This is a genomic window from Sabulibacter ruber, assembly GCF_017355955.1.
GTDB classification, from domain to species: Bacteria; Bacteroidota; Bacteroidia; order Cytophagales; family Hymenobacteraceae; genus Nibribacter; species Nibribacter ruber_A.
The window spans coordinates 1-115,343 of the sequence record NZ_JAFFID010000003.1 but is presented as its reverse complement, the minus strand read 5'-3'; the positions used below and the strand labels follow the sequence as shown (position 1 = coordinate 115,343).

The window sequence follows — 115,343 nt, the reverse complement described above, 5'->3', positions numbered from 1 at the left end:
TTATTGTTGGTCAGGTACGCCTTTACGCTTACCGTTTTTTGGGTATCCGGAATACAGACATTGAAATTGCTGCTGTCTGTAGGTGGCGTGAAACGCGGCTTACGATTTACCGTTACGTTCTGGGTACGAGTAGGAGAGATACATCCCGCCTGGCTCACTGCATACACAACAACAGGAAAATTTTCAGCTCCTACTCCAACCGTTTTATAGGTATGGTTTACCGAATTTCCAACAGTAGTGGTACCATCACCAAAATCCCAAACGTAAGAGGTGTTTGGTTGAGGACTGGTGATGGAGAAGTTGATAGGAGACCCAGAGCATTGCGGGGTGTTTGGGTTCAGGATGAAATCTGGTTGAGCAGGTAAAGGATTTACAGTTACTGTAACCGGAATAGAAGAAGCCGGGTCACAGGTTGGTCCATCTGCTTCAACAGTATAGCTTCCAGATTCAACTGCCTGAAAAGTCGCGCCGGTTGCATTCGGGATCAGAACTCCGTCTTTAAACCAACGAAGAGTAAGTCCGGCGGCGCTATTGGCAGTAAGGGTAACGGCGGTTCCCTGGCAGACAGGGCCGGGTCCATTAGGTGAGATGGTAGGGGTGGTACAGTTTTGCGCCTGCACCAGCGACATGCTACAGAGATAGAGCAGGAGTATCAGCAGATAGCTTTTGTAAGAATGCATTCAGTTTTCTGAAAAAAGTAAACAATACCAAAACAGGTAAACTCAGGGAAGATGAAAACTGCACAAACTAGTACGTCTGCCTATCCAGAAACAGGTGGTGTTGGGTAAGATGATCCAGATGTAGGGGAGTAGTATTAGTTATCTCAAATTTTCTTTCTTCTTAGTTATTGAACCTCTTGTTATTTATCGTAAAAAGCGTGGATTTATTATGTCATTGCGCGTAAAACATTAAGTGAAACGTGACCACTAGAAGTTGCAAAAGACGGGAGTGGGTGAGGGGTTCTTTCCCGGTCTTCCAACTTAAAAGTACACAATAATAGTAAATCTGCAATTCTCGGCACAAACAAGAGATTCTTGCGTTGACTAGACCTTCTTTTTGTATCGTTACGTTTGGTTTAGGACTTTTAACCACGCATCCATGAAGTACTTATTCTTATAGATTTTGTTCAAATGATTCAGGTGTAAATATCTCTTTTAGGTAAAGTGAATTGGAAGTAACTCTCTAGTTGTTTAATAATGTTATTAGATAAATACAATTCAATAACTTACCCCTTCTTCTCAGGCTTTTCTTCCTGAAAGTATATTCCTGTTTTACTTCTACAAGCAGCCCAACACCAATGCTGCTTTTCTGCGCAGACAATAAAAGCAGGCGAGTGCATGTTAGGGAGTATAGGAGAAGTTGAGGAGAAAACGTTTTTGGTCTGTTTTCAGGAAAACAGGCGGTAATTAGACGAGGGTACAGTAGAATCAACTAAGAAAACAAAGTGGAGGTAGTTCCTTTTTTTACCTAGATTGGCATATTAGAACCTCGGTTAATACGTAGAAAACCTTTTTCTGCATTCTTAGTAAGTGCCCAATAGCAAATGAACCTCAACTGCATGCACATAAATCGGTTTGCGGGTAGCGCCCAGGTGCTACTGCTTTGTGGAGCACTGGCCTTGTCCGGTTGCTATAAAAAAGAAAACAGAACGGGGGAAACCAGCCCCCAGAATCCACCCGCACAGGAAGAAACTACGGCACAGCCTCGCACAACCACCAAAACCCCTGAAGCCAACCCAGCCACCGCCAGCCAGAAGGTAGACATTGACCTGTACCTGGAGATTTCTAACGGAATGAAAGGCTTTATGCCACCACCGGCGGCTGACAAAGAACCTACGGTTTTTCAGAATCGGTTGAATAAACTCATCTCTGAGGTGCAGGATGGGATCTACGTGGATGCCAAACGGTATTACATGGCCCGGGAAGACCGGCAGGGCAGACCCGTATTGGACAGCGTGGCCTATGGTACCCTGAAAAACACCATTGTAAGCGGAATCAAAGCCGACGTAAGAGGAACCCCTTTGCCTGATATGTTGCGGGCCGCTCTGGAGAACACCGTAAACAGAGGTGCCGTGAGCGTGATTGTGTCAGATTTCATCCATGGGCCAGACCCTAACAATCCTGGGCAGTTCCTTTCTCTGGATACCGATATCAGAAGCAGTTTGAAATTGGCCGAGCACGAAAACCTGGTGGTTGCGGTGTTGGCCGAGGCTTCTCCCTTTTATGGCACCTACCACCCGGCGGTGAAAAAGCCTCAGGTAAGCCGCACGTTGAACGGCGAGGAAATCCCGTACTATATCTGGGTAATTGGCAAGCAACAGGAGGTGCAGACCGTCACCAACAAAGTACTCCGTAATTTGCCCGCGCAGCAAGCCTATTTTGGGTTCAATTACCAGGAGATTCCATTTTCGGCTATTCTCAAATCCAATACCTTCCGGCCGGCAGGGATTGTGTACTGTACCAGCCGCACCGCCGAGGTGTGTACCAGCGTAAATTTAATGCCAGAAAAAGAGGCACCGGTTGAATTTACCATTGGTCTGAACCTGAGTTCGTTGCCTTCTTCCATGCAGGATGTGAAGTATTTGAAGCAACACCTCAAGCTTGCCGTGGCTGGCGGAAAGGCGTCTGTTGGTACAGTAATTGCAGCCGATGAAGAAGTGAAGGCTACGCCTGATCTGGCAAAGTACACGCATTTTGTTCGGGTAATTGTACCGCAACTGACGGCTAACACGGGTTCCATCACCTTGCAGTTACCACAGGTGGTGCCCGCCTGGATAAGCCAGTGGTCTACTGCCAATGATAACAACCCGGTGGCCAGCCCAAAGAAAACGTACCAGTTCAACAAGATTATAGAAGGGGTACAGGCGTTATACAGAGACCAGAACGAAACCGTGTTTAGTGCAACCATGAAGTTTAACAAAGAAACCAAGTAAGGATGATCCAGAATTTCTTCTCCGGCCTTTATGAGCTTTTCCTGGGCAGACCCATGCCCGCCAACTTTACCAATGATTACCGCGAGGTAATCTTTCCCAACACTGGTTTGCTGCTGATCATCATCACGCTGGCCATGGTCGTGCTGTATTATTACATTTTCAACCGGGTCATGAGCACGGGGCTGTACAAGCCCAAGCATTGGACCATCATGCTGGTGCTCAATGCCATCATCGCGTTTATCATTCCTATTGTTCAGGTGAACAACAACAACGTGGAGTCGCACTCCTATGTGTACACGTTTGCGTTGGTGAACGCGGTACTCAGCCTCATCTTCTTTTTCGTTTTCTCTATCCTGCTTAAAAAAGGATCTGTCCAGGCCTGGACAACTCCTGTGAAATGGCCACACACAAGATAAACTATGGCAAAACTTTTTGTATTCGGAATTGGGGGCACCGGCTCCCGAGTCATCCGCTCGCTGGTCATGCTCATGGCCGCAGGTGTCAAAATCAAGAACTGTGATAAGATAGTGCCCATCATCATTGACCCCGACACCCAGAATGGGGACATGAACCGCACCGTGGAGCTCCTCAAAACCTACAAGCACCTGCACGACCAACTGGGCCGCCGCGAGGAAGGGTTCTTCCATACCAACATCAGCACGCTTTCCAGCATTGCCGGCGACGGATCGGCTAAAATCAGAGACAGTTTTGTGTACGATTTTGGTGGCATCAACAAGCCTTTCAAAGACCACGTGGGTTACAACCAACTGGACATTGACAGCCAGGCCCTGGTAGACCTGCTCTTTACCCCCGAGAACCTGAACAACAGCCTGGACGTGGGTTTCCGGGGCAGTCCTAATGTGGGCAGCGTGGTGCTGAACGAGATCATTGATTCTCCCGAGATGCGCTTCTTTGCCTCCAACTTCCAGGCCGGTGACCGTATTTTCTTCGTGAGCTCTATTTTTGGCGGTACCGGGGCGGCTGGTTTTCCTTTGCTGCTCAAGAACTTCAAAGACGTGCATACCACACTCCCCAACGGTTCCAGCCTGAACGATGCCCTGACCGGCGCCATGGTGGTGCTGCCGTATTTCTCACTGGAGCAACCAGCCCCAGGCGCGGAGGCCGACTTTATTGATTCCAATACCTTCACCACCAAAGCCAAAGACGCACTTTCCTATTACCAGAACCACCTCACGGGCGTGAACGCTACCTATTATATAGGAGACACGCCTGATAAACCCCTGGAGAACAACCCGGGCCGGGCCAGCCAGAAGAACGATGCGCACCTGATTGAATTGCTAAGTGCCTTGTCCATCATTGATTTCATGGACTACTCAGACAATGAGCTGTCCGGCAATTCCTTGTACCATGAGTTTGGCTTGCGCGAAGACGTGGACCATGTGCAGTTCTCGCACTTAGACCAGGAAACCCGCGACCGCGTGGCCAAGCAATTGATTCGGTTCCACTATTTCACGCGCTACTACAACGCGCATGTTCCTAATGATGCCCAAGCCGCCTATGCCAAAGGGGTAGACCTGAGCAGTGCCATCCGAAATGAGCCCGTTTTCAAGGAATTAAACAAATTCCTGAACAGTCAGGAGTTTGGCTATGAATCCTGGCTAAAGGAACTGAGCCGCATGGAACGCACCTTCTCGGCTTTCCACCTGAATGAATCTGACTTTAACCGCATGGTATCAGACAAGCAGGTAGAGACCGGTTTCCTGAACAAGGGCATCCACCAGGGCTCGTTTGTGAAAGAGCTCAATCGGGCCTCAGAAGCAGTCTCGGACCGGGAGCCTTTCAAAGCCACCATAAAAGCCTTTGAGATTGCCACCAACAACCTGGTGGAAGAAAAGCTGAAGTATTCTTAATCACGCCTTCCAAGTCCCCCTTCAAAGGGGGACGGAGAAGTAGTAAATCTTCTTACTAGAAGTAACAATTCTTCCTAAAGGAAGATGTAAACAAAAGGAAAGAGAAAGAGGTCATCCCCACATCGTTTTTGATCTCTTTTCTCTAAAACACCTTAAAAACAGACCGAACTATGCCGAAAGTACTCAGACTACATAAAACCGGCTCAAACGTAGAGGGTTGGGCAAAAACCAGCCAGATTACCAGCACCGAGATCAAAGACATGGTAGACGGGGCCGGCGGACGGGCGCAGAAAATCAACGCCTCCATTCCTACGCCTTTCGCCCGCATGCACCTTTTTGAGACCGCCTTTGATTTTGTAAAGCAAGGGGTGACTAACTCGCAGAACAGCATTTACCACAAAATGGTGACGCACTTCTGGGACCTGTGGGAACTGCTGTACAACCACCAGAGCTACGCCCAGGGCGGAAATAAGATAGTCATCCGGCGCTGGAACAAACAGCAGCAACTGTATGCCATGCAGTCTAATTCCAATACGCACCTGCTGGGCAAGACGCTGGAGTTGTTCATGAATGATCCCAGGTTCAGGGGCGTGGATGACCTGTTCTTGTTTTACCTGGAAACCACCAATGACCGCGGAGACCGCCATCTGCAGTTGCTGGGTGGTACCTCGCCGCTCACGTTCCTGTTTGTGTCGCCTAATGTGCAGCCACTTTCCATAAACCGGGCCCAAAACGTAGGCGTGTACTTTGATAACAACTTCATTTCTTTGAATGACCGGGAGCGCGATTTCAAAGAATACATACACAAGCTGTTCGTTTCCAATCCGGCCTTTATCCAGGCGTTTCCGGCGGTGTACAATGCCTTGGATGAGCGTCTGTTGAAAAGCATCAGCATGTCTGGAGTGGTGGGGCAGAACGCCATCGCTTCAGACTACCTGCCTTTGGTTGACATCCAGCAGAACCCGGTGCACGTGGGGCATCTCACGTTTCTGGTGAAGAAAGACCAGACCGCCGTGACCAGCAGTGATCTGTTCCTGCGCCCTACTAACCCCATGTTTGCGGGAGATCGGCCTATTGTGCTGAAACCCGATTTGCGTCTGGCTCCGCACGTGAAATACGTGAACAATCTGGCGTGGCCGGTGAATACTCAGGTAGGGTACTCAGACCCCAAAGACATTCCGGCCCGCTCGTTGCCCGGCGTTGGTTTTAACTACCCGTACCTCACCATCAATGACCTGTTGCAGGAGAGCATTGTGCAGGTGCCTTATGAAGTGAACACAGAAAGGTTCTACAGCGGAACAGTGCTATACCAACCGGGAGTCACCGACAAAGTGTTCAACTACCTGCTGCCGGTCACCAACCTGTACTTTGAGTATTTCACCCCCGATGACCTGGCCAACCATCTTACCTTCTACGTGGATGTGAACCATGTACGGGTAACCTTGCAGATTCCTACGGAGCAGGGCAACGTGGTGTATGAGCGGAGTTACTATGAGAACCCCATGAACTCCAAAGATGCCAACGGGCAGGTGATCCCGGAGAAAGGGTATATCCTGAAATCCCGCGTGGGCATTGGCGTTTTTCCGTTCTACAAGTTCACCGATGCGCCTACCTACAATGACTTCTACAAGGTAATGCTGGTAGACGAAGACATTGACCCGCTGTTGGTGAACCGCAACCACTCGCTGGCGTTTTATGCCGGCGGCAGACAACTGGAAGCCAGCGGAGGGATCATCTCAGCCACGGAGCAACGCCGGACCAAGAAAAGCAACAGCAGCGCCGGTAGTACTTACTACGAGATCAGGGGCACGCACTTTGACTTTGCGGAACTCACCCACCAGGGCATGGACGTGACCGGGAAAGCCTTGATTGTGCCGCGGTACCAACTGGTGCAGCAGGGCATCCAGAACTTTACTTTTGCTATTGATTTCGGGACCTCCAACACCCACATCGCCTATACTTCGGGAGCCAACCAGGCACCTAAGGAGTTTGCCATCACTGCCCATGACCAGCAATTGGTGATGCTGAACAAACCTTCAGACGACAGCTCCCTCACCGATTACCAGCGTTTCCATAAGCGGGGCTTCGGGCGTTTGTTTGCGGTGGAGACCTTGCTGAAACGCGAGTTCATTCCGTTGCTCATCGGCTCCGGCGGATCGTTGTATTCGTTTCCTACCAGAACGGCCACCTGCGAGTCCATCGACTTTGAAAACCAGATCCCGAACCTGTTTGGGAACATCAACATCGGGTTCTCCATCAACACCGAGGGTACTCACCAGAGCCAGTACAAGCAATCGTACCATACAGATCTGAAGTGGAGCGAGACCTTATCCAACACCGGCAAACGGCGGATTGAGGCGTTCTTCACCGAGATCATGCTGCTCATCAAAAACAAGGTGGTCCTGAACCACGGCAACGTGGCCAATACTAAGGTGGTGTGGTTTGCGCCCCTGAGCTTTGATGACTATTCGCGCAACATGTTCCAGAACGTGTGGGACGGTGTGTACCACAACGTGTTCAAAAACGGCCGCAACACGGCTTGCATCACAGAATCTGTAGCGCCGTTCTACTTCCTGTCCAGAACCGGGGTGGTGGTGCCCAGCCAGGACGAGAACCTGTTCAACGTGGACATAGGAGGTGGTACCACCGATGTGCTCTTGTTCACCAACCGCAAACCGTCGCACAGCGCTTCTTTCCGCTTTGCGGGGAACGATATCTGGGGCGATGGCTTTGCCTCGGTGAAAACCAGCAAAGACAACGGTCTGCTCCAGTATGGAGTGGCACACGTGCTGCAGATTCCGCTCACCGAGGAAGGCAAGGAGTATAAAAAATTCCTGGAGACCGCGCTGGACAACCCAGATTTCAGCTCGGCAGACATTACCAGCTTGCTTTTCAGCTATGACAAAGAACTGCATTACAGCTCTCAGCTGTTGCAGGCCCGGCAACTGCGCCTGATGTTCTACCTGCACTTCGGGGCGTTGATGTACCATTTGGCGCAGCTCACCCAACAACTGGGAGCGCAGGTGCCGCGTTACATCTGCTTCAGCGGGCAGGGTAGTTTGTACATCAAGCTGCTGAGCGCCGGTAATAACCTGTCTAACGTGGAGCGCTACGCCAAAACCGTGTTCCGGAAGGTAACAGGACAGGAGCCGCCTGCTAACTTCAAACTGGTGCTGGTAGACAATCCTAAGCAGGTAACCGCCAACGGCGGGGCCATGGCTCTGGAAGGCACCAACCTTTCTGACCTGACGGATATCCCGATAATGCGCCCCACTGGCGTTGCAACCGGTGAAGATGCCCTGAAAGCGGTGAACAAAAGCCAGATCACGTCGGCCATCCGGCAGGAAGTGTTGGCAAACGTCATGAACTGCCTGGAGATGCTGCTGGACGATGTGGACATCGCGCCGCTGATGCGTTCCATGGGCGTGGAAGTGGACCCGCACTGGGTGCTGGGATTTATGCGCTCCAACATCCAGGACAGCTACACCATGGTGCTGGAAGACACGCTCAGAGGTTTATCTGACCGTGAGCTGATCCCGGAAACCATGTTCTTCATGCCACTGAAACAGTCCCTTTACCTGCTGTCTAAAGAGTTGTACCAGCAACAGGTAGGCGCATTTGTTTAACCCAGTCAGGCCGAACGGAGCTTCTTAAAAGTGCTTCGTTCGGCTTTCCTCTACATTGATATTTTCTTATAAAGAACCATTGGTATGACATATGTACCTTTAATTTTAGGGATAATTGCCATTTTGGTAGCAGGGTTTACCTTTTATAAAGTGGCCTCAATCCTGGCGCGGGTGCAGTCCCTGGAGAAGCGTAACCGCAGGCTGGAAAGCGAGGTCCAGGACCTGAAGGAAGACCTGAAACGTCTTAAGCGGAATCAGCCGCAGCAGGATGGCCGGCAAGGCAGAGGTAACCAGCAGCCGCAGGCCACGCCGCCCCAGCAAAGAACTCCCCAACAGCAGGAGCCCAGGCAGAAACAACCCCAGGGGCAACAAGCCAGAGCGCAACAGGCACCGGAGCAACGCTCCAACCAGGGCGGCCAACCTCAGCAACAGAGAACTCCCCAGGAACCAAGGCAAAAGCAACCTCAGCAAAGACCGCCCCAGGAGCCTAAAGCCCCCCAAGAGCCCCGCCAACGGCAACAACCCCAGGCGCAGGGAGGCACTGCCAACCAGCAGCAGAGAGCGCCGCAGCAAAGAAGAAACGATAACCGTCGGCGTGAGGCTGCCAACCCGGGCGAGCAGGTAGACGCAGCATCGGCTCAACCAGTAGGTGGTGCCACTCTTGGCGTGGGCATGGTAGGCGATGACCTGTTGAATGAATTAACCCAACCCCAGCCTCAGCCGCAAACGCAAACGCAGCCACAACCAGAAGAGCCGGTGAGCCGCACGCGCTATGCGATCATCCCGGAGGATGGCATCATTAAAACCCACCAGATGCAGCAGCGACCGGACTCTGACAGTTACCTGGAGATTGACAACCCCACAGACGGAAGGTCTACCATCAATTACCGGTTTAACCTTTCCAGCAACCAGGCCTTTGTGATCTCGCAGGGCATGGACCGGCTGGAGAATGCTTTCTCTTTTGAGAAACCCTCTAACCGGATGGTCAGCCGCATAGTCCTGCAAGGCGACGGCGTGCTCACCAGAACCAGTAGCGGCTGGAAGATTCAGGAAAAAGCCCGGATTGATTTCCGGTAAGCCATAATAAGCGAGAAGTTGTAGTGCCAAGGAACCGTTTTGGGGCTGTTTTCCAGGAAAAAGCCCCAAAACGGTTCCTCTGTATTTTCCCTGTTTTCTGAAAAACAGCCCCAAAACAGCCTTGTGAAAGAACCGGATTACGTGGAAGACAAGGCAGTGTCTTGTCTCTATAGAGGACACTAAAAAAGCGATGCACTAGATTTCACGAGCCGGGTTTTCACCAATCAAGCATAAGTAGACAACGGCGTTTACTATCTTTAAGGAAGCCGCTGTCTTTACGCACCTAACACCTATGGAAGGAATATTTATTTTAGAAGCGCTCCTGATTATCCTCATTCTGGGATACCAGTGGCGCATGTACAAAGCCAATAAAAACAAAATTGAAGCGATTGAAAGCCTCTTTCCGGCAGAGGAAAGACTTTCAGTGGCTAGGCGGTCCTTGCGCCAGCAGGGTACCCCGGCGGTACCGGCAGAATCGTATGAACGGCAGTGGGAAAGGCTTTTGTATGGGGAGAATTTCAGGGAAGGATCGGCCACCAACCCGGTGGTGAAACGGATTATTGCGGTAGACGCCGAGGAGCTGCACATTGAAGCCCAGAACGATGCCGTTCCGTTTTATAAAACCGGAATTGACAAGTTCAGGCAGCAGCTCTACAGCGGCAACATTTACCTGGTAGAGGCAGGCGCTACTCCGGCAACTCCAACCCCACAAGATGATCAGGACACCACCATTGACCTGATTGAGGTGCAGGGCTCTTCGCCCACGTTTCAGAAGATCATTAACAGTACCAATGAATACCTGCGCCTGAACAAAGGAGCCGCCGCCGATTTCAACATCCTGAAAGACGTGGCCGAGCGCCATTCTGATGCCCTGGAAGCCGAGGTGCAGTCTACCATTGCCACGCCTTTGTACGTGGGGTTGTTGGGCACTTTCTCGGGCGTGATCATCGGGCTTTCCAGTCTTGTGTGGGCCGGGTTGGGCAATGAAGCAGACGATGCCTTTATCACAGACCAGAACATTCCGTCTTTCCTGTTCGGGGTATTGATTGCCATGGCCGGTAGCTTCTTCGGGCTGCTCCTGACCTTGATGGGAAACCACGCGCTCAAGAACGCCCGCAGTACCCGTGACCGGTTGAAGAACGAGTACTACACCTTCCTGCAAACGCACCTGCTGCCCAAGCTTAACTCAGACATGGCGGCCAGCCTGGGCAACCTGAAATCGGTGCTGGATTCGTTTAACAAAGACTTTCTGGATAAGATTCTGGGCTTTAGACCGATTGTGGAGACCCTTACCGATAACATCAGCACGCAGAAGGAATTCATTCAGAAGCTGGACGAGATCGGGTTCACCCAGATGGCCAACGCCAACCTGCAGGTCTTTGACAAGATCAAGGAAAGCGAGCGCCTGTTCATGAACTTCTTGCAGTACCAGGAGGCCTTGAATGAATCGGTGAAGCGGGGCGGGGAGCTCACGCACAACATCACGCAGGTGCTCAGCCGGTTGACTAAACTGCAGGAAGGCTTTGACCAGGTGCCCGGTTACCTGCAACAGCATGATGACAACATCCAGCGGCAGATTGACTTCTTCGCACGTCACCAGGAGGAAATGGACACCATCGCCAGCCGTACTGAGCAGTATTTTGATAAAGCAGCCCTAAAACTCACCGATCTCATGCAGGCCCGGTTGCAGCACCAGGAGCGCGATGCGCAGAACGCCTACGAGAAATGGCAGGAGCACTTTAGGCGCCTGAACGAAGACAACATTTACCAGCGCATCCTGGACTACATGCAGCCCTTCCAGAATTTGACGGGTCAGCAGGAAACCCTTAATCGGCAGCAGCAGGATTTGGCGCAGGAAATAAAACAAACCAATGAGCGGCTGCTGCGCAAGATTGACACCGATACTGAGATTCAGCAGCGATTGCTGCAGCAATTGGCCGTGCTGAACGCCAACGTAGAGAAAAGCATGGAGCCTGGCCCCATCAAAGCGGCTATGGGAAGAATCTTTGGAACCGGGCAGCCCAACAACCCCCGCAAGCGGTAATTGAGCATGAATAAACAAGACCAAGACTTTTTCTGGCCCAGCTACGTGGACCTCATGACAGCCCTGTTCCTGATCATGCTGGTGCTGTTTGTGCTCAGTTTCAAGATGTTTCGGGATAAAGACGCCGAAAACCGCCGCAACATTGAACTGTTGCAGGTAGAGGTGCAGGAGAAACGGAAACTGGACGAGATCAAAGCCGCCCTTTCAAGGCTAGACAGCCGGTACTTTTACTATAATGAGCGCTATAAACGCCATGAATTGCTGGTAGATGTTTTGTTTCCGCAGAGCAGCGCCACCATTCCGCAGCGTTCTTTGGTGCCTTTGCGCCGGGCGGGGCAGGAGCTGAGCCGCGTGATCAACTCCATCAAGGGATCTGATGTGAAGTACCTGATTGTGATTGACGGACGGGCCGCCAGTTTCCCGCAGGGCGATCCCCGCAACATCACCCAGCGTGATTACGCCCTGGAACTGAGTTATAAACGCGCCTTGTCTTTGCTGCAGTTCTGGCAAAACGCCGGCATCAAATTCCCGAAGGACCGGATTGAGCTCATCGCCTCGGGCAGCGGCTTTGAAGGAGCCGGGCGTACCGGTGACGTGAGGGACCGTCGGTTTGTGATCCAGATTCTGCCTAAGGTGGGCACGCTGGATACAAGAAGAATCAAGTAATCATCGGGTACCAGTACCAATAGTTCTGAGTTGGATGTGCGATAAGCGGGGTGATGAGAGGTTTTTGGCACGCACTTTGAATAGAACCAAGAAACCAGGCAGGAAAGGCCTGCTGCTTTGGTTGAGTAACACAGCATACCCCTTTATCAGAACTAAGATGAAAAAGATGATAGCCATGCTCTCTATGGGCATTTTGATAGCCGGAAGTTCCTTCGCCCAGACTACGCTACCACAAGAGGGCCGAAAGCCCCGCTTTGAGCAGCGGGGCGAAAGAAGCCAGGGGCAGAAAGAAAAGAAAACTCCCGAACAATTTGCCGCCGACCGTACCGCCCGTTTAGACAAACAACTGAATTTAACCGAAGCGCAGGAAAAAAGAATCAATAATTTATTCCTGCAACAAAGCAGAGAACGGGAGCAATTGCGGGCAAATCGCCAGCCAGGGGAGAAACGAGATGGTCAGAACAAAGGCTTTAAAAAAGAAGCTCACGCTAAGTGGGAAGCAGAACTGAAGCAAATTCTGACCAAAGAACAATACGCCAAACTGGAGGTAAACCGCCAGGAAAAACGGACTCGTTTTGAAAGAAAAGTGCAGAAACGAGGGGTAGAACAGAGAGGCAAAGAGCTTCGCCAGAATCAACAGAATGGCTAAGTTTGAATAGGAGATAGGTTGATGAACAGCAAAGGCAAGCATACGCTTGCCTTTGCTGTTTTATGGTAGTGTGAAGTGGTTCAGGAAATCAGGCCAGCCTATGGTTACAGGGAAGGGCAAACTTATACCGTGGGCTGCACCGACGTACGTTTCTCTAAAACAGCTTTGAAAACCCGTTGCATTTCTTCGGTCACCAGAGCCACATCCTGTGCCGTGGTGCGCCAGTTCACCAACGAGGCCCTGATTCCTTTCTTCCCGTTGTACACGGTAGGCGTCATGAATACCTTGCCGGTGGCATTGAGTTGGGTGAGAAATTCAGCAACATGCTCCTGGCTTTCCTCTCCCTGCAGGGTGAAGCATACGTTGTTGAGTCGGGTAGGGGCTAACAGATCAAACGCACTGCTTTGCTGGATGAATTTGTCAAGCAGGTTGGCCATCTCCACGGAATTCTCTACAATGGCTTGGTACCCGCTTCTGCCGTACGCGTTCAAGGTAAACCAGACCGGCAAGGCCCTTAAACGCCTTGAGTTTTCTGGCAGGAAGTTCAGATAATTGAAGTTGGCCAGCGGATCGCCCAGATAAGGGGCATTGGAGTTCTGGAACGTCTCGGTTTGCAGCAGCCGGTGTTTTTCTTTTACCAGGAAGAAGGCACTTTCATAGGGCACATTCATCCATTTGTGGTTGTCAATGGTAATGCTGTCGGCGGTTTCCCAGCCGTCCACCAAATGCCGGAACTTAGGGGAACAGGCGGCAAATCCACCAAAAGCGGCATCAATGTGCCACCAGAAGTTGTATTTGGCTTTCAGGGCGGCAATAGCCTTGAAATCATCAAAGTCAACGGTGTTCACGGTGCCGGCACTGGAGATGAGGATGAATGGCTGGCCTTTCAGGTCCTGGATCTTTAGCTCCAGATCCTGCACATCCAATGCTTCCCGGTTTCCGGGCAGCACCTCCACTTTGGTGAAGTTGTTGCTGCCCATGCCCAACATAGCCATCGATTTGATAGACGAGGAATGCGGCGTGGCCGTCAGCACGTTGATTTTCTGGGTAACCCCTTCCTTGGAGAAATCATGGCCCAGTTCTTTCCCAACCCATTGCCGGGCCACAGCCAGACAGGTGAAGTTAGACATGGTAGCTCCGGTCACAAAGCCTCCCAGGAAGTCTTGGGGTAAGTTGAACAGATCAAGCAGCAGGTGAACGGTGTCTACCTCTATGGCGGCAGAGACATCGCCCTGTCCCTTCACCGATTGGGTGTTCTGGTCATACACCGTAGCCAACCAATCTCCCATGATAGAAGCCGGGGTGGAGCCGCCCGTTACAAATCCCCAATACCTCGGTCCGCCAGAAGCTACCAGAAGGTCCTCATATTGGCTGTTGAATAACTCCAGTGCTGCAGAGCCCCCCAACCCATGATCCTGAAGGCTTTCTTTATCACGAGGTTTTTGGGTGACAGACGTAGGTCTTTCCGGTAGCTGGTCAAGGTAGGCAAGGCTTTGCTCTTTTACTTTTTCCAGCAAAGAGCCAAGGTTAGAAAGGTCAGTTTTTAGTTGATCGTTCATTTTTATGTAGCTGTTGGAGGTAGATGACTGGTGCACTTTCAATCTGGTGGCAGAATAGGTGAAGAAGAAATGCTTCTGCTCTCTACTCTTTCAAGATAGTGGTGCTAAGTTTAACTGATTATTCCAAAGACACAAAAATGAAACGCTTTTCAGCAGAATGCATTAATCTAGGTTAACAAAGCGCAGTAGAAGAGCTCTTTGTTTTTACTGTTTATGGCTTCCTTTACAGAAAACGAGTCGAAAACAGAAGGCTTATTTCGGGCTTTGCCAAGGGCACAACCTTTCTTTTACAAAAAGGAGAGCGTAAACAGATTGGACGTTCGGTGGAAATTCAGAATATAATCTTGTAGCTTACCTGAGGTACCGCCGTAGCATTTAAGGATCCATGTGGGGGAAGGGGTACCTGTTCAAAGCCAACCTCCAAGGCTCTGGCTTTTCTCTTGTTGTGACCGGCCGAAATAAAGGAGATGGTGCCCCCAATAAATGATCCTACTCCCGCTAAAATGAGAAGAGACGAAAAAGCACCATTGTTTTTATCCTCCCCTAGGGTAGCAATAGAATTACGTGTTTCACCTACAGCCATTGACCAGCCAAGGCCAGTGAGCACTAGACCGCCTGGTGTAAAGATCCAGCCTTTGGTTTTTTTGACTTTGCTTCTTTGTAAGTAATATTCTTTTGTTCCCTTCGCAGGCTCTGGAGTTGAAGGGGGTGTTATCGGTGCCTGGCTGTAGCAAACTGTAGCCAAAATCAGCAATGTTAGAGCAAGAACTATCTTTTTCATGATGATGAGTTTTCGGCTTCTCTGTATGTGACTTGCCTTGAGGGAGGAATTTTAGAAAGAGACCTTAAGCCCTACAGTTGGAACTGCCTTCGCTATCAAAGTTCCTGATAGGGGCAAGGGAACCTGTTCATAGCCTACCGCCATAGCCCTGGCTTTTCGCCTGTTTTTTCTGGCAGATATAAAGGAAACGGTGCCTCCAAGAACAGATCCTATCCCCACCGCTACCAGTAAACCCGGTGTAGAACTGTTTTTGCTGTCACGCCCTAGGGTAGTGATTCCGGTGGCTATCTCACTCCAAGCCATTGCAGTGCCCAATCCTATGAGTGCAACGCCTACAGGCGTAAGAATCCAGCCCCTTACCATATTTGATTCTCTTTTCTCCAGGTAATATTCTTTTGTTCCCTTGGGTGGCTCTGTAATAGGCGCAGGAGGTACAGGTGCCTGGCTGTAGCAAGCGGTAGCCAGTAACAGGAATGTTAGGGCTAGGACTATCTTTTTCATGATGATGAGTTTTTGTGCCTACTCAATTGGTAAACAGCTTTCGGCTACGGTGTCTTCTGAAAAGGTAATAGGAGAGCCAATAAAGAAGCCCGAAGAAAAGGTAACGCAGGGGGTGGGTTCGCTTTCTTTCTTCGGTTGACGGATCAGAGGGGGAGGGGAGAAGTAATAAATAAATATACCTATTTGTAATCTTATATGATATGGAATTCAATAAAATAGCTGCTTAATCCAATTGCTCCTTCAAGGGGATAGTTCAGAAGGAGATCCTGTAGCCTACTTGCGGTACCCACTTAGCCATCAAAATCCCCTGGCTTGGCAAGTAGATTTTTCCATGTTTCATTTTCATAGCCCTGGCTTTTTTCCTGTTGCGTCCGCTGGCGTTGAGCAAAACAGCACTTCCCACTACAGAGAGTATGCCCGCAGTCCCCAACGTATAGAAAGCGGTGTTGTCAGCATCATGATTGATCCCCAGTTCTATGGAGCTACCTGCGGTAATGCATAAACCAGTACCCACTACAAGGAGAAGGATTCCCCCTGTGCTTTGTGACTTCGCTAGTTTTAGAAGGTCAGAGGAAGCAGGAGTAGGAGTAGGAGTAGGAGTAGGAGTAGGAGTAGGAGTAGGAGTAGGAGCCTGGCCGAAGCTGTTGGTTGTAAATGAAAGAAGAAATAGGAAACTTATAAGGCTTTTCGTTTTCATTACCCTAAGTGCTTTTAGCTACAGTTTTTGGTTTCGCTGTCCTTTTCAATCCAAAAAACAAGACCGGATCAGTAACCGGCTTGTGGGGTCAGGTGCGATTTCCTGTCTCAGGAATGTATCAGAATTGATTATTGAATATAATCTTTTGCGATTGAAGAATAAATAGTTAAGCGATAGTCGTTTATGGATTGTTTGTGAGTAGGTGAAAGTCCTATAAGCCGTTTTTGAGGTTGTTTTATCAAAAGGCATTAAAAACAGCATTTCGTCTTGGCGGTGGAATCGTAGGTAGTGGGGAACAGGAATCGGTTCAGAGCATACCTAAGCAAATTATTAGGAGGGATGCGCCTAAATAGGTTTTGTTTTAGTCCTCAATTTCTAAAATCACCTCGAAAACAGAAAAGCCCGGAGAAACACCTCCGGGCTTTTCTGTTTTATAAAGAGAGAAAGATTACTTGCTGAGCAAATGATCCGCAGCCAAAATCAGGAACATGTAATCTGAGGAGCCGCCGCCAATCACGTATTCGGTTTGCTGCCAGAGGTAGGGCCAGTGCAGTAACTCCGGGAAATCGGGGCGGATGAGGGCGGTGCCGGAGCCTACGCCACCGGGGATGTAAGACCATTCATCTCGGTTGTTCCCGTAAGCGGTAGTCAAGGACTTGGCACCCACACCCGAGGCAAACGAGGAAACGTTAGAGCCCGGGTGCACACCCAAAACAAAGTTCATGGCATGCAGCATGTAGGTCCTGGGGAAAATTTCGGGGTAGGACGTATGCAGGAAAAACTGCTGCACCCCGAAGTTCTGGATGCCCCAACCGGCTCCCCAGATATCGGGTTCGTACGGCATGCCGTACGGCGTTTTCCGCTCCTGTTCCTCCACCACTTTCTTGTAGTTCTGCACCGCAGCCAGGACAGCAGCTTTGTACTTCTTGTCTTTGATGAGCGGGAGCGTGCGGCCAATAACCCAACCGGTGCGGCTGATGTTCTTGGTAATGTCCTGGGTGTTAGCTACAAGCCAGTTGGCGTATTTCTTATCCTTGGTAGACAGGAACAGTTCCGCCGCCGCATTCACGCGCTGGAGTTTGTCCTTCTCCTGGGTTCTGTCCCATAGTTCCTGGGCAATTCTCAGGCAGTGCGTAGACAAGGTATCATTGTACCCTTTCAAGGCCCGCGAAGCCACCGCCAGGCAGGAAGCCACCTGTAATTCCCGGCCGGGATTCTCCTCGGTGAACACCCAACGGTCATCAGGGGCACCTTCCTGCCCGATGGGCGGAGTCGGGTTGGGCGCTTTGGCCGCGTCAAATACCACTTCATCGGTTTGGGTGGAGGCGTCGCCCAACAAGGTGTACTGGCGCAAAGACGGTTCAATGATACCGCGGTACAACCGGCCCAGGTTCTGGTAACCAGCCACTATGGAAAGTGCGCCGTGTTCTACCTGTTGCAGCAGATCGTTCTTGCCATCGGGGCGGTGCAGCTCGGCTATTTTCAGTTTTTGGTCTATGCTGGTGTTATCATACTTCACCTTGAACTCCTCAAAGGCCAGGGACAAGATTCTGATTTCATCGGCCAAAGATTCCACACGCATATCATAGTCGCCGGCATCGTGCCAGCCGCCCACGGCCAGGTTGGGCACGTGTTCGCCGGGTTGGTACTTGGTCAAGGTGCTGGGGCCTTGCAGGTACCCGTCAAAGTGGTTGTGGTTGAGGGGGGCCATGCGGGCATCGTCCAGGTGGCAGACGTCGTGCCATACTTTGTAGCGATCATTGATGCGCATGTGGCACATCTGCACGGGCAGAAACGTCTCAATCACGGGTTGCCACACATGGCGCTTGAACACCTGCTCGCTGATCTGGAACGGACTGGTTTCATACGCGCCGTACTTCACCTTGTACATGCCGGGTTTCTGTACCTGCGTGAAATCAAACTGCAGGTAGTGGTAGCGCAGGAACTTGCCCCATTCTTTGGGTTGCGTCTCCATGACTTTCTCCAGCCCACCGGTTTCATTCACCCGGAACAAAGTAACCGGGTGGCGCTGGGTTTCGGTTTTGTCCAGTTCAATGACGGCCACCTTCTGCTGTTTAGGGTGATAGCCCACCTGCGAGACCTGCACCACGGGTTCAGATTTCCAGCCGGCAATGGCGTTGGGCGAAATCAGCCATTCAATAGCACCTTTAGAAGCGCCTTTCTTCACCAATGACCGCACTACAAACCAACCGTTGTTGTGCTGCGCCCGACCGTCTATCAACTGCAGTCCCTCACCGGAGACGTTCTGGATGGTGAGCGTCTGCCGGGGATCTTCGGGCACAATGGTCAATTTCTGGCCCGAGGCCAGGGGCGTAGTCTGGTATTCCTTAGAGGCATCGTAAAAACCGGGGCCGTTCAGCTGCCGCGGGAAAATCCCGAACTGCTGGTCCATGTAATAGGTCTTTCCGAACAGAATTCCCGGAAACAGCTCAAAATTGAAACCTACTTTGCCAATCCATTCCTCGGGCAGGGGTTTGTCCAGGTCCACAATGATCCGGAAGTTCTTGCCCTCTGGCCTCACCTTCACCTCGTAAGCGAAGTTCAGATCGGGGTAGATGATGGGGTTGAAGCCCTTGCGGTTCTTATCGGGATCTGGGTACTCCATGCGCACACTAATGGTCTGGGTGGCCCGGTCAACCACGCGCGGCCCTACCTTGGGCACGGGTTGCCACTGGCCGGGCGTGGGCTCCAGCCTCAGGTCGCCGTTGGTACCAATGCGCAGACCGTTCTGGATGATTCCTACACCGCCCTGGTGGCTCTCTGGGTAGAAGTCATGGGCCAGCATCACGTTGAGGCCCGGCATCTCCAGGTATTCCAGTTCATTCAGCCGTAAACCCGGTTGGGTTTGCGCTTGGGCAAAGTAGAGGGGTCCACCACAGGTAAGCACGGCAAAAGCCGGCACCCAGATGGCTTTTCTGAGTAATGTTCTAATCATGTAGATAGTGGTTTTGGCTGCTTTATTGCCGCCCGTGCGGTACCTGAAAGATATTCAATTTACCCTATTCATGAAATGGCTGAAGTGGTGCAGTTTTGCCTTTCTTTAGTATAAATCAGTCACTAACTCAGGAAAATGAGCTGGAGCCGGGCCTTCAGATGAATTTCAAGGGCCGATGGCTGTTTTAAGGCTGGTTTCTGCAAAAAAGAGGAAAAGCAAAAGGCTGGCTGAAACCGGATGGTACCTTGGTGAGGGGGAGAACCAGCTAGGCATCAGCGCTTTCTCGCAATAACAATCAGGTGCGTGGCAAGGCTTCCATCGGCTTTTGGGTAGTTCTTCCGGGATAGGGTTACCAGTTCAAAGCTGTTTTCAGACAGGAATTGCAGCAAATAATCTTCCTGATGGTAGTAAACAAAAAGAGTGTGCTCACCGTTGCTGCTGGTCTCTGGGCCGGAAAGTTGGTACTCGCCTTCTATGGTGCTGAAATAGAAAATGCCCCCGCTGGACAGTAAGTTGGCGCTATCCTGGATGAGTTTGGCGCAGGCTTCTTTAGACAGGTAGGGCATGCAGAACCCACACATGATGCCGTCAAAGCCGCCTTGGATGTGGGCAATATCCCGGCAGTCCATCACCCGGAACCCTGCGGTGGGGTTATTGGCTGCGGCCAGTCTGATCATGTTGGGCGAGGTGTCAATTGCCTCCACCTGAAAATCGGCCCGTTTGGTTAGCAGGTACTTGGTGATGTTGCCGGGGCCGCACCCTATTTCGAAAATTTTAGCCCCTGGCTGCGGAAGCAATTGGCAGAATAGATCATAGGTGTCATCATACAAATCCAGGTTCATGAATTTGTCTTGATAGGCTTGGGCTAACTGGTCCCAGGTGTCTGTGGTGCGTCTATTCTGGTCCATGGCCTGGTGGGTGTAAGAAACGGGCTTCCGGCGATTGTTCTGGTTTATCTGGCATACTCCATTCTGTACATATCATACCCCGGAGCCCAGTAATCTTTTACTACTTCCAGTAGTTGGAAGCCTTGTTTCTCATAAAACCGGTAGACCAGTTGGGAGGTTCTCACCGAGATAGTTCTGATCTGGGGAAGGTTCTTCAGGGTATCTATCCGGTGGTTCAGGAGCAGGCTTCCCAGGCCTTTCCCCTGATAGGTAGGGTGCAGAATGTCCCAACTTATTTTTCCGGTGGCCTGATCCTCTGAAAAGTTGATGCCGCCGCTGCCCACTACGTTGCCGTCGTACTCAAGTACAAAGTACCGTTCAATTTCATTGTTCAGGTAGTGGATTAAATCCTGTTCCTCCTCCGGTGAAAAATAGGCAGGCGTGTTCAGGCGCAGCAATTCCAGGATTACCGGTTGGTCTTCTTTTTGGTATTCTCTGATCAGGATTTGCGGGTTCATAGCTGGGTTACACAGAATTGGATTGAAGATGTGCTTAAATGACCAGGTTCAGCGCCAAAACCCCCAATAAACCAATCACCGAAACCAGGGTTTCCATGATGGACCAGGTAGCGATGGTGTCTGGAATGTTCAGGCTGAAGTATTCTTTGAACATCCAGAAGCCGGGGTCGTTCACGTGCGAGAACATAAGGCTTCCGGCACCGGTAGCCAATACCATTAACTCGGGACTTACCCCGGTGGCTTCAATCATGGGCAAGGCAATTCCGGCGGTGGTGATGGCCGCCACCGTAGCCGATCCCAGACAAACGCGCAGCAACGCCGCAACGCTCCAGGCCAGCACCAAAGGAGAAAGAGCCATATCCTTTACATGCGAGGCTATATACGTGCCAACGCCACTGTCTACCAGCACTTGTTTTAGTGCGCCGCCACCACCAATGATCAGCATGATCATGGCAATACTGGAAATAGACCCCGAAAGAAGCTGCATGATCTGCTCCATGTTCCGGCCCCGTTTTATCCCTAGCGTGTAAGTAGCCACAAACACCGATAGCAGCAGCGCAATGGCGGGGTCACCCACAAAATCTAAGGTCTGCCGAAGAACAGATTCCGCGGGTAAAAGAGCATTGGCCAGGGTAGCCAGCGCCATCAGCAAAACCGGGAAAATGGCGGTAAACAAACTCACCCCGTAACCGGGCATTTCCTCATCGGTAAAGATCCTGGGTGCCGCTAAACCCGCCGGAGGACTGGCTTTAAACTTTGACAGAAACCGGGTAAAAATGGGGCCTGCCACAATGATGGCTGGTACGGCCACAATGAGCCCGTACACCAACGTTAAGCCCATGTCGGCTTTGTAGATAACGGCAATGGAAGTAGGGCCGGGGTGCGGTGGTAGGTACCCGTGGGTCACGGAGAGGGAAGCCGCCATAGGAATGCCCACATACAAAAGCGGTAAACCCGTGGAAGCAGCCACGCTGAAGACCAGCGGAATCAGCAGCACAAAGCCGGCATTGTAGAACATAGGCAAACCCACCAGAAAACCCGTCAGAATCATGGCCCACTGGATGTGGCGTAATCCAAATTTCTGTATGAGGCTCAATGAAATGCGCTGAGCCGCCCCGCTATCAGAGATCAAACTCCCCAACATAGACCCGAAACCTAAAATCAAGGCGATGGAGCCTAGTGTGCTGCCAATCCCGTTCTGCACCGAGGTGATGGCTTCTTTCACCGGCATCCCCTCGGCAATGCCTAAACAGAGTGCTACTAAGATCAAAGCCAGAAAGGCGTTGAGTCTTAAAAAGATCATCAGGATTAATAAGGCGAGAACAGCGGCAGCAACAAGCAGTAGGGGCATAGGGGAGTTATTGGTTTATTTTAAAGGTGTTTTCATGAAAAGAGGTAAAAAAACGATAGTAAGCGGGTAGCCGTGAACCGGCAGTACCAGGTAAGAAGACTCCTTAAAGCTAGAAAAGATTTGGAAACAAACAGTGACCCCGGTCTATGCTCAATGCAAAATGCTACCACTAATCTTCTATGAATGGGACTAAAAACGTGTTTCAAGGCTGATTCTTTGAAAAGGAGGAGAAAACAGGGTACAGCCATTGAGCCCTGCTAACCAGAAACCCGGAGCTGCCTATTCTTGAAGCAATAGCCGAATAGAAGAGAAGGTGAAGGTACGGCCGTATGCTAAATCTGCCGTGCTAGCGCAGAAGAATAGCAAACATCGGGTGTTTTGCCCCGTAAGCAGGAATAACAATTCTAAAGGCCAACCTACATGGTGTTCGCTTCACTTTTCAGTTTGCCCATTCAGGACCCTGTACTGGTCTTTGCGGTCATTCTGCTTGTTATTCTGTTTTCGCCCCTGCTTTTCAACCGGTTGCGGGTTCCTGGTATCTTGGGGTTGATTCTTTCCGGGGTTTTGCTTGGGCCACACGGCTTGGGGGTACTGGAGCGTGATGAAAGCGTGGTTTTGTTCAGCACCATCGGGTTGCTGTACATCATGTTCCTGGCCGGTCTGGAGATGGACATGGACGATTTCCGGGAAAACAAAAACAAAAGCATCGTCTTTGGGGTGCTCACGTTCATCATTCCGCTGGTGCTGGGGTGGTTGGGTTCTTATTACGTGCTGGGGTACAGTCCGCTCTCGTCTTTTTTGCTGGCCAGTATGTTCTCCACGCATACGCTGGTGGCTTATCCCATCATCGGGCGCTTGGGAATCACCCAGAACAAAACGGTGACGCTCATTCTGGGAGGTACCATCATCACCGATGCCGCCGTCCTGATCATCCTGGCGGTGGTAACCAACCTGCAGAAACCCGATATCTCTTCCTTGTTCTGGGTGCAGTTTGTGGTTTCACTGGTTGTTTTTGTGTTCGTGGTGCTGTGGGGTGTTCCCCGTTTGAGCCGGTGGTTTTTCCGGCAACTGGAAGGCGAAGGAAATTCCCAGTACTTGTTTGTGCTGGCAGTGGTGTTCTTGTCTGGGTTCCTGGCCCACGTAGCCGGGGCAGAGCCTATCATTGGAGCCTTCCTGGCCGGATTGGCGTTAAACCAGCTCATCCCCAAAGCCTCTCCCTTGATGCACCGCACCGAGTTTGTGGGCAATACCCTGTTCATTCCTTTCTTCCTGCTCAGCGTGGGAATGTTGGTAGACGTGCGGGTGCTGCTGGAAGGGCCCGAGGCCTTGTTTGTAGCCGGGGTGATTATCTGCATTTCCTTCCTGGGGAAATGGCTGGCCGCCTACGCCACCCAAAAGATCTACGGCATGAAGGCCGCTGAACGGAGGCTAATTTTTGGGATGAGCAGTGGACATGCCGCCGCCACCATTGCGGTGGTACTCATTGGGTACAACCTCCGGATTCTGGATGAAAGGGCCTTGAACGGAACGGTAATCCTGATCCTTATTTCCTGCCTGGTAAGTAGCATTGTGGCGGAGAAAGCAGGCCGCGAAATTGCCATCGCCGAGGCTGACAAAGTACCAGAAGGCACCGAAGGCGATGAACGGATCCTGATTCCGGTTGAGAACATGGAGCACCTGAAACGCCTCCTGGATTTCTCCCTCCTGATCAAGAATCCCAGATCGGTTGAGCCCTTGATGCCGTTGGTGGTGGTTTCTGAACACCACGCCCCCGATGATAAAATAAAGCTGCACCAGAAAAAGGTAAGTTCGGTTATCAATGAAGTAACCGAACACGCAGAACTGATGCTGCCGGTATATAGGGTTGACCTGAACGTTGGCAACGGTATTATCAGGGCAGTACAGGAACTGCGCATCACCGAGATTGTCATGGCCTGGAACGGTAAATTAAGCGCCCGGGAGTGGTTCATGGGAAATATCCTGAACCGGGTAGTCAACCATACCACTGTACAGACGCTCTTCTGCAAGTTCTGTGACCCCTTGAATACCATTCAAACCATCATTGTGGTGGTGCCGCGTAACTCAGAGCGCGAGGCCGGATTTCCGTTCTGGGTGAATACCATTCTGCAGTTTGCCAAGGGGGCAGGAGCCAGAATACGTATTCTGGGGGCTCGGGGAACCCTGTCTACCTTAGAGGGTTTTGTGGAGTCCCAGGATAGATACACCGTTAACATCAGCTATGAACTGTTTGATGATTGGGACAAATTCCCCGAACTAGCCAAAGAAGTCACTAAAAATGATTTGCTGACGGTGGTATTGGGCAGACCGCACACGGTATCTTACCGCCCAGAGTTCAATGTGGTTCCGCGGTACCTTTCCCGCTATTTTGAAGATGTGAGTTACGTGATACTGTACCCCGAGCAGAAGTAAGGCGTTCATTCCAGACCGGTGAAGAAAAAAGAACAGAACCGATGGCTGACTTATGTTCTGCTGGGAGGAGGTGCCTGGTTGGCATTCAGAACTGCCAAAGCCCAGCTTCAACGCAGAAAACTCCTGAAAAGTGGCCAAATACTGCCTTTACAAAGCGAATGGTACCAGGTGAACGGCCTTCGGTTACACGCACGGGTTTCAATGGCTGCTTCCAACGCATCGGTTCCTATAGTCTTCGTGCATGGCCTGGGAGTATCCAGTTCCTATTTCGTGCCTTCTGCGGAGCGACTGGCCACCAGCTTTAACGTGTATGCCCCTGATCTTCCCGGACACGGCAGAAGCGAAACGCCCCCTAACCAGCCAGATATAACCGGTCTTGCCCAGGTATTAGTTGATTGGATGGAGGTAGCCGGCATTCCCAGGGCTACGCTGGTGGGGCAATCCATGGGTTGCCAGATAGCGGTAGAGGCAACGCTTCGGTTCTCTGAACGGGTAGACCGATTGGTGTTAATTGCCCCAACTCCAGACCCGGCGGGGCGCAGCGCACCGGAGCAGTTCCGCCGCTTCCTCAAGGGGCCAGCTTTTGAGCGGCTTTCCCTGAACTGGCACGTTCTAAAGGATTACTCCCGGATGGGCAAAAGGCTTTTCCCCGAATTCAGGTACATGCTCCGGGACCCCATAGAAGAGAAATTGCCCCATGTTCAGGTACCCACCATGCTCATCAGGGGTGAAAATGACCCGATGGTGCCAGCACGCTGGTTCAACGAGGCTGCCAATCTGCTCCATCCTGACCGAACAGTAGAGATCCCGTTCTGGGGCCACGCCGTGCAATACAGTGCTCCGGAACAGTTCACAGACGCGGTACTTCCCTTCCTCGCCAGCCAGAGAAGCTAGTTTGGGGTTGAGCCCATCCGTTCCAGAAGTGAATTGGTTAGAAAATCTTTAATCTCCTGAAGGTAATCTCCTGGAGGTAATCTTAAGGGCTTTTCTCGTTTGTAATACGAGATTCCAAGCTTCCTTTGGCGGTTACTTTTACTCTTAGCCGATACTCAAGGCCAATCATTTAAATACTCCATTTTTGGTCTACTTTTCAGGAGAATACTTGAAAGTAAACCTGTGTAAATCAAAAAGCCCTTCCTGAGTTAATCAGGAAGGGCTTTTTCAAAAAGGTATACTTGATGGTTATCTCAGTTTGAGGTCAGAGATAATGCGCTGGATTTTATCATCCAGTTTCTGGCTTACCTGCTCGTATTCATCGGCTGAGGCCAGAGGCTCCCGCACACTGAAATAGAACTTGATCTTAGGCTCGGTACCAGACGGACGGGCCGATATCTTGCTTCCGTCCTCGGTGAGGAACTGGAGCACGTTGGAGCTTTCCAGCCCAGTGGCGCTTTCCTCGCCGGTGCGCAGATTTCTCCGGAAGCCGGTTTTATAGTCAATCAGTTCTACCACGCCAGAACCGGCCAGGGTTTTAGGCGGGTTTTCGCGCAGTTCCTGCATCATCTCCTGGATTTCCTGGGCACCGCGGTGTCCTTTCTTGGTAAGGGAAATCAGGTCTTCTTTGTAGAACCCGAAATCAATGTACATCTGGATCATGAGCTCATAGAGGCTCTTGCCCTGGTCTTTGGCCGCAGCAGTCATCTCCGCGATCATGGCGCAGGAAGAAACCGCATCTTTGTCGCGCACAAAGTCACCCACCAGGAAGCCGTAGCTTTCCTCGCCGCCGCAGATGTACTGAGCCTGACCTTCTTTCTCGCGCATGATGGTAGCAATGTACTTGAAGCCTGTCAAAGTCTCGTAGCAATCCACACCAAAGCCTTCGGCCACGCGGTTGATCAGGTCGGTGGTTACAATGGTGTTCACCACGTACTCTTTGCCGGTCAGTTTGCCGGCTTTTTTCCAGGCCTGCAGAATGTAGTAGGTGAGGAGGGCAGCGGTCTGGTTTCCGTTGAGCAGCACCCATTGGCCATGCTGGTCCTTAACGGCAATGCCCACGCGGTCGGCGTCTGGGTCAGTGGCCAGTACCAGGTCGGCGTCCAGTTCCTTGGCTTTTTCCATGGCCAGGTTCATGGCGTCTTTCTCCTCGGGGTTTGGATATACTACCGTCGGGAAGTTGCCGTCTGGCGTAGACTGTGCCTCTAACACGTGCACGTTGGTGAACCCAAAGCGCTCCAAAGTACGGGGTACCAGCGTGATACCGGTTCCGTGGATTGGAGTGTATACGATCTTGAGATCATGCTGGCGCTTGATCATCTCTGGGTCTACCGAGAGCGTTGCCACTTTGTCTAAGTAGGCCTGGTCTACTTCATCCAGAATGTATTCTATGTTGTCTTCGTTGCGGTTAAACTTCACCTGGTCAATGGACTGGATCTTGTTTACCTCGGCAATGATGTTCTTATCGTGCGGGGCGGTTACCTGGCCGCCGTCGTTCCAGTAGGCTTTGTACCCGTTGTATTCTTTAGGGTTGTGGGAGGCCGTTAACACCACGCCGCTCTGGCAACCCAGGTGCCGGATGGCAAATGATAGAACCGGGGTAGGTCTCAGTTCTTTGAAGAAGTACACCTTAATGCCGTTAGCGCTGAACACATCTGCCACCACATTGGCAAAAAAGTTACTGTTGTTGCGGCTGTCGTGTGCAATGGCCACGCTGATCTGCTGGCCGGGGAACGATTTAAGCAAATAGTTGCTCAGGCCCTGGGTAGCCATGCCCACCGTGTAGCGGTTCATGCGGTTGCTGCCCACGCCCATGATGCCGCGCAGACCACCGGTCCCAAACTCCAGGTCTTTGTAGAAAGAATCGGTGAGGGTATCGGCGTCCTGGCTGTCAATGAGGCGCTGCAATTCTGTTTTGGTGTCCTGGTCATAGGCACCCTCTAACCAGGTGTTCACCTTGGTTAATACGGCTGGTTCTAGCGTTAGATTGTTTTCCATAGTTCTGTAAAATGACAAAGCGTTATAAGGGTTGTTTTGGTAAAACAGCCCTAAAACGGCTCACAAAGTTATAAGTTTCCCCGAAGGGCCTGTTCACGTTCAATTGATTCAAATAACGCCTTGAAATTTCCTTTCCCGAAGGATTTAGCTCCCTTGCGCTGTATGATCTCGTAAAACACAGTTGGTCTGTCTTCTACGGGTTTGGTGAAAATCTGCAGCAGGTAGCCTTCGTTGTCGCGGTCTACCAGAATATTCAGGTCCTGCAGCGGCTTTACGTCCTCGTCAATCTTACCTACGCGGTCCAGCAGATCCTGGTAATACGCACTGGGCACGGTTAAAAACTCTACCCCGCGCCGGCGGAGCTCGCCCACGGTATGCACAATGTCATCGGTCGCAATGGCGATGTGCTGCACGCCGGGGCTGTGGTAATAATCCAGGTACTCTTCAATCTGTGATTTCTTCTTGCCTTCGGCGGGCTCATTGATGGGGAACTTCACGTACCCGTTGCCGTTGCTCATCACCTTGCTCATAAGGGCCGAATACTCGGTGGAGATGTCCTCATCGTCAAAAGTGAGCAGCAGTTTAAAACCCATCACCTCAGAATAGAAATCAACCCATTTGTTCATCTCGCCCCAGCCCACGTTGCCCACGCAGTGGTCTACGTATTTCAGCCCCACCGGCGTTACGGGTACCGTGCTTTTGCGGGGTTTATAGCCCGGCATAAAAGGCCCGGTATAGTTTTTCCGCTCCACAAAGGTGTGCACGGTCTCGCCGTAGGTGTAAATGGACGCCACCCTCACCTCGCCAAACTCATCAGAAAGGGTTTGGGGCTCAGCCGCCGATCTGGCACCACGGCGGATGGTTTCTTCATAGGATTTGTAGGCATCGTCCACCCACAGGGCCATGACCTTCACGCCATCGCCGTGCAGGCGCACGTGTTCTGAGATGGGCGAGTCTGGCAGGAGGGAGGTGGTGAGCACAAACCGTACCTTTCCTTGTTGCAGCACATAGGAGGCACGGTCTCGCACCCCTGTCTCTGGGCCGGCGTAGGCTACCAGCTCAAACCCGAAGGCGCTCTGGTAGTAATAGGCGCTTTGTTTGGCGTTCCCCACATAGAATTCTATGTGGTCTGTGCCGTTGAGGGGAAGAAAATCTGCGGGTTCTGCCATAGAATTCAGGAGAGGTAAAACGCTGGGTTACATCACAACTTCTGTAAAAATAGAAGAAATGTGGAGGAAAGAAAATAGGTTTTTGGCACACCGAATTGCAGCATACACTTGGAAATAGCCTAAGATGTTATAAAATTTGTGAAAAATAAGAAAGAATGAACATCCAGGAACTGAATAACGCGCTTGTGGCCCTCATCCGGAAGAAGCAGGAATTAGGGCAACTCTCCTATAATGATGAACGCTACGATGACGTAGAGGAAGAGCTGCATGATTTGGAAGATGAGTTCAACGACAACTTTGGGGAGTACCTGGAAGAAGTCTTAGGCGATGTACACGAGCGGATTTGCCCCGACACCGACGTGTTGTTACCCACCGCATACCTGCCCGAAGCCCTTACCGCCGATGGCCAGGTAGACCTGACCAACAAACAGGGCGTTTGGGTAGAGGCCGATGCTTACCCTAACAAAGAAGCCCGCCTGTTGCTGGTGCCAAACCCTACCCGCCTGATTCTGAGCGTAGGCAAAAACGTGCGCGAAGAAGTCTGGAAAGCGTAGTCTAATAGACGCTAGATACCAGATTTTAGACAATAGATAAAACCGGCTCCTGTGCAGATTCACTGCGCAGGAGCCGGTTCTATTTTAGGGCTGTTTATTATAAAACTGGGCAGAAAACAAGATGTGAGGCTGAAGGGGATTGCCTCAGCTTGACCTTACTCTGATGGGTGTGTTTGACTGTACTTCCTGTTTTAAGGCTCTTTTTTGTATTTATTGATCAAACCTCTACATTGGTTCCCGGATGCAGGCTGCGGGCCTTTCAGGTACAGGCAAGCATCCGGAATTTTGAATAACTCTATCCTAAACCCTGCCAACTCCATGAACACCAAACTCGTCATGACCCTGAGTGCCGCTTTTCTGGCTCTGCTGGGCCTCGGCCTGACTTTTCTGCCCCAGGAAATCTCCTCCTACCTGTCATTGGGAGATGGTGCCGCCATCCACCTGGTATTACAACTTTTAGGCGCGCTTTACCTGGGGTTTGCCATGCTCAACTGGATGGCCAAAGGAAGCCTGCTTGGGGGCATCTATAACCGACCTATTGCGGTAGCCAACTTCACGCACTTCTTTGTGGGAGCGCTTGCCTTGATCAAAGGGAACCCTGGTACGGCTTTGCCTACGTTGGTGGTGGTGGGTTTGTACTCCGTTTTTGCCCTTGTTTTCGGGATTATCCTTTACCGGCATCCACTTAAGGCAGAAGCGGGAGCGTAAGGGCCGTTCCTCAAACTTCAGAACAAGAGTCAATGAAAATCAATAGTTGGGTAATTTTCTGTTTGTTTCTGGTTTGTGCCTGCACAAAGGAAGAGACAGCCAAAACCAAGGCCTCGCCTCCGCCTCTTGAAACTCCCAAAGCAGCTCTATCTTCTCCTGACACCATCTATGAAACTGCTTATATGGATAAGGAACGGTACTATGATACCTCTCAGGTTAAGATAGGACAAGATGTTTATGTCTCCCATGCAGAAGCCATCAGTCTGAATGACAGTTCTTTTGTTGAGGTTTTCAGTTGGGATGATTATAGGACAGTGCATAAGGTTAAGCAGCACAACAACCTATACAAGATCAAGTTGCTGAAAAATGGACAGACTGTGTTCCAGAAACAATTCACTAAGCATGACTTTGCTAGAATGGAGAAGGAAAATCCATACATTCAGGGAAGCGTGCCCAGACCGCTTGTCTTTACTGGAATAACCACCGATGGAAAAGTATTGTTTGATGTACACTTTGGATTGCCCGATAGTGATGTGGGAGGAATTGCAACGCTGGTGACAGACATGCGGGGAACCCCTTTGCTCCTGCAGAATTACAACCATACCGGGGGAGGGGGCTGTGACGGTACGTTACAACTCTCTGAAAACCGCCAGTATTATTTAAACTGTCAAACGTTGTATGGACCTAATGGATACAAGTTTGACTTTGCCAGGTCAGATGTAGTGTATACATCCTTTCTTACAGACACAAGCTTTGTTGTGCTTTATGACTACATTTTAAAAAGCGGCTACAGAATGGAAAATGGGGTGAAAGAGTATTATGAGGAAAGGGATACCATCTATGATAACCTGGTCTTCTTCCACGTGAACGGAAAACGATTGGCAAGTGATCGGTACGACGGGTTCTTTCAGGAATTAGGCTATACGGCTCCGGTCAAGTTGATTCAAAACAGCTTCGTGACGCTTGATGGAAAGAAAGAAGAAGTTACGGTTTATCCTTTTTCTAACCCGTCGGAACGTAAACGAATTAGTTTGAAAGAAGCCCAAAAACTCTCCAAAAGAATGAAGAAGCCTCCGGTTCAAGAAGTTTTCATTAGAACCTTAGAGAGAAACTACTTTCTATACTTTTTTCCAGATGGCTTGCAATACTACTCAGGTAATGAGCATGGAGAGTAAACAAGAAAGCCGGGACTTAACTGCCTCGGCTTTCTTGTTTCTATGTCTAACTATTAGAGTCCTACTTTTAGAAACCTAGCTTCTCTCTAACCCGCTTCAAAACGGGAGCACCAATGGTGCGGGCCTTAGCGGCACCCTCGGCTAGTTTGGCATCCAGTTCAGGCAGGTTGCTCATGTAGTAGTTGAAGCGTTCGCGCGGCTCAGCGTATTTGGTGATAATCAGGTCATAGAGCGCCTGCTTGGCATGTCCGTACCCGAAGCCACCGGCCAGGTACTTCTGGCGCATCTCCTCCACCTGGTCTTCTGAAGCAAGCAACGCATACAGCTTGAACGTGATATCGGTGGAAGGGTCTTTGGGTTCTTCCAGGGTTTTGCTATCGGTGACAATGCTCATCACCCGCTTGCGCAGTTCTTTGTCTGGCAGGAAAATGTCAATGGTGTTGCCGTAGGACTTGCTCATTTTCTCGCCGTTCACTCCGGGCACGGTCATCACGCTCTCGTCTACCTTGGCCTCGGGCAGTACAAAGGTATCGCCGTAGATATGGTTGAACGAGCTGGCCAGGTCTCGGGTGATTTCCAGGTGCTGGACCTGGTCTTTGCCTACCGGCACATAATTGGCGTCATACAACAGAATGTCGGCGGCCATGAGCACCGGGTAAGTAAACAGGCCGGAGTTCACATCAGACAGTTGCCGGCGCGCTGATTTGTCTTTGAAGGAATGCGCATTGGCCAGCATTGGATACGGCGCGAAACAGCTCAGGTACCAGGTCAGTTCGGTTACTTCGGGCACGTCAGACTGGCGGTAGAAAATGTGCTTATCGGTGTCCAGGCCAAATGCCAGCCAGGTAGCCGCCACCGCGTAGGTGTTCAGGCGGCGCTCTTCCGCATCACGAATGGTGGTGAGGGAGTGCAAATCAGCAATGAAATAAAGCGATTCATTCTCTGCTTTTCTGGAAAGCTCAATCGCCGGAAGGATAGCCCCCAGCAGGTTGCCCAGGTGCGGACGGCCACTGCTTTGGATGCCGGTAAGGATTCGTGCCATGTCTTATGTATGTAATACCGCTGCAAAGAAAGCAATTGAAGGGCAAACAGGAAAGCGGCATCGGTTTTTGGCTTCCTTTTCAGGGAATAAGCCTAAAATGCCTCAGCCCAGGAACTGATTGATGATGCGGCTTACCTCAGCCGCGTGGCTCATCACAATAAGGTGCTCGCCTCCTTTGAAAAGGTACACCTCTGGGTACTGTGGTACCGGCAGGATCTTGTCTTTATCGCCGTGGATGATGACTACCTCATTGGGCAGCGCTTTATGGCGCCACCGCAAAATGGCACTCAAGGCCCACCGCAGAAAACCAATGTCTGTGTCCCTGATGATTGCCTCAAAAATCTTTTTTTCCTCCTTCGTTTTAGCCCCAAACAGCCAGGCACCCGGGCCAGTCCATCCTTTCGCCAAGCCAAAAGGCAGCCATTTCTGGAGCTGGAGAGTGCCGCCCAGCCGGTAGTACCAGTACAAATCAGAGGTATCTGCCAGGCTGGAGAGAAGGATCACTTTTTTCACCGGAAGCAGTTTGGCGATCTCCTGCGCAACCATCCCCCCAAAGCTCAGCCCTACCAGTACAGGAGGTTCAGAGTCTACCGTAATCTGAGCAAGTATGCGTCGGGAGTAGGCCGGAAGCGATTCATTGGGAAACGGCTTGATCCACCTGATCACGATGGGGTTAGGATGGCGCAATTGCAAAAACCGGAACAGCCGCTCATCGGCCCCTAAGCCACTCAGCAGGTACAAAGGTGGAATACTCATACTGGTGTTCTACTGAACTAAGCGTAGCAGGTTTAATCCTGGGAGATGAAAGTTTCCATGGGCACTTCCCGGTTTCCGGCCAGGTAGCGGTCAATAAGGGGGTGGGCGATGTAAAGAAGCGGCGTGAGCACCACCGCCACGGTAAATTTATACAGGTAATTGATCACCGAAACCGAAAGTACCATTTTCAGGTCCCAATTCCCGAAGAGGTAAAAAGCGATAAAAAGAACCACCACTGTGTCCACCAACTGAGAGACCAGGGTGGAACCGGTGGCCCTCAGCCAGATCTTCTGGCTGCCGGTCAGGCGCTTCAGCCAATGGAACACATGGGCATCCAGCAACTGCCCCAACAGGAAGGCTACCAATGAACCGATGATAATGCCCAAGCCCTGGCTGAATACCCGATTGAAAGCATAGTCCATATCAAACGAGGTGCCGTTGGGCCCTTGGCTGTTTACTTCCTGCCAGAACTGGGCAGGAGGTAAGGCGGTGGCTACCACAATCACTAAGAAAGCATAGGCAATTAAAACGGCAGTGAGATAACTGATCCGTTTTACGCCTTCTTTCCCAAAATATTCATTGATGATATCGGTGGTAATGAACACCACGGGCCAGATGATTACTCCGGCTGTGAGGTTAAAATCAAACTTGGTACCCATCACCGGAATCTGGGCGCCCGGCAGGCCAAACACCCCTTCCCCCGAGAAAATCTTCACCCCAATCAATTCTGCCAGCAACGCATTGGTAAGAAAGATACCGCATAATACCATGAACAGTTGACGCTTTTTATGCGCTACCTGGGTAGGTTCTGTAACGATTTGCTGCATGTTAAAGAAGGTTGAAAAGTTTGAAGAGGTTTCTCTGGCACTGTAAAGATGAAAGAAAGTTGCTAATAATAAAATGGCTGGTAGAGTAAGCCTTGGTTTCGGCTGGTAAACTGTTTTCTGTCTGTTTTGGTAGAATCAGGCTTAAATCGATAGAGACTTAGATTTCGCCTCACAGCAGTTACAAACTGCCATCATGGTAGGTCCAAGTCACAGACTTGAACCATGGAAAGGCAATGCGTGCAGGAGACAAGGCAGTGCTTTGTCTCTACGAGGCCCAACATCGTCACCGCTTTTGCCACTTTTGCCACTTTCCCCGATTCCAGTCTTTCGGGCGAGCGCCTTAGCAGGTTCCGGTGCCGCCAGGCATTGCGACCGAACGGGAGCAAAGGAAGCTGGTACAGCGCGAGCGCGGAAGACTGGGCCCCGCGGCCGTGAGCGCATACCGCTAACTATGGAAAAAGCAGCCCATAAATCCATAGACAAGCAGCAGCTACGGTAGCAACAACCCAAACCCTACTCCAACACGCTAATCGTTTTCCCCTCTGTAGCCAAAGCCGTATTCGGGAAAATAGCCTGGGCTTCCTCCAATAAGGGAGTCAGGTCTTTGTAGCGAGCGGAGAAGTGCCCGATGAGCAGGCGTTTTACCCTGGCTTTTTCCGCCAGCGTGGCGGCCTGGGCAGCGGTGCTATGATAGGTGTGGGCGGCCCGGTGTTCCATGTCGCTCAGGAACGTAGATTCATGGTACAGCAAATCCACGCCTTGTACATAAGGCAGAATGTCTTCTTTGTACCTGGTGTCTGAGCAATAGGCGTAACTACGGCTGCGCTTGGGTTCTGAGGTGACCTCTGCGTTGCGTACCAGTACCTCGCCTTGCTCATTCCGGATGTCTTCGCCCCATTTCAAGCGTACCAGTTGGGGTGGGGTAAGGAAATCAGGTAGTTTGCCTTTCAATAAGTGGCGGGGCTTGGGTTTTTCCTTGAACAGGTACCCACAACAAGGCACACGGTGCTGCATAGGGAGCGTATGCACCGTGTGGTATTTGTCTTCAAATATTTTTTTGGAAACGGTAGTATCCACTTCCACAAAGTTGATATGGTAAGGGAGTTGGGTGTTACCGTATTTGAATTGAAGTGTAAGGATATCGGCTAAACCTTTTGGGCCGAAGAGGTTGATAGGACCGGTGCGCTGTTGCAGGTTCATGGTAGACAGCAGGCCCGGTAAGCCAAAATAGTGGTCACCATGCAGGTGACTAATAAAGATGTTACAAATGCGCTGATGCTTTATCTTGTATCGCATCAGCTGCATTTGTGTACCTTCTCCGCAATCTATCAGGTTGATCTGGTTACCAATCGTGAGTAGCTGTGCGGTATGATGTCGTTCAAAAGACGGGGTGGCAGAGGAACTCCCAAGTATTTTCAGCTCAAATTCCAATCCGCGGCCCGCTTAGAAACTATTCTTCTTTTTTTGTAAGATCGCTCTCAATCTCGTGGAGGAACACACGGTCAATGCCTTCTTCCACCGTAGGCAGGATGTTCAGCACAGATTCAAGCTTGGAGATAGTGATCAGTTTGGTTACGTGCTCTTGCAAACCAGTTAAAATAAGAACCCCTCCAGAAGAGTTGCAAAGACGATTGGCAATCAGGATAGAGGAAAGTCCGGAAGAATCAGTATATTTTACGTTAGAAAGATCCAGGATCAGGTTGGTAATACCTTCTGCATTCAACTTCACAAACTCAGACTTCAAATCAGGTGCGATCGTGGTGTCTAGTTTTTTTTCATCTATGGTGATGATGGTGTAATTCTCTTTTTTATCAATTGTGTACTTCATAAGTAACAGCAAAAAGGTTTAGAGTGCGAATCTACCAATTTTTGGTGGAATATCTTTAACAATGTAAGTTAAAAAATGTTGTCGGCAATGCTTTGTTCCAGCCCCTGAAGTTGGCTCGCATATTCCTGCGGCTCAAATTTCTTGCCAAGCAGCTGCTCATATAATTCAATGTAGCGCTGCGAGATCTCGGTTATCTTCGCATCTGTCATTTCTGGCACCTGTTGTCCTTCTTTTCCCTGAAAACCGTTCTCAATGAGCCATTGACGTACAAACTCCTTAGAAAGTTGCCGCTGCGGCTGGCCGCTTTCCTGCCGTTCTTCATAACCTTCTGAGTAAAAGAATCTTGAAGAATCTGGCGTATGGATTTCGTCTATGACATAAATTTTTCCATCGGCTTTCCCAAACTCATACTTGGTATCTACCAGGATCAAACCACGCTCTGCCGCCAGCTCAGTGCCGCGTTGGAAGAGCGCTCTGGTGTATGCCTCTAATTGGACATAATCCTGTTCAGACACGATACCTTGTTTTAGGATTTCTTCGCGCGAGATGTCTTCATCATGGCCTTCGGCGGCCTTAGTGGTAGGGGTGATGATGGGCTCCGGAAAAGGGTCATTCTCTCTCAAACCTTCGGGTAGCGTAACCCCGCACAGCGTGCGCTTCCCGGCGTTGTATTCACGCCAGGCGTGGCCCGCCAGATAGCCTCTGATGACCATTTCCACCTTAAAGGTTTCGCACTGCCAGCCAATAGTTACGTTTGGTGCCGGATGGCTCAACACCCAGTTGGGAACCACATCTGCGGTGGCGGCCAGGAAAGAGGCGGCAATCTGGTTTAAGACTTGTCCTTTGTAAGGGATGGCCCGGGGCAGCACCACATCAAAGGCCGAGATACGGTCTGTGGCCACCATGGCCAGTTTGTCCTGGAAATAATATACATCACGCACCTTTCCGCGGTAAAAACCCGTCTGGATAGGGAAGTTGAAGTTGGTTTCTTTTAAAGCTTGCATGGCAGATAACTAAGGGGGCAAAGTTAGGAAAGGATAGGAATGGGGCAAGTATATTTAAGTGAGGAGAATAGCGCTGCCGGGCACTGCATTTACTAACAATTGTTTGTATTTGAAAATTTTTCTTAAATTTTTTTGAAAATTGTTTGGGGTTAAAGATTTCGTTGATAGATTTGCAGCATCAAGTCAATTATTCCGGTAGTTGATTTATAAAGAAGAGCGGAGAGACAGGCTCAATGAAGCTCTAGCAACCTACCAGCCGTGTAAGGTGCTAATTCCTGATCCCAGGGGACATATTGCCACCTGGGGAATATAAATTGATACGAAGATGGAAAAACAATTCAATCCCACTTCTAGCAATGCAGCGCCGAGCCTGAAGATGCCGGCAACAGGTGTAACACCTCAATTTATTATCTCTTCTATTTCGCGAATGTGCGACATGTCCATTATGGGCATTGGTTGCTGTTGTCGCTAATCCCTAACTCTCAAATATTTGTTTTTCAGGGCCTGACGCGCAGCGGCAGGGGGAGTTCTGCTATCTGTTAGTTTTCTGGGCTCTTGTTATTGTTCAATTTTTCAATTGTAACCGGCTATAATAATGTCTAATTCATATCGTTTTGAAACCCTTCAGCTTCATGCTGGCCAAGAAATAGATCCAACCACTCGCTCACGCGCAGTTCCAATCTATCAGACCACTTCCTACGTGTTTGAGAATGCCGAGCACGGGGCTAACCTTTTTGCCCTCAAGCAATTCGGGAATATCTACACACGCATCATGAACCCTACCACCGATGTGTTTGAGAAACGCATCGCGGCGTTGGAGGGCGGGGTAGCGGCAGTGGCAGTAGGATCTGGTCAGGCAGCGCAGTTCATCGCTTTGAACAACATTCTGCAGGCGGGAGACAATTTTGTTACCTCCAGCAACCTGTATGGCGGTACCTATAACCAGTTCAAAGTGGCCTTCAAGCGTTTGGGTATTGAAGTTCGTTTCGCCAAGAACGACGAACCAGCTACCTATGCCTCTTTGATAGATGAAAATACCAAGGCCATTTACCTGGAAACCATTGGTAACCCACGCTTTAACATTCCTGATTTTGAATCAATCGCGGCTGTTGCGGCCGGACACCGCATTCCACTGGTGGTAGACAATACCTTTGGGGCGGGTGGTTACCTGTTCCGTCCGTTGGAGCACGGAGCTAATGTGGTTACCGCCTCAGCCACCAAATGGATCGGCGGACACGGTACCACCGTAGGCGGCGTGATTGTAGACGGAGGTAACTTCAACTGGGGCAACGGCAAATTTCCGCAGTTCAGTGAGCCTTCTGAAGGATACCACGGCCTGAACTTCTGGGAAGTGTTTGGCGAGAACGGACCATTTGGCAACATCGCCTTCGCCATCAGAGCCCGAGTAGAAGGTCTTCGTGATTTTGGCCCGGCCCTGAGCCCCTTCAACTCCTTCCAATTGATCCAAGGTCTGGAAACCCTTTCGCTGCGGGTAGACCGCACGGTGCAAAATGCGCTGGAATTAGCCCAGTGGCTGGAGCAGCATCCGCTGGTAGAAAGCGTGAATTATCCGGGCTTGGCCTCCAGTCCTTACCACGAGCTAGCCAAGAAATACCTGAAGCGTGGTTTTGGCGGGGTACTGAGCTTCAACCTAAAAGGAGGCAAAGAGGAAGCCGAGGTGTTTGTGAACAGCCTGGAACTGGTAAGCCACCTGGCTAACGTAGGAGATGCCAAAACCCTCATTATTCATCCGGCCTCTACTACTCACCAGCAGCTTTCAGAGGAAGAGCAGCTATCGGCGGGGGTGAACCCAACCTTCCTGCGGGTATCAGTGGGGATTGAGCACCTGGATGACATTAAAGCAGATTTTGAACAGGCGTTTGCCAAAGTGAAAGTACGGGAACCAAAGTTGGAGGCCACTTTATAAGTGAGTAACAGAAATGTTAAGAGGACGCGTTTTTAATTATACAGATGAATTTCAATTGGAGTCCGGGCGAACATTGCCCGGCTTCCAACTCTTTTATACCACCTGGGGCACCCTGAACGAAGACAAAAGCAACGTGGTGTGGGTATGCCACGCCTTTACCGGCAATGCTTTTGTGAAAGACTGGTGGGGTGACTTGTTTGGCGAAGGAAAAACCTTTGACCCGGCCAAACACTTCATTGTGTGCGCCAACTCTCTGGGCAGTTGCTATGGTTCTACCGGTCCGCTGAGTCTGAACCCAGATACCGGGAAGCCTTATTACCATGCATTCCCAACCCTGACCATCAGAGATACCGTGCGGGCGTTTGATGCCCTGCGGGAGCATTTAGATATTGAGCAGATTGATGTACTGATTGGCGGTTCAATTGGTGGCCAACAGGCCTTGGAATGGGCCGTAGAATACCCATATGTTACCAGAAAGCTGGTGCAGGTAGCCGCCAATGCCCGTCAGACTCCGTGGGCCATTGCCCTGAATGAAAGCCAGCGCATGGCCATTGAGCAGGACGTTACCTGGCAATTGGCCACCGATGATGCCGGCCTGGAGGGAATGAAAACTGCCCGTTCTGTTGCGTTGTTGTCTTACCGCAACTACAATTCTTACAACCAGGCCCAGAAAGAAGGGTCTGATGAGTTGAAGAGAATTTACCGTGCGGCCAGCTATCAGCGCTACCAGGGGGAGAAATTAGCCAAACGGTTCAATGCTTTTTCTTACTGGCAGCTGACTAAAATGATGGACAGCCACAACGTGGGTCGGGACAGAAGCAGTATAGAAGAGGCCCTGCGGTTGGTACAGGCACAAACGCTTATCATTGGCGTGAACACAGATCAGTTGTTCCCGCTTAACGAACAACGGTTTGTTGCCCGCTACATCCCTAACGCCGTTTTCCAGGTAATACAATCAGAGGCTGGACACGACGGGTTCCTGTTGGAAACCGATCAGATAGCGCTCCACTTAGAAATCTTTTTACAGAAAAAACAAAAGCGAAAAACATGGATTCCCACCGTCTTCTAAAAATCGGCTTGTTTGGGTTTGGCTGCGTTGGTCAAGGCTTGTATGATATTTTATCGCGGGAGGAAGGACTGCCCTACAAAGTTGACCGAATTTGCGTGAAAGACCCAAATAAATTGCGTCCGTTACCCTCAGAAAGCTTCACCTATGACTGGGAGGAAGTACTGGAAGATGCAACCCTGGATATTTTGGTGGAAGCCATTAGTGATGCTTCTGAAGCGTACACCATTGTCTCTGAGGCGCTCAGACGGGGTAAAAAAGTGGTAACCGCAAACAAGAAACTGGTGGCGTATCACTTGCCGGAACTGCTGGCGCTGCAAAATGAGTTTGGCGGCGTATTGTTGTACGAGGCAGCGGTAGCGGGCGGAATCCCGATTATTAGAACGGTAGAAGAATATTTTTCCAATGAACCCTTAGACCGGGTGCACGGCATCCTGAACGGTTCTTCCAATTACATCCTGAGCCAGATCTTCAAAAAGCAGAAAGCGTATTCAGAAGCCCTGAAAGAAGCCCAGGACAAAGGCTTTGCGGAGCTGGACCCGTGGCTGGATGTAGCCGGCGCCGATTCGCGCCACAAGCTATGCATCTTAACGGCGCACGCTTTTGGGAGAACCTTGTCGCCAGAAGAAGTCGCCTTCTTTGGTATTGATTTCCTAGATCAGCAGGATTGGGAATTCGCGAAGCAAAACGAATCTGTCATCAAGATGGTGGCCTCAGTGCACCAGACTCCGGACGGAGAACTGGTGCCGGTGGTACTGCCAAGCCTGGTAGATTCTACGGATGATCTGTACGGCGTGGAGCAGGAGTTCAACGGAGTGGTGGTACAGGGTGTCTACGCCGGGCCTCAGCTTTTCAAAGGCAAAGGCGCAGGTGGTCACCCAACAGGGGCCGCGGTGTTGTCAGACATCGTTTCCATTGCCAACGGCTACTCTTACGGGTACAAGAAACTAAACAAGACCACCAATGCTCCGGCGCTGGCTTTAGACTTCCAGTTTGAAGTATACCTGCGCAGCAGCGAGCCAGATCTGGTAGTGGAACTGGGATTAACCAACCTGCAGAATGTGCAAAGAGGAGCCGATTCGTTCAGCTTGATTGGTACGGTTTCCCTGGGAAGCCTCATCAAATCGCAGGAACTGATCAGAAAAGCGGGAGCTTACGTAATGGCCCTGTCTTCTGATTTCGTGAACGCCAACGTGAAAAAAGTAAGGGAAAGAGTGGCTATTTCTTAAAGAGTAGCCTGATCCTTGGAGAAGAAAATGGGCTAGTGCCCTAGAAAGATAGCTTGTTTTATTAGTTCGTTTCAATGCGTAGGCGCCTGGCTGTTTTGCCGGGCGTTTCCGTTTTAAGGCAGATATCAGCAAAACAGCCTGAAAACAGGATTGATTTAGATTAGAGGGAAAGTTTCGCTTGTAAATCTAACCAAGATTGATTGGCAACGCAGTTGTAGCTTTTAAGGGTAAATAAAAAAAGTCCGTTTTAGGGTAGTTTTCATGAAACTAGCCCAAAACGGACTTTATGTTGGTTCCTTTTTAACTAGGAAAGATAGATTGCCTGAACTCTGTCTCGCAGGTTGTATTCAGACACCATCACTTCGCCGTAGGCTCCGGCGGTTCTGATGGCTACTAAATCGCCGCGCTTGGTTTCTGGGAGTTCGGTTCCTTTAGAAAAGCAATCGGTAGATTCGCAGATAGGACCCACCACATCGTATGTCTTGGCTGGCAGGTCACTGGTCAGGTTCTCAATCTTGTGATAGGCCTGGTACAGCGCCGGACGCATCAGTTCGGTCATGCCCGCATCCAGAATCACAAAGTTGGTTTTCTGCCCATGTTTCATGTACAGTACCTTGGAGATCAGGTTACCACTGGCGGCCACCAGAGCTCTGCCTAGTTCAAAGTGAACTACCTGGCCTTCGCGTTTCTCCAGCAATCGGTCAAAAATCCCGAAATACGTAGCGAAATCAGCAATTGGGTTTTCCTCCGGTGAACGGTAATCCACGCCCAATCCGCCGCCTACGTTCAGGTGCGGGAACACCATGCCGCGTTCTTCAAACCACCGCTGCAGTTCATTAACCCGGGCGCACAGGTTCTCGAAGGCCCGCAGGTCAGTGATCTGGGACCCGATGTGGAAGTGCAGGCCAATCAGTTTCAGATTGGGCCACTCGGCAAACCTGGGGACCAGCTCCTCCAGCTCCCACACATTGATCCCGAATTTGTTTTCCTCCAGACCCGTGGTGATGTGCTTGTGGGTGTAGGCATCCACGTTGGGGTTGATGCGCAAGGCTACCTGGGCTACTTTCCCTTTAGCAGCGGCCAGCTCCTGGATTACTTCCAGCTCCTGCACCGATTCTGAGTTAAAACAGAAGATGTTCGCATCCAGGGCAAAGTTGATCTCCGCATCTGATTTACCCACGCCGGCAAATACCACCTGCTCGGGCTGGAAACCCGCTTCCAGGGCACGTTTCACCTCGTTGCCGCTCACGCAATCCGCCCCAAAGCCTCTTTCCCGGATCTCGGCCAGAATAGGTGCGTTGGCGTTTGCTTTCAGAGCGTAATGGATGTGAAAGCCGTATTTCCCCGCCTCGGTTTGGGCAGCGTCTAAGGTCTGCCGCAGAAGGGAAAGATCGTACGCGTAGAAAGGAGTTTGGTGCTGAGAGAACGTTTGCAAATGTTCTTTAAGCATGGTTTTCCTCCTTTTCCTGGAATACGCCTTCATTGATAGCCACTAAGGACTCCACTTTTTGCGTGGTATTCACCAGCACACTGATGTTATTGCTGCTTCCGCCGTAAGAAATCATGCGCAAAGGAATGTTTTTCAGGGATTGCAGCACGCGTAGAGCAGCCCCTGGTCTATCTTCCATGAAGTCGCCAACCACGCAGATGATGGTGAGCTCGGTGTCAATCTCTACTGTCCCGAACCGTTGCAAAGCCTCGGTGATTTCGGGCAGGTAAGTTGGGTTATCAATGGTCAGAGACACGGCTACCTCAGAGGTAGTGATCATGTCAATTGGCGTCTTGAATCGTTCAAACACTTCAAAAACGCTGCGCAGGAAGCCGTACGCCAGCAACATGCGGCTGGATTTGATCTTGATGGCAATGATGCCGTCTTTGGCGGCTACCGCTTTGAACTGGTTCCCGGTTTTCTTGGAAGAAATGGTAGTTCCGGCGGCTTCCGGCTCCATGGTATTGAGCAGACGCACGGGAATGTTGTGCTGCTGCGCCGGCAAAATGCTGGACGGGTGCAGGATTTTTGCCCCGAAGTACGCCAACTCCGCCGCCTCGTCAAACGACAACTCGGCAATAGGGTAGGTGTTCTTCACAAACCGGGGATCATTGTTGTGCATGCCGTTGATATCGGTCCAGATCTGGATCTCAGAGGCTTTCACGGCCGCCCCAATGATGGAAGCCGTATAGTCGCTGCCCCCGCGCTTCAGGTTGTCTATCTCGTTCTTAGCGTTCCGGCAGATGTATCCTTGGGTGATGAATAACTTGTTGTCCGGGTATTTTGCCAGTTGCTGCTGGATGTGTTCCCGGATATAGGCATGGTCAGGCTCTTCATCTGGCGTAATGCGCATGAACTCCAGGGCAGGCAGCAACACAGAAGGAATGTTGTTTTCCTCCTGAAACAGCTGGAACAGTTGCGTTGACAAAAGCTCGCCCTGCGCCAGAATGATTTTCTCAGATACCGCAGAATACGGGTGGTTGAAGCAAGCTCTGATGTCGGCGAAAACCGTGTCAATTACCTGTTTGGCCTTGTCCTTGGATGTGTCCTGTTTATATAAGTCAGCAATCACCTTGTAGTAGTGTTGCTCCAATTGATTTGTGAGAGATTCTGCCTGGGCTTGGTCAGCCTCGGCCAGTTGCTGTCCAATCTGCACCAGGTGGTTGGTAGTGCCTGACATGGCAGACAAAACCACAATCACCGGCTCCTCAGCTGGAAGCAGTTGTGAGACGGCACCCATGCGCTCGGCTGAGCCTACGGAGGTGCCCCCAAATTTCATGATTTTCATAGATCTTAAATAAAACCTGCGAATTTACTAAATCATAAGCGATTACTAAAAGAAAACCCCACCCTCTGCATTTTTTCATGAGCAGGGGTGGGGTCTTACCCAAGGTTTATCTAAATCAATCTTTCTTCACCACTCTGATCACCTCAGACAATGAAGATCCGGTCACTTTCAGGAGGTACACCCCATTGGCAATCTTAGACAGATCCTTGGTGAGGGTTACCTTGCCTGCTGAAACTTCCACCTCTTCCCTGTAAATCAGTTTTTGGTTCAGATCCAGCAGCACTACCTGTACTTTTCTGGTTTCTGAGCTGTTGATAGAGAAGGACAGGTTCTGCGTGAACGGGTTTGGAACTACTGCCACCTGAGCTGCGGCTTTGCTGGCGGTAGCATTCACCGAAATGGTTTTGCTGTACTCAAACTTCCCATCATAATCAACCTGTTTCAGGCGGTAGTACACGGCACCTGCCGGGGCAGAAGCATCCGTGAAGGTGTAGTTTTTCATCACGTTGCTATTTCCGTTTCCTTGTACTCGGCCGATGCTGGCGAAGGTCTTTCCGTTAAGGCTGCGCTCTACCTGGAAGTAGTCATTGTCTTTTTCTGAGGCGGTGGTCCAATTCAGTTGAACACCATTGTTAGTGGCTGTAGCCCTGAAAGAAGTCAATGTTACGGGTAGCGGGGTGCCGATGATCACGTTTGGTGTAAGCGTTGAACTACCCCCGTTGGCATCTGTAGTATTGATAGTTGGAGAATATACCTCTGATTTCAAAAGACTACGATTGCTGACATACATCTTCAACTGGCCACCTTCCAGCTTATAAGATACTCCCGGGATGGAATAATCACCTACAATCGAATAACTAGTTATTGGAGCATCATTGTCCCCGAAGGTGAAAAGTACTTCTCCGTCTTGGTAATCAGTTACTGGTTTAGGTTCCATAGAAGAAACAATCACCGCTTCACATTCCATGGTGATGGTTACCTCATCCGATTTTGAACCACACGATGTAGAAGATACCGTCCATCTGAAAATGTAATCTCCGGAATTCAAACCGGACACAGTGGTAGTAGGGTTTGAGGCATCCGCAAACACAGGGGTTCCTGAACCGGTTGGTTGAGAGACTACAGTCCAATTTCCCGTCGTTCCGGTTGGCGCTGTGGTTGCTTCAAGGGATACTGTTTTGCTTCCCTGGACATTGGTTGAACAAAAAACTTTATCTGGACCAGCATTTGCCGTGAATTCAGGTGTTGAAGTAATAGATACTTCATTAGATAAGGGGCTCTCACAGCTGTTGGAAGTAGCGCGCACTCTGTACGTTCCAGCCACTGATGCCGTGAAAGTAACCTGCCCAATTGCTACAACGGGTGAACCACTAGGATTTCCATTAAAAAACAATTGGTAGCTGTATCCATTTACAGGCGAAGTAACGCTAATGGTAACCGGAGTACTGCCACAAATTCCAGAGTTGCTTGTTGTTATAGCCGGGGCCGTTGGCGCCGGATTTACCGTTACGGTAACTTCATTGGAAGTGGCAGAAGGGCAGGAGGCACTGGATGCCACAATGGTGAATTTAGCTGTTGCACTTACAGATACTTCAAAAGAAACAGAGTTGCTTCCATTATAGGTAATGGGGTTTCCTTCTGCTACTCCGTTTCTGAAAAGTCGGTAAGAAACATTATTTACCAGATTGCCGGTAGCCGAGATTGTTGCGTTACCGCTGCCACAGATAGCTGCCACGGTAGTACTGATGGTAGCCGACAATGGGGTAGGTGAGACGGTGACAGTTGAAGCATCAGAATTAACTGCTGTACAGGTTCCACTAGAAGCTCTAATGGTAAAGGTAGCACTTGCAGTTAAGCCAGTAGCAGTGAAAGAAATGGTGTTAAATCCATTGTAAGTAAGGGGGCTTCCTTGAGCAACCCCATCCTTGTATAGCTGGTAAGTGACCCCGTTCACCAAGTTCCCTACCGTGAAGGTAACACTTCCGCCGCTGCATATAGAAGAGGCGTTTGCGGTTAGGGTTGGCTTTAGGGGTTGAGGAGCCACAGTTACAGCAGAAAATCCGTCCATGGTCACGTTGCCGCAGGCACTGGAAGAAAGTGCCACTACCGTTAGGGTAGCATTTGAAGTTAAAACACCAGACATTAAGGTGATGGCATTGCCGTTACCTAAAACCTGTGCTCCCGTGGCAGTATTACCATTGTATAGTTGGTAGTACACACCGCTTTGAGAACCTGATAAGGTAACCTGAGCGGTTCCGTTAGCACAGATGCTGTTGGAGGCAGGAGAAACGGTATAGACCGTACTTGGAGTCCCTACAGTTATCAGGTACGTGTTAGTCATATCTACATTACCGCATCCAGATTTGCTAGCTACTACCTTCAGGGTGGTACTGGCCGTTAGCGGAGAGGTAGTCAATGAGATCTTTCCGCCGGTACCTTGTACCGGTAAGCCTATCGCCTCATTGTTCGCATAGATCTGATAGGTCACTCCAAGCTCTGAAGTTGCTAAGGAAAGGGTAGTTGTACTACCTGAACAGATGGAAGCGGGTGTATCCCTGGTTACCGTTTGTGCAGTTGGCGAAGCAACAGTAACTGGAAAGGTAGAGGAGCCAAAGGCAGGGCAATTACTTGGTGTCACCAGTACACGCAAGGTGTTGGTACCATTCGCATTGAATACAGCGGAAGTTAAGGTAATATCACCACCTGTACCAATGACTGACGTTCCCGTGTTGGTATACGTAGGTCCTGTTCCGGTGACGGTTTGCAGTTGGTATACGGCGCCATATTGAGAATTCAAAATGGAAACAGTAGCGGCAGATCCGGAACAAATTGTTTGGGTTGATGTAGAGAATGTCACTGCAGTGGAAGAAACCACCACATCTACGGTGTTCAGCATGTCTTTGCTGCAGCCCCCTGAAGTGGCTACTATTTTCAATGTTGCATTAGCTGACAAAGTAGGAGTGGGAAACGTTAAAGCACCAGAAGCCCCAGAGCCATTTACCCTTGAAACAACCGGGTTGAAATCTACAAAGGTTCTTGTCACTCGATCATAGTATTTCAGGGTGTAAGTGGTGTTTGGTGAGGAGTTGGCTAACGTTAGGGTTACCGTGCCGCTGGAGCAGATAGTGGTGCTGGTGGGTGAAATGGTATAAGCCTGGATTGTATTAACGGTAACAGCAACACCAGCACTTGTAAGGGAGTTGCCACAAGAATTACTTGCTCTTACGGTCAATGTGGTGCTGGCCGTTAAGCCGGCAGAAGTAAGCACTATGTCGCCGCCTGTGCCCACTGCAGAAGAACCGCTGGTGTAATTTCCGTTGTAGATCTGGTAGGTAACACCCAATAGCGAGTTGGTCACGCGAATGGAAGCGGTACCGCCATCGCAGACAGGGTTGCTGGAGGTTAAGGCAATAGTTGGGGTGGTTAGGGCAGAAGTAACCGTTACCGCGAAAGTTTGGGACAGATCAACGCTACAAGCAGGGTTTGAAGTGGTGGCTACCACTCTGAAAGTGGTAGTGCCTGCTGTGGTCAGAGCTGCTGAGGTAAGGGTGATGTCACCTCCGTTACCCGCCACGGCGCTCCCCGAGGCAGTAGTGCCATTGAAAAGCTGGTAGGTAACTCCTGTTTGAGAAGACCTGATGGTTACTGATGCAGTGGAGCCGCTACAGATAGACCGGGTGGCAGGTGAGAGCGTCAATGTATTAGAAGGCACGAAAACCGTGAAAGTATTCCCCATATCAACTGTACAGGAGCTGGAGGTAGCCACTACTTTGAAAGTTCCGGTGGTACTTAAGGCCGCAGTTGTCAAGGTGATGGCGCTTCCTGTTCCCGCAACGGCGTTTCCACTGTTCACATAGGTGTCAGTGTTGGCATCGTACACCTGGATACGGTAGCTTACACCTGCCTCAGAACCAGAAAGCGACACAGTAGCGGTTCCTCCGTTACAGATGGACAAGTTGGTAGGCGTCACGTTAAAAGCAGTCGGGCCTGGATTCACGGTCACCACAGCGGAGCCATTCAAAGTGACGGTACAAGCGGTGCTTCCAATACGGTAGGCTCTCACTTTCAAAGCGGTTGTTGAGGTAAGGGCGCCGGAAGTCAAAATCAAAGTGGTATTTGCTGAAGTGGTATCTCCAACAGCAGATGGGCCAGTTGCCGTTTCTCCATTAAATAGCTGGTAAGCAACTCCATTTTCTACTCCGCTAATAGTCACAGTAGCCACATTGCCACGGCAAATGGTTTGAGATGTGGTAGAGATAACGGGGCTGGAAGAAGGAGCATAACAGGAAACAATCTGAGGAGCGGTCTGCTGACTTTCACAGGTTCCTGTTGGAGTGCTTGGCAGAATAGAAGCAGTCACCTGAACACCTGCCGCAAGGTTCAATTGGTTCGCTGAAGTGATGGAGATACTCCATTGGGCAGCGGTGGATCCGTTGGAAGATACCGTAGCTGTACCGGCAATCCTGGTTCCATCAATGTAGACATAAACGGTACCCGTACCATTGATAGTGGAAGTACCCGTGATGGTGGTAGCTCTTTCTTTAATTGGGTTTAGCACTAAGCCATAACTTGCCGCAGTATTCGGTATTGTAACGGTGGCCAGGTTTGAAATTCCGCTTTCTGTTTTGTTTGGAGCAGTGGCTACAGCATATAAAATGCTTCCTGGTGCAGGAGTGAACCCGGTAAGGATATTGGCTGTCCAGCCTCCATTCACAACTTCTACCGGATTTGTAATTCGGGTATCCACTGTCCGGTCAACTGCTGAACCAACCCTCCGGTATACGGTCACAAATGATCCGTTCTCAGGAGATGTACCTGAAATGGTAGTGGTAGTAGGGCAAGGAGATGTAGTATTAATAACTGGGGTGGCAGTAATACAAACGCCTACTTCCAATTCTGTGGTAGCAGCAGAAAGCCCTTCATAATTACTAGGGTACATTACCTTGTTACCGCTACCTACTGTATTGTTGGCAACTGCAGCTCTAAAAGAGATTTTATCACCTGCTTGTAAGTTGTAAGTAGAAATATCTACTGTCCAGGATCCTGTGTTTGTGTTGGATGCACTATTCGTAATGGGACCCATAGCAGTTGCAACATGGGCTGTGTAAGTGATTGGAGTCCTCCCACCTGTAGTTACATTGTTAATTGTACCCAGACCTCCATCTACGTTAGCATTTAATGGCACACCGTTTATATACATGAATATCAGAGCGCCGGGTTCAGCCAATCCATTTATGTAGCGAGAACCAACAGGAATACAAGTTGTTGATACGGTAGGCGTAAGGGTTGACTGAGGTTCCGTACTAGTGTTAGGCGTAGATGAATCTACAGCCGTAGAGTTCATGTAATGTGTGTTTGACCTCTTTGACTGACATCCATTCACTGGTGTTACAGTTGCATTAACAGCGGCATAATCTCTAGAGGCACCTTCACCATTTGCGTCCCTTGGGTACCCAAAATCTCTTGGATATGTATTATTGTTATAAGTCCAGCTATAAATGTTTCCTCCCACTGTTGTTGGCGTAGTGTTTGAAGTCACGCTAGCATAATAAATACCGTCTTTGTAAATCCTGATTTCAGCGCCTGGGTAAATAGTGGTACCTTCTAAAATATCTTTTCCACTAACACTTATAATGATAGGTGCCACAGCCGTACAAGTTCCATATTGAACCGTACCCACTGTAGCAGTGGCAGATGAAACCGATGTTAGTTCAGGACATGGAGACGCTGCCGGCCTGGTTACTTTGGCAGTAATTTTATCATTCAAGGCCAGTGTGGTACCTGAAGGCAATGGAAAGGACCAATTACCACCAGAAACTGTAACTGGACTTGTGGCAATGATTTCCACCCCATTTCTGTAAATTCTAATGGTACCACCATTTTCAGTGGACGTACCCGTAATAACAGTTGTTGTAGTTCTGAGGCCCCCAGCGGTTGAAATAACAGGGGCTGCAGGAGCGGCTGATTGGCAGAAATCACCGTTCTGTATATCCTGAGGGGAGGTTGGAGGAAAGGCGGGAATCAGCTCTTTCCAGATTCTGATTTTGTCGTTTCCATATTTTTTATCATCCACGCCGCCGATATCTGATATAGTTCCTTCCAATCCAGTTTGCGCACTGGTAACGGTAGAGCCACTAATCCGCATAGGAGTGGTAGGCGAAATACCTACACTACCGTCTGCGCTGAAGGCAGAAAGTGGAACGTAGAAGTCAAAGAAGTAATCGGCATCGCCACCGGCAGTGGTGGCAGCCATAGATTTCTGAAAATATTTGTTGTAACCACCATTTGCACTACCCCGCCAAATGACGTTGCTTGACATAGGGTCACCGGTATCCCCGCTTCCTTTGTGGCGATATACAATTACATCAAAGTTAAGGGCTAGAACTACTTCGTACTCAAACCCTAAGTTGGTTACTTTAGATGGTGTGGTATAATCTACCAGCGTACCATCCGCCAGTTTCTGTTTATTGAAGACCCCATCAGTATCCAGCAAGAAGCTATATCCTTTGGAGGCTGTGGAGTTCCCCCCCAATCTTGCCCTGAACAACAACTGGTTCCCATTGTAATACATACCCAAGGGAACATTGGCTAAATCTGTATGGCCCCCGTTTGACCCGGTCACCAAGTCATTCAAGGGCTCAGGACCCGACGGAGAAGGCATTTGGGGCAGAAACCGGTATGTGATCTCACTGTTGGTACCCATGTCATTGGTGCCAACAAATCCGGTTCTGAATTTTGATACATACCCATCGCCATTAGGGTCCAGCACCGTGGGGCCAGGGCTTAATGATTTCTGAAAGATAAACCCTGGTGTCTGGGCGTTAGCCTGAAACACCAGTACAAAGAGGAAGAATAAGACAGAGTTTAAAAAAATCCTAAAAATATGTTTAGGGGGATAGGTAAAGGTTTTTTGCATCTCTACAAAATGAGGTGATAGAATACGTCTAAATGACAGTGCAAAGCTATCTAACAGGGATAGACCGGGGATTTTATTCGATGAATGTACCTTTGGAAAATATAATTCAGCTTATGTATATCCGGCCAACAAATTGAGTATGTGCAAAAAAATAGGCTTACGAACCAAGACCATGTACCTACAGTTTAATGATTTGAGCTGAAAATTGACTTAAATCAAGAAACGGTAAATACGGAGCTAGGTTGTTGTTTTTTCGATAAAACGGGTGTTTAAGCGGATGAATGAGTTTTTTGGCCCTGTAAACAGATAAGTTTATATATTATTATATATAGTTTATTATATGATTATTTTGCTTAGAATCAAGCTTGCTGCATTACCTCCAAAGCCTGCAGCATTTATGAGCAGTTTAGACAAAGGCCTTAGAAAAGTGCCTGAAATGCAATTTAGATAACCAGGTCGTAAGCCCTGCAAAAGCCGGACAGCCAGGTCTGCCGACAAAGCTCCTGAAGCACCTAAGGTGTGCCCAATCTGCTGTTTATTGGTGCAGAAAGCAGGCCGCTTCGTGCCAAAAATCTGTTCAATAGCATATAATTCAGCCGCATCACCGGCTTTGGTGCCCGGGGCGTGCAGCACAATTGCGTCCATTTCGGAGGGGGTGAGTTTGGCTTGCCGAAGCGCATCGCGCATGGCTAGTTGGAAATGATGCCCTTCGCTTGTAATGCCTGTCTTGGAAGGGCTGCGTTCATAGCCCATGCCTACGGCTTCCACAACCATCACCTCGGTCAACCCTGCCTGTTCCATTTCCGCCCGATTCATGATTTCCAGGGCAAAAACGGCAGCGCCTTCGCCTAATACAAACGTGTTGCTTTCCTTATTTAATGGTCGGCAGGGAAGGTCTTGGGCGGCATATTTGGAGTAGATACCAATAGATTTCATCTGCGCCAAGGTGAAAGGAGTAAGAGGAGCCTCGGAACCGCCCACCAGAAAGCGTTTCGCCATGCCAGATCTGAGCCACGCCAACCCATTGGCGAAGGCCTGCAAAGCCGTACTACAGGTCACGGAATGGCTGATCATCGGACCACGGGCCTGCACATCATTGGCTACCCAACTGGCCACGTTGCCCAAGGTGGTACTAGGCGAGACACCCGGCGAAAGGCGCTGTTCCGGGTTTTGCAGGAATTCTGAAAAATGATGCTCAAAAAGACCCGTAGCTCCGCGCGAAGAACCTATGTTCACTCCCACGGGTATTTCGTCCTCCATCTGCCAGCCTGCCTGCGCCACTGCCTGACGCGAAGCCAGAATCGCTAATTGGACGGAACGGTCCAGGGTGGCGTAAGTGGCATTCTCCTGCAAGAGGGCCTTTAACTGAGCCTCGGCGGAAAAGGAGAGGGGGGCTACCGGTAAATCTGTCCCTAAGTGGGGAAGCGAGATGAAAGCCGTTTTCCCGCTGGTGTAAGAGGCCATGATTTCCTCCGTGGTCCCGCCCAACCCTGAGACAGAGCCTATTCCTCTCACCACAATCCATTCCTGTTCCCGCGCTGTACTCATCTGTTTTTGGGTTGTTTTCCTGAAAAGAAGCTGAAAATGGCCTAAGAAACCAGTTCTCGCATTTGTTCTATGACACTGTACACCTGCTGAAGCTGAGCCTGGGTGATGCAATAAGGAGGCAGCACATAGATAATGTTCCCTAATGGCCGCAGCAGCACTCCGTTCTCCAGTGCTAGATTATACAACTGATCACGCAGGGAATGGAAATAGGAGGTTTGCCCCACTTCAAACTCCACGGCCAGAATAGTACCGGTTTGGCGACATTCCTTGATGCCGGGCTTCCCGATCAGGCTTTGCGCGAAAGCAGCGTGCGCGTGGCTGATTCTCTCCAGGTCTTGCAGGAACTCGGGTCTCTCCACCAGGTCCAGGCTGGCCAGGCCGGCGGCGCAGGCAACCGGATTTGCCGTGTAAGAATGGCCGTGGTAAAGGGTTTTGGTTTTGTCTTCGCTCAGGAAAGAGGCGTAAATTTCTTGCGTGCAGGTGGTAACGCCCAAAGCCATGGTACCGCCGGTAAGGCCCTTGGAGAAACACATAATGTCTGGCTGCTGGGTCAGGTAATCATTGGCGAAGCGTTTGCCCGTGCGCCCGAACCCGGTCATGACTTCATCGGCAATGAGGAGCACGCCTTTTTCACGGCAGAGTTGCATCAAACGGTCAAGAACGGCAGGCGAGTACATCACCATTCCAGCTGTGCCCAACACTAGTGGCTCATAGATGAAGGCGGCAATGTCTTCCCGCGCGAGCAGGTTTTCCAGGTGGGCAATGGTCTGCTCTTCTTTGCCCGGCACCGGAACCGGCAGGAATTCCACGTCAAACAAATACTGCTGAAACGGCCGCGTGAACACCGAACGCTCGCTCACCGACATCGCCCCGAAGGTATCGCCGTGGTAGCTGCCTTCAAACGCGATGATCTTAGTCTTGCTGATGCCCTGATTGTGCCAGTACTGCAAAGCCATTTTCAAGGCCACCTCTACCGCAGTAGAACCGTTATCGGTATAGAATACTTTGGCTTGGTTTTGCGGCAAAAGCTTCAGGAGCCGCTCAGAGAGTTCCACTGCCGGGGCATGGGTAAACCCCGCGAAGATAACGTGCTCCAGGGTGCGCAACTGCTGGCTCACCCGCTCCGCGATGTGCGGATGCGCGTGCCCGTGGATGTTCACCCACCAGGAAGAAACCGCGTCAATGTATTCTTTTCCGTCCTCGGTAAACAGCAGGGCACCTTCACCTCGCACTACCCCAATGGGGGGCGGAGCGGTCTGCATCTGGGTGTACGGGTGCCAGTTCACCTGTTGGTCGCGGGCAGAGAGGCTATTTTGCATGTTGGGTAAAGTATTCTTGAAACGTTTGGGCGTACCTCCGAATGGTGGCTTGGTTGAGGGTTTCTTCCTGCACAATTCTGGGCAAAGCCGGTAATTGGGAGTAATTCAGGATAAACTCCTCGGTAGAAGCATTGGGTTCGCCGTTGAAGATGATTCCGGCTACGGGTATGTTTCGGTACTTCAGCACCTCCAAAGAAGTGAGCGTATGGTTAATGCTGCCCAGGTAGTTCCTGGACACCAGCACCACCTCCAGTTGCAGTTTCTGAATTAAATCAAGAACCAGTTCACGCTCGTTCAAAGGCACCATCAGTCCGCCCGCCCCTTCCACAATCAGGTGGTTTTGGGTTTGGGGTAAAGTGATCTGATCTAGTGACAGACGCACTTTCTCGGCGGCGGCGGCAGTGTGCGGGGAGGCCGGCATCTGCAAACGGTAGGCCTCCGGATGGAAAACTGTGCAGGGATTGGAAACCAGACTCCGGACGGTGTGCGTGTCAGAATCCTCCAGATTACCCGCCTGCACGGGTTTCCAGTAATCGGCTTGCAGGGCTTCGGTGAGGATGGCGGCGGCTACCGTCTTTCCTACGTCGGTGCCTATGCCTGAAACGAAATATCTTTTGGGGTATGCTGGAAAAGCAGCTTGCATAATTCTTCTACTTGTGCGGGGGTATTGAAGGCGTGCAGCACCAGCCGCAGCCGCTCTTTGCCGGCCGGGACCGTGGGGCTGAACACCGGCCGTACATCAAAACCCGCCGCCTGAATGGTTTGGGCTAAATGCCGAAGTATGGTAGGATCTGCCATCTGCCAGGCCTGAATGGGGCTTCCGTTTTGGGGCTGATTTCTTGAAAACGGCTCAGAAAGGCCTTGGGATCGGATCAGCGACTGGTAAAAGGAGGCCAGTTCCTGCACGTGTTCCCGCTCCTTGCTGAGCCCGGGCAGGAGGTGATACGCTTGTTTGATTGCCACCAGGGAGGCCAAAGGCAGGGCGGTGGTATAGATGAAAGGCCGACTGAAATTGAGCAGAAACTGCTGCAACTCCTTAGGTCCAACAACGGCCGCGCCGTGGCAGCCAATGGCTTTCCCAAAGGTCATCACCCGGGCAAACACCTGGTTTTCCAATTGCAGGGCGGAAACCAGTCCTTCGCCTTTCTCGCCGTACAATCCGTTGGAATGCGCCTCGTCTACCACCAGGTACAAGCCTTGTTCCTGGCACAAACCTACCAGTTCCGGTAGCGGAGCGAAGTCGCCGTCCATGGAGTACAAAGACTCCACAGCAACGTAGACATCGCCTTGCGCCCGCTTCAGTTTGGTGCGGAGGTCCTCCACATCGTTATGGCGGAACGGGAAACTCTGCGCGAAACTCAGCCGGATGCCTTCTTTCATGGAAGCATGGCTGGCTTCGTCATAGAGAATGGTATCGCCGCGCTGCGGAACGGCGGAGAAGAATCCGCAGTTGGCCGCGTACCCGGAGTTGAACAGCAAAGCAGCCTCCGCGCGGTGAAAACGCGCGAGTTCTTCCTCTAGCGCTTGGGCGTAAGCGGTATTGCCGCTCAGCAGACGGGAGCCGGTAGCACCGTGGGCCGGTTGATTTCCTAGTTCTTCGGCTATGTTTTGGGCCAGAACCTCTGATGCCGCCAGACCCAGGTAATCATTGGAACTGAAGTCTACCAGCCCCGCGGGCGGGCTGAGGAGACTCCGGAGGGTTCCTTTCTGAACTCTGGATTCCAGCTGGCGCAGCAGACGTTCCGGCACCTTCATGGCAATAGGTTATTCGGCTGCTACAACGGCCTCGGCCGGCGCATCCACGGTTCCGCCGCAGGCTGTTTCGGCTTTGAATGATTTACGGGGAGTTAAGCCTAACAACTCAAACATGACTTTGTCATCGGCGAAGCCTGGGTTGGGCGTGGTCAGGAGTTTGTCACCCGAGAAGATGGAGTTGGCTCCGGCCAAAAAGCAAAGGGCCTGCTCGCTCACCGGCATTTCCTGTCTACCAGCAGAGAGACGTACCATGGTCTTCGGCATCAGAATACGGGCGGTGGCAATCATGCGGACCATTTCCCACACGCTCACGCGCGGCTGCTCGGCCAATGGCGTACCTTCCACAGGCACCAGTGCGTTCACCGGCACACTTTCTGGGTGCTGCGGCAAATTGCTGAGCACGTGCAACATGGCGATGCGGTCATCGTCGGTCTCGCCCAGGCCAATGATACCGCCGCTGCACACCGAGATACCCGCTTTGCGCACGTTCTCAATAGTGTTCAGGCGATCGCCATAGGTACGGGTAGTGATGATGTTGTTGTAGTTTTCCTCAGAGGTGTCCAGGTTGTGGTTGTAGGCGTAGAGACCGGCTTCTTTCAGGCGCTCGGCCTGGTACTCGTTCACCATGCCCAGGGTGCAGCACACCTCCAGGCCCATCTCGTTCACGCCTTCCACCATTTCCAGCACGCGGTCAAAGTCGCGGTTGTCGCGCACTTCGCGCCAGGCGGCACCCATGCAGAAACGGGTGGAGCCGTTTTCCTTGGCTTGGCGGGCGGCATTCAACACCACCTCGTTGCTCAGCAGTTTGTGGGCTTTCACATCGGTGTGGTAGCGGGCGGCCTGCGGACAGTACGCGCAGTCCTCGGGGCAACCCCCGGTTTTCACGCTCAGCAACGTGCAAACCTGCACCTCGCCGGTGGCCTGGTATTGTTTGTGTACCTGCGATGCCTCTACTATGAGTTCAAGCACAGGTTTATAGTAGATGGCGCGAATTTCATCCATGGACCAATCAGTGCGGATTGGGGCGGTGTTCAAGGCGTCCGTCATAGTCTGTAAAGTATAGTTTAGACGGCTAAAGTACGGCGGAAAAAGCAATAGGAGAAATTTTTTCGCTGCCGATGATGCGGGAAATTGCGGCTGTTTTAGGCTTGTTTTCTGAAAATCAGCCTGAAAACGGAGGTAGCGGCGTTACACCGTAACGCCGGGCTGCTATAGAACGCAACCGTTTTGTCTGGGGGAAGCAGTTCTATTTGAAGAAGATTTTTATGGTTCCTGTGGCAAAGATGGTTCTACTTGTGACCATCTGTACTGCTGCGGGGAGCCACGGCGTTACAGTGTAACGCCGCTACCTCTGTTTTGGAGTTGTTTTCCTGAAAACAAGCAAAAACTACAACCAACTACCAGACTACTTCTTATCAGCCACCACTACCTGGCCGTTGCGGTACTCCACTTTCTTGAGAGGCTTGCCATTTTCGTCAAAATAAGTCCAGGTGCCAGTTTCGCGGTTGTTCCGGAAGGTGCCGGCCATTTCGGTTTTTCCGTTTTCGTAGAGCTGCTTGAAGGTGCCGTACCGCAGCCCGTCTTTGTAGAACGTCTCAGACTTCACTTTACCCGAGGGGAAGTAGGTGACCAACGTGCTGATGATCTTGCCGTTCACGTAGTTGGCTTTGGAAGACAATTGGCCGTTGTCATGGTAGGTGAGGCGCTCGCCGTTGATTTTCCCGTTCTTGTACGGCTCAGTGGTTTTCAGCTGTTTGCTCTCGTAAAATTCCTGCCAGGTACCCACGGGCTTGTTCTCTTTGAATTCCTGCTGGGCCGCAATAGCGCCGGAAGGGTAGTAGTTGGTGATTTTGCGGTCTTTTTCAGAATTGCTGTAACGGATTTCCTGCTGCAGTTTGCCGTTCTCGTCAAAGGTCTGGGCCACGCCTACACGTAACCCTTTGCTGTAGGTGAGGGTGGCTTTGCGTTGGCCGTTCTCGTAATACGCCACCGAGGGTCCTTCGGGTTTGCCGGCCAGCACGCTGCCCTCGGTCATCAGTTTGCCCGAGCGATAGTAGGTTTTGAACTTGGCTAGTTTGTTAGGTCCCTGGCTGATGGTCTCGGTTTCCAACTGTCCGTTGTCGTAGTAAGTCCGGAAATCGCCCTCAATCATGCCGTTGCGGTACGTGGCTTCCGATGCTTTCTCGCCGTTGGGATGGAAGGTGCGGGTAAGGCCGCTCTGCGCTTTTTTGGCGTAGGTGATCTCAGATTTCAGTTTGCCATCGGGGAAGTATTCTTTCACCAAACCTTCGGGGAAGCCGTCTGCAAAGCTGGTTTCCTGTTTCAGTTGGCCGTTCTCATAGTACGTTTTGAAGGAACCCGTCTGCAGATCATTGGCGTACTGGCCTTCCTGCATTTTCTTGCCGTTTGGGTACACGGCCGTAAAAGACCCGTTCTTTTTCCCGTCTTTGTAAGGAACCGTCAGCTTGGGTTTTCCATCGGGAAAGAATTCGGTGTAGAGGCTGTCGCGCTTGCCTTCCACCACTTTCACCAGGGCCTGCAACTCGCCGGTAGGGTAGTACTTGCGGTAATATCCATGGATCACGGTGTCTGGATTGGCCTTGATGAAGTAGACTTCCTTTATAGCCGATTGCAGCGAATCATAGTAGGTGACCACGCGCGTCTGGGCCTGGGTTTCCTGCTGGAAAAGCAGAACGCCAAACAGAACCGCGATAGAAGACAGAATCCTTTTCATGGATACAAAACAATAAAAAAAGCCTTACATGTAACGTAAGGCTTTTTACACTTAGTATAGTTCAATGACTTACACGCGCTCCAGCACGATGGCCGAGGCCCCGCCACCGCCGTTGCAGATGCCGGTTACGCCAATTTTGCCGTTCTTCTTTTGCAGCACGTTGATGAGCGTAGTCACGATTCTGGCACCGGAGGCTCCCAGCGGGTGACCCAATGATACCGCACCGCCGTACACGTTCACGTTGCCGCCTTCCAGGCCCAGTTTCTTGTTGTTGGCCAGAGAAACCACCGAGAAAGCTTCGTTTATTTCATAGAAATCTACTTCTGAAGGATCTACCCCGGCTACTTTCAAGGCTTTCGGGATGGCCAGGGCAGGCGTGGTGGTAAACCATTTCGGTTCCTGCTCGGCATCGGCGAAGCCGCGGATTTTGGCAATCGGGGTAACGCCCAGTTCCTCGGCTTTCTCTCTGCTCATGAGCAGCAGGGCCGCAGCCCCGTCGTTGAGGGTAGAGGCGTTGGCGGCCGTCACCGTTCCTTCTTTGTCAAACACCGGGCGCAAACCAGGAATTTTCTCAAACACCACTTTGCTGTATTCCTCGTCCTCAGTTACCAGAATAGGGTCTTTGCCACGTTGTGGTATCTCCACCGGAATGATCTCGTCTTTCAGGAAACCGGCTTTGGCTGCCTCGGCGGCTTTGCGGTACGAGTTGATGGCGTATTCATCCTGCATCTCGCGGGTGATGCCCAATTCGCGGGCAGTGTTCTCAGCGGCGCTGCCCATGTGGTAATCATTGTAGACATCCCAAAGACCGTCTTTGATGAGCCCGTCGATCATCTGGCCATGGCCCATCTTCGCCCCGAATCTTGCTTTATCCAGATAATACGGCACGTTGGACATGCTTTCCATGCCGCCCGCTACAATGATGTCTTTGTGGCCCAACATGATGGCTTGTGAAGCGAACATGATGGCTTTTGAGCCCGAGGCGCATACTTTATTGATGGTGGTACATTCCACCTCATAGCCCAGACCAGCGCCAATGGCGGCCTGGCGGGCGGGTGCCTGTCCCACGTTAGCGGAAAGCACGTTGCCCATGATCACTTCCTGTACCATGCTTTTGTCGATTCCGGCTTTCTCCACCGCGCCTTTGATGGCAATGGCGCCCAGTTGCGGGGCCGTCAGGCTGGACAAGGCACCGCCAAAGCTCCCGATGGGGGTACGAACCGCCGAAATCACGTATACTTCTTTTATCTGCATATCAGTAGGTGTAACTAGATTTATGGCATCAAGATATTGGTAATTCTGATAATTGCCAAACGCTTGTTAGGTTGAAGGGTTTTGTTTACTCTTTAAAGTGACGTTTGAAGTAAGTTTCTGCTTCAATTTTAGAAAAACAGGAGAAAAATGGATGGTAGTACGTGTTCAAGCCATATAGGATCAATGCAGCCTCTCAAAAACACTTAACTTTTACATCAAAAGGCACTGTTTTAAACTTTGTAGGCTACTACTCTATTCTGTTTTTGCCTTGTTTTTACCAAAATACTCTGTAAACGGATTCGCCGGATTCTACCAGTCCGGTGTGTTACGGTCCGATTGCTTTGCTCTTTTACGCGGAAGTTGCTGCAGGTACTGGGTTTCTTCCTGGCGCATGGCATCCAGCAATTGGCGGGCTTTTTCAGGGCTCAGTTGTAGCTTTTTCAGCCGTTCATAGCGGGTTTGGAGCATCGGGTCATTTTCGCCGCCCAATTGATTACTTCTTCTGTTACCAATATTGGCGTTTCCAGTTCCTGAGCCATTATTGCTCAAGCCCTGGTTCTGACCCGGGGTGTTCCCAAAGTTCTGCTTGCTGTCTGTACCGTCAAGGCCATTCTGAGGGTTCTGTTTGCCTCCTCCTGGATTTGTACCTCCCGGGCCGGTATTAGCCATGCCATTAGATTGCCCCTGAGTGGTAGTGGTGTTGGAGGTGTCTTGTTGCTTTCTTCCGCCTGAACCGTTTTGCTGTTGGTTTCTTTTTTGGGGAGGAGGGGGGCTTTGCCGTTTTTCTGGGTGCAGTAGAAGATACTTTTGCAGCAGTTCATAGTTGAACCGGGCCGCCTTGTTGGTCTCATCTGAGGTAATGGCCTGTTTGCTGAAGGCAATGGCTTTGGTGAAGTTTCCTTCCTCGGCCTCAATCACCGACAGTTGGGTGGAAACTACCGAAAGCAGGTTTTTATCCCGGGTGTTTAAAAGGACTCGGTACAGGGGAGAAGCCTGGCTGTATTCATGTAAATGGAAGTAGGAATGGGCCAGGTTCAAAGTAACCGAGGGAGGAATGGCGCCGCCTTCGGTCTGGCGTACTTTCTCATACAAAGCGGCAGCCTCGTGGTAGCGCCGTTGTTTGTACGCTGCCTCGGCTTGCTGGGCATACTGGTTCCGCAACGCTATGCGCTGGAGTCCGTCAAAAGGGGAGAAGGCCAGCAATAAAATCAACCACCAAAGCCTCATATTCTAAGCACTTGTAAGGTCCACAACACATCCAACGCAATCAGGAGCAGAGCTGCCAACAAAGGGTAAAGATACTTGTTAGCGGCCACTTCCACCACCTTGGTCTGGCGCAGTTCGCTTTTCACGGTGTTCACTGCGCTTATCAGCCGGGGCATCTCGCTTATGTTCTGGTTTATCTCAAAGTAATCTCCTTGGGTGCGTTGGGCCAGGGTCTTCAATGATTCGGGTTCTAGTTTTGTCACCACGGTTTGGCCGTCCTGGTCTTTCTTGAAGCTGCGTCCTTCCGGGATTTTCCCTCCAAAGTAGGTTCCAATTCCAACGCAGTACACCCGCACTCCCTGGCTTTGCAGCGCATTGATCTCGGCCTGCAGATTTTCGCCAAAGGTCTCCCCGTCAGAAAACACCACCAGTATTTTGGAGCGTTCTAATTCACGGCTGGTTTCACTATCCCTGAATTTCTGCTGAACCAGCCCTAAAACAGGTTTCAGTTGGGCAGCCTCCTGCGGAGCCAGGTTAGACCGAAGCGATTGGATGAACAGTTCCAGGGCGCTCAAGTCATACGTAAGCGGACTCAACACAAAAGCCTCGGAAGAAAAACCAATCAGCCCCACTCGGTCAGCGTTTGAATTCCTGACGAAATCCATCAGCTCCAGTTTCATCTTCTCAAGGCGGGAGGGTGGCACGTCCACGGCGTTCATGGACTGGGATAAATCAACCGCCAGGAAAACATCTTTGCCGTTGGTCCTGATCTCTTTGGTCATGGCTCCAAAAGAAGGCCCCAGCAATGCCACCACTAGCAACACCATGTAAACCGACCGGATAGCGGCTTTCACCCAGAGCGTATTAGCCGATTGCCCAAACTGAAACGCCAGCCGTTTGATCCGGTACAGGTAGCCGCCATAGAACACTATAAACAGGAGCAGGAAAAAGAACTCCATGGAAGTGAAAGGCAAGTACCAGGTCATAGGCAGTATAGGATGCTTCTTAAATTCTGGGGCAAGTTAAAAAGAAAGAAACAAATGGCTTTGGGTTGAATGGGGCTGGTGAGGTGTGGCAAAATCTGTCATTCCTTGGTGAAACGGACAAAGTCTGAAAAAATTTGAAAAAAATCTGCGATTCTAAGCTGCTGGGAAAGAAGAGGATGATGGTGGTAGGGCCCTCTGCTGGGAAATTTTTTTGGCGAGGGCTTTGGTAATCTCATTTTTGTTAGGCTATATTTGCACACTCTTTAACCGAAAGAGGTAGCCCGGAGAGATGGGTGAGTGGCTGAAACCAGCAGTTTGCTAAACTGCCGTACCTCTAAAGGGTACCGGGGGTTCGAATCCCCCTCTCTCCGCGAAATTTTTCTGAAAATAAATTTTGACAGTAAAATTTCTTCTTATATCTTTGCACCGCAATTCACCGAAAGGTTAGGGTTTGGTTAAGTTGGTTAATCGGTAATTGCAGGACTCGGGGTGTAGCGTAGCCCGGTATCGCGCCACATTTGGGATGTGGAGGTCGTAGGTTCGAATCCTGCCACCCCGACGAAAGAAGATGAGTAATGTTGGATGACTTAAAAGACATTCTCCATTACTCATTTTTGTTTCGATGGTCTCGTAGCTCAGCTGGATAGAGCAACTGCCTTCTAAGCAGTAGGTCTTTGGTTCGAATCCAAACGGGATCACTTGAAAATCAGCCGTTTATAAGGTAAAACTTGTAAACGGCTTTTTTGTTTGCTACCAATTTGCGAATTTTCTTTCAAAGCCCTCCAGTCTTTTCCCTCATTCATAAATAAGTATGCCCCTCGGCAGAACAAAAGCCTTGCTCTTCCTGGCGGCTTAGATTCAAAGAACGTTTGACGGTGATCAAATCTGAAGAGAGTTGTTTCAATTAGAAAACTATTCAGCAATGTTTTATGGCAAGCTGATCTGAAAGCAGGTTCCTTCTCCTACTTTACTGTTCACCTCAATTTGGCCGCCCATGGAATCTAAATGAGCCTTAATAAGGAATAAGCCCATTCCTCTGCCCTCAGTATATTGGTGGAACCGTTTATAAAGTTTGAAGACGTTTTGCCTGTTCTTTTCCAAATCGAAGCCAGAACCGTTATCTGAAAACGTGATAGTGGTGCCTTCCTCAGTTCTGCGGCTCTTTATATTTATTTCAAGCCGGCGGCCTTCTGCTCTGTATTTGGCAGAATTGGACAGAAGGTTAGAAAAGATGCTGTATAGGTAGGCTTTGTTGGCTTTCACGGTTAGGCCATCGGTAATGTCAAGGTTTACGGTGGTTCCTGCTTTTTGGAGTTGTTCTTCTAAAGCTGAAAGCGCCTGAAGAGTTACTTCATGCAGGTTCACCTGTTCCAATCCTGTAGTTTCACGCTTTTCTCTTATGCTCAGGATGGTGTTCATGTCCTTTAGAACATTATCCATTCTGTATAAACTCAGCCGCAGGAAGGACAAGGATTTGTCAAACGTAACGGAATTCCTGTCGGTGTGTACTAACAGGTTTGCCAGGCCTACTGCATTGGCCACCGGGTTACGCAGGTTATGGGACACAATGTACGTGAACTGCTGAAGGTCGCTGTTCTTTCTATGAAGATCCTTGGTAAGTCTGGCGAGATCAACTTCTGGTTTTTGAGGCAAGGTGTCTTGGACAGGCATAGGTGATTGTTGAGTACCAGAAGGCTCAGAAAGGCCCAGAAAGGAATTGGTCCGGGATGCCTCCATGTACACCGGTGCGGTTAAACTCTTGGTTGATTCCCATGCCATTACTACTGTGAGATCACGGCCTACGCAAAACATGGTTTCGTCTTCCTCAGACCAGGCAACAGACCATTGGATCCTGACCTCGGTGCCGTTTTTGTGTAAGACCCGATTCTCCAGATGCACCTGTCTGGAGTTGCTGAAAGTTGCCCTGAAGATCTTCTGGGTTTTGGTAGCTTCTGCAGGATGGAGGAAGTCAGTATAATGCTTACCCTCCAATTCCCAGGGTTCATACCCCAGCATGTTTCTGCTGGCTTCGCTTGCATAGGTGTAAAACCCGTCTGCATCCAGGGTGCAGAATAGATCCACCGATACTTTAGCCATCTTTTCCCAATTCACGTTGCTTCTTACCGAATAGATTTGGGACTCTTTCAATGGACACCTCCTTAGTTTATATTGGATGATAAGTTTATATCTGCAATAAATATAGCGGTAAAATTATAAACTGCAATACATGATATAAGTTTTATTAGAGATAAGTAGATAAAATAATGATATGTTTGGCTTGGAAAGGTTACTTATTTTTAATTTATAAGATCATTCTAATGAATGGATGTAGGTAGTTGAAGATGCTTTATAATTGATTCAACTAGGTTTCTTGGTTGAATTTGCGATAACAGGCAAAAAAGCCAGCAAATGAATGATCTGCAGAAGAGCTGAACCAAAAGCTAACTCTTGGTTGTACACTTAAAATAAAATTTTGGGGTAGAGTAGATAGACCGGGTTTTCAAGGTTCTATCTTTAACTATCAATAAATGCTAAACTCACCTATGTTAGACCTTAAACAAGGAAAAAGATTTATATGGAGTTGGTTGTGGTTGATTTGTGTGCCTATGGTATCCCATGGGCAGGAATCTCCCCAATTCACCAGACAAGATACCTTGCGGGGTTCCATTACTCCTGAGCGTGCCTGGTGGGACCTGATCCACTACGACCTGAGCATGAACGTGAACCCTCAGGACAGTTCCATGTACGGCATGAACAAGATCCGGTACAAGGTGCTCAAGGGAATGCAGGTGATGCAGCTTGATCTTCAGGCCCCCATGCGTATAGAGCAGGTGATGCAGAACGGTCAGAAGCTTTCTGTAAGGCAGGACGGAAATGCCTGGTTTGTTCAACTGGTACAGCAGCAGGAACCAGGCTCACTTCAGACCATTGAGGTGCAGTATGGCGGTAAACCCAAGGTCAGTAAGAATCCGCCCTGGAGTGGGGGAGTGACCTGGAAAAAAGATTCTAAGGGCAACCCTTTGATTGCCACCTCCTGCCAGGGCGATGGAGCCAGCCTTTGGTGGCCCTGCAAAGACCACATGTATGATGAACCAGACAGCATGATGCTACGGGTCACGGTTCCTCAGAGCCTGGTGGAGGTTTCAAATGGTCGTTTGCGACAGGTAGAATCCCATGCAGATGGTACCAAAACGTACCATTGGGCAGTGACCAACCCTATCAACAATTACGGGGTAAATGTGAACATTGGAGATTACGTGCACTTCTCAGAAGTATATTCCGGGGAAAAGGGCCCCTTGGATTGCCATTACTATGTGCTGCGCGAAAACCTAGAGAAAGCGAAGCAGCAGTTCAAGGAGGTTCCCCGCATGCTGAAAGCCTTTGAGCATTGGTTTGGGCCTTACCCGTTCTATGAAGACAGCTACAAACAGGTGGAAGTGCCCTATCTGGGCATGGAGCACCAGAGTTCAGTGACCTACGGAAACAAGTACCGCAACGGCTACCTTGGCCGGGATTTAAGCGGAACCGGCTGGGGCCTGAAATTCGATTTCATCATTGTCCATGAGAGCGGGCACGAGTGGTTCGCCAACAACATCACCTATAAAGACATCGCCGATATGTGGATTCATGAAAGCTTCACCGCGTATTCAGAGAATCTCTTCGTTGAATTCTACCACGGCAAAAAAGCCGGGAGTGAATACGTGATTGGCACCCGGCAGAACATCTTGAACGACCGACCGCTGATTGGGATGTACAACGTGAACTACGGAGGCTCCGGTGATATGTATTATAAAGGAGCCAATATGCTGCACACCCTTCGGCAGGTGGTGGACAATGACGACAAGTGGCGCAAGGTTCTGAGGGGGATGAACAAAGATTTCTATCATCAGACGGTAACTTCTGCCCAGATAGAGAATTACCTTAGTTCTAAAACTGGCTTAAACCTGGTGCCGTTCTTCAACCAGTATCTAAGAACGGTTCAGGTGCCCGAGCTGGAGTACTGGATGGAAGGCAAAATCCTTCACTTCAGGTGGAGTAACTGCGTGGAGAATTTCAACTTGCCGGTGAAGGTATTGATAAATGGAAAAGAGAAATGGCTGAAGCCGGTAGCCAATAACTGGAAGCAAATCTCTTTGCCTTCTAACGTGACTGAGTTAAAAGTTGATCCTAATTTTTACGTCACTCAGGAGAAGCTTCATTAAGACTCTTATCCCTTTCATCGGTTTTAAAGGTGTTTTTCGGAAAAGAGGTTAAAACCATATAGTTGTAACCTGTAAATGAATGTCTAACTCCCTTGTAAGAGTTATGTGACCTGGTTCACAGACCAACTTAAACCTGCAAAAGCAAACAGTCTGTTGAAAGAACTTACTTTCAGCAGGCTGTTTGCTTTTGAATTGATTGATAACCCAGGAGTGTTTTGGCAAGCTTTTCTGGAAAGCAGGCTAAAAATGCCTAGTAATTTGCTTGTAATTGATTAATCAAGGCCTCCTCGGCGGGTAGGGCCTTTAGGGGCAGGCCAGGTGGCTGGCTGGTTCGTTTTAGCGTCTACTGGCAGAACAATCCGCTCCCGTGAGGTTTGCTCTGGGTCCTCGCTGGCCATATAAGCAAGAATGGCGGTTAAGATGGCGTTACTGCGCACATCGTCAAATACAATCTTGTCATAGGTGTCGCGGTTAGTGTGCCAGGTGTAGGTGCCGTAAGACCAACTCAAGGAACTCAAAGAGAAAGCAGGCGCTCCGGCGGCCACAAAAGAAGCGTAGTCAGAACCGCCGGCGCCGGGAGAACCCGGGAAATTGGTTTCAATGTGCTGTCTGATCTCCTGCGGCACTTTTGATAACCACCGACCTATGTAATTATACGAGTGCAGGAAGCCCTGGCCTGAGATGTTCACCACACGACCAGTGCCGTTGTCCTGGTTAAACAAGGCCTGCACATTCTTCACAATCTCGGGGTGATCTTCCACAAACGCGCGTGAGCCGTTCAACCCCTGCTCTTCGCTGCCCCAGTGACCTACCAGGATGGTGCGCTTTGGGTTAGGGTAGATCTTCTTCAGGATGCGCATGGCTTCCATCATCACCAGGGTGCCGGTTCCGTTATCGGTAGCGCCGGTTCCACCGTCCCAGGAATCAAAGTGGGCCGAAAGGATCACGTATTCGTCTGGCTTCTGGATGCCTTTTATCTCTGCGATGGTGTTGAAGGTAGGCACAACGCCACGCTCCTTTGACTCAGCCTGAACTGAGATGCGGGGCTTCTGCCCAGACTCCGTGAGGCGATACAGCAAGCCGTAATCTTCCAGGGCGATGTCTACCGTGGGGATTTTCTTGGTATAAGCGCTGAAGATTTTGTTCACCCCAAAACCTGATGACCAGTTAGACATTACAATTCCGGCGGCTCCGGCTTTTTCCAGCGCCACAGGTAAGGTGCGGTTGTTGAAGCCGGTTTTTCTCAGTCGCTCCCGCCAGGCCTCGGTTAAGGCGGTGCGCTCTTTCTTCATCTTCTCAAATGAATCTTTGGTACCGAATTCCTGCCAGTTATAGTCAGGCCGACCAGTAGGCTGGGCCATGGAGATCAGGACAAACTTTCCTTTGGCGGTTGGTAGCCACTTCTGGAACGCTACGGAATCGGCAACGTCTGGCAGGATGATGGTCTCGGCAGTAACGCCTTTGCCTTTGGTGCTGGGGCTCCAGGCCAGTTGCATGCCTTCCAGTGATTTCACCCTTGGGTGCACCATGTCAATGTGGGAAACGCCTCTTTGCCAACCGCGCCATTCGCCCCATTTTTCGTTTCGGGCGGTAATGCCCCAGCCCTTGTATTTGGCTACGGCCCACTCGTTGGCTTGCTGCATCTGCGGCGAGCCTACCAGCCGGGGACCAATGACATCCATGAGTTCATGCGCCAAGGGCTCTAACTGCGAGTTCTCGTTGGCTTCTTTGACAATGGCTTCTACCACGGGGTCTTTGGTCTGGGCAAAGCCTAGCTGGGTAGCAAGCATAAGGGATACTAATAAAACCTTGGGCGTTCCGGTTCCGGAACCCAGGCGGGAGGGAAGTAGTGGTATTTTCATGGCCCTAAAATTAGGAAAGAGTACAAATAATGAAAGCCTGCCCTTTCAACAAAGGGGCAGGCTTTCTGTTTTCTGGCTATTTTTTACCAAATACCCTAAAAAACGAAGGGATTACTCCAGCACAAAGTCATCAGCTTTGGGCAGAGTCATGAACTTTTGGGTGAGGTCTTCTGGTAGGGCAGTTAGTTTGCGTTTCATCAAGTCAATCCAGGCGCCGTCTACCTGAATAATAGCGGCTTTCACGCCATCGCCCCGATACAGCTCATGGCGGATAGACCAACGGGAGCCATCGGCCCGGGATTTGGTCAGCACAGATTCAATCTTGATGGTGTCATTGAGGCCTACCTCGCGCAGGTACTGCAACTCCTCCCGGAAAAGGATTGGACCCATTTTAAGGTGTTGGAATACCTTGAAATCTAAGCCCAGAGTTTCCAGCATAGAGATACGGGCTTGGGCGGCAAAATCGGCATAGGCAGAATGACGCAGGTGCATGTTGGCGTCTACTTGCGCCCAAATCACATGCCCTTCATAAACAACGCTCATATAGAACTAGGTTTGGTTTGACTACTCATATCATAATGGCACCTTCTTAATGGCAGCTACAGATCGGTGCCTTTTTGGAAAAGGTAAGGTAAATACCCGATTAAGAAGACAGGAAATCCTCCGTAAGCATGCTTATACTTCTGTTTGCCTACTTTTTGTTTCTGCACTTCTGACAGCAGGAGCCTTGTTTTGGCTTAAACTACTGGGTTTGTGACCTAATCACGTTATGTTAAATCTGTAAGCAAAAGAGGCTGAAAGAGCAAATTTGATCAGAAAAATCAATTTTCTTTAGAATGCTTACAGGTTATGTCTTATCTTACGGCTGAAAAATACTATTTGTCAACTAGCTGAAGTGAACGTTATGAGAACACGGCTGAGAGATGGGCAAGTTATTTTGGTTGTGCTGGGCCTGCTGTTTGCGGGCTTTGCCGCCGGCAGATTCTTAAGCCAAGACCCGGTATTAGGTGGCATCCTTACAGGGTTACCATTGCTTTTCGCCATTTACATACTCCTCAAGAACAGATACAGAAGCAGAAGCTCCAGAATCTGACGCAAGTCAGGTGGCAATGGGGGAACGTGCAAAACAGTGACAGACCTCTCCTCTGCGAGGGGTTTCACCTACCTGGCTGTACTGTCTTAGTTGGTTTAGGATTGAAACCTGGATTTCTGTCCGGAAACAGAGAGTTCTGTTGTTTTACTTCTGCAAAGACAGGAGCAAAGTACTTCATTGATTTTGGTTTGTACTTGAGTAATAGATAATTAGAGAAGAGAGTGAAAGAAGGGAGAAGATGGAAAAGGAAAAAGTTTAAATAAATAGCTTTTTCTATATCCGTTTTAGGCGAATTTGAGTAAAATAGCTGAAAAATGACCTCCCATGCAACAAATATCTTCTGCTTCTCCGCATCTTCTGGAAATAGCCTGGGAAGCGTGTAACCAAGTAGGTGGAATCTACACGGTAATCCGCTCCAAAGTGCCGGCCATGATTGAGTACTGGGGTGACCAATATTGTCTTATTGGCCCTTATTTTCCGCAGCAAGCTGCCAACGAGTTTGAGCCCACAGATGATTATTCAGATGTTTACGGACAGGCCGTTCTGGAGCTGAGGGCGCTAGGCGTAGAATGTTATTATGGAACCTGGCTGGTCACCGGCAGGCCCCGTATTGTGTTGATTAACCCGTTTAGCGCGTACGGCCAACTGGGCGAGATCAAATACTTCCTGTGGGAAAACCATGGAATCCCTACCTCCAATGAAGAACTCCTGAACCAGGTTTTGGCCTTCGGGGTGCAGGTGAAACGCTACATTACGCTGCTGGCTGGTAAAACCCAGGTGGTGGCTCACTTCCACGAGTGGATGGTGGGTTCCCCAATCCCAGATTTGCGCAGGGAGCAGGTGCCGGTGAAGATTGTGTTCACTACGCACGCTACTTTGCTGGGCCGGTACCTGGCCATGAACGACCCTAACTTTTATGACCAGCTCACCTCCGTGGATTGGCAGAAAGAGGCACAGCATTTCAACATTGAACCGGCGGTTTCCATTGAAAGGGCGGCCGCCCACGGATCGCACGTGTTCACCACCGTGAGCGAGGTCACCGTGCGGGAATGTATCTACCTGCTGGACCGTATACCGGATACCGTACTGCCGAATGGACTCAACATCCGGCGGTTCATTGCCATGCACGAGTTCCAGAACCTGCACCTTACCTATAAAAAGCGGATTCACCGGTTTGTGATGGGCCATTTCTTCCAGAGCTTCCCGTTTGATCTTGAGAAAACCGTCTACTTCTTTACGTCAGGCCGGTTTGAGTACCGCAATAAAGGATTTGACCTCACGCTGGAAGCCTTAGCCCGATTGAACTACCGCCTGAAACAGGCTAAGAGTGATATGACGGTAGTGATGTTCTTCATTACCAAACGGCCGTTCTACTCCATTAATCCCGGAGTGCTGCACTCCAAAGCCCTGATGGAGGAAATCCAGGATACCTGCGAGTCCATCAAAGACCAGATAGGAGAGAAGCTGTTCTATGATGCCGCTACCAGCCAGGATCATCGTTTGCCGCAACTCAATGACTTTGTGGACGATTACTGGAAGCTGCGCTACCGCCGTACCATCCAGTCCTGGAAAACGCACCAATTACCGCCGGTGGTCACGCATAACCTGGTCAATGACCAGCAAGATGAGATCCTGCATTTCCTCAGAGGCTCCAACCTGGTGAATAATGCCGATGACCGCGTGAAGATTGTGTATCACCCAGATTTCATCTCGCCTACCAACCCGCTGTTCGGGATGGAGTACGGGCAGTTTGTGCGTGGGTGTCACCTGGGTATCTTCCCGAGCTACTATGAGCCGTGGGGCTATACACCGCTGGAATGTGTGGCCAGTGGTATTCCGGCTGTAACCAGTGACTTGTCTGGTTTCGGGGATTATGTGAAGAAAAACATCAAAAAACACACCGACAAAGGTATCTACGTAATTGACCGTCATGAGCGGAGCTTTGATGTTTCCTCAGAACAATTGGCGCGGCACATGTTTGATTTTGTGGAAATGAGCCGCAGAGAGCGCATCACGCAGCGTAACAAAGTGGAAGGCTTGTCTGAGATGTTTGACTGGAAAAAACTGCTGGTGCACTATGAGCGGGCGTACCAACTTGCCCTGAGCACTAGCCAGGAATAGCCTTCTGCGCTATTTCCTGATACAACTCTATTAAAAGAAGAAGTCCCGTTCTGGAGGTGTTTTTGGTAAAACACTTCCAAAACGGGACTGCTCCTTTTTCTGTCTTGCTATGACCTATGCCTTGGCTGCAGAATAAACCTGCAAGGAAGCAAAGGCTGCCGGTGCGGTAAGCGATACCAGGTTAGTCTCAGCATCTGCTTCAAAGGCTACTTCTTCACCGTCTACCAGAATCTTTGCGGTGTTAGCCGGTAAGCCATGCAAAGTTACTTTATAGGTGGCGTAAGCATCCTGACCAGAGCCTTCTCTTGCCTGGGTGAGCGTGAATGCACCCTCTGTAGTAGAAGTTGTGAATGTCTTGTGCAGGAAGTTGCCCTCTGTATAGCCGTAGCCTTCGCCACCATCTTCGTACAATTCGCTCACGCAGGTTTCCTGGCTGTAATACACGTGCAGGGTTACTTCCGGCACTGCCAGTTCGCCTACGTATTGCTGAACAGGGTACATGGGCACTACCGCCCCGGCCTTTACAAACATCGGGATTTTATCCAGGGGAGCATCAGCCCATACCTCGCGTTTGCCTTGCACCAGCGCATCGGTCCAGAAATTAAACCATTGTCCTTGCGGCAGGTACAGAATTCTGCCCTCCACGCCTTGCTGGGTGATAGGGCACACCAGCAGGTTGTCGCCCAGGGAGAACTCGGCCATGCGGTGGTAGCACTCCGGATCATTCTGGTCCAGGAAGGCTAACGGACGAAGCATGGGAGTTCCCTGGTCCACGTACTGCCAGAAGGTGGTGTACATGTAGGGGAGAAGCTGGTATCTTAGCTCAATGAACTTGCGGGCCAGCGAAGTGTACGGCTCCCCGAACGACCAAGGCTCCTGATCACCGTGGTCACCGGACGAGTGCGTGCGGCAGAATGGATGGAAGATGCCCAACTGAAGCCACCGGATGTATAGTTCGCCGTCCGGGGTTTCAATGAACCCACCAATGTCTGAACCTATAAACGACATCCCGGAGATGCTCAGGCGCTGGCACTGGATGTTGGCCAGCCACAGGTGATCCCAGGAGGCAATGTTGTCGCCGGTCCAGGCGGAGGCGTAGCGTTGAACCCCAGCGTAACCGGAGCGGGTAATGGTGAACGGCCGGTCTGGGTACGAGAAGTTCTTCACGCCTTCATACGTGGCGCGGGCCATCTGCATGCCGTAAATATTGTGGGCTTTGCGGTGCGACCCCGGTTCGCCGTCATAGTGGTGGCGCACGTCATTAGGGAACGTGCCAATCTCAAACACGGCCGGTTCGTTCATATCATTCCAGACGCCTTTTACGCCGGTTTCCTGAATCAAGCCCTTAAACAGGCCAGACCACCAGGTGCGCACGTCATCGCGGGTAAAATCGGGGAAGTGGCAGAGGCCCGGCCACACGGTGCCTTTGTACAAAGGACCATCGGCGCGGCGGCAGAAATAATCGTTCTCAATGCCTTCCTGGTACACCCAGTAGTTTTGGTCAATCTTGATGCCCGGGTCAATGATCACCACGGTTTTAAAGCCGTCTTCCTTCAGCTCCTGCACCATGCGCTTGGGCTCCGGGAAGTGGTCTTTGCTCCAGGTAAAACACCGGAAGCCTTCCATGTAGTCAATGTCTAGGTAAAGGGCATCGCAGGGAATCTGGCGGTCTCTGAAACCTTTGGCCAGGTTCTTCACCACCGATTCTGGGTAATAACTCCATTTGCACTGGTGGTAGCCCAGTGACCACAGAGGCGGCAATTCTGGCGTACCGGTGAGTCTGGTGTATTGCTGCACCACTTGGGTTAGAGATGGGCCGTAGATGAAGTAATACTCCATGGTACCGCCCTGCGCCCAGAAACTGGAAGCCTCCTTGCGCTCGCTGCCAAAATCAAAGAAGCTGCGGAAGGTATTGTCAAAAAAGATCCCGTAGGCCTGGCGGTGGTGCAGCCCCATGTAGAAGTTGATGTTCTTGTACAAAGGGTCTGTGCCTTTCACGTAGCCGTAAGTATCAGAGCCCCAGTTTTCAAAGCGCTTGCCCCGCAGGTTCATGTTGTTGGCTTTGTCGCCCAGGCCGTAGAAGAACTCGTCTTTTTGCACGGTTTTGCTCATTTTCACAATGTCGCCGCCGTAGTCTTTGTGGTCTTCCCAGTGGAAACCTTTCTCGTCTTCGTTTAAAATATTGCCAGACTTATCCAGGATTCTTGTAACCAAACCTACCTTGGAAACCGTACAGATCAATTCCTTTGTGGTAAGTCTAATATGATCAGCGAGTGCTTTAACCTTAAGACGAGTGTTATTTTTTGGACGATTTGGAGCCAGGGCATAAGAGAAGTCCCGGGAGAAAGTACCGTCCGTAGTGAATTTAAAGCGCAAAATATGATTAGAGACTGCCTCCACCCGCAGCCCTACCCGGTTATCACATAAAAAAACAACGCTATTGTCTTCCTGATCAATGTGGGTTATAGTGCCCGCGAAAAACTCTTCGCGTTTAACCCCAAGATCATTGATCATGTAATTGGAGTCTTGAATAAAACTATCCATGAAAAAATATTAGCGGAAAAAGAAATAGAAAGGATATGGGGTACTAGGTATTTATTCAGAAAACAAACCGCATAATTACGGAATGTTTTTAAATATGTTCTGATTTTTGCCGAACAAACCGAAAAAAATTGTGGGAGGTGTCTTGTACTAGTGGAATGCTTAGTTATCTTTACAAGATACCTCTCCCCAGTGATATTTGATGAATCGAGTAATTGAGTTATAATGAAAAAATTGCGAGTACTTATGCTAGGCTGGGAGGACCAGCCTATATTAAATGGAGGAGTAGGCAAAGCCTGTTTTCATTTAGCCGAGGCCCTGGCCAAACAAGTAGAACTCACCATGATTGTGCCGCAAGCAGACCATTTGGCGCTTGAACACCATGCCGAGGTTGTAGGCCTGAATGAATTGGACCTGGAAGAGATCAAGCAGGCGCCTGTTGCCCAAACTTTTGAACGATTTGCTACCACTCACTACGTTCCTGCCAACCTGTTCCCTTATGAGGGTTCAAGCATCCCCGCCGACAGCACCCCAGTAGAAGAAAAAACTGAGTCTGTGACGGTAGAAGTGCCGGCCCAGGAAACCGTAAAAACAACAGTATCAATCCCCAACGGCAAGCCGCAGATCAATGTGACCAACGGCGCCAAAGGAACTCTCAATTTTGAAGTAATTCAATTTGCCCGCTATGCCGCCCGTCTGGCATCCCACAAAGAATTGGATGTGGTTTATGCCCATGACTGGATGACGTTCCTGGCGGGAATGGAAATAAAAACCCAGCGCAAAGTGCCGCTGGTAATTCATGTGCACAGCCTTTCCTTTGACCGCCAGGTAGGGGAGCCTTTGGGCTGGATCTATGAACTGGAGACCCGCGCCATGCACGAGGCTGACCTCATTCTGGCTGTAAGCGAAAGAACTGCCCGTATGATCACCAAGCGCTACGGGGTGCCCGCCAAGAAAGTACAGGTAGTATATAACGGTGCCGATAGAGTGGCTCCTTCTCCGGTAACTCCAATTAAGCGGAAGCAGGTAACTTTCCTGGGCCGTTTGGTGGCACAGAAAGGGCCATTGCAGTTCCTGAAAGTTGCCAAGCAAGTACTGAAGAAAGACCCAGACGTTAACTTTGTAGTAGCCGGCCATGGCCCTCAGTTTGAGGAAGCCCAGCAGATGGTACGCAGGTTAGGCATTGAAGAAGCGGTTACCTTCACCGGGTTCCTGCAGCCTTCCAAAGCTGAAACGTTGCTGAAGAACTCCAGCGTGTTCTGTTTGCCAGCATTGTCTGAGCCATTTGGCTTAGCAGCGCTGGAGGCTACCTTAGCCGGCTTGCCGGTGGTTATTACCTTCCAGACCGGTGCCGCCGAAGTATTGCCGGAGGCCAGCGTCGCAGACTGCAACGATACCGAAGGCCTGGCAAAACATATCCTGCAGTTGCTGGAAGATGAAGATCTCCGTAAGCAGCAGGTGGAAGCCAACCAGAAAGCTTTGCGTCAGCTTACCTGGGGTTCAACCGCTGATCATGTAATGGAGGCGTTGCACAGTGTGTTACAACTTCACGAGCAAGAATTATAATCTGTTTTCGGGGCGGTTTTCAAAAATCAACCTGAAAACGAGGATGTAGATAAAAGCTGCACCAGATTGCTTTGATTCACAAAAGGGAAGGCCTCCGCAAGTACTTTGCGGAGGCCTTCCCTTTTGTTTTCTTCTATATCTCACCTGATAGGGAAGCTTACCATTCTTTCAAAAAAACAACCCTGCGCTTTAAGGAAATTTTAGGAAAATGGCCTTAAAACGCAGGGCTGCATTGTGTTTGCACTTCCTAAAGTACCTTCAGCAGGGTAGCGCTTGAGGGTACTTTAGGTTGCGTTGGTTAATCTTCTTTTCTCAAAACCAAGGCAGTCCGGTTAGGCAAGTAGATACTTAACCTTGGCCCATATTGGGTTGGGATAGTGAAGTAGCGGATAGTAGGATCTACCCGGTCAAAGCCGCCCGTCTCAGGTGTGTCTGAAGAAAGCACCATGGAATAGCTGCCCGCTTCCTGAACCGGGAATCTGTAATCCGGAATTGAGTTCTGGGTATGGAAGTTGAACAGGAAAACCAGGCCGGCTCTTTCAAAGATGATAACTTTGTTTACGTTGTCCTGGTGCAGTTTATGGGCAGGGCCGTGTTCCATGATCTGGTATTGTTCCGCCAGGGCAAGCATGTCCTTCTCAAACTGCCAGAGGTGACGGTACCGCAGGTCGGGGTTATCTACCAAAGACCATTGCCGGCGGGCGTACTGATAGCTCCAGTTGTTTCCTAGTCTTGGGAAATCCACCCACTCCGGGTGCCCGAACTCATTGCCCATAAAGGTGAGGAACGCTTCTCCTCCCAAAGACATCGTCAGGAGCCTGATCAACTTGTGCAACGCAATGCCCCGGTCAATTACCGGATGCTGGTCAATGGTGCGCATGTGGAAGTACATCTCCTTGTCCATCAGCCAGAAAGCCAGCGTTTTGTCGCCTACTAAGGATTGGTCATGGGATTCAGCGTACGCCACGGTTTTTTCCCCCACGCGGCGGTTGGTAAGCTCCCACCAGATATCATCCAGGTTCCACTCTTCGTCTTTTTTGTGTTTTAGGGTCTTGATCCAGTAATCTGGAATGCCCATGCCCAGGCGGTAATCAAACCCGATGCCTCCTTCTGTGATAGGACGGCAAAGGCCAGGCATCCCGCTCATGTCTTCGGCAATGAGAATGGCCCCAGGTTTATAGGTATGGCTGAGTTCAGCGGCCAGTTGCAGGTATAAGATGGCATCCAAGTCTACGCTCCGGTCAAAATACCGGTCATAGTGCCCAAAGGCAACACCCTCGCCGTGGTGATGGTACAGCATGGAAGTCACCCCATCGAACCGGAATCCGTCCAGGTGAAATTCCTCCATCCAGTAGCGCACGTTGGACAAAAGAAAGCGTCTTACCTCTGGAATGCCGTAATTGAATAGTTTAGAATCCCAGCCCGGGTGATGCCCGCGGGGGCCCTGGTGGAAGAACTGCCCGCCTGAACCATCAAAATCGGCCAGGCCTTCTGCCACGTTCTTCACCGCATGGGCATGAATCAGGTCCATGATCACGGCAAGGCCCAGGTTGTGGGCTTTGTTGATCAGGTATTTCAGGTCTTCTGGCGTGCCAAAGCGGGAAGTAGGAGCAAAGAAGTTAGAGACATGGTACCCAAAGGAGCCGTAGTAAGGATGCTCCATCAAGGCCATCATCTGAAGGCAGTTGTATCCGGTCTCTACAATGCGGGGCAGAATGTTATCGGCAAATTCGCGGTAAGTGCCCACGCCATGTTTTTCCTGGGCCATGCCCACGTGGCATTCGTAAATGAGCGGCTGGGTAATCTGTCTTACGTCAAAGTTTCCATCGGTCCAGGTGAAGGACTCTTCCGGTGCCCAGACCTGACCAGAGAAATCGTAGGTCTGCGGATCTTGAATGGACCGGAAGGTAAAAGGGGAGATGCGGTCACGGGCTTCTCCGGTAGCGCCAACCACGTGCACTTTGTACCGGTGGCCATGCTGGGGCTGCACCTTGTCTTCGGGCAGAAACACTTCCCAGATACCACCCTCCATGCGTTTCATGGGGTGCGCGTGCCGGTCCCAGAAGTTGAAGTCTCCCACAATGGAGAGTGCCTGAGCCGCCGGGGCCCATTCGCGGTAGCGCCAACCCTTGTTCTCTGGTTCATAATGGAGCCCCATCTGCTGGTGCCAGGTTGAATAGTCAGCCAGCGAGCCAAAATTATGGTTGATGATCTGACAGGTTTGTTCAAAGCGATCCAGCCGTTGGCGTATTTGAGGCAGGTAGGGAGCAAGCCAGCTATCTGATTCAACTAACGGGAGTGTTGGGGTTACCTTAGGCATATGTGCGGTTTTGGAATTGGTTAAGTTACACTTCTTAGGCGTAAGGTGCAACAAGGTTTTGTTTATGGATTCAGGTTGTTGAAAGTTGGTAAAAAGGCAATGGGTTTCCTGGGTAATTTTAATAAATTAGCAAGGAAATCGATTTCGTAAGGAATTGATGCTTCTATTTTCATCACTAAACTAATCCTGCCTATTGCATGAAAACTACGTTACGTTTGCTAAGCTTGTTACTGGCCCTGCTGCTGGTCCAGGCGGTAGAGGCTCAGGTTGTGACCTGGACACCTTCCTTCCCGGTAGACAATGAGCCCATCACCATCACTTTTGATGCCACCAAAGGTACCGGGGGGCTGGCTAACCATTCTGGTCCGGTTTACGCCCATACCGGAGTACTCACTAACCTTAGTGTCTCAGATTCTGACTGGCGCTACGTGAAAGCACCGTGGAGTACGAATGTACCGGAGGCATTGATGGAGTCTTTGGGCAATAACCGGTACCATATCACCCTCACTCCCAGAACGTACTACAATGTTCCGGCCTCTGAGGAGATCAAAGCCGTGATGTTTGTCTTCAGGAGTGCAGATGGCAATAAACAAGGCAAAGACACCGGTGGGAAAGACATAAAGGTTGATGTTTACCCTTCTGGTAAGGTAAGTGTGTCTTTTGACCAGCCTGAGGTGGGAATGAATGGCCTTTATGTAAACCAGAACCAATACGTTCAGGTGAGCGGTAGGTCTTCTTCCAGCGCTAAACTCACGTTGTTTTTGAACGGAACAAAGGTGAAAGAAGAAGCATCTGCCACAAGCCTTGAGATGCAGTTAACGGCAGCTACTTCCGGAGCAAACAAGGTGAAACTGATGGCCGAAACCCCCACTTCCACCGCCGTTGATTCTTTCATGTTTGTGGTACGGTCTGCTGCTCCGGTGCAGGCGCTTCCGGCAAACGCAAAGGATGGAGTAACCTACCTGAGTTCTACCAGTGTGCTGCTGAACCTGTATGCGCCTGGCAAGCAGAATGCGTTTGTGGTAGGTGACTTCAACGGTTGGGTGGTAGGAGCCACGCCTATGAACCGCACCCCAGACGGGAACCGTTACTGGGTACAAATCAACAACCTTACCCCTGGCCAGGAATATGGATACCAGTATTTGGTAGACGAGACCATCAGGATAGGGGACCCCTACACCCAGAAAACCCTGGACCCCAACGAAGACCGCTTCATTTCTGCCGAGACGTACCCTAACCTGAAAGCCTATCCGAACGGCAAGGCTACGGGCATGGTGTCTGTGCTGCAGACAAACCAGACTCCTTACAACTGGAAAGTGACCAACTTTGCCAAGCCCAAGAAAACCGACCTGGTGGTGTACGAGTTGCTGGTGCGTGATTTCCTGGCCAAACATGACTACAAAACCTTAACCGACACGCTGAATTACCTGAGCCGTTTAGGGGTAAATGCCATAGAATTGATGCCAATTCATGAGTATGAAGGCAACCTGAGCTGGGGCTATAATTCAGTATACTACTTTGCGCCAGACAAATATTATGGCCCTAAAGAGATGCTGAAGGCGTTCATTGATGCGGCCCACGCCCGCGGCATGGCCGTAATACTGGACATCGCGTTGAACCACTCCTTCGGGCAATCACCCATGGTGCAATTGTACTATAACAGCGCCACCGGCAAAACCACGCCAGAAAGCCCCTGGTTTAACCCTGATCCCAAGCATGATTATAATGTGGGGCACGACTTCAACCATGAAAGCGAAGCCACCAAGTACTTCGTAGACCGCGTGACGGAGTTCTGGTTGCAGGAATACAACGTGGACGGCTACCGGTTTGACTTGTCTAAAGGGTTTACCCAGAAGCAGACCTTGGGAAATGTAAATGCCTGGGGGCAGTATGACGCCACCCGCATCAGCCTGCTCAAGCGCATGGCAGACCACGTGTGGGCAACCGAAAACGATGCTTATGTGATTTTGGAGCATTTTGCCGAAAACAGCGAGGAAACGGCTCTGGCTAATTACGGCATGATGCTGTGGGGCAACCTGCACGGCAACTACAAGCAAGCCATCATGGGCTATACTTCAAATTCAAACTTCAACTGGATCTCCTACAAACAGCGTGGTTGGACTAGTCCGCACGTGGTGGGTTACATGGAGAGCCATGACGAAGAGCGCCAGATGGTGGAAGTCATGAACCATGGGGCAAGTTCTGGGTCTTACGACACCAAGAATCTCACCACTGCCTTGCAGCGCATGCAATTAGCGGCCGCTTTCTTCTTCACCATCCCTGGGCCTAAGATGATCTGGCAGTTTGGCGAGTTGGGCTACGATGTTCCCATCAACTTCAACGGCCGTACCGGCGACAAGCCTATCCGGTGGGAATACTACCAGGACCCGGAGCGCCGGAAACTGTACAACGTGTACGCGGCTTTGATCAAACTCAAAATCAACCAGCCTGCGTTTGAATCTGCAGACTACGCCTTGAACCTGGAGGGTGCCATGAAAACCATCCACATCCAGGACCCGGACATGAACGTAGCCGTGTTGGGCAACTTCGGGGTGACGGCTGGCCCTATTGTTCCTAAATTCCAGCATACCGGTACCTGGTACGATTATGTGACCGGCGAGGCCTTGAATGTCACAGACGTAAACCAAGCCATCAACCTACAGCCCGGCGAGTACCGTATTTACACTACCAAAAGACTTTCTACCTCCAGCATTCTGCTGAAATCGAATGATGAAGTTGAAGTAGCGAAGAACGTAGTAGTGTATCCTAACCCTGCCCGAAACGGAGAAGTGACGGTTAGGTACCAGCTTGCCTCCGCTGCTGAAGTCTCTCTGCAGGTGTATGACCAGGTGGGCCGTTTACTAATCACCCGTTCACTGGGCAAACAAACCGCTGGGAACCATTCTGTTTCACAAGCTCTAAGCACAACCGGTGGAGTCAAGTTAGCACCCGGCATTTACCACTGTAAACTCATTACTGGCACTACTGCCAAAGCGGTGCAAGTGGTGGTGCAGTAAATTTATCTACACAGGTAATTAAAAAGATCCTCCTTTTTAGGGGCTGCTTTCTTGAAAACAGCCCCTAAACAGGAGGATCTTTTTTTGAGTTACTTAAGCAGAGTATTTGTCTATTAGATAAGCTCCGGTTTTGAATGTTTCCAGGCTATCATAAAATACTTGCCCTATTCCTTTTAAGGTCTGTAAAGAAGAAGAGACAACAGAAATACTTGTCATCACTGGACATTCCAGACTAGAGCCATTACCAGATTCTACTTCCTGCCTAAGGCATAGTTGATGCCGCCCAGAAGATGACGGAGGAATAGAGGCTCTCTGAAGCTTTCATCGGTATGGCCGCCGGCGGTATAGAAAGCCCGGCCACCATCATATGCGTGATACCACGCAATGGGGTGATTTTCTCCGTTTTTACCTCCTTTGTAGGTGGTTTCGTCCAGGGTGGCCAGCACCTTTACGTTCGGGTTGATGCTTTTGAAGTTATACCATTCATCGGTGCGCTCCCAATTGTCAGGCAGAAACGTGGTGGAGGGGTGGGATTTGTCTTTCACCCGGATGGTAGCTTTCTGAACTTCGGGATGGCTCTCAAAGTAAGCGCCTACCAATTGGTTGTACCAGGGCCAGTCATACTCAGTATCTGTGGCGGCATGAATGCCCACAAACCCACCGCCATTGCGGATATACTGCTCAAAAGCGGTATGTTGCGTGGGGTTTAACACATCCTGGGTGGTGCTCAGGAAAACCACCGCCTGGTACTTTTTAAGCGAATCGGCCACAAAGTAAGCGGCATTCTTGGTAGTATCTACCCCGAAACCATTCTCCCTGCCCAAATCCTGTAAGGCCCTTAGGCCGGTGGGGATGGAGGTGTGGTAAAAACCGGCCGTTTTGTAGAAGACCAGAACAGTGGGTGGGATCTTGCTTTCTGCAACGCCGTTTTTATGGGAGCAGCCAGAACAGACAAGCAGCAGAGAAAACACAGCCAGTAGTAGGTGTTTCATAGAGGAGAGTAGGTTTAGGTTGTAGATTTGGCTAAGACTTGGCATTTATATCTCTAAGTCTAACCGTTTTTCTCCTGTTTTACAAGAAATAGCCGTAAAGCACCATCTTCTGCTCTGATCCATCCGCCACCAAATTTTCAACCCTATAACCATTTGTTGGCCTACACCACTGGGCACTACTTACCCAAGTAGCTTCTGCTTTGAAGCCAGGACTTGCATAGCAATAAGGATTATCCTGATTAGTTTACCGGCTGCAAGATCAAGTGCAAGGCCTTGTCCATCTCGGGGGTGTTAGGGATGGGCAGATCGAACCCTTTCTTCAGAACCGTGATGAGCTGGGTAGGGGTGGTGATAATTTGGCGCTTGGATTTGCCGTTCACGTAATGGACGCTCAGTTCATTGTTACGCAGGCAATACCTGGCATCTGGGGTGGTTTTAGCTACCAGAAGTCCGTTTACAAAAGGTGATCTGGGGTGAGTAGACGTAAACCAGTTGTACACTTCATAATCCTGGGTAACCTGCTCCTGCAGGCCAAACTGATACAGCGGTTTCCAGGTATCCTGGACTTTGGCTTGCAACACATACTCTTCCTCTAGGGCCACTATTCTGAAGGTTTCGTGCGAGGTCTCCTGTTCTGACTGGTCGTGCAGGCGCAGGGGACTGGTGAGGGTTAACCCGCCAAATCCTACATCGGCAATGAATTCTTCTCCTTCAATCTCTACCAAAAGCAACATGTGGGCCCGGGCGGTGGTAACCCCGGCCGGAACGTTCCAGAGAACGCGCGCTGCCAATCCTCTCACGGTAAACCCTAGTGCCTGTAAAACATGGCTGAACAAGGTATTTTGCTCAAAGCAGTACCCACCCCGGAAATCCTCTACCATTTTGCGCTGCAGGGTCTCTACATCCAGCGGCACCGGTCTTTTCAGGAACGGGTTCAGATTTTCAAAGGGGAAGGTGAGGGTATGGTAATAATGTAGCTCCTGCAAGGTGCGTAAGGTAGGGGTGGTATCCCCGTCATAGCCAATCCGGGCAAGGTAGCGGTCCAGGTTGATGCCGTCTTTCTTAATCTTAAAGTATGTCTTAACCGGTGCTGCTTGAGTAGAGGTGTACATAAGGTGATAGGTAAAGGGTGTAGTAGTAGTTGTTAGATCTAAATATTTGATATAGGTTTTTAAGCTGCAGTACTGTATTGGGGACTCCTGATCGTTTGACGCAATTTCTTATAGCCCGGAAGAGAAGGAGGGCAACTATCAATCAAAGAAACAATCAATAATTTATTAAAATGAGCCAAGTTTAACGGGTTGTTTATACTCCGTATTGGCCTATTTGATACTAATATATACTTTAAATTTTAATTTGTTATAATATTCCTGTATTATTTTTTGATTAACTCTTCTACAGTACCAAAAACCCTTTTTACGTCCCGTTATGCCTTACTTCTATACTTTATGGTGGTAAAATATGATCTATTTAGGTTTAATGGTGATTGGATATGCTTAAAGAAAGTATAGTAGAACTTGTATATTGATAAATATAGTTGAAGTTAGATTTAAGCAAGCGGCTGATTAAGGTGCAAATGGGAAAATTGGTTAGCGCCAATAGTAAACAGTCAAGCGTTGAAAGCTATCTAGAAGAAGTGTTACCCAGCACTGTGTTGCGGAGGGGCTTGTTCTGGATAACCCAGAAAGACTATCTTTCTTTTCCCCTGAACGTTAAAGTGCTAACCCTCCGGTGTATTTGGATATGAAGGAGAGTTCCTGTTATTTAGCCCTTAATACATGTGCCTTAATTTCTATTACTTATGAAAAAACTAATTCTTTTATCGGCGTTTTTGCTGTCTACCAGTATGATGGCGAATGCCCAGATTTTCACCCTTGGCTTGAAAGCAGGGATCAGCTCATCCAATGTGGACACCGACGATGCGACCGCCAACCTTACCCAGTTCAAAAAAGAAGGCAGCATTACAGGGTTCCATGCCGGGGTTTTTACCAGGTTCAATATCGTGGGTTTCCTGCTTCAGCCTGAAGTAGTTCTGTCCTCCTCGGGTGGTAAATTTGAGGTTCCGGATGACAACAGCCCCAATGCCACTACAACCGTGAAAGAGATGGGCTTCACCAATCTGGATGTTCCTATTCTGGTGGGCTATAAACTGCTTTTCGCCCGGGCCTACGCCGGACCAGTAGCGTCTATCCTAATTGACAGCGATTTTGACGGCGAAGACATCAAGGATTCTTTTGACTCCGCTGACTGGGGCTACCAGATTGGGGCCGGGGTAGACATCTCCCGCTTAACCGCCGATGTACGCTATGAACGCCTGAAACGCTCCTACACCGATGGCAGCATCAGAAACCAACAAGTTATCCTGAGCTTAGGCTATAAGCTGATCGGTAAATAAGTTGCCCCTTCTTCAACGTTTCTTGTTTTACCTTACAAGCGCTGGGTTTTAGCGCCGTTTTTCAGAAAACGGCGCTAAAACCCAGCGCTTTTTTTGGCTGCTATGTAAGGGCTTTCACACAATATAATTTGATGTGGCTCAGAACTCCTGATTGATCTACCATTACCTAAAAGTAAGTAAAATTGCGGGTGGTGTGGGTGATTACACCTTTCCCTGAGGTACTTTTGCAAACTTTTTTTAATTTCGAAAAGACTTTTTAACAGGCAGTGTCCATATCGGCTACGCGCTGATGCGTTTGCAATCCCCCGGCCAACGGTGACACGGTTAGCTTTACCATTTCAACGGAGTTTTCCAGAAAGTAGGGCAAAAACCTTTGACAATCCACTCGGCAAGCACTATCTGTTTGCAATACAGCCTTGTTGAATCGGTTTCTTTTTCATTCTAAATCATTCATTCGCAAGTATGAAGAAAACTTTACTTCTCTCATTCATATGCTTTATCATCGGCTTGGGGGCTCAGGCGCAGGAGGCTCAGGATTCTGTTGCGGTCAAAGACACCGTGGCGGTACAGCCAACCGATCCAGCGGTTCTGGCCGAACGGATGTACAAAACAGGACTCACGCTGATAAGCCAGAAAGAATACAAGTTAGCCGTGGCCAGCCTTGACTCCGCTATCACGCTGCGGCCCGAGCTGGAGCTGGCGTGGTTCAATCGGGGAAACGCTTACCTGGAACTGAAGGAGACCAAAAGCGCCCTGGAAGACTACAACAAGGCCATCGCCCTGAACAATGCTAACCCGCAGTCGTTTTTCAGCAGGGGCAAGGCCAAACAACTCCTGGGCGACAAAGCCGGGGCGCTGGAAGACTATAACAAAGCCGTAGCCTTAGATGCCAACCACCCCTTGGTGTGGTACCTGCGCGCCGGTCTGCACTTTGAAAACAAGGACTATAAAGAAGCGGTGGAAGATTATTCTGCTGCCATCAGATTCACGCCCAGAAACGCCAACGCTTACCATGACCGCGGAAGCGCCAAGCGGCAACTGAATGACCTGGAGGGCGCCCTGTCTGATTTCAGGAAAGCAGTGGAACTGAGCCCAGATCTGGCCGTGGCCTATCATAACATGGGTGCCCTCAAGCAAGGCAAAGGCGACCTGAACGGCGCTATTGAGGAGTACACCAAAGCCATTGAGCGTAAGAAAGATTATCACTTGGCCTACAACAGCCGGGGGAAAGCCCGGTTTGAAGCCGGTGATTACGCCGGCGCCATCGCTGATTTCACCAAATGCATCCAGCTGAATCCGCAGTATGCCTTAGCGTTCAACAACCGGGCGGCCACCAAATTCAAACTGAAAGACTACCAAGGCGCGCTGGAAGACTGCAACTTCGCCCTGCAGATCAATGACAAATACGGGTATGCCTACCTGAACCGGGGCATCGCCAAAGAAATGCTGCGCGATGAAACCGCCTGCCAGGATTGGGAGAAAGCCCTCTCCCTGGAGGTGTCTGCCGCCAAAGCGTACCTGGCCAACTGCCAAGAGAAGTAGTCCTCCACTTTCAAATCTCTTTTTCATGAAAAGATATATACTTACCGTTGCCTGTCTGCTGGCGTTGGGGCAGGCGTACGCCCAGCAAAACGTGGAGTTCAACAAAGACAACTTCAAACAGAACAAAGACGGTTTCCGGGATGCCAAAAAGAAACTAGATGATGGCGATGCCATTTTCAACGCTAAAAAAGTAGACGATGACTACCGCCGCATCCACTACAGAAACGCCATTCCGTTGTATGTGGCCGCCCATCAGTTCAATCCCAACAGCGCAACCTTGAATTTCCGCCTGGGCGTTTGTTACCTGTTTTCAGATGAAAAAGGAAAAGCGGCCCAGCACCTGGAAACAGCCCGAAAACTGAACCCCGCGGTTAGTCCTGAACTAGGCTTTTACCTGGGCCGGGCGTACCAGGTGAACCTGGAGTGGAAAAAGGCCACCGCTGAGTTCAAGAAGTACCTGGCCACGCTGCCCACTGATAAAAACAAGGATAAGATCCAACTGGTGAACCAGCACATCAGGGAATGTCTGTCTGGAGAAGAACTGCAGAAGAATCCGGTACTGGTGTATCTGGATAACCTGGGCCCTGAACTAAATTCTGAGGGGCCGGAGTTCAACCCGGTTATCTCCGCCGATGAAACCGTGATGGTGTTTACCTCCCTGCGGCAACCCCAGGCGCTCCAGAAAGCCAAAAAGGAGAAAGACGAGGACAAGATAGAAAAGGCTCCTGTTCTGAATGAGGACCTGTTCATCAGTACCAAGGTGAACGGCAAGTGGACCCCGGCCCAGAACATGGGCCCGAACATCAACACCGATAAGTTTGAGACAGCAGTGGGGCTCTCGGCCGACGGGCAGCGACTGATTCTGTACCGCGAGGAAAACAACGGCGATTTATTTGAAAGCAGCCTGAAAGGGGAGGAATGGTCTAAACCCGAGGAGCTGAAGAACATCAACTCCAACGCCCATGAATCCTCGGCTTCTTACTCATATGACGGCAAAACCCTCTACTTTGTGAGCAACCGGCCCAATGGGATAGGAGGGCATGACATTTACTCCTCGGTGCTGGATAGCAAAGGCGAATGGAGCAAACCGGTAAATGCCGGCCCTGATCTGAACACGCCCTATGACGAAGGCTTTGTGTTCCTGATGCCCGATGGCAAAACCCTTTACTTCAGCTCCCAGGGGCACACCTCCATGGGTGGCTTTGACATCTTCAAAAGCGTTTACGAAAACGGAAAATGGACTAAGCCCGAGAACGTAGGTTTCCCCATCAATTCGCCGGACGATGATTATTTCCTGGCCGTGGGTGCCAGTAGCCGTTTCGGGTATTTTTCGTCTAATCGGGTGGAAAAATGCCAGAAATCAAGCGACCTCTATAGAATCACTTTCCTGGGGCCAGAGAAACCCATGGTACTGAACACCGAGGATGATCTGCTGGCCAGTATCTCCTTGCAAGTGCCCCAGCCGGTACAGGTGAAGGTTCAGGAATTGAAAACCCCGCAAAGCCTGTTGCTGTCCGGCACCATCAAAGATGCCAAAACCAGTGCGCCAACCGAGGCAAAAATTGAGCTCATTGATAACCTGAAGAATGAGGTGATTGCCGTCTACTCGTCTAACAGCCAGACCGGCAAATACATCATCTCTTTACCCGCCGGCAAGAACTACGGTTTGGCCATCAGGAAAGACGGCAATCTGCTGCACTCAGAGAACTTTGACCTTACCTCAGCCCACGCCTTTACCAAATTGCAGAAAGACATTCAACTGAAGGCAGTGACTTCGGGTAGCTCGGTGGCCTTGCGGAACGTGTTCTTTGAGCCCGAGCAAGCCAAACTGAAGCCGGAGTCTATGAATGAACTGAACCGCCTGGTGGAATTTTTGAAGGATGAACGGAGCCAGAAAGTAGAGATAGCCGGCTTCACCGATAGCAAAGGCGATGCCGCTGAAAAGCTCAGACTCTCCGAGAGCCGGGCCAAAGCTGTGGTGGAGTACCTGATTTCCAAAGGCATCAACGCCAAACGTCTGCAAGCCAAAGGATTTGGAGCAGAGCAGCCCATCGCCACCAATGACACTGATGAAGGTCGAACCTTAAACCAACGGGTTGAGCTGAAACTATTAGGAAAGTAAGCGAACAAGGCCTGGAGAAGGTCCGGCAAGCTGGTAATTACCCAACTGATGAACAGAATGCACTTCAAAAAGTAGCCCTTTGTTTCAGGTCTCTTTTGGCGAAAAGAAGCCTGAAACACAGGGCTTACAGTATAAGGCTAACTTAGGCTACTCAGAAGCCCGATGATCCTCAATCCTCAGCTAAGCTATCGTTAATGTTATTCCTGAGCTTTCTTTAGGTAAGTCTCTAACTGTTCTAAGGTGCCGGCAAAGCCTTTTTGCATGGAAGTAAATCCGGCTTCAAAGGTGGCTTTTTCTTCTGGGCTGGCGTTATGGGGGCGGCTTCGCAGGTGAAGCCTGGTTTTGCCGTTTTCTTCGGTAAGGGTAAGAAGGTTCCACATCTCCAACGGCCAGGTCTCGCTGAAGGGGGCCCGGGTAGTAGTTGCTTCCTCATCAGAGAACGAGTTGACGTACACCAGTTGGTCTGGGGCCGCTATCTCCTGAAAGACAAACTTGCCCCATAGTTTTGGCCCATTGCCCGCCTGCATGCTGTAGAGGAAGATACCTCCGGGTTTGAGCTCCAATTTGCCTACACCCAGCGTGAACCCTTGAGGGCCATACCACTGGTTCAGGCGATCGGCCTCTGTCCAGGCTTTGAAAACCAGTTCCTTTGGAGCATCTAAAACACAGGTTATCTCAAAGTCTTGTCCAATGCTGGAGCTTTCGGGTGAGGAAACTTCCAGGGCAAGTACCTCCTGCAGTTTGTCCAGTGATTCGTTCCAGCCGGCCTTAGTCATTTCCCGCATTTCGCCGTTGGGCAAGCCTTTATGCTGCAGGGTGAATAGGGTTTTCCCGTTCTGTTCTTCTAGGGTGAGGGTGACTTCCAGTTCGTCGGCCCAGTCGCCGGGCAGGCCCGCATCTGCAGGGGAAATCGTGTTGCCCTGGGCATCAGAAAAGCAGTCCGTGGCCACTAGCCTTACTGGTTCCTGTATTTCTTTGTACACGCCTTTGCTCCAGTAATCCTGCCCCTCAGAGGAGCGCATGCAGAAGAGGTACTCGCCGCCCACCCGTAGATCAACGTAGCAAACTGGTGAGGTAAAGCCTTTGGGACCCCACCATTGCACAAGATAGTCTGGGTTGGTCCAGGCTTGCCATATGGCTGCTGCCGGAGCGTCAAAGGTGCGGGTAATCACCAGTTCCTCTAGTTGGGGAGTAGGGAGGGTTTCTATAGTTTGGGCCATGGTGTTGGGAGTTAGTTTTTTCAGATTCTGAGTAGGAAATTGATGAAGGGAATTGGAGGGCTTGGATGTGGTAATAGGTTCGTTTTCAAACTGTTTTACCACAAACAGGCTTAAAACACCTGAGGCACAAGGAAGGAACTAGACCGTTGCCGCCGCTTTGTTGCCCGTTTGTTCCTGTGCCTGGGTTTGCGGAGGCGAGTAGCTCACCATCCACTGAATGCCGAACTTATCAATCAGCATCCCGAAGTACGAGCCCCAGAACACATCCTGGATGGGCATGGTTGTTTTGCCGCCTGCTGAGAGGGCACTGAAGAGTTTATCGGCTTCTTCCCGGGAATCAGTATCAATGCTCAGGTGAAAGTTGTTGCCAATGGTCAGGTTCTGGCCCATAGATTCCAGGGAATCGGTGCCCATCAGGATCACACCCGGGCCAATGGGCAAGGCGATGTGCATGATCTTGTCTTGCTCATGGGCCGGGATCCTATCTGCCTCCGTCGTGTCTTTGAAGCGTTGCAAAGCCAGGAACTCGCCCCCGAACACCGATTTGTAAAAGGTGAAGGCTTCTTCTGTGTTGCCCGGAAAATTCAAGTAAGGTTGAATGGTAGCCATGGTAAATGCCTGATTATTTAACGGTTAAAGATGGTTTTTCAAGAATCACTTTCAGGTTAGAAAGACTGGTTTCCAGGTCTTTGCCCAGCATGCCGTCTACAAACAGGTGCATCAGGTTGAGCGGGTAAGGGCTTTCGCCGGTCATGCCCCAGGTCACTTTGGTCTGATTGTTTCCTACCGTTTCGGTGCGCATAGGCGTTCTGGCGATGCTCTCCATTGGCCGGATAAACCTTACCTCCACGTCCAGCCATTCGCCCTCGATGATGGTAGTGATTTCCTGCTCGCCCTGGCCGGCCTGGTCATTGCCGTTCCAGGCGTAGACAAACCCAACCTCGCCATCGGTGCCCCGGAAAGCCTTCTTCATGTTAGGATCGGTCATGACCCATTTGCTGTAGTGGTCCTGGTTTTTCAGGTGCCGGATGTAGCTGAACACCTCGGCTTTGGGTTTGTTGATGATGATCTCACGCTGCACGGTGTATTCCTTTTTCACGAACAGTGCCGCTACCAGCAGCAGCGCCAGCAGACCACCTGCTCCCAGCATAACTCTCTTCAAAATCTTCATGGCCGCAGGAGGTTAGTTTTGGGGCTGATTTTCGGCTAGTTCCTTGATTTTAGCTAAAGCGGAGTCCCAGGCAGTAGACATCATCTCGTAATACTCCGGGGTCATATCCGTAGAGATGGCCATCTGGGTGATGCCGTCTTTCTGGGTGAGTTGGTAAGTCTCGCGGCCGCCTTGTACCGCTTTGGCTTCCTCGCTGGTGGTATCTTCCTGGCCGTTGCTGAGCAATCCTTCGTACTCCACCGCCAGGAGTTCATGTGGCTTGTTGGAAACCACCCGGGCTACCATGCCGTTGTTGGTTTCATCCTTGAAAACCACCTTGCTACCTTCCTGCCAGTCGGTCTCGGCGTAAGCACCCTCGCTGAAAGAGGCATACCAAAGTCTTACCAATTCGTCTCTGGTGAGCACGTCCCACACTTTCTCCGGTGAAGCGTTGATGGCAATGTCTTTTTTGATTTGTAGGGTTTCCATATGGTTAGTAGTTAAATGGTTAGGTTTCTGAAATGGGTGCTCAGAACTCTCTGAGTACATTGCAAACATACAGGCATTTTCAGAAGAAGAGAGGGTGTGTTCACGCCATTCTTAGGGTTGATTGCGACAATCGTTTTCCTTAGTTTTGGCTACAGCCGTGAGGGAGAAAAAGGAAGAAAAGAAGCTGTGTCAATACAGATTAATGCCTGGCTTCTGTACCATAATCAATGGGCAAAAGGCTGCATTTATGAAGTTCTGGAAGCTTTAAACCGCTACAACTACACCCTTTATGAAACACATCACACTTCTGGTACCCAAAGGGGCCATTCTGGGCAGCGTGGAAGGCCCTCGCCAGGTGTTTACCGAGGTAAACAAGCTTCTGAAAAGCATGGGCAAACCGGCCATGTTCCAGCTTCAGCTTGCCGGACTCACCAGAGAGGTTACGGTGGCGGGTGGCATCTACACGGTCTACACCGATGTGCTGGCCCAGGACATCTCTAAAACCGATTTGATCATCATCCCCGCCCTGGATGGAGAAATGCCTTCTGCGCTGGAAATGAACCGGGCGTTTATGCCCTGGATTATTGAACAATACCAGAAAGGGGCCGAGGTGGCCAGCCTTTGCGTGGGTGCTTTCCTGTTGGCTTCTACCGGACTGGTCAATGGCCGCAAATGCGCTACCCACTGGATGGCGGCCAATGATTTCCGCCGGATGTTCCCGGAGGTACAATTGGTGGAGGACCGGATCATCACCGATGAACAGGGCATTTATTCCAGCGGCGGCGCTTTCTCTTATCTGAACCTGGTGTTATACCTCATAGAGAAGTTTGTGGGCCGCGAAATTGCCGTGCTCATGTCCAAAGCCTTCCAGATTGACATAGAGCGCCGGAGCCAGTCGCCGTTTGTGATTTTCAACGGGCAGAAAGACCACGAAGACGATCTCATCAAAAAGGCCCAGGAGTTCATTGAAGCCAATTACCAGGAGAAAATCACGGTAGATGAACTGGCTTCCATGTTTTACCTGGGCCGCCGTAACCTGGAGCGCCGCTTCAAGAAAGCCACCAGCAATACCGTGATGGAGTACATCCAGCGGGTCAAAGTGGAAGCGGCCAAAATGCGCCTGGAAACCTCCCGCGAAAACGTGAACGAAGTCATGTACTCCGTGGGCTACTCAGACACCAAAGCTTTCCGGACAACCTTCAAGAAAATCACCGGCATCTCGCCGCTGGAGTACCGCAACAAATACAATAAAGAAGTGGCCCAGATCTCTGTTAACTAACAGATTGTTTCCATTTAAACCTCTGCCTAGTGTATCAAAAGCCAGTCTGTGGGGTGAAATGCTTAAATTAGGCACTTAGAAGTAAAGCGTAGAACCGATAGGCGGCTTAATAAATAGTGGGCGAGATTTTCTGAGTTTACCTGCCCAATAAGTTTGATAGCTCAGGTTGGAAAGAGAAGAGTCTTTACTTCAAAAAAATAGCATACTAAACGTTTTAATTGGCGAATGAAAGTACTGGTGATTGAAGATGAACCCAACGTGGCGGCGTTTATAAAAAGAGGTCTCCAGGAACAGACATTTGAAGTTGAAGTAGCCTACGACGGAATTACCGGCAAACGGCTGGCTTTGCAGAATGAATACCAGGTAATTGTGATGGATATCATTCTGCCGCACCTCAGCGGGCTGGATTTATGCCGGCAGTTGCGGCTAGAACAGCTACGCACCCCCATACTGCTCTTGACTGCGCTAGGTACCACCGATGACATTGTGGATGGCCTGGAAGCCGGAGCAGATGATTACCTCACCAAACCTTTCAAGTTCAAGGAACTGCTGGCCCGGGTGCGGGCGCTGGTTAGGCGGGCAGAACCGGTGCAAGCAACCAATATCCTGAAAGTGGGCGATCTGACCATGAACCTGGATTCAAAAGAGGTATCGCGGTCAGGCAAGGAAATCAACCTCACCGCCCGGGAATTTGCGTTATTGGAGTACTTTCTGAAAAGGAAGGGAAAAGTACTCTCCCGGGTAGACCTGCTGGAAAACGTCTGGGACCTCAACTTTGATCTGGGCTCCAATGTGGTAGATGTCTACGTGAATTACCTCAGAAACAAGATAGATAAAGAATTTCAGACCAAACTCTTGCACACGGTGGTAGGAATGGGGTACATGCTGAAGGAGCCGGAGAGCTTATGACATTTAGAAAGCAACTCACCCTCACCTTTACCGGGCTCACCACTGCGGTGCTCATCTTCATGGGCGTTATCATTTACCTGGTAGCCGAGCAGTTTACCAGACGCCAGTATTTCCAGCGGCTCATGGACCGGGGTATTGTAGCGGCGCAAATGTACCTGGAGCGCGATGAGTTCAGTTCGCAACGAATGCAGAGAATCCGGCGGAAGTTCCTGCAAAGCCTTTCTGAGGAGAGATTCGCTATCTATGACGCAAACCAGAGACTGCACGTGGCCTCTGATACCACCAGTTTGAATATACCAGCCAGTGTTTTCCAGCAGATCAGGAAAGACGAACAGGTAGAGTTTTGGCAGAATGACCTGCAGGGGGTGGGCCTTTGGTATAAAGACAACGAAGGCGATTTCTACGTGGTGGTGCTGGCCAAAGATGTTACGGGCACCGGTAAGCTGCGCAACCTGCAGGAGATATTGCTCATTAGTGTGGTAGTGGGTTGCCTGATCATGATGGTGGCGGGACATCTTTTCGCCCGTAAAGTTCTGCAGCCCATTGTAGCCATTGTGCAGGAGGTAAATAAAATAAGAGCCTCAAACCTGCATCTGCGGGTGAAGGAACGCGAAACCCGTGACGAGATTGGCGAGCTGGTCAACACGTTCAACCAGATGCTGGAACGCCTGGAAACCTCTTTTTACATGCAGAAAAGCTTTATTGCTAATGCCTCGCATGAACTCCGTAATCCGCTCACGGCCATCAGCGGCGAACTGGAGGTAACGCTCATGCAAGACCGTTCGGCTGCTGAGTACCAGGCTTCCCTGCAAACGCTGCAGAAAGAAGTAGGCCGCCTGGAAAAACTCACCACCGATTTGATTTTGCTGGCCCAGGCCGGGTTTGATGAACAGGAAGTACGGCAGGAACGCGTGCGCCTGGACGAAGTGCTTCTGGAAGTGATCGCTGAATTGAAAAGTTACCTGCCCCACAACCAGATTCAGCTAGACTTCTTGGCGTTACCCCCAGACCCTGATGTTCTGATCGTTTCAGGGAACCGAAGCTTCCTGCAAGTAGCCTTCAAAAACGTACTGGAAAACGCCTCCAAGTTCTCAGATAACAAGCCCGTACAAGTGTCGCTTTCCTGGTCAGGGTCACAGGTGGAAGTGCGGGTGCAGGACCAGGGCATCGGGATACCGGAAGCCGAAATCAGCCGGGTGCTGGAGCCTTTCTACCGCGCTCAGAATGCCCGCTCCCGCACCGGAACCGGTATAGGTCTCACCATGGCCGAGAAGATCATAAAACTCCACGGCGGCTATATTCAACTGACTTCCAGGTTACAACAGGGCACTACCGTCACCATAATCTTGCCAAAAGGAAATGCCTAATTTTAGGCCCTTAACAGATAAAGGCCATTAACCGAAATACTTCCGGTTATGGCTCAGCAAATGTGTTTCACTTCTTGCCCGTTTCACCTTCCGAAGTTGGTTCATTTCCCGCAAAAGTGTTTCCAGTATATGGTTCAGGTTTGCAACCTGGACCTAAAACGACCTGAAGTTTAAAACTTCAGTGAGGCGATTGCCTCAGCTTAGGCGTATCTGAACTAAAGCAGTATATCAATTGACATCATGATTCAGAACAGGCTACCTACCACCATGCGCTAAGCCTTGTTTTCCATCTGTTTTCCCGAAAACACCCCTAAAACCAATTTAAGACTAATCACTATAATTGGTATGGGCAAAGGAGCTTGGCCTTATCTAAAGGAAACCTACGTTTTAAGCTTATTTTCCAGGAAATTACCTTGAAACAGAAAACCCCTAAAATAAAGGAGGCGGCCAAGGGCCGCCTCTTTTGACTCAAGTTTGAACCTACAGTAACACAAAGGGACTGTCAAACCTATCTTAAACTAAGCTAAACGGGCACGGCACCTACGTTGCGGGGCACCCGGGAAATGGTTCGCTTTTTCTTGAGTGTTCTCTTGTACACGCTGTCAAATAGCAGCGGGAAAATCAATAACGTAAGGATAGTGGCGCTGATGAGGCCGCCAATCACCACAATGGCCAGCGGTTTTTGGGTTTCGGAGCCGATGCCGGTGGAAAGCGCTGCGGGCAACAGGCCGATAGCCGCCATCAAAGCAGTCATCACCACGGGACGGGTGCGCTCGGCCACGCCTTCTTTGATGGCTTGGGCCAGGGGCATGTCTTCCTGCAGGTTTTTCTTGAACACCGAGATCAGAATCACTCCGTTCTGGACGCAAATCCCGAAAAGGGCAATGAAACCCACCCCGGCCGATATACTGAAATTGGTGTGGGTAATCAGCAAAGCCAGAATTCCGCCAATTAACGCAAAAGGCACGTTTAAAATCACCAGCGCCGCATCACGGCCGTTGCCAAACAACGCGATCAGAATCAGGAAGATGAGCATCAGACTCACCGGCACCACTTGCATCAGGCGGTCGGTGGCCCTGATCTGGTTTTCAAACTCGCCCTTCCACTCCAGGTGCATGCCTTTGTCCAGCTGCACGGCCCGGTTTACTTTTTCCTGAGCCTCCTTGATGGTGCTACCCAGGTCGCGACCGCGCACCGAGAATTTCACGGCAATGAAGCGGGCGTTGTCTTCGCGGTACACAAAAGCGGGCCCGGTAACAGTGCTGATTTTAGCGATCTCCTTAAGCGAAATATTACCGCCGTGGCTGGTGGGCACCCGCAGGTTCCCCAATTGCTCCTCATTGTTGCGGAACTCCTGCTGGTACCTGATCCGGATGGCAAACTTCCGCTCGCCCTCGTACAGGCTGCTGGCGCCTTTCCCGCCAATGGCCATTTCAATTACCGCCTGGGCATCGGAAGGGGAGACCCCGTAAGAAGCCATCCGCTGCTGGTCCAGCTCCACCCGCATCTCGGGCTGACCAATAAGGCTGATCACGCCCAGGTCATCAATTCCCTCAATCTGGCGGAGTACATTGTACACGCTGTCGCCCAGTACCTCCAGGCGTTGCAGGTTATCCCCGAAGACCTTCACCGCCATGGAGCCTTTCACCCCAGACACGGCTTCCTCTACGTTGTCCATGATGGGCTGCGAGAAATTGAAGCTGATGCCCTGGTAAGAAGCCAGTTTGTTCTGCATCTCCTGGATGAGCTCGTCTTTGGTGATCTTGCGCTGCCAGTCTTCTTTGGGTTTGAGGTCTACGTGCAGCTCAATGTTGAAGAATCCGGTAGGGTCGGTACCATCGTTGGGGCGGCCGGTCTGGGACATGACCTTTTTCACCTCGTCAAAAGAGCCAATGGAGCGGCGAATTTTCTCAGACATCTCCACCGATTGTTGCAGCGTGGTACTCATGGGCATGCTGGCCCGCACGTACACCGCTCCTTCGTTCAGTTGCGGCAGGAACTCAGAGCCCAGGAACCTGAACATATACAGCCCCGCTACCAAGACCACCAGTGCTACGCCCAAACTGGCTTTTTTGTGTTGGTAGGTGAAGGTAAAGCCCCGGTACACGTATTTGTTGATGAAGTTCACAAACGGGTTGTGCTTCTCTCTCACGTTTTTGTTCAGGAGCATGCTGCTGAGCACCGGCACCAGCGTAAGGGTGAAGAACAGCGCCCCCAGCAACGCAAAGCCCAGGGTGTACGCCAACGGCGAGAACATTTTGCCTTCCACTTTCTGAAACGCGAAGATGGGCAGCAGAGCGGTAATGATGATGAGCTTGGAGAAGAAGATAGACTTACCCAGATCCACGGCGGTTTTCTTGATAATACCCCGCTTGGAGAGGGCATTGAACCGGGGCATTCCCAGTTCATGCGCTTTCTTGTCCAGCACCACAAAGAGCCCTTCCACCATTACTACCGCTCCGTCAATGATAATCCCGAAGTCAATAGCCCCCATGGAAAGCAGGTTCGCTGACATGCCCTTGAGGCGCATACACACAAAGGCAAAAAGCAGGGCCAGCGGAATGATAATGGCTACCGTAAGGGTGGTGCGCCAGTCGGCCATGAAGAGGAACACGATCACGGTGACCAGCACAATCCCTTCCAGCAGGTTATGGGTAACGGTTTTGGTGGTGAAGCCAATCAGGTCAGAACGGTCATAGAAGGGCACAATTTTCACGTCCTCGGGTAGTACCTGCTCGTTCAGCTCGGTGATTTTGCTTTTGAGGGCGTCCAGAACTTCGCTGGGGTTCTCGTTTTTGCGCATCACCACAATGCCTTCCACCAGGTTGGTCTGCTCATCGCGGCCCACGTAGCCCAGGTTAGGCAAATGTGATTCTGTCACTGAGGCCACATTTTTGATGAGCACCGGCACACCCTGGCGCTCGGTTACCATCACGTTTTCAATTTCCTCAATGTTGTTGAGCTGCCCAATGCCGCGCACCACGTAGGCCTGCCCGTTTTTCTCTATCACATCGCCGCCCACGTTGAGGTTGCTCTTGGCAATGGCCTCGTACACGTCTGGGGCCGTGATGTTGTATTTCCCAATCAGGCTTGGATCAACGCTTACTTCGTAGGTTTTCACTTCTCCCCCAAAGCTCACCACGTCGGCAATGCCGGGCACGCCTTTCAGCTTTCGGTCAATCACCCAGTCCTGGATGGTTTTGAGTTCGCGCACATCCTTGGTCTGGCTCTGCAGGGTATAGCGGAAGATCTCGCCGGTTGGCCCCGCAGAAGGTTGCATCTCGGCATCTACGCCATCGGGCAGGTTGACACCGGCTAGTTGATTGGCCACCAGTTGGCGGGCATGGAAATCGTCTACCTCGTCTTCAAAGATCATGGTGACCACAGACAACCCGAAGAGGGAAATGGACCGCAGGCTCGTTTTCTTAGGCACTACGTTCATCTCCACTTCAATAGGGATGGTCACAAACTTCTCTACTTCCTCGGCACTGCGACCCGGCCATTGGGTAATAATCTGCACCCGCGTGTTGGTCACATCAGGGAAGGCCTCAATGGGGGTGTGCAGAAAACTGAATACCCCCGCCAGGATGATGCCGGCGGTGATGAAAAACACCAGAAACCGGTTCTTGAGCGAAAAGGCGATAATATTTTTAATAAAAGAACTCATGGTGAATTACTGCTTTTCAGAAGTTAAAAGGGCTTTGCTCCGGAAATCAATGGGATATCCCCGGCGTTTTGGGCCTGCTTTTCCGTTTCTGGTCTGTTTTCAGAATAACCGGCGGAAAACAGCGGGAAGGAAACATCGGCAGGCAAAGCAAAAGAACACCCCATCTTATTTGGCTTTGGAGGCATTGTACACCAGCAGCGGGTACTTGCTCACCACCTGTTCCCCGGGTTTCAGGCCGCTTTGCAGATAGGCCGTCTGGCCTACGGTTTGGTAGATGTTCACCTCGCGCTGCTCCACGTCACAGCGTTTGCGGTACACCATCACGTAGTTTTTGCTTTGGTCAAACACCAGCGCGTGCGCCGGAATGGCCATCAGTTGCCTATCCTCGGGGTACTCAATGGTGATGTTGGCGAACATCTCGGGTTTGAGCGAGAAGTCAGGGTTGTCTAACCGCACGCGAACTTTCATGGTGCGGGTCTCGGGATCCAGCACGTTGAAGATTTTGTCAATCTTGCCGCGGAAGATTTTGTCTGGGTAGCTGAGGGTGGTAACCTGGGCATCATAGCCCACCTTCACCTTGGCAATATCAGATTCAAACACGTTGGCCATGACCCAGATCTCGTTCATGCTGGAAATGGTGAACAGGTTGGTGTCATTGTCTGAGCGGATCTGCATGTCTGCGTTGATGTTTTTCTCCACCACAAACCCCGCCGAGGGGGCTTTGACCACGTACTCAGAACCTTTACTGGTGCTGTAAATGCTGAAGATCTGCTTCATGCGCTGTACTTCGGCCTGGGCAATGCTCTTCTCCCGGCGCGCCGCCAGGAGATCTTTCTCTGAGATGAGGCCTGCCTGAAGCATGTCCTGGGCTACCTCCAGATTCTTCTGGGCTACCTGTAAGGCAGACTGAGCGGCAATGCGCTGTTGCTCAAACTCGGCTATCTCACTGCTCTGAATGATGGCCAGGGTCTGGCCTTTCTGCACGTAATCGCCCAGTTCCACTTTCACAGACTGCACGTGGCCACCCACTAGCGGGAAAATCTGGAACACCTTTTTCTCGTCTAAGGCTATTTTGCCCACCAGTTGCAGTTGGTTGGTGACGGTTTGCAGCCGGGCGGTATCTAGCTTGATAAGCTGGGAGAGGGTGTCTGTGAGGCACAGTTCCTGCGCGGCCAGCGGGGTGTTGTCTACCGGTCTTTTTTCTTCTGAGCAGGCAAAGAACAAGGCGCTGCCCGTGAATAAGGTTAGAAGCGGGATGGTTAAATTCTTTTTCATCTTAGTACCAGGAGAGGGTTAATAGCTTATGACAGGTTTGCCTACAGCGTAATTGATTTCTTCCAGGGCGCGCAGCCGGTTGGTGCTTAGTTCCAGCAACTGGGTCATGCTGTCTGTGTAGGTTTCATAGTAGTCCAGAAACTCAATGAGGCTGATGTTTCGGCGCATGAAGCTGGTGGTGATGCCCTCCAGCAAGCGGTTGAAGTCTTGCCTGAAGCTGGGGTCAAAGGAATTGTAGAACTGCTGGGCTTCCTGGGCTTTGCGGTAGGCCTGCATTACCTGAGTTTCCAGTTCCAACTGCTGCTGCGCCAACAGGTGCTGGCTTTGGTCTACCTGGTGACGGGCCATGCTGATGTTCCCCTGATTGCGGTTCCAGAGCGGCAGCGGTACAGAAACCCCCAGACCGGTATAGTTCCGGATGAAGTTACTCTGGCGGTCATAGTTGGCGCTGAGGGTGAGGTCTGGCACGGCCAGGGCTTTCTGCAACTTCAGGTTAGCTTCCTGCAACTGCACCTGCGTTTGGGCGGCTTTGAGGTCATAACGGTTTTCCTGTGCGGTTTCCAGCAGTTGGGCAAAACTGAGCTGCCCACCGGTTACGGCATTCAGGGTGGCTTCCTCCAGCGTAGGCACCAGAACAGTAGTGGCCGGGGTGTGGGTCAAAAACCTGAGTTCTGACTGCCTTTCCTGTATTTCATTGAGCAAGCTCAGTTGCTGGTTGCCTAATTGGAAGAGGAGGGCTTTCAGGCGGGTGATTTCTTTGAGCGGGATATTGCCTTTGCGGTACTGGCCATCCAGCGCCGTTACCAGCCGCTGCACCGATTGCGTTTTCTCCTGCAGTACCTGATAGCCTTGCTGTTTGTAATACAGCTCCACCATGTTTGCCCGGAGAGTGAACCGCAGCGTGCGCAGCAAATCAAAGTAGGCTTGCTCGGTGAGTTGGCTATTGAGCGTTTCAACCTGCACCCGCTTGTTGCGCTTGCCCGCCAGTTGAAACAATTGCTCCAGCTGTACAAAGGTTTGCCCGTTACGGCTCACGTCAAAGTACCGCCCGTTTGCGTGGTTGTAGATGTTCTGGTCAAGCGTAAGGACAGGATTCTCAAACAACCTGACCTGGAGAATGGCGGCTCTGGATGCTTCAATGGCTGATTTCTGCGCCAGCAAAGGCAGATTCCTTTCCTGGAACAGTTGTTCAGCCTGCCCAAGGGAAAGACGCAGGGTATCACTGGGTGCTGCTAAGGCTGTAGTTGCGGTAGGTGCCTGCCGGGCCTGTGCCGGCTCCAGTGTACAAGCCAGCAGGGCCAGGGCAGTAAGGATAATTGGAATTCGCATGGGTATTCTGAATGGAGAATGCCCAAAGCTAGAAGGTCCTTATTAGAGGGTGATTAGAGCCAGATTAGAAAACGATTAGAGGAGGGGAAAAGGGCTAAATCAAGCTTAAATGTAGGTTTTTTTCCCTTTATAAAATCCACTCACCTTGAAAAAAAATTGCTTCAGGTCCGGAGGGAAACCAGATTTCTCAGGCAACCACAGCCGGGCAATTCTGTATTCTGGCTGTGAGAACGATGCTTGAACTTGCCTCTGCCGAATGACCCACTTGCGTTTTCAACTGCTTTCTGTAAAATCCTGGCAAAACCAGCTAGCAGGATAATCAAGGGCAGGATACACCTTCACTGCTTCATCAATTAACCCAAAGGTGCCTTTTAGAAAGGTAGTGTTGCTGAGGGAGGAAAACAGATGGCCTAAAAAGAAGCTACTGCCCAAAGCTGTTCTGAGGCTCTTTTCTAAAAAGAAGGCCGAAAACCCCTTGGCTGGCCGATGCAGGTGGCAGCGGGAACAAAGGTGGTTTTCGGCCCGGGAAGGGGAAAATTTAATAAAAACGTAAAAATAGTATGCATGCAAACTATTTTTTAATCATCTTCGTAATCTAAACCCATTATCTTGTTGTAAGCTTGCTGCAACTCTGAGAACGCGTGAAGCTGGCCCAGTTGGCGACTGACCTGCATACCCTTCTGGTAGGCCTGCTTTGCAAGTTCCGGTTCCTCTAACTGCAGGTAGAGACTGGCGGCGTGGTAGTAAGTGCCTACATACTCTGGATGTTCGGCAAGCAGTTTTTCGTAGAACCAACGGGCCTTTTCTGGGTCTGTGGGGCGGTATTCCGTGGCTAAAGCGTACAGCGTGAAGGGGTCATTGGGATCCTCTTCATAGAAGGCCAGGAGCTGCGTCAATCTGCTGTTGGTCGTTTCCATTTGATGATTTATTCTTTTAAATTGCCCACAAAATTAACTTAAATCCGCTAACCCTAAGTTAAATGAAGATCTTAGTTTGCATTAGCAACGTTCCGGATACCACCACCAAAATTACGTTTACCCCAGACGGTAAATCGTTTAATACGGCGGGGGTTCAGTTTGTTATTAACCCTTATGATGAATATGCGTTAACCCGTGCCATAGAGTTGAAAGAGGCGTTGGGCGGAACGGTCACCGTACTGAACGTAGGGGAGGCTGATACGGAGCCCAACATCCGGAAGGCATTGGCCATTGGAGCCGATGATGCCATCAGAGTTAATTTGAAGCCCACCGATGCCTTTCTGGTGGCCCAACAGATTGCCCACTACGCCAAAGAGGGCGGATATGACCTTATCCTGATGGGCCGTGAGTCTATTGACTACAACGGTTTCCAAGTACACGGCATGGTAGGAGAGTTGTTAGGCATCCCAACCATCGCACCGGCCATTAAGCTGGATATCAACGGCAACACGGCAGTGGTAGAGCGTGAGATTGAAGGCGGGAAAGAAGTAATTGAAGCTTCTCTGCCGTTGGTGGTAACGGCCCAGCAGCCAATGTCTGAGCCTCGTATCCCAAACATGCGCGGCATCATGACGGCCCGTACCAAGCCTTTGAAAGTAGTGGAGCCAGTAGGCCAAGAAGCTAAAACCAGCGTTCAGAACTATGAACTGCCACCAGCCAAATCCGGCGTGAAGATGATCCCTGCCGAGAATGCCGGTGATTTAATTAAATTATTACGTAACGAAGCTAAAGTTCTATAAGCATGTCAGTATTAGTAGTGATAGAATGCGCGAACGGCGAAGTGAAAAAGTCTTCTCTGGAAGCAGCTTCGTACGGGAGCCAAGTAGCAGCCGCTCTGGGCACCACGGCTACTGCCGTTGCCATTGGTGACGTTCAATCCGATGCCCTTTCTGGTTTAGGTGCCCAAGGCATCACCAGAGTTTTGTTAGACAATGACACCCGTTTGCACAATTTTGTGCCTGGCGCTTACGTGAAAGTGATTTCCAAAGCCGCTGAGCAGGAAAACTCCAGCGTAATTGTGCTTTCCAACTCCAACATTGGGGCGGCCATTGGGTCACGCTTAGCCGTGAAATTGGGAGCCAGCCTGGCCACCAACGTAGTTTCCCTGCCACAGATCAACGGCTCTACCTTCACCGTTCGCCGTGGCGTGTTCTCCGGGAAAGCGTTTTCTGACGTAGAATTAAGCTCCGATAAAAAAATAATTGCGGTTAAAAAGAACGCCGTTGAGATTGAAACAAACGCCGGTGCCACTGCCACGGTAGAGAATTTCTCCGCTGATTTAGCTGATGCCGACTTTGCCACCGCGCCTAAAGAAACCATTAAGCAATCTGGCGATATCTTACTGACAGAGGCCGACTTAGTTGTTTCTGGCGGAAGAGGCTTGAAAGGGCCTGAAAACTGGCATTTGATTGAAGACCTGGCCAAAGCGCTAGGAGCGGCCACGGCCTGTTCCAAGCCGGTGGCAGACGTGGGTTGGAGACCTCACCACGAGCACGTTGGACAAACTGGTATCACTGTAAGCCCTAATTTGTATATTGCCGTCGGAATCTCTGGGGCTATACAACATTTAGCAGGGGTTAACTCTTCTAAAGTAATTGTCGTTATCAATAAAGACCCAGAGGCCCCCTTCTTCAAAGCCGCCGATTACGGTATTGTAGGGGATGCTACAGAGGTTGTACCTAAATTGATAGAAGCCGCAAAAGCTTTAGACAAATAGAAGAGAAACTGTGAAGAAAATTGAGCTAGAGATTCTTGGTTTGTCCTCAAGCCAGTCGCAATCTGGATCGTTCGCCCTGGTGTTGGGTGAGAAGGAAGGCAGCCGCCGCTTGCCCATCATCATCGGCATGTTTGAGGCGCAATCCATTGCCATCCAGATTGAGAAGATTAACCCTACACGCCCGCTCACCCATGACTTGTTCAAGTCATTTGCCCAGCAAATGAATGTGCGCGTGCAGGAGATTATGATTTCGGATTTAAAAGAGGGAGTTTTCTTCTCCAAAATTGTCTGCACAGACGGGGAGAAGGAATTTGAACTGGATGCCCGCCCGTCTGATGCCATCGCCATTGGTTTACGGTTTGGGGTTCCTATTTACACGGTTGAATCTGTCTTGTCTGAAGCCGGTATCATTCTGAGTGATATGGAGGATGAAGATGAAGAAACAGGAGAAATCCCAACCTCTTCTTCTTCCGCCAGTTCCAGCGTTCCGGCCACTACCGGCAAAAGCAACATTTCAGATGTCTCTACCGAGGAACTGAACACCATGCTGAACGATGCCCTGGAGAAGGAAGACTACGAACGTGCCGCTAAAATCCGCGACGAATTGAACAAACGGAGCTAAGTTTTTCTAAGCATACAGAAAGCAAAGTCTTGGGCCCACACCCAAGACTTTTTCTTTTTCTGTTTGGTTATACTTCACCTCTAGACTGCCTGTTTTTAGGCTTGTTTCGCCATTTTGTTCAAATTGTAAATGCCTTCCATTTTCTTTTATCAGAAATAAATGCCTGATTCAAGCCCTCAATTGATAGATGCTACTTCTGCCTTTATGAGTACTGAGATCATAGATTTCATCCTGGTTTAACAAGAAATCAACAAAAAAGGCGGCCTGATTTCGGGCCGCCTTTTTTGTTCATGTTGGATGAATACTGAGATGCTTAAGGCCCTGGATTGTTTTTGGGCTGATTTTCAGAAAAAGCCCTCTAAACAGAATAAGGAAAGGTTAGAGCTTTTCTTCCCGGCTTTGTTCATCTTCAATCTGCTCCATTCGCTTCGCATCGCGCATGAGGCGGTTAGAGAAGATGAAGTCATTGAGTTCTTTCACCTGGGTGTCCATAATGGTGCTGCTATGGCCTTCCCAGAGCTTTTTCCCTTTATACAGGAACATTACATTGTCGCCGTACTCCAGAACGGAGTTCATGTCGTGGGTTACAACAATGGTGGTGATGTTGTATTCCAAGGTGATTTCCTTGATCAACTCATCAATGGTAATGGCGGTTAAGGGATCCAGGCCGGAGTTAGGTTCATCGCAGAAAAGGTAAGTACAGTTGGGGGCTATGGCCCGGGCAATACCAACCCGCTTTTTCATCCCGCCACTCAGTTCAGAAGGCATCTTCCGGCCGGCATTTTCCAGACCTACCCGCTTCAAACAGAAGTCTACCCTGTCCCGGCGTTCATTCTTAGTCATATCGGTGAGCATCCGCAAGGGGAATTCCACGTTTTCGCTTACGGTCATGGAGTCAAAAAGCGCGCTTCCCTGGAACAGCATCCCTATTTTCCGGCGGATTTCCTGTTTAATGTCTAGTTTGTTGTTGGCAAAAATGCGTCCATCGTAGGTAATGCTGCCAATGTCTGGTTTCACCAGCCCTACAATGCACTTAAGCAACACGCTTTTACCTGTACCGCTGGCTCCCAAGAGCATGTTCATCTTGCCAGACTCAAAGACGCCACTGATGCCGCTCAGTACTTTGACTCCGTTAAAGCTTTTATGTATGTTATGAATTTCAATCATAATGATTCAAACTAAGGTTTGCTGCCTTGCTTTGTAAGCTTACAGCAATATTTGAGCGCACAGGTAATCTGCAATCAAGATGGCAATCACGCTGTTGGTAACGGCCTTGGTACTGGCTCTACCTACTTCCAAGGCGCCGCCCTCGGTGAAGTAGCCCTGGTAAGAAGAGATAGAGGAAACCAGGAACGCGAAAACAATAGATTTGATCAGCGCAAACGTAATGTTATACGGTATGAAATCGGACCGAAGCCCGGTCACATATTCCTGCCCAGACAAAGCCCCGGACAAAGTACCTGCCAGATAGCCGCCCAAGATGGAAAGGAACATGGAAATGATCACCAGCATGGGAAATACAAGAAGAGAGGCGATGATTTTAGGCGTCACCAGGTAAGACGAGGGGTTAAGGCCCATTACCTCCAGGGCGTCTACCTGCTCGGTGATTCGCATGGTTCCCAATCCGCCGGCGATGTTTGACCCCACTTTACCGGCCAGCACAATGGAAGTAATAGTAGGAGCCAACTCCAGGATAGTCATTTCCCGTACCATAAACCCGATGGTTGATCTTGGGATAAGGGCATTGGTGAGGTTATAGGCAATCTGTACGCACGTAACCGCACCAATGAAAGACGACACCACGGCCACAATAAAAATAGAATCAATACCTATCAGGATGGCTTCATCTATAGTTCTTTGGGAGAGGATTTTAGGCGATTCCCCTCGCTTTACAAGGCTGGATAGAAAGAGTAAAAAAGAACCAAAGGTTTTCATGTATTTGGAAAAAGGAGGTCAAAGCGGTAAACCGCAATCAGGCGTAAGTAAGCCGTACTTATTTTCAAATGCCTATATTACGTTGAAAAAAGAAAAAACATCATTGCCATGCAAAAATATATAGTGGTAACAGGCGGAACCAAAGGCATTGGACGAGCCATTATAGACCGTTTTGCCGCCGAGGGATTCCATATCATCACCTGTGCCCGGAACGAACAAGAGCTGCATAAACTGAAACTGGACATTGAGCAGAATTTTACTTTCTCCAAGGTGTTTTACCTGGCCACCGATGTAAGCCAGGAAGGCGAGGTGCGGCGTTTTCTGGATTACATCCACTCCCTTAATATAAAGGTAGACGTGCTGGTGAACAATGCCGGTTTCTTCATCCCCGGCATGATCCATCAGGAAAGCGACACCGTGCTGCGCGAGATGATCAACACCAACCTGTACAGCGCCTATGATCTCACCAAGGGCTTGGTAGGCGACATGATCCAACGCCGCGATGGGCATATCTTCACCATCTGCTCCACGGCCAGCATCACCGCCTATACCAACGGTGGCTCTTATTGCATAGCCAAACACGCTTTATACGGCATGACCAGGGTACTGCGCGAGGAGCTGAAGGAGCACAACATACGGGTTACGGCGGTGCTTCCCGGAGCCACCTACACCGCCAGCTGGGAAGGCGTGGATTTACCCAAAGAGCGCTTCATGAAACCCGAGGACGTGGCAAACGCCATCTGGGGAGCCCACAGCGTTTCAAAACAAACCGTGATTGAAGAATTGTTGCTTCGGCCCCAGCTAGGAGACATTTAGGGCAAAGCTGCCATGAGGCTTCTGTTTATCTTTCTGTTCGGGCTTTTTCTGGCAGGATCTGCCTTGGTAGGATATTTCTTTTTTGAGAGATGCGCTCTGCCTTATAATTCAGAAGGAAGGTATTTTGATGGAACGGTGGTGTACCACCGGCAGTCAGTAGAAGTGCTGGGGCTGGGTTTTGCCGGTTGCGGGTTGGTTACTGCCTTGCTTTTCAGGCGCCTGAGGTTATCAGCCAAAAGCAACAAGCTTACGTAAACTAGAACTTCGTTTCAGGTTTGTTTTTCTAAAAAGAGGAGAAAAACAAAAGAAGAGTAAAATTGTACTTAGGTGAGTGCGTTATTTTTACTGAATTTTTAATTTTTATCGTTTAGCACGTACTGTAAACGTTACCTATGGCCGTTAATTGGAAACTGCCAACTGTTCACTAATTTTGAGTTAAATAAAACCTAATATGGAATTAGAAGGAAAAGTAGTGGTCATTACCGGCGCCAGCAGCGGAATTGGATTAGCCACCGCTCGGCTTTTGTTAGAGCATGGTGCAACAGTAGTGAGTTGGAGCCGCACAAGACCAAAGATTTCTCATCCGGATTTTTACTTTTTTGAGTGCGATGTTCGCCATGATCATTCTGTATGGGCCGCCTATGAGCAAACCGAGGAGCGTCTGCGCCAGAACATATCGGTGTTAATCAACAACGCGGGTATTGGCATTCAGGGTGCGTTGGATTCCATGAGCCCTAAAGACTGGCTTACCATGATGGACACCAACGTGAACGGTATTTTCTACTGCACCCGTTTGGTACTGCCCGGCATGAAGCGCATGCGGGAAGGCCACATCATCAATATTTCTTCCATTGCCGGTTTAATGGGCTCCGAGAACCTGACCGGGTACTGTGCTTCTAAATTTGCCGTGCGCGGTTTATCTGAAGCCTTGTACAAAGAAGTGCGCAACTACGGAGTAAAGGTAACCTGCATCTATCCTGGCTCTACTGACACGCATTTCTTTGACAATTTTGAAGGCGCTACCTCCACAGAGTACATGATGAAGCCAGAGGATATTGCCTCAACCATTTTGCACTCGTTGCAGGCGCCGCTCAATTACCACCAAGTAAACATTGAGGTCCGGCCGTTGATGCCCAAAGGACCCATTCCAGCTAAAAAAGCCTAACCCATCTGCATGGGAATTGAAATAAAAGAACTTACCAAACTTTACGGTCCGCAAGCCGCCGTTGATCACGTCTCGTTCACGGTGGGTACCGGCGAAATTGTAGGTTTTCTGGGTCCTAACGGAGCCGGAAAATCTACCACCATGAAAATAGCCACCTGTTACCTGCCGCCCAGCAGCGGAACGGTACTGGTGAACGGCCATGATGTGCTGGAAGAACCCAAAGAGGTCCGCCGGCAGGTGGGCTACCTGCCAGAACACAACCCGCTGTATCTGGATATGTACGTGCGCGAGTACCTGCATTTTGTGGGGAAACTGCATGGTTTAAGCAGCAGCCAGGTAAAGGCCCGTACCGAGGAGATGATCACGCTGTGCGGTCTCACCCGCGAAAAGCACAAGAAGATTGGCGCGTTGTCTAAAGGCTACCGCCAGCGGGTAGGTTTGGCGCAGGCTCTCATCCATGATCCGGCGGTATTGATTCTGGATGAACCCACCACCGGTCTGGACCCGAACCAGATTGTAGAAATCCGCCAGTTGATCAAGGAAGTAGGGCAGGCCAAGACCGTGCTTTTCTCCACGCACATCATGCAGGAGGTAAGCGCCCTTTGTGACCGCGTGCTCATCATTAACCAGGGAAAACTGGTAGCCGATAGTCCGGTGGCTGACCTCAGGAACATGGGCCGCAAAGAAACCAGAATCCTGGCCGAGTTTGAGGCTGAGGTGAATCCTGAGCCATTGCTTGCCCTGCCAGGTGTGGAGCGGGTGGAACCCGCTGGGCCACTCAAATACCGAGTGATTGCAACCCCAAAAACAGATCTTCGCTCGGCTATCTTCCGGTTGGCAGGGGAGAAAGGCTGGCCTCTGGTAGGGCTTCAGCAGGAAGAAAACTCGCTGGAGAAACTGTTTCAGGATTTAACCAAGGCCGGAAAGTAAAAACTGTTTCAGGCCTGTTTTCCTGAAATCAGGCCCAAAATCTAGAACTATACAACTAGGCAGAGAACCTGGGGGCGCATCATGAACGCCTCTAAAACTTAAGAAAAGTCTTGATGCTAGGGTCTAATATCTAGTGTCTAACCAATATGTTCGCGATCCTTTCAAAAGAATTCAATTCATATCTCAACTCGCTCATTGGCTACATCGTCATTGGCGTGTTTCTGGTAGCCACGGGCCTGTTCATGTGGGTTTTCCCCGATAGCAGCGTGCTGGATTACGGCTACGCCGATTTACAAAGTGTCTTTGCACTGGCTCCCTGGTTATTCTTGTTTCTGATTCCGGCCATTACCATGCGTACCTTTGCCGAGGAGCGTAAGGGCGGCACCATGGAGCTGTTGCTGACCAAACCCGTTTCAGATACCCAACTGCTGTTGGGCAAGTACTTCGCCTGTTTGCTGCTGGCCTTGTTTGCGTTGCTGCCGTCTTTGCTGTACTACGTGAGCGTGTACCAACTGGGGGACCCGGTAGGCAACATTGACTCAGCGGCCGTGGCTGGTTCTTACCTGGGGCTGGTGTTTCTGGCAGCGGTGTTCGTGGCCATGGGCATCTTTGCTTCGTCACTCACAGAGAACCAGATTGTGGCTTTCATTCTGGCGGTGTTTCTGTGTTATCTGGTCTATACGGGTTTTGATCTCCTGGCCTCTATTGATGCCTGGGGTACTTTCTCTTATTACATCGCCCAATTAGGGATTTCTTATCACTACAGCTCCATTAGTAAGGGATTGATTGACTCCCGCGATGTGCTGTACTTCCTGAGTGTCATTACCATTATGCTGTTAGGAACTAAACTGGTATTGGAGAGCAGAAAATGGTAGAGCAAACAAACACCCAAACGCCTAAGCCCGTGGTGGAGAGCCGCCGTCGGCACGACTGGACTTTCTTCCTGGTGGCGGTAGGCCTTTTATTGGTCCTGAATTTCGTGGCCAACCGCTACTTTTTCCGCATAGATTTAACCGAGGACAAACGCTACACCATTTCTGACCAAACCAAGAATCTGCTCTCTGGTCTGCAGGAGCCGGTGCAGGTGACCGTTTATCTGGAGGGGGAGTTTCCCGCTGGTTTCCGTCGGCTACAGAACAGCACCCGGGAAATGCTAGAGGAGTTCAGGCTGTACTCAGATGGAAGAGTGCAGTACCAGTTTGTAGACCCGAGCGCCAACACTAACGAACAAGCCCGAAACCAGTTTTACGCACAGTTAGCCCAAAAAGGCTTACAACCAACCAACCTGTTTGCGCAGGAAGGAGACAAAAAGGTAGAGAAAATTGTGTTCCCCGGAGCACTTATCTCCGCTGGAAACAAAGAAACAGCCGCTACCTTATTAAGGGGGAGCCAGGCTTCTCCCCCGGAAGAGCGACTGAACCAATCTATTGAAGGTCTTGAGTACGAACTGGCTTCGTCTATCCGGAAAGTGGCTTCAACCAGTTCCGGCAGAATCGGGGTTTTGCAGGGGCACGGGGAATTATGGTTGCCACAGGCCGCCGATTTCCTGGGAACTTTGTCTGAGTACTACACCGTGAACCGAGTGGATCTGTCCCAGGTGCCTAACCTGAACAACTTCAACCTGGTGGTGCTCATGAAACCCACCAAACCCTTCTCTGAACTGGACAAGTACAAAATGGACCAGTTCCTGATGCGGGGCGGGAAATTGATGTTCATGGTAGATGGGGTGAGGGCCGCCTTAGACAGCATTGGCGAGCAGGGCTTCCTTGCCTTCCCTTATGACCTGAACCTCCAGGACATGCTGTTCCGCTACGGCGTGCGCGTGAACCCAGACCTGGTGCAGGACCTGAATGCCAGCTTCATCCCGATGGTGACCGGCTACATGGGTAATCAGCCGCAGACCCAGCTGGTGCCTTGGCGCTATTATCCGCTTATCACCAATTTCAGCAAACTGCCGCTCACCAGAAACCTGGATGCGGTACAAACCCGCTTTGTCAGTTCCTTGGATACGGTGAAAGCCGTGGGCATCAGGAAATCGCCTTTGCTTTGGACCTCCCAGTATTCCCGCAAGCGCGAGTCGCCGGTCTCCATTTCCCTGAATGATCCGCGCATTGACCGTGATCCGAGTTTGTTTAAAGAGAACGCTATTCCCATTGGGTACTTGCTGGAAGGTAAATTTCAGTCTGTCTTCAGGAACCGGCCGGTGCCGGAAGGGGCTACTATTCCTTTCCAGGCGGAAGGAAAACCCTCGCAGATTGTGGTGTTCTCAGACGGTGATTTAGGGGCAAACGATGTGGACCCTCGTTCGGGACGTCCGCTGGAGTTGGGTTTTGACCGCTATACCCGCGCCCGCTTCGCGAACAAGGAACTCCTGAAAAACGTAGCCGATTACCTGCTGGATGAGAAGGGGCTGATTGAACTGCGCGGAAAAGAGATCAAGTTGCGCCCACTTGATAAAGCCAAACTGCGCGATGAACGCACCAAGTGGCAGGCCATCAACTTGGGCATTCCGTTGGTGCTGTTGTTGGCCTTCGGAGCGGTAAAGTTCTGGCTACGCAAACGCAAGTATGCCCGTTAGTTTAGAGATCAGGGAAATATCCGCTCCCCAAACCTGGCCTTTACGGCACCAGGTCATGTGGCCGCATAAACCAATCAGCTTCGTTCAACTACCCGAAGACGAAGGCGGCCTACACTTCGGGGCCTTCCTGGACCAGGAGCTGGTTTCGGTGGTTTCTTTGTTTATCCAGGGAGACCAGGCGCAGTTTAGGAAATTTGCCACGTTACAGCAGTATCAGGGACAAGGCATAGGCCGGCAGCTTTTAGGGCATGTCCTGTCGTATGCCTCTTCCCAGAACCTTTCTAGAGTTTGGTGCCACGCAAGATCCTCTGCCTGTTCTTTTTACCAGAAGATGGGAATGGAAGCGGAAGGAGAGCCATTCATAAAAAACGGGTTAGAATACGTTAGAATGGTGAAGAGCCTTTAGGTTCTGAGTGAACCAGGAGAACTTCACTGGTTAAGGGATACTGTTTAGGAAGTACCTGGCCTTTAAGAGGAAAAAACAAGGTGAGAAGCCCAAATTGGTTTTAAGGCTATTTTGGGCAAAAGAGTCTAAAAACACCACAACAAGGATCTTCTAAAAAAGGCCTTATCATACAAGATCTGCCTACTTAGGTAGGCTTCAATTTAGCTTCACATGAGAAAAAGAGTACTCCTTTACTTTTCTGCCGGTTTGTTGGGATTGCAATTAGGAAATTCTGAGCCCCTTTTTGCGCAGAAGACAAAGGGCAACCAAGACCTGAACCTGGTGTACGTTGACGCAAAAGGCATCCTGCGCTGGAAGAAGAACAATCAGGAGGCTGCCTTTTTCGGGGTCAACTACACGGTACCCTTCGCGTATGGTTACCGTTCTGTGAAGGCGAGAGGCGTGGATCCGGAGAAAGCCATTGACCAGGATGTGTACCATTTCGCCCGCCTGGGGTTTGACGCGTTCCGGGTGCACGTGTGGGACACAGAAATCGCTGATACGCTGGGTAACCTGATCCAGAATGAGCAACTGCGCCTCTTTGACTACCTGGTATACAAACTGAAGGAGCGGAACATCAAGGTGATGCTGACGCCCATCGCATTCTGGGGGAATGGCTATCCCGAGAAAGATGAGGAGACGCCCGGTTTTTCCCGGCTGTACGGCAAGCAGAAGGCCTTAGTCAATGAGCACGCCTTCAAGGCGCAGGAAAATTACCTGAGACAACTCCTGCAGCACGTAAACCCCTACACCAAGCAAACATACGGGGCTGACCCTAACATCATTGGGGCCGAAATCAATAACGAGCCGCAACATTCAGGCCCTAAAGCCCGAACCACCGAGTACGTGAACCGGATGGCCGCTGCCATACGCAACACCGGTTGGACCAAGCCTATTTTCTACAACATCAGCGAGTCGCCCCGGTACGCCAATGCCGTGGCGAAAGGACAGGTAGACGGGTTCAGCTTCCAGTGGTACCCTACCGGGCTGGTGGCCAACCGTACCCTGCAGGGGAACTACCTTCCGCACGTAGACCGCTACCATATTCCGTTTGATACCATCCCGGAGTTCAAGAACAAAGCCTTAATGGTGTATGAGTTTGATGCCGGCGATGTGTTGGGTTCTTACATGTATCCGGCCATGGCCAAGAGTTTCCGGGGAGCGGGTTTCCAGTGGGCTACCCAGTTCGCCTATGATCCCCTGGCTACCGCTTACGGCAACACCGAATACCAGACCCACTACCTGAACCTGGCGTACACCCCTTCCAAAGCCATCAGCATGCTGATCGCCTCCAAGGCGTTCCACCAGCTGCCGCTTCGGAAGAACTACGGGACGTACCCGGCAGACAGCGTTTTCAGTGTGTTTCGGGTAAGTTACAAGGAATCGCTGAGCGAGATGAATACTCCGCAGGAGTTTTACTACTCCAACAGCACGCCCACCAAACCCGTGAATAGCGGCAAACTGACCAAAATTGCGGGCGTAGGCAGTTCACCGGTGGTGCAGTACACCGGAACGGGCGCTTACTTCCTGGACAAGCTGGAGAACGGGGTGTGGCGCCTGGAAGTGATGCCCGATGCCATTCACATCCGGGACCCCTTCGCCAAGGCCTCGCCCAACAAAGAAGTGACCCGCATTCAATGGGCACCCCAATCCGTGCAGATCAAGCTGGCTGAATTAGGGGAAAGCTATTTCATCAAAGGGGTGAATGACGGCAATACCTTCAATGCTACCGCCAAGGGAGGTGCTTTCCAGGTTCAACCCGGAACGTACCTGCTTACCAAGAAGCAAAAAAGCTCCTGGACCGGTGATAAGACGTTTGGAACCATGCAGGTGAAGGAGTTTGTGGCCCCGCAGGCATATGACTCTAAGCCTTACGTGAGCCATCAGCCCCTGAAGGAAGTCTCGGCCGGAAAGACATTCCCTCTTCAGGCGCAAGTAGTGGGCATCTCCCCTGAAGCGAAGGTGACCCTGCAGATCAATAATTTGTCTGGGGTGTACAAAACCATTGGCATGGAAAGGGTAGGTGGGTACACGTACCGCGCGGTGGTTCCAGTGGATCTGACTACGCCTGGTTTGCTGAATTACCGGATCATGGTGCAGGAAGGAGAGTCCCATTACACTTACCCGGGTGGACACGAAGGCAATCCCTGGGCTTGGGACTATTACCAGAACGACACCTGGCAGACGTTTGTGGCCTCTGAGAACGGAAAGTTAGAGCTGTTCAACCCCACGCATGATCGTACGCCGTTTATCTTCCCTAACCTCTGGAAAAGCGACGAGCGTGAATTGAAAACCACGGGTGAGGCTGGCCAGTTAGCCCTAAAGCTGACCAGCAAAGAGCTGCCGGTAGAGCGTACCATGGGTTTCCAGCAGTACATAGGAGATAAGCTGAAAGGGAGAGAAGCAGAACTGGAAACCTTCAAAAAGCTGGTGATCAGAATCAGAACGGCTACTCCTTCCCCCGCCAAATTAAGGGTAGCGTTGATCTCCGCAAATGCAACCTCTTTCGCTTCACCCATAACAGCAGAGGCCAATTACCAGAACATTGAAATTCCGCTGAATAGCCTTAAAGCAGACGAGTTTATGTTGCTTCCTAGACCTTACCCCGGCTTTCACCCATTCTGGTTCAAGGCTTCTCCAGCAGGTGGCTTCTCTTTGTCACAAGTAGAAAAGCTGGAGGTTTCTTTAGCACCAGATCAGGCTGCGTCAAACCAAGCCCACAGCTTTGAGGTAGAGGCAGTTTGGTTAGAGAAATAGGTAGCTTTTCTCCCATTTTATTTCAGCTGCCCTAAAAAACGGTACTGATGCGAGGCGAGGGAAATGTTGAAAGAGCAGGATTCAGTATTCGTAAATTTTGTGTTCACATATAGTCTATGATCAAGAGGATATTAATTGCCTTGCTCCTCCTTTTTTCCACCCTGTCCTGGGCACAGGTGCGGGTGGTGACGGAGCTGGGGGAGGGCTGGCGTTTCCGGAAGGGGAAGCATGACCAGGCCTACCGCACGGACTTCAACGACAAGGGCTGGGAGAAGGTGACGGTTCCGCACGACTGGGCCATCTACGGCCCTTTTGACAAAGAAATTGACAAGCAGGTGGTCGCCATTGAGCAGAACGGCGAGAAGGTACCCTCAGAAAAAACCGGCCGGACGGGCGCTTTGCCCTACATCGGGGAGGCGTGGTACCGCCACGAGTTCACGCTGCCCCACTACCGGAAGGGGCAGAGGGTGCTGCTCGTGTTCGAGGGCGCCATGAGCGAGCCCAGGGTCTTCCTGAACGGGCAGAAGGTGGGGGAGTGGGCGTACGGCTACAGCTACTTCCACTTCGACATCACCGACAAGGTACAGGAAGGGAAGAAAAACACGCTGGCCGTGCAGCTGAGCAACCGGGGGGAGTCCTCGCGCTGGTACCCGGGGGCCGGTCTGTACCGCAAGGTGCAGGTGATCGTGAAGAACCCCGAGAGCATCGAGCAGTGGGGCACCTTCGTGACCACCCCCTTCATCTCCAGGGACCTGGCCAAGGTGAACGTGAAGACCAAAGTGTCGGGCGGCAACCTGCGCCTGGTCACCCAGATCCGGGACGCCCAGGGCAACACCGTGGCCACCGACAGCACCGCGAAGGTATTCGGGCAGGAGTTCGAGCAGAACATCGCGGTCACGAACCCCCAGCTCTGGAGCCCCGAGACGCCTTACCTCTACACCGCCGTGACGAGGCTCTACGCGGGCAACGTGCTGAGGGACGAAGTGTCCACCCGCTTCGGCATCCGGGAGATCAGCTACAGACCCAACGTGGGCTTCAGCCTGAACGACAAGGTGCGCAAGTTCAAGGGCGTGTGCCTGCACCATGACCTAGGGCCCCTGGGCGCGGCGGTGAACAAGGCCGCCCTGCGCCGGCAGCTGCAGATTCTGAAGGACATGGGCTGCGACGCCATCCGGAGCTCGCACAACATGCCCTCCCTGGAGCAGCTGGAACTAGCCGACGAGATGGGCTTCATGTTCCTGGCCGAGAGCTTCGATGAGTGGGCCAAGCCGAAGGTGAAGAACGGCTACAACCGCTTTTTTGAGGAATATGCTGAGAAGGACATCGTGAACCTGGTGCGGGCCACCCGCAACCATCCGTCCATCGTGATGTGGAGCTCCGGCAACGAGGTGCCCGACCAGTGGGGCGCCGAGGGCGTGAAGCGCGCCAAGTGGCTGCAGGAGATCTTCCACCGCGAGGACCCTACCCGCCCGGTGACCGTGGGCATGGACCAGGTGAAGGCGACGATGGCCTCGGGTTTCGGGGCCCTGCTGGACATCCCGGGCCTGAACTACCGCGTGCACCTCTACGAGGAGGCCTATCAGTCCTTCCCGCAGGGCTTCATCCTGGGCTCGGAGACCGCCTCCACCGTGAGCTCCCGCGGCATCTACAAGTTCCCCGTGGAGAAGGCCATTGAGAAGCAGTACCC

Annotated in this window: 85 protein-coding genes, 3 tRNA genes and 1 riboswitch (1 of these 89 running past the window's edge); of the genes, 42 read left to right on the top strand and 46 right to left on the bottom strand. The window is 50.6% G+C overall.

Translation table 11 applies throughout. The features are described 5' to 3' along the window. Positions 1–680, bottom strand: the start of a protein-coding gene (locus JT719_RS16270; protein WP_207434409.1) for an Ig-like domain-containing protein. Its footprint begins 2,977 nt before the window's first position; the window shows 680 of its 3,657 coding nt (coding positions 1–680); its start codon is at positions 678–680; the stop codon falls past the left edge of the window. A gap of 878 nt (positions 681–1,558) precedes the next feature. On the opposite strand from JT719_RS16270, the gene JT719_RS16265 reads away from it, so the two are divergent. From JT719_RS16265 to JT719_RS16230, 8 genes are all read left to right on the top strand, one after another. Continuing rightward, on the top strand, positions 1,559–2,932 hold the full coding sequence (locus JT719_RS16265) for a hypothetical protein (RefSeq protein WP_207434408.1): 1,374 nt from the start codon (positions 1,559–1,561) through the stop codon (positions 2,930–2,932). Between the two features lie 2 nt (positions 2,933–2,934). Beyond that, on the top strand, positions 2,935–3,348 hold the full coding sequence (locus tag JT719_RS16260; protein WP_207434407.1) for a hypothetical protein: 414 nt from the start codon (positions 2,935–2,937) through the stop codon (positions 3,346–3,348). A gap of 3 nt (positions 3,349–3,351) precedes the next feature. Beyond that, positions 3,352–4,803 (top strand): hypothetical protein, encoded by a 1,452-nt coding sequence (locus tag JT719_RS16255; RefSeq protein WP_207434406.1) that lies wholly within the window; start codon positions 3,352–3,354, stop codon positions 4,801–4,803. Positions 4,804–4,973: 170 nt separating this feature from the next. Continuing rightward, positions 4,974–8,429, top strand: coding sequence for a cell division protein FtsA (locus tag JT719_RS16250; RefSeq protein WP_207434405.1), 3,456 nt, complete (start codon positions 4,974–4,976; stop codon positions 8,427–8,429). 150 nt (positions 8,430–8,579) lie between these two features. After that, positions 8,580–9,506, top strand: a complete 927-nt coding sequence (locus tag JT719_RS16245; protein ID WP_207434404.1) for a hypothetical protein — start codon at positions 8,580–8,582, stop codon at positions 9,504–9,506. Positions 9,507–9,798: 292 nt separating this feature from the next. Next, positions 9,799–11,550, top strand: a complete 1,752-nt coding sequence (locus tag JT719_RS16240; protein WP_207434403.1) for a coiled-coil domain-containing protein — start codon at positions 9,799–9,801, stop codon at positions 11,548–11,550. A 6-nt stretch (positions 11,551–11,556) separates the two neighbouring features. Then, on the top strand, positions 11,557–12,216 hold the full coding sequence (locus JT719_RS16235) for a hypothetical protein (protein ID WP_207434402.1): 660 nt from the start codon (positions 11,557–11,559) through the stop codon (positions 12,214–12,216). A gap of 157 nt (positions 12,217–12,373) precedes the next feature. Next, complete coding sequence (locus JT719_RS16230) at positions 12,374–12,865, top strand: hypothetical protein (RefSeq protein ID WP_207434401.1); 492 nt, start codon at positions 12,374–12,376, stop codon at positions 12,863–12,865. A gap of 122 nt (positions 12,866–12,987) precedes the next feature. Here the strand turns inward: JT719_RS16230 and JT719_RS16225 are convergent, their stop codons facing one another. The 8 genes from JT719_RS16225 to JT719_RS16190 form a co-directional block, all read right to left on the bottom strand. Next, positions 12,988–14,424: a pyridoxal phosphate-dependent decarboxylase family protein gene (locus JT719_RS16225; RefSeq protein WP_207434400.1), complete on the bottom strand. Its 1,437-nt coding sequence runs from the start codon at positions 14,422–14,424 to the stop codon at positions 12,988–12,990. Between the two features lie 331 nt (positions 14,425–14,755). After that, a complete protein-coding gene (locus tag JT719_RS16220) occupies positions 14,756–15,205 on the bottom strand; it encodes a hypothetical protein (RefSeq protein WP_207434399.1) in 450 nt (149 codons plus the stop codon). 51 nt (positions 15,206–15,256) lie between these two features. Then, positions 15,257–15,706 carry a hypothetical protein gene (locus tag JT719_RS16215; RefSeq protein ID WP_207434398.1) on the bottom strand — a complete coding sequence of 150 codons (450 nt, stop codon included), beginning with the start codon at positions 15,704–15,706 and terminating at the stop codon, positions 15,257–15,259. 253 nt (positions 15,707–15,959) lie between these two features. After that, positions 15,960–16,403, bottom strand: a complete 444-nt coding sequence (locus JT719_RS16210) for a hypothetical protein (protein ID WP_207434397.1) — start codon at positions 16,401–16,403, stop codon at positions 15,960–15,962. 448 nt (positions 16,404–16,851) lie between these two features. Beyond that, a complete protein-coding gene (locus tag JT719_RS16205) occupies positions 16,852–19,359 on the bottom strand; it encodes a glycoside hydrolase family 9 protein (protein ID WP_207434396.1) in 2,508 nt (835 codons plus the stop codon). A gap of 272 nt (positions 19,360–19,631) precedes the next feature. Then, the gene (locus JT719_RS16200; protein ID WP_207434395.1) at positions 19,632–20,267 is read right to left on the bottom strand and encodes a class I SAM-dependent DNA methyltransferase; all 636 of its coding nucleotides are present in this window, start codon (positions 20,265–20,267) and stop codon (positions 19,632–19,634) included. A gap of 44 nt (positions 20,268–20,311) precedes the next feature. Continuing rightward, the gene (locus JT719_RS16195; RefSeq protein WP_242693310.1) at positions 20,312–20,764 is read right to left on the bottom strand and encodes a GNAT family N-acetyltransferase; all 453 of its coding nucleotides are present in this window, start codon (positions 20,762–20,764) and stop codon (positions 20,312–20,314) included. Positions 20,765–20,798: 34 nt separating this feature from the next. Beyond that, a complete protein-coding gene (locus JT719_RS16190; protein ID WP_207434394.1) occupies positions 20,799–22,115 on the bottom strand; it encodes a gluconate:H+ symporter in 1,317 nt (438 codons plus the stop codon). Between the two features lie 420 nt (positions 22,116–22,535). On the opposite strand from JT719_RS16190, the gene JT719_RS16185 reads away from it, so the two are divergent. After that, a complete protein-coding gene (locus tag JT719_RS16185; RefSeq protein WP_207434393.1) occupies positions 22,536–24,545 on the top strand; it encodes a cation:proton antiporter in 2,010 nt (669 codons plus the stop codon). A gap of 18 nt (positions 24,546–24,563) precedes the next feature. Further along, entirely contained in the window at positions 24,564–25,439 is an 876-nt protein-coding gene (locus JT719_RS16180) for an alpha/beta fold hydrolase (RefSeq protein ID WP_207434392.1), read from the top strand. 288 nt (positions 25,440–25,727) lie between these two features. On the opposite strand, the gene JT719_RS16175 is transcribed toward JT719_RS16180, so the two are convergent. Together JT719_RS16175 and hppD are read right to left on the bottom strand one after the other, a co-directional pair. Beyond that, the gene (locus tag JT719_RS16175) at positions 25,728–27,476 is read right to left on the bottom strand and encodes a phospho-sugar mutase (RefSeq protein ID WP_207434391.1); all 1,749 of its coding nucleotides are present in this window, start codon (positions 27,474–27,476) and stop codon (positions 25,728–25,730) included. A gap of 68 nt (positions 27,477–27,544) precedes the next feature. After that, complete coding sequence (gene hppD / locus JT719_RS16170; protein WP_207434390.1) at positions 27,545–28,645, bottom strand: 4-hydroxyphenylpyruvate dioxygenase; 1,101 nt, start codon at positions 28,643–28,645, stop codon at positions 27,545–27,547. 155 nt (positions 28,646–28,800) lie between these two features. Here hppD and JT719_RS16165 point away from each other — a divergent pair, with 155 nt between their 5' ends. The 3 genes from JT719_RS16165 to JT719_RS16155 all read left to right on the top strand — a co-directional run bounded on the left by JT719_RS16165 (position 28,801) and on the right by JT719_RS16155 (position 31,082). Continuing rightward, positions 28,801–29,199, top strand: a complete 399-nt coding sequence (locus tag JT719_RS16165) for a hypothetical protein (RefSeq protein WP_207434389.1) — start codon at positions 28,801–28,803, stop codon at positions 29,197–29,199. 318 nt (positions 29,200–29,517) lie between these two features. Further along, the gene (locus JT719_RS16160) at positions 29,518–29,907 is read left to right on the top strand and encodes a hypothetical protein (RefSeq protein WP_207434388.1); all 390 of its coding nucleotides are present in this window, start codon (positions 29,518–29,520) and stop codon (positions 29,905–29,907) included. A 32-nt stretch (positions 29,908–29,939) separates the two neighbouring features. After that, positions 29,940–31,082, top strand: coding sequence for a DUF4738 domain-containing protein (locus JT719_RS16155; RefSeq protein WP_207434387.1), 1,143 nt, complete (start codon positions 29,940–29,942; stop codon positions 31,080–31,082). Positions 31,083–31,149: 67 nt separating this feature from the next. On the opposite strand, the gene trpS is transcribed toward JT719_RS16155, so the two are convergent. The 3 genes from trpS to JT719_RS16140 all read right to left on the bottom strand — a co-directional run bounded on the left by trpS (position 31,150) and on the right by JT719_RS16140 (position 33,707). Continuing rightward, the gene (trpS, locus tag JT719_RS16150; RefSeq protein ID WP_207434386.1) at positions 31,150–32,124 is read right to left on the bottom strand and encodes a tryptophan--tRNA ligase; all 975 of its coding nucleotides are present in this window, start codon (positions 32,122–32,124) and stop codon (positions 31,150–31,152) included. A gap of 102 nt (positions 32,125–32,226) precedes the next feature. Next, entirely contained in the window at positions 32,227–32,880 is a 654-nt protein-coding gene (locus tag JT719_RS16145; RefSeq protein ID WP_207434385.1) for an alpha/beta fold hydrolase, read from the bottom strand. Positions 32,881–32,912: 32 nt separating this feature from the next. Further along, complete coding sequence (locus JT719_RS16140; RefSeq protein ID WP_207434384.1) at positions 32,913–33,707, bottom strand: queuosine precursor transporter; 795 nt, start codon at positions 33,705–33,707, stop codon at positions 32,913–32,915. A gap of 222 nt (positions 33,708–33,929) precedes the next feature. Here JT719_RS16140 and JT719_RS16135 point away from each other — a divergent pair, with 222 nt between their 5' ends. Further along, complete coding sequence (locus JT719_RS16135) at positions 33,930–34,142, top strand: hypothetical protein (protein ID WP_207434383.1); 213 nt, start codon at positions 33,930–33,932, stop codon at positions 34,140–34,142. Positions 34,143–34,220: 78 nt separating this feature from the next. Here the strand turns inward: JT719_RS16135 and JT719_RS16130 are convergent, their stop codons facing one another. From JT719_RS16130 to JT719_RS16120, 3 genes are all read right to left on the bottom strand, one after another. Then, the gene (locus JT719_RS16130; protein WP_207434382.1) at positions 34,221–35,138 is read right to left on the bottom strand and encodes a ribonuclease Z; all 918 of its coding nucleotides are present in this window, start codon (positions 35,136–35,138) and stop codon (positions 34,221–34,223) included. A gap of 19 nt (positions 35,139–35,157) precedes the next feature. Then, positions 35,158–35,535 carry an STAS domain-containing protein gene (locus JT719_RS16125; protein ID WP_048920757.1) on the bottom strand — a complete coding sequence of 126 codons (378 nt, stop codon included), beginning with the start codon at positions 35,533–35,535 and terminating at the stop codon, positions 35,158–35,160. Positions 35,536–35,603: 68 nt separating this feature from the next. Further along, positions 35,604–36,539 (bottom strand): phosphoribosylaminoimidazolesuccinocarboxamide synthase, encoded by a 936-nt coding sequence (locus tag JT719_RS16120; RefSeq protein ID WP_207434381.1) that lies wholly within the window; start codon positions 36,537–36,539, stop codon positions 35,604–35,606. 201 nt (positions 36,540–36,740) lie between these two features. After that, a riboswitch (SAM riboswitch) is annotated at positions 36,741–36,855 on the top strand. A 279-nt stretch (positions 36,856–37,134) separates the two neighbouring features. Between JT719_RS16120 and JT719_RS16115 the strand changes: the two genes are divergently transcribed. From JT719_RS16115 to JT719_RS16105, 3 genes are all read left to right on the top strand, one after another. Beyond that, positions 37,135–38,466 (top strand): O-acetylhomoserine aminocarboxypropyltransferase/cysteine synthase family protein, encoded by a 1,332-nt coding sequence (locus tag JT719_RS16115; RefSeq protein ID WP_207434380.1) that lies wholly within the window; start codon positions 37,135–37,137, stop codon positions 38,464–38,466. A gap of 73 nt (positions 38,467–38,539) precedes the next feature. Further along, complete coding sequence (locus tag JT719_RS16110) at positions 38,540–39,535, top strand: homoserine O-acetyltransferase family protein (RefSeq protein ID WP_242693309.1); 996 nt, start codon at positions 38,540–38,542, stop codon at positions 39,533–39,535. Further along, positions 39,514–40,761, top strand: coding sequence for a homoserine dehydrogenase (locus JT719_RS16105; RefSeq protein WP_207434378.1), 1,248 nt, complete (start codon positions 39,514–39,516; stop codon positions 40,759–40,761). The genes JT719_RS16110 and JT719_RS16105 overlap by 22 nt, the downstream gene beginning before the upstream one ends. 304 nt (positions 40,762–41,065) lie before the next feature. On the opposite strand, the gene lysA is transcribed toward JT719_RS16105, so the two are convergent. The 12 genes from lysA to JT719_RS16045 all read right to left on the bottom strand — a co-directional run bounded on the left by lysA (position 41,066) and on the right by JT719_RS16045 (position 61,256). Next, on the bottom strand, positions 41,066–42,211 hold the full coding sequence (lysA, locus tag JT719_RS16100) for a diaminopimelate decarboxylase (RefSeq protein WP_207434377.1): 1,146 nt from the start codon (positions 42,209–42,211) through the stop codon (positions 41,066–41,068). Further along, on the bottom strand, positions 42,204–43,538 hold the full coding sequence (locus JT719_RS16095) for an aspartate kinase (protein ID WP_207434376.1): 1,335 nt from the start codon (positions 43,536–43,538) through the stop codon (positions 42,204–42,206). Before JT719_RS16095 ends, lysA begins: the two co-directional genes overlap by 8 nt. A gap of 115 nt (positions 43,539–43,653) precedes the next feature. Beyond that, entirely contained in the window at positions 43,654–48,096 is a 4,443-nt protein-coding gene (locus JT719_RS16090) for an Ig-like domain-containing protein (protein ID WP_207434375.1), read from the bottom strand. Positions 48,097–50,790: 2,694 nt separating this feature from the next. After that, entirely contained in the window at positions 50,791–52,002 is a 1,212-nt protein-coding gene (locus tag JT719_RS16085) for a beta-ketoacyl synthase N-terminal-like domain-containing protein (protein ID WP_207434374.1), read from the bottom strand. A gap of 41 nt (positions 52,003–52,043) precedes the next feature. Next, positions 52,044–53,321, bottom strand: a complete 1,278-nt coding sequence (bioA, locus tag JT719_RS16080) for an adenosylmethionine--8-amino-7-oxononanoate transaminase (RefSeq protein WP_207434373.1) — start codon at positions 53,319–53,321, stop codon at positions 52,044–52,046. Then, positions 53,311–53,964, bottom strand: a complete 654-nt coding sequence (bioD, locus tag JT719_RS16075; protein ID WP_207434372.1) for a dethiobiotin synthase — start codon at positions 53,962–53,964, stop codon at positions 53,311–53,313. The genes bioA and bioD overlap by 11 nt, the downstream gene beginning before the upstream one ends. Then, positions 53,913–55,076, bottom strand: coding sequence for an aminotransferase class I/II-fold pyridoxal phosphate-dependent enzyme (locus JT719_RS16070; RefSeq protein ID WP_207434371.1), 1,164 nt, complete (start codon positions 55,074–55,076; stop codon positions 53,913–53,915). Before JT719_RS16070 ends, bioD begins: the two co-directional genes overlap by 52 nt. A 9-nt stretch (positions 55,077–55,085) precedes the next feature. Beyond that, positions 55,086–56,123 (bottom strand): biotin synthase BioB, encoded by a 1,038-nt coding sequence (bioB, locus tag JT719_RS16065; RefSeq protein WP_207434370.1) that lies wholly within the window; start codon positions 56,121–56,123, stop codon positions 55,086–55,088. Between the two features lie 358 nt (positions 56,124–56,481). After that, positions 56,482–57,810, bottom strand: coding sequence for a toxin-antitoxin system YwqK family antitoxin (locus JT719_RS16060; protein WP_207434369.1), 1,329 nt, complete (start codon positions 57,808–57,810; stop codon positions 56,482–56,484). A 69-nt stretch (positions 57,811–57,879) separates the two neighbouring features. After that, the gene (locus JT719_RS16055) at positions 57,880–59,064 is read right to left on the bottom strand and encodes an acetyl-CoA C-acyltransferase (protein WP_207434368.1); all 1,185 of its coding nucleotides are present in this window, start codon (positions 59,062–59,064) and stop codon (positions 57,880–57,882) included. Positions 59,065–59,373: 309 nt separating this feature from the next. Beyond that, positions 59,374–60,291: a tetratricopeptide repeat protein gene (locus JT719_RS16050; RefSeq protein WP_207434367.1), complete on the bottom strand. Its 918-nt coding sequence runs from the start codon at positions 60,289–60,291 to the stop codon at positions 59,374–59,376. Further along, entirely contained in the window at positions 60,288–61,256 is a 969-nt protein-coding gene (locus tag JT719_RS16045; protein ID WP_207434366.1) for a VWA domain-containing protein, read from the bottom strand. The genes JT719_RS16050 and JT719_RS16045 overlap by 4 nt, the downstream gene beginning before the upstream one ends. A gap of 283 nt (positions 61,257–61,539) precedes the next feature. On the opposite strand from JT719_RS16045, the gene JT719_RS16040 reads away from it, so the two are divergent. The 3 genes from JT719_RS16040 (at position 61,540) to JT719_RS16030 (ending at position 61,954) form a co-directional block, all read left to right on the top strand. Then, a tRNA-Ser gene (locus JT719_RS16040) sits at positions 61,540–61,627 on the top strand. Positions 61,628–61,741: 114 nt separating this feature from the next. Further along, a tRNA-Pro gene (locus tag JT719_RS16035) sits at positions 61,742–61,815 on the top strand. 65 nt (positions 61,816–61,880) lie between these two features. After that, positions 61,881–61,954 (top strand) — tRNA-Arg (locus JT719_RS16030). Between the two features lie 229 nt (positions 61,955–62,183). Here JT719_RS16030 and JT719_RS16025 read toward each other — a convergent pair. Further along, entirely contained in the window at positions 62,184–63,404 is a 1,221-nt protein-coding gene (locus JT719_RS16025; protein ID WP_207434365.1) for a sensor histidine kinase, read from the bottom strand. A 458-nt stretch (positions 63,405–63,862) separates the two neighbouring features. Between JT719_RS16025 and JT719_RS16020 the strand changes: the two genes are divergently transcribed. Further along, positions 63,863–65,458 (top strand): M1 family metallopeptidase, encoded by a 1,596-nt coding sequence (locus JT719_RS16020; RefSeq protein ID WP_242693308.1) that lies wholly within the window; start codon positions 63,863–63,865, stop codon positions 65,456–65,458. 272 nt (positions 65,459–65,730) lie between these two features. Here JT719_RS16020 and JT719_RS16015 read toward each other — a convergent pair whose 3' ends face one another. Continuing rightward, positions 65,731–67,248: a M20/M25/M40 family metallo-hydrolase gene (locus JT719_RS16015; RefSeq protein WP_242693332.1), complete on the bottom strand. Its 1,518-nt coding sequence runs from the start codon at positions 67,246–67,248 to the stop codon at positions 65,731–65,733. Positions 67,249–67,431: 183 nt separating this feature from the next. Then, positions 67,432–67,863, bottom strand: a complete 432-nt coding sequence (locus JT719_RS16010) for an acyl-CoA thioesterase (protein WP_207434362.1) — start codon at positions 67,861–67,863, stop codon at positions 67,432–67,434. An 874-nt stretch (positions 67,864–68,737) separates the two neighbouring features. Here JT719_RS16010 and JT719_RS16005 point away from each other — a divergent pair. Next, entirely contained in the window at positions 68,738–70,534 is a 1,797-nt protein-coding gene (locus JT719_RS16005) for a glycosyltransferase (RefSeq protein WP_207434361.1), read from the top strand. Positions 70,535–70,648: 114 nt separating this feature from the next. Here JT719_RS16005 and JT719_RS16000 read toward each other — a convergent pair whose 3' ends face one another. Next, positions 70,649–73,078, bottom strand: a complete 2,430-nt coding sequence (locus tag JT719_RS16000) for a glycoside hydrolase family 31 protein (protein ID WP_242693307.1) — start codon at positions 73,076–73,078, stop codon at positions 70,649–70,651. Positions 73,079–73,321: 243 nt separating this feature from the next. Between JT719_RS16000 and JT719_RS15995 the strand changes: the two genes are divergently transcribed. After that, positions 73,322–74,641: a glycosyltransferase family 4 protein gene (locus JT719_RS15995; protein ID WP_207434360.1), complete on the top strand. Its 1,320-nt coding sequence runs from the start codon at positions 73,322–73,324 to the stop codon at positions 74,639–74,641. Positions 74,642–74,939: 298 nt separating this feature from the next. Here the strand turns inward: JT719_RS15995 and JT719_RS15990 are convergent, their stop codons facing one another. Beyond that, positions 74,940–76,961: an alpha amylase C-terminal domain-containing protein gene (locus JT719_RS15990; RefSeq protein WP_207434359.1), complete on the bottom strand. Its 2,022-nt coding sequence runs from the start codon at positions 76,959–76,961 to the stop codon at positions 74,940–74,942. 197 nt (positions 76,962–77,158) lie between these two features. Between JT719_RS15990 and JT719_RS15985 the strand changes: the two genes are divergently transcribed. Continuing rightward, entirely contained in the window at positions 77,159–79,978 is a 2,820-nt protein-coding gene (locus tag JT719_RS15985; RefSeq protein WP_207434358.1) for a DUF4961 domain-containing protein, read from the top strand. A 251-nt stretch (positions 79,979–80,229) separates the two neighbouring features. On the opposite strand, the gene JT719_RS15980 is transcribed toward JT719_RS15985, so the two are convergent. After that, the gene (locus JT719_RS15980) at positions 80,230–80,970 is read right to left on the bottom strand and encodes a ThuA domain-containing protein (RefSeq protein ID WP_207434357.1); all 741 of its coding nucleotides are present in this window, start codon (positions 80,968–80,970) and stop codon (positions 80,230–80,232) included. 239 nt (positions 80,971–81,209) lie between these two features. Beyond that, positions 81,210–82,082 (bottom strand): arylamine N-acetyltransferase family protein, encoded by an 873-nt coding sequence (locus JT719_RS15975; protein WP_207434356.1) that lies wholly within the window; start codon positions 82,080–82,082, stop codon positions 81,210–81,212. 689 nt (positions 82,083–82,771) lie between these two features. Between JT719_RS15975 and JT719_RS15970 the strand changes: the two genes are divergently transcribed. From JT719_RS15970 to JT719_RS15960, 3 genes are all read left to right on the top strand, one after another. Further along, positions 82,772–83,365, top strand: a complete 594-nt coding sequence (locus JT719_RS15970; RefSeq protein ID WP_207434355.1) for a porin family protein — start codon at positions 82,772–82,774, stop codon at positions 83,363–83,365. Between the two features lie 462 nt (positions 83,366–83,827). Further along, positions 83,828–84,907, top strand: coding sequence for a tetratricopeptide repeat protein (locus tag JT719_RS15965; RefSeq protein WP_207434354.1), 1,080 nt, complete (start codon positions 83,828–83,830; stop codon positions 84,905–84,907). A gap of 25 nt (positions 84,908–84,932) precedes the next feature. After that, complete coding sequence (locus tag JT719_RS15960; RefSeq protein ID WP_207434353.1) at positions 84,933–87,029, top strand: OmpA family protein; 2,097 nt, start codon at positions 84,933–84,935, stop codon at positions 87,027–87,029. A gap of 197 nt (positions 87,030–87,226) precedes the next feature. Here JT719_RS15960 and JT719_RS25270 read toward each other — a convergent pair whose 3' ends face one another. From JT719_RS25270 to JT719_RS15940, 4 genes are all read right to left on the bottom strand, one after another. Further along, a complete protein-coding gene (locus JT719_RS25270) occupies positions 87,227–88,249 on the bottom strand; it encodes an SRPBCC family protein (protein WP_242693306.1) in 1,023 nt (340 codons plus the stop codon). A gap of 138 nt (positions 88,250–88,387) precedes the next feature. Continuing rightward, positions 88,388–88,858, bottom strand: coding sequence for a VOC family protein (locus JT719_RS15950; RefSeq protein WP_207434352.1), 471 nt, complete (start codon positions 88,856–88,858; stop codon positions 88,388–88,390). 13 nt (positions 88,859–88,871) lie between these two features. After that, positions 88,872–89,420: an SRPBCC family protein gene (locus JT719_RS15945; protein ID WP_207434351.1), complete on the bottom strand. Its 549-nt coding sequence runs from the start codon at positions 89,418–89,420 to the stop codon at positions 88,872–88,874. 12 nt (positions 89,421–89,432) lie between these two features. Then, the gene (locus JT719_RS15940) at positions 89,433–89,888 is read right to left on the bottom strand and encodes an SRPBCC family protein (RefSeq protein ID WP_207434350.1); all 456 of its coding nucleotides are present in this window, start codon (positions 89,886–89,888) and stop codon (positions 89,433–89,435) included. Between the two features lie 289 nt (positions 89,889–90,177). On the opposite strand from JT719_RS15940, the gene JT719_RS15935 reads away from it, so the two are divergent. The 3 genes from JT719_RS15935 to JT719_RS15925 all read left to right on the top strand — a co-directional run bounded on the left by JT719_RS15935 (position 90,178) and on the right by JT719_RS15925 (position 93,443). Beyond that, on the top strand, positions 90,178–91,167 hold the full coding sequence (locus JT719_RS15935) for a GlxA family transcriptional regulator (RefSeq protein WP_207434349.1): 990 nt from the start codon (positions 90,178–90,180) through the stop codon (positions 91,165–91,167). Between the two features lie 225 nt (positions 91,168–91,392). Then, positions 91,393–92,076: a response regulator transcription factor gene (locus tag JT719_RS15930; protein WP_207434348.1), complete on the top strand. Its 684-nt coding sequence runs from the start codon at positions 91,393–91,395 to the stop codon at positions 92,074–92,076. After that, positions 92,073–93,443 (top strand): sensor histidine kinase, encoded by a 1,371-nt coding sequence (locus tag JT719_RS15925; protein ID WP_207434347.1) that lies wholly within the window; start codon positions 92,073–92,075, stop codon positions 93,441–93,443. Before JT719_RS15930 ends, JT719_RS15925 begins: the two co-directional genes overlap by 4 nt. 523 nt (positions 93,444–93,966) lie before the next feature. Here JT719_RS15925 and JT719_RS15920 read toward each other — a convergent pair. The 4 genes from JT719_RS15920 to JT719_RS15905 form a co-directional block, all read right to left on the bottom strand. Next, positions 93,967–97,110 carry an efflux RND transporter permease subunit gene (locus tag JT719_RS15920; RefSeq protein ID WP_207434346.1) on the bottom strand — a complete coding sequence of 1,048 codons (3,144 nt, stop codon included), beginning with the start codon at positions 97,108–97,110 and terminating at the stop codon, positions 93,967–93,969. A 165-nt stretch (positions 97,111–97,275) separates the two neighbouring features. Further along, a complete protein-coding gene (locus tag JT719_RS15915; protein ID WP_207434345.1) occupies positions 97,276–98,385 on the bottom strand; it encodes an efflux RND transporter periplasmic adaptor subunit in 1,110 nt (369 codons plus the stop codon). A gap of 18 nt (positions 98,386–98,403) precedes the next feature. Beyond that, positions 98,404–99,714, bottom strand: coding sequence for a TolC family protein (locus JT719_RS15910; protein WP_207434344.1), 1,311 nt, complete (start codon positions 99,712–99,714; stop codon positions 98,404–98,406). 578 nt (positions 99,715–100,292) lie between these two features. Next, on the bottom strand, positions 100,293–100,631 hold the full coding sequence (locus tag JT719_RS15905; RefSeq protein ID WP_207434343.1) for a tetratricopeptide repeat protein: 339 nt from the start codon (positions 100,629–100,631) through the stop codon (positions 100,293–100,295). 62 nt (positions 100,632–100,693) lie between these two features. Between JT719_RS15905 and JT719_RS15900 the strand changes: the two genes are divergently transcribed. Genes JT719_RS15900 through JT719_RS15890 form a run of 3 tightly spaced genes read left to right on the top strand, consistent with a single transcriptional unit; the run spans position 100,694 to position 103,030 of the window. Beyond that, a complete protein-coding gene (locus JT719_RS15900) occupies positions 100,694–101,431 on the top strand; it encodes an electron transfer flavoprotein subunit beta/FixA family protein (protein ID WP_207434342.1) in 738 nt (245 codons plus the stop codon). Between the two features lie 2 nt (positions 101,432–101,433). After that, complete coding sequence (locus JT719_RS15895; RefSeq protein WP_207434341.1) at positions 101,434–102,408, top strand: electron transfer flavoprotein subunit alpha/FixB family protein; 975 nt, start codon at positions 101,434–101,436, stop codon at positions 102,406–102,408. Between the two features lie 10 nt (positions 102,409–102,418). After that, complete coding sequence (locus JT719_RS15890; protein WP_207434340.1) at positions 102,419–103,030, top strand: bifunctional nuclease domain-containing protein; 612 nt, start codon at positions 102,419–102,421, stop codon at positions 103,028–103,030. 378 nt (positions 103,031–103,408) lie between these two features. Here the strand turns inward: JT719_RS15890 and JT719_RS15885 are convergent, their stop codons facing one another. Together JT719_RS15885 and JT719_RS15880 are read right to left on the bottom strand one after the other, a co-directional pair. Beyond that, a complete protein-coding gene (locus tag JT719_RS15885) occupies positions 103,409–104,197 on the bottom strand; it encodes an ABC transporter ATP-binding protein (RefSeq protein ID WP_207434339.1) in 789 nt (262 codons plus the stop codon). Positions 104,198–104,236: 39 nt separating this feature from the next. After that, complete coding sequence (locus JT719_RS15880) at positions 104,237–104,965, bottom strand: MlaE family ABC transporter permease (protein ID WP_207434338.1); 729 nt, start codon at positions 104,963–104,965, stop codon at positions 104,237–104,239. 108 nt (positions 104,966–105,073) lie between these two features. Between JT719_RS15880 and JT719_RS15875 the strand changes: the two genes are divergently transcribed. The 9 genes from JT719_RS15875 to JT719_RS15835 all read left to right on the top strand — a co-directional run. Continuing rightward, on the top strand, positions 105,074–105,781 hold the full coding sequence (locus tag JT719_RS15875; RefSeq protein WP_207434337.1) for an SDR family NAD(P)-dependent oxidoreductase: 708 nt from the start codon (positions 105,074–105,076) through the stop codon (positions 105,779–105,781). A gap of 12 nt (positions 105,782–105,793) precedes the next feature. Next, positions 105,794–106,036: a hypothetical protein gene (locus JT719_RS15870; protein ID WP_207434336.1), complete on the top strand. Its 243-nt coding sequence runs from the start codon at positions 105,794–105,796 to the stop codon at positions 106,034–106,036. Positions 106,037–106,232: 196 nt separating this feature from the next. After that, complete coding sequence (locus JT719_RS15865) at positions 106,233–106,946, top strand: SDR family oxidoreductase (RefSeq protein WP_207434335.1); 714 nt, start codon at positions 106,233–106,235, stop codon at positions 106,944–106,946. A gap of 9 nt (positions 106,947–106,955) precedes the next feature. Then, a complete protein-coding gene (gldA, locus tag JT719_RS15860; protein ID WP_207434334.1) occupies positions 106,956–107,876 on the top strand; it encodes a gliding motility-associated ABC transporter ATP-binding subunit GldA in 921 nt (306 codons plus the stop codon). Positions 107,877–108,022: 146 nt separating this feature from the next. Then, positions 108,023–108,751 (top strand): gliding motility-associated ABC transporter permease subunit GldF, encoded by a 729-nt coding sequence (gldF, locus tag JT719_RS15855; protein WP_207434333.1) that lies wholly within the window; start codon positions 108,023–108,025, stop codon positions 108,749–108,751. Continuing rightward, positions 108,745–110,454 carry a gliding motility-associated ABC transporter substrate-binding protein GldG gene (gene gldG / locus JT719_RS15850; RefSeq protein ID WP_207434332.1) on the top strand — a complete coding sequence of 570 codons (1,710 nt, stop codon included), beginning with the start codon at positions 108,745–108,747 and terminating at the stop codon, positions 110,452–110,454. The genes gldF and gldG overlap by 7 nt, the downstream gene beginning before the upstream one ends. Continuing rightward, positions 110,444–110,860 carry a GNAT family N-acetyltransferase gene (locus JT719_RS15845; RefSeq protein WP_207434331.1) on the top strand — a complete coding sequence of 139 codons (417 nt, stop codon included), beginning with the start codon at positions 110,444–110,446 and terminating at the stop codon, positions 110,858–110,860. Before gldG ends, JT719_RS15845 begins: the two co-directional genes overlap by 11 nt. 210 nt (positions 110,861–111,070) lie before the next feature. Then, complete coding sequence (locus JT719_RS15840) at positions 111,071–113,656, top strand: cellulase family glycosylhydrolase (protein ID WP_207434330.1); 2,586 nt, start codon at positions 111,071–111,073, stop codon at positions 113,654–113,656. 116 nt (positions 113,657–113,772) lie between these two features. Continuing rightward, the coding region (locus JT719_RS15835) for a glycoside hydrolase family 2 TIM barrel-domain containing protein (protein ID WP_278251879.1) at positions 113,773–115,343 on the top strand (1,571 nt) is incomplete at its 3' end.

Bases quoted from the DNA above. Each gene is read 5' to 3' on its own strand.
- bioA (WP_207434373.1), bottom strand. From the start codon at position 53,321: ATGCAAAATAGCCTCTCTGCCCGCGACCAACAGGTGAACTGGCACCCG.
- JT719_RS15925 (WP_207434347.1), top strand. From the start codon at position 92,073: ATGACATTTAGAAAGCAACTCACCCTCACCTTTACCGGGCTCACCACT.
- JT719_RS16145 (WP_207434385.1), bottom strand. From the start codon at position 32,880: ATGAGTATTCCACCTTTGTACCTGCTGAGTGGCTTAGGGGCCGATGAG.
- JT719_RS15995 (WP_207434360.1), top strand. From the start codon at position 73,322: ATGCTAGGCTGGGAGGACCAGCCTATATTAAATGGAGGAGTAGGCAAA.
- JT719_RS15905 (WP_207434343.1), bottom strand. From the start codon at position 100,631: ATGGAAACGACCAACAGCAGATTGACGCAGCTCCTGGCCTTCTATGAA.
- JT719_RS16210 (WP_207434397.1), bottom strand. From the start codon at position 16,403: ATGAAAACGAAAAGCCTTATAAGTTTCCTATTTCTTCTTTCATTTACA.
- JT719_RS16050 (WP_207434367.1), bottom strand. From the start codon at position 60,291: ATGAGGCTTTGGTGGTTGATTTTATTGCTGGCCTTCTCCCCTTTTGAC.
- JT719_RS15900 (WP_207434342.1), top strand. From the start codon at position 100,694: ATGAAGATCTTAGTTTGCATTAGCAACGTTCCGGATACCACCACCAAA.
- JT719_RS16005 (WP_207434361.1), top strand. From the start codon at position 68,738: ATGCAACAAATATCTTCTGCTTCTCCGCATCTTCTGGAAATAGCCTGG.
- JT719_RS16260 (WP_207434407.1), top strand. From the start codon at position 2,935: ATGATCCAGAATTTCTTCTCCGGCCTTTATGAGCTTTTCCTGGGCAGA.
- JT719_RS16015 (WP_242693332.1), bottom strand. From the start codon at position 67,248: ATGCTTGCTACCCAGCTAGGCTTTGCCCAGACCAAAGACCCCGTGGTA.
- JT719_RS15975 (WP_207434356.1), bottom strand. From the start codon at position 82,082: ATGTACACCTCTACTCAAGCAGCACCGGTTAAGACATACTTTAAGATT.
- JT719_RS16175 (WP_207434391.1), bottom strand. From the start codon at position 27,476: ATGGAAAACAATCTAACGCTAGAACCAGCCGTATTAACCAAGGTGAAC.
- JT719_RS15845 (WP_207434331.1), top strand. From the start codon at position 110,444: ATGCCCGTTAGTTTAGAGATCAGGGAAATATCCGCTCCCCAAACCTGG.
- gldG (WP_207434332.1), top strand. From the start codon at position 108,745: ATGGTAGAGCAAACAAACACCCAAACGCCTAAGCCCGTGGTGGAGAGC.
- bioB (WP_207434370.1), bottom strand. From the start codon at position 56,123: ATGACGGACGCCTTGAACACCGCCCCAATCCGCACTGATTGGTCCATG.
- JT719_RS16225 (WP_207434400.1), bottom strand. From the start codon at position 14,424: ATGAACGATCAACTAAAAACTGACCTTTCTAACCTTGGCTCTTTGCTG.
- JT719_RS15940 (WP_207434350.1), bottom strand. From the start codon at position 89,888: ATGGAAACCCTACAAATCAAAAAAGACATTGCCATCAACGCTTCACCG.
- JT719_RS15880 (WP_207434338.1), bottom strand. From the start codon at position 104,965: ATGAAAACCTTTGGTTCTTTTTTACTCTTTCTATCCAGCCTTGTAAAG.
- JT719_RS16230 (WP_207434401.1), top strand. From the start codon at position 12,374: ATGAAAAAGATGATAGCCATGCTCTCTATGGGCATTTTGATAGCCGGA.
- JT719_RS16045 (WP_207434366.1), bottom strand. From the start codon at position 61,256: ATGACCTGGTACTTGCCTTTCACTTCCATGGAGTTCTTTTTCCTGCTC.
- JT719_RS25270 (WP_242693306.1), bottom strand. From the start codon at position 88,249: ATGGCCCAAACTATAGAAACCCTCCCTACTCCCCAACTAGAGGAACTG.
- JT719_RS16010 (WP_207434362.1), bottom strand. From the start codon at position 67,863: ATGAGCGTTGTTTATGAAGGGCATGTGATTTGGGCGCAAGTAGACGCC.
- JT719_RS15980 (WP_207434357.1), bottom strand. From the start codon at position 80,970: ATGAAACACCTACTACTGGCTGTGTTTTCTCTGCTGCTTGTCTGTTCT.
- JT719_RS15930 (WP_207434348.1), top strand. From the start codon at position 91,393: ATGAAAGTACTGGTGATTGAAGATGAACCCAACGTGGCGGCGTTTATA.
- JT719_RS16265 (WP_207434408.1), top strand. From the start codon at position 1,559: ATGCACATAAATCGGTTTGCGGGTAGCGCCCAGGTGCTACTGCTTTGT.
- JT719_RS16190 (WP_207434394.1), bottom strand. From the start codon at position 22,115: ATGCCCCTACTGCTTGTTGCTGCCGCTGTTCTCGCCTTATTAATCCTG.
- JT719_RS15965 (WP_207434354.1), top strand. From the start codon at position 83,828: ATGAAGAAAACTTTACTTCTCTCATTCATATGCTTTATCATCGGCTTG.
- gldA (WP_207434334.1), top strand. From the start codon at position 106,956: ATGGGAATTGAAATAAAAGAACTTACCAAACTTTACGGTCCGCAAGCC.
- JT719_RS15840 (WP_207434330.1), top strand. From the start codon at position 111,071: ATGAGAAAAAGAGTACTCCTTTACTTTTCTGCCGGTTTGTTGGGATTG.
- JT719_RS15960 (WP_207434353.1), top strand. From the start codon at position 84,933: ATGAAAAGATATATACTTACCGTTGCCTGTCTGCTGGCGTTGGGGCAG.
- lysA (WP_207434377.1), bottom strand. From the start codon at position 42,211: ATGCTTAAAGAACATTTGCAAACGTTCTCTCAGCACCAAACTCCTTTC.
- hppD (WP_207434390.1), bottom strand. From the start codon at position 28,645: ATGGCAGAACCCGCAGATTTTCTTCCCCTCAACGGCACAGACCACATA.
- JT719_RS15935 (WP_207434349.1), top strand. From the start codon at position 90,178: ATGAAACACATCACACTTCTGGTACCCAAAGGGGCCATTCTGGGCAGC.
- JT719_RS15875 (WP_207434337.1), top strand. From the start codon at position 105,074: ATGCAAAAATATATAGTGGTAACAGGCGGAACCAAAGGCATTGGACGA.
- JT719_RS16060 (WP_207434369.1), bottom strand. From the start codon at position 57,810: ATGAAAAGGATTCTGTCTTCTATCGCGGTTCTGTTTGGCGTTCTGCTT.
- JT719_RS16235 (WP_207434402.1), top strand. From the start codon at position 11,557: ATGAATAAACAAGACCAAGACTTTTTCTGGCCCAGCTACGTGGACCTC.
- JT719_RS16000 (WP_242693307.1), bottom strand. From the start codon at position 73,078: ATGGATAGTTTTATTCAAGACTCCAATTACATGATCAATGATCTTGGG.
- JT719_RS16135 (WP_207434383.1), top strand. From the start codon at position 33,930: ATGGAAAGGCAATGCGTGCAGGAGACAAGGCAGTGCTTTGTCTCTACG.
- JT719_RS16095 (WP_207434376.1), bottom strand. From the start codon at position 43,538: ATGAAAATCATGAAATTTGGGGGCACCTCCGTAGGCTCAGCCGAGCGC.
- JT719_RS16020 (WP_242693308.1), top strand. From the start codon at position 63,863: ATGGTATCCCATGGGCAGGAATCTCCCCAATTCACCAGACAAGATACC.
- JT719_RS16195 (WP_242693310.1), bottom strand. From the start codon at position 20,764: ATGAACCCGCAAATCCTGATCAGAGAATACCAAAAAGAAGACCAACCG.
- JT719_RS15885 (WP_207434339.1), bottom strand. From the start codon at position 104,197: ATGATTGAAATTCATAACATACATAAAAGCTTTAACGGAGTCAAAGTA.
- JT719_RS16185 (WP_207434393.1), top strand. From the start codon at position 22,536: ATGGTGTTCGCTTCACTTTTCAGTTTGCCCATTCAGGACCCTGTACTG.
- JT719_RS16055 (WP_207434368.1), bottom strand. From the start codon at position 59,064: ATGCAGATAAAAGAAGTATACGTGATTTCGGCGGTTCGTACCCCCATC.
- JT719_RS16105 (WP_207434378.1), top strand. From the start codon at position 39,514: ATGGATTCCCACCGTCTTCTAAAAATCGGCTTGTTTGGGTTTGGCTGC.
- JT719_RS16165 (WP_207434389.1), top strand. From the start codon at position 28,801: ATGAACATCCAGGAACTGAATAACGCGCTTGTGGCCCTCATCCGGAAG.
- JT719_RS16240 (WP_207434403.1), top strand. From the start codon at position 9,799: ATGGAAGGAATATTTATTTTAGAAGCGCTCCTGATTATCCTCATTCTG.
- JT719_RS15870 (WP_207434336.1), top strand. From the start codon at position 105,794: ATGAGGCTTCTGTTTATCTTTCTGTTCGGGCTTTTTCTGGCAGGATCT.
- JT719_RS15895 (WP_207434341.1), top strand. From the start codon at position 101,434: ATGTCAGTATTAGTAGTGATAGAATGCGCGAACGGCGAAGTGAAAAAG.
- JT719_RS15920 (WP_207434346.1), bottom strand. From the start codon at position 97,110: ATGAGTTCTTTTATTAAAAATATTATCGCCTTTTCGCTCAAGAACCGG.
- JT719_RS15950 (WP_207434352.1), bottom strand. From the start codon at position 88,858: ATGGCTACCATTCAACCTTACTTGAATTTTCCGGGCAACACAGAAGAA.
- trpS (WP_207434386.1), bottom strand. From the start codon at position 32,124: ATGGCACGAATCCTTACCGGCATCCAAAGCAGTGGCCGTCCGCACCTG.
- JT719_RS16120 (WP_207434381.1), bottom strand. From the start codon at position 36,539: ATGCAAGCTTTAAAAGAAACCAACTTCAACTTCCCTATCCAGACGGGT.
- JT719_RS15945 (WP_207434351.1), bottom strand. From the start codon at position 89,420: ATGAAGATTTTGAAGAGAGTTATGCTGGGAGCAGGTGGTCTGCTGGCG.
- JT719_RS15865 (WP_207434335.1), top strand. From the start codon at position 106,233: ATGGAATTAGAAGGAAAAGTAGTGGTCATTACCGGCGCCAGCAGCGGA.
- JT719_RS16205 (WP_207434396.1), bottom strand. From the start codon at position 19,359: ATGATTAGAACATTACTCAGAAAAGCCATCTGGGTGCCGGCTTTTGCC.
- JT719_RS16115 (WP_207434380.1), top strand. From the start codon at position 37,135: ATGTCTAATTCATATCGTTTTGAAACCCTTCAGCTTCATGCTGGCCAA.
- JT719_RS16215 (WP_207434398.1), bottom strand. From the start codon at position 15,706: ATGAAAAAGATAGTCCTAGCCCTAACATTCCTGTTACTGGCTACCGCT.
- JT719_RS16140 (WP_207434384.1), bottom strand. From the start codon at position 33,707: ATGCAGCAAATCGTTACAGAACCTACCCAGGTAGCGCATAAAAAGCGT.
- JT719_RS16125 (WP_048920757.1), bottom strand. From the start codon at position 35,535: ATGAAGTACACAATTGATAAAAAAGAGAATTACACCATCATCACCATA.
- JT719_RS16070 (WP_207434371.1), bottom strand. From the start codon at position 55,076: ATGAAGGTGCCGGAACGTCTGCTGCGCCAGCTGGAATCCAGAGTTCAG.
- JT719_RS16155 (WP_207434387.1), top strand. From the start codon at position 29,940: ATGAAAATCAATAGTTGGGTAATTTTCTGTTTGTTTCTGGTTTGTGCC.
- JT719_RS16085 (WP_207434374.1), bottom strand. From the start codon at position 52,002: ATGAGTACAGCGCGGGAACAGGAATGGATTGTGGTGAGAGGAATAGGC.
- gldF (WP_207434333.1), top strand. From the start codon at position 108,023: ATGTTCGCGATCCTTTCAAAAGAATTCAATTCATATCTCAACTCGCTC.
- JT719_RS16220 (WP_207434399.1), bottom strand. From the start codon at position 15,205: ATGAAAAAGATAGTTCTTGCTCTAACATTGCTGATTTTGGCTACAGTT.
- JT719_RS16160 (WP_207434388.1), top strand. From the start codon at position 29,518: ATGAACACCAAACTCGTCATGACCCTGAGTGCCGCTTTTCTGGCTCTG.
- JT719_RS15990 (WP_207434359.1), bottom strand. From the start codon at position 76,961: ATGCCTAAGGTAACCCCAACACTCCCGTTAGTTGAATCAGATAGCTGG.
- JT719_RS16250 (WP_207434405.1), top strand. From the start codon at position 4,974: ATGCCGAAAGTACTCAGACTACATAAAACCGGCTCAAACGTAGAGGGT.
- JT719_RS15915 (WP_207434345.1), bottom strand. From the start codon at position 98,385: ATGAAAAAGAATTTAACCATCCCGCTTCTAACCTTATTCACGGGCAGC.
- JT719_RS15910 (WP_207434344.1), bottom strand. From the start codon at position 99,714: ATGCGAATTCCAATTATCCTTACTGCCCTGGCCCTGCTGGCTTGTACA.
- JT719_RS15970 (WP_207434355.1), top strand. From the start codon at position 82,772: ATGAAAAAACTAATTCTTTTATCGGCGTTTTTGCTGTCTACCAGTATG.
- bioD (WP_207434372.1), bottom strand. From the start codon at position 53,964: ATGCAAGCTGCTTTTCCAGCATACCCCAAAAGATATTTCGTTTCAGGC.
- JT719_RS15985 (WP_207434358.1), top strand. From the start codon at position 77,159: ATGAAAACTACGTTACGTTTGCTAAGCTTGTTACTGGCCCTGCTGCTG.
- JT719_RS16255 (WP_207434406.1), top strand. From the start codon at position 3,352: ATGGCAAAACTTTTTGTATTCGGAATTGGGGGCACCGGCTCCCGAGTC.
- JT719_RS16200 (WP_207434395.1), bottom strand. From the start codon at position 20,267: ATGGACCAGAATAGACGCACCACAGACACCTGGGACCAGTTAGCCCAA.